Source organism: Pontibacter akesuensis (genome assembly GCF_001611675.1).
In the GTDB taxonomy this organism is placed as follows: Bacteria; Bacteroidota; Bacteroidia; order Cytophagales; family Hymenobacteraceae; genus Pontibacter; species Pontibacter akesuensis.
The window spans coordinates 3,110,307-3,225,649 of sequence record NZ_CP014766.1; the positions used below are offsets into that span (position 1 = coordinate 3,110,307).

Annotated in this window: 91 protein-coding genes, 3 tRNA genes and 3 rRNA genes (2 of these 97 cut by a window edge); 66 read left to right on the plus strand and 31 right to left on the minus strand. The window is 51.6% G+C overall.

The genetic code is table 11. From position 1 onward, the window contains the following. From A0W33_RS13215 to rpsF, 5 genes are all read right to left on the minus strand, one after another. Nucleotides 1-1,378 carry the 5' portion of a thioredoxin domain-containing protein gene (locus A0W33_RS13215; RefSeq protein ID WP_068838641.1) on the minus strand. Its footprint begins 689 nt before the window's first position, so 1,378 of the gene's 2,067 nt are visible here — the first part of the coding sequence; the start codon lies at nucleotides 1,376-1,378; the stop codon falls past the left edge of the window. Between the two features lie 168 nt (nucleotides 1,379-1,546). Continuing rightward, a complete protein-coding gene (locus tag A0W33_RS13220; RefSeq protein WP_229802183.1) occupies nucleotides 1,547-2,587 on the minus strand; it encodes a GSCFA domain-containing protein in 1,041 nt (346 codons plus the stop codon). Between the two features lie 40 nt (nucleotides 2,588-2,627). After that, nucleotides 2,628-3,071 (minus strand): 50S ribosomal protein L9, encoded by a 444-nt coding sequence (gene rplI / locus A0W33_RS13225; protein ID WP_068838642.1) that lies wholly within the window; start codon nucleotides 3,069-3,071, stop codon nucleotides 2,628-2,630. A 12-nt stretch (nucleotides 3,072-3,083) separates the two neighbouring features. Beyond that, nucleotides 3,084-3,335, minus strand: coding sequence for a 30S ribosomal protein S18 (rpsR, locus tag A0W33_RS13230; RefSeq protein WP_068838643.1), 252 nt, complete (start codon nucleotides 3,333-3,335; stop codon nucleotides 3,084-3,086). Continuing rightward, nucleotides 3,335-3,703, minus strand: coding sequence for a 30S ribosomal protein S6 (gene rpsF / locus A0W33_RS13235; RefSeq protein ID WP_068838644.1), 369 nt, complete (start codon nucleotides 3,701-3,703; stop codon nucleotides 3,335-3,337). Before rpsF ends, rpsR begins: the two co-directional genes overlap by 1 nt. Nucleotides 3,704-4,240: 537 nt before the next feature. On the opposite strand from rpsF, the gene A0W33_RS13240 reads away from it, so the two are divergent. The 18 genes from A0W33_RS13240 to A0W33_RS13325 all read left to right on the plus strand — a co-directional run bounded on the left by A0W33_RS13240 (nucleotide 4,241) and on the right by A0W33_RS13325 (nucleotide 28,285). After that, nucleotides 4,241-5,560: a cytochrome c3 family protein gene (locus A0W33_RS13240; RefSeq protein WP_229802184.1), complete on the plus strand. Its 1,320-nt coding sequence runs from the start codon at nucleotides 4,241-4,243 to the stop codon at nucleotides 5,558-5,560. Nucleotides 5,561-5,602: 42 nt separating this feature from the next. Further along, nucleotides 5,603-8,593, plus strand: a complete 2,991-nt coding sequence (locus tag A0W33_RS13245) for a TAT-variant-translocated molybdopterin oxidoreductase (protein WP_068838646.1) — start codon at nucleotides 5,603-5,605, stop codon at nucleotides 8,591-8,593. Nucleotides 8,594-8,613: 20 nt separating this feature from the next. Beyond that, nucleotides 8,614-10,038, plus strand: a complete 1,425-nt coding sequence (nrfD, locus tag A0W33_RS13250) for an NrfD/PsrC family molybdoenzyme membrane anchor subunit (protein WP_068838647.1) — start codon at nucleotides 8,614-8,616, stop codon at nucleotides 10,036-10,038. Then, the gene (locus A0W33_RS13255) at nucleotides 10,031-10,555 is read left to right on the plus strand and encodes a DUF3341 domain-containing protein (protein ID WP_068838648.1); all 525 of its coding nucleotides are present in this window, start codon (nucleotides 10,031-10,033) and stop codon (nucleotides 10,553-10,555) included. Before nrfD ends, A0W33_RS13255 begins: the two co-directional genes overlap by 8 nt. Further along, nucleotides 10,555-11,238 (plus strand): c-type cytochrome, encoded by a 684-nt coding sequence (locus A0W33_RS13260; protein WP_068838649.1) that lies wholly within the window; start codon nucleotides 10,555-10,557, stop codon nucleotides 11,236-11,238. The genes A0W33_RS13255 and A0W33_RS13260 overlap by 1 nt, the downstream gene beginning before the upstream one ends. Nucleotides 11,239-11,263: 25 nt before the next feature. Then, the gene (locus tag A0W33_RS13265; RefSeq protein ID WP_068838650.1) at nucleotides 11,264-12,544 is read left to right on the plus strand and encodes a quinol:cytochrome C oxidoreductase; all 1,281 of its coding nucleotides are present in this window, start codon (nucleotides 11,264-11,266) and stop codon (nucleotides 12,542-12,544) included. 24 nt (nucleotides 12,545-12,568) lie between these two features. Then, on the plus strand, nucleotides 12,569-13,636 hold the full coding sequence (locus A0W33_RS13270; protein ID WP_082815233.1) for a cytochrome c oxidase subunit II: 1,068 nt from the start codon (nucleotides 12,569-12,571) through the stop codon (nucleotides 13,634-13,636). A gap of 20 nt (nucleotides 13,637-13,656) precedes the next feature. After that, a complete protein-coding gene (locus A0W33_RS13275) occupies nucleotides 13,657-15,483 on the plus strand; it encodes a cytochrome c oxidase subunit I (protein ID WP_068838652.1) in 1,827 nt (608 codons plus the stop codon). Between the two features lie 9 nt (nucleotides 15,484-15,492). Next, a complete protein-coding gene (locus A0W33_RS13280) occupies nucleotides 15,493-16,569 on the plus strand; it encodes a COX15/CtaA family protein (RefSeq protein ID WP_068838653.1) in 1,077 nt (358 codons plus the stop codon). 44 nt (nucleotides 16,570-16,613) lie between these two features. Continuing rightward, nucleotides 16,614-17,465: a heme o synthase gene (gene cyoE, locus A0W33_RS13285; RefSeq protein WP_229802201.1), complete on the plus strand. Its 852-nt coding sequence runs from the start codon at nucleotides 16,614-16,616 to the stop codon at nucleotides 17,463-17,465. Between the two features lie 9 nt (nucleotides 17,466-17,474). Next, a complete protein-coding gene (locus A0W33_RS13290; RefSeq protein ID WP_068838655.1) occupies nucleotides 17,475-18,059 on the plus strand; it encodes a cytochrome c oxidase subunit 3 in 585 nt (194 codons plus the stop codon). 23 nt (nucleotides 18,060-18,082) lie between these two features. Beyond that, nucleotides 18,083-18,829, plus strand: coding sequence for a cytochrome c oxidase subunit 3 (locus A0W33_RS13295; RefSeq protein ID WP_068838656.1), 747 nt, complete (start codon nucleotides 18,083-18,085; stop codon nucleotides 18,827-18,829). Nucleotides 18,830-18,910: 81 nt separating this feature from the next. Beyond that, nucleotides 18,911-19,255 (plus strand): cytochrome C oxidase subunit IV family protein, encoded by a 345-nt coding sequence (locus A0W33_RS13300; RefSeq protein WP_068838657.1) that lies wholly within the window; start codon nucleotides 18,911-18,913, stop codon nucleotides 19,253-19,255. 55 nt (nucleotides 19,256-19,310) lie between these two features. Next, a complete protein-coding gene (locus A0W33_RS13305) occupies nucleotides 19,311-19,928 on the plus strand; it encodes an SCO family protein (RefSeq protein WP_172798117.1) in 618 nt (205 codons plus the stop codon). Beyond that, nucleotides 19,906-20,460, plus strand: a complete 555-nt coding sequence (locus A0W33_RS13310; RefSeq protein ID WP_068838659.1) for a DUF420 domain-containing protein — start codon at nucleotides 19,906-19,908, stop codon at nucleotides 20,458-20,460. The genes A0W33_RS13305 and A0W33_RS13310 overlap by 23 nt, the downstream gene beginning before the upstream one ends. A gap of 29 nt (nucleotides 20,461-20,489) precedes the next feature. After that, the gene (locus tag A0W33_RS13315; protein ID WP_139237165.1) at nucleotides 20,490-20,753 is read left to right on the plus strand and encodes a hypothetical protein; all 264 of its coding nucleotides are present in this window, start codon (nucleotides 20,490-20,492) and stop codon (nucleotides 20,751-20,753) included. 379 nt (nucleotides 20,754-21,132) lie between these two features. Beyond that, entirely contained in the window at nucleotides 21,133-24,804 is a 3,672-nt protein-coding gene (locus A0W33_RS13320; protein WP_244888604.1) for a sensor histidine kinase, read from the plus strand. After that, on the plus strand, nucleotides 24,797-28,285 hold the full coding sequence (locus A0W33_RS13325) for a hypothetical protein (RefSeq protein WP_139237164.1): 3,489 nt from the start codon (nucleotides 24,797-24,799) through the stop codon (nucleotides 28,283-28,285). Before A0W33_RS13320 ends, A0W33_RS13325 begins: the two co-directional genes overlap by 8 nt. A gap of 510 nt (nucleotides 28,286-28,795) precedes the next feature. On the opposite strand, the gene rfaD is transcribed toward A0W33_RS13325, so the two are convergent. Then, nucleotides 28,796-29,761 carry an ADP-glyceromanno-heptose 6-epimerase gene (gene rfaD, locus A0W33_RS13330; protein WP_068838661.1) on the minus strand — a complete coding sequence of 322 codons (966 nt, stop codon included), beginning with the start codon at nucleotides 29,759-29,761 and terminating at the stop codon, nucleotides 28,796-28,798. Nucleotides 29,762-29,847: 86 nt separating this feature from the next. On the opposite strand from rfaD, the gene A0W33_RS13335 reads away from it, so the two are divergent. The 4 genes from A0W33_RS13335 to lpxB all read left to right on the plus strand — a co-directional run bounded on the left by A0W33_RS13335 (nucleotide 29,848) and on the right by lpxB (nucleotide 33,388). Next, the gene (locus tag A0W33_RS13335; protein WP_229802186.1) at nucleotides 29,848-30,756 is read left to right on the plus strand and encodes an ABC transporter substrate-binding protein; all 909 of its coding nucleotides are present in this window, start codon (nucleotides 29,848-29,850) and stop codon (nucleotides 30,754-30,756) included. Beyond that, a complete protein-coding gene (locus tag A0W33_RS13340) occupies nucleotides 30,753-31,763 on the plus strand; it encodes a FecCD family ABC transporter permease (RefSeq protein ID WP_229802189.1) in 1,011 nt (336 codons plus the stop codon). The genes A0W33_RS13335 and A0W33_RS13340 overlap by 4 nt, the downstream gene beginning before the upstream one ends. Further along, nucleotides 31,764-32,186 (plus strand): 6-pyruvoyl trahydropterin synthase family protein, encoded by a 423-nt coding sequence (locus A0W33_RS13345; RefSeq protein ID WP_068838662.1) that lies wholly within the window; start codon nucleotides 31,764-31,766, stop codon nucleotides 32,184-32,186. It begins immediately after the preceding gene. An 83-nt stretch (nucleotides 32,187-32,269) separates the two neighbouring features. Further along, a complete protein-coding gene (gene lpxB / locus A0W33_RS13350; protein ID WP_068838663.1) occupies nucleotides 32,270-33,388 on the plus strand; it encodes a lipid-A-disaccharide synthase in 1,119 nt (372 codons plus the stop codon). Between the two features lie 266 nt (nucleotides 33,389-33,654). On the opposite strand, the gene clpX is transcribed toward lpxB, so the two are convergent. The 4 genes from clpX to A0W33_RS13370 all read right to left on the minus strand — a co-directional run bounded on the left by clpX (nucleotide 33,655) and on the right by A0W33_RS13370 (nucleotide 37,532). After that, entirely contained in the window at nucleotides 33,655-34,878 is a 1,224-nt protein-coding gene (clpX, locus tag A0W33_RS13355; RefSeq protein WP_068838664.1) for an ATP-dependent Clp protease ATP-binding subunit ClpX, read from the minus strand. A gap of 356 nt (nucleotides 34,879-35,234) precedes the next feature. Next, entirely contained in the window at nucleotides 35,235-35,960 is a 726-nt protein-coding gene (locus tag A0W33_RS13360; protein ID WP_068838665.1) for a ClpP family protease, read from the minus strand. Between the two features lie 86 nt (nucleotides 35,961-36,046). After that, nucleotides 36,047-37,372, minus strand: a complete 1,326-nt coding sequence (tig, locus tag A0W33_RS13365; RefSeq protein WP_068838666.1) for a trigger factor — start codon at nucleotides 37,370-37,372, stop codon at nucleotides 36,047-36,049. Nucleotides 37,373-37,450: 78 nt separating this feature from the next. Then, nucleotides 37,451-37,532, minus strand: a tRNA-Leu gene (locus A0W33_RS13370). A 226-nt stretch (nucleotides 37,533-37,758) separates the two neighbouring features. Here A0W33_RS13370 and A0W33_RS13375 point away from each other — a divergent pair. From A0W33_RS13375 to A0W33_RS13475, 20 genes are all read left to right on the plus strand, one after another. Then, nucleotides 37,759-39,948, plus strand: a complete 2,190-nt coding sequence (locus A0W33_RS13375) for a RelA/SpoT family protein (protein WP_068838667.1) — start codon at nucleotides 37,759-37,761, stop codon at nucleotides 39,946-39,948. Nucleotides 39,949-39,976: 28 nt separating this feature from the next. Further along, a complete protein-coding gene (locus A0W33_RS13380) occupies nucleotides 39,977-40,477 on the plus strand; it encodes a Fur family transcriptional regulator (protein ID WP_068838668.1) in 501 nt (166 codons plus the stop codon). Beyond that, entirely contained in the window at nucleotides 40,449-40,799 is a 351-nt protein-coding gene (locus tag A0W33_RS13385; protein WP_068838669.1) for an STAS domain-containing protein, read from the plus strand. The genes A0W33_RS13380 and A0W33_RS13385 overlap by 29 nt, the downstream gene beginning before the upstream one ends. A 281-nt stretch (nucleotides 40,800-41,080) precedes the next feature. Next, on the plus strand, nucleotides 41,081-42,364 hold the full coding sequence (locus A0W33_RS13390) for an adenylosuccinate synthase (protein ID WP_068838670.1): 1,284 nt from the start codon (nucleotides 41,081-41,083) through the stop codon (nucleotides 42,362-42,364). 778 nt (nucleotides 42,365-43,142) lie between these two features. Beyond that, nucleotides 43,143-44,665, plus strand: a 16S ribosomal RNA gene (locus tag A0W33_RS13400). A gap of 127 nt (nucleotides 44,666-44,792) precedes the next feature. Beyond that, a tRNA-Ile gene (locus tag A0W33_RS13405) sits at nucleotides 44,793-44,866 on the plus strand. Between the two features lie 17 nt (nucleotides 44,867-44,883). Continuing rightward, nucleotides 44,884-44,957 (plus strand) — tRNA-Ala (locus A0W33_RS13410). Between the two features lie 236 nt (nucleotides 44,958-45,193). Next, nucleotides 45,194-48,089 (plus strand): 23S ribosomal RNA (locus A0W33_RS13415). 85 nt (nucleotides 48,090-48,174) lie between these two features. Then, nucleotides 48,175-48,286 (plus strand): 5S ribosomal RNA (rrf, locus tag A0W33_RS13420). Together the 16S, 23S and 5S rRNA genes with 2 tRNA genes alongside form the textbook arrangement of a ribosomal RNA operon. A 151-nt stretch (nucleotides 48,287-48,437) precedes the next feature. Next, the gene (locus tag A0W33_RS13425; RefSeq protein WP_071890057.1) at nucleotides 48,438-50,447 is read left to right on the plus strand and encodes a BatA domain-containing protein; all 2,010 of its coding nucleotides are present in this window, start codon (nucleotides 48,438-48,440) and stop codon (nucleotides 50,445-50,447) included. Continuing rightward, on the plus strand, nucleotides 50,444-51,709 hold the full coding sequence (locus A0W33_RS13430; RefSeq protein WP_068838672.1) for a dihydroorotase: 1,266 nt from the start codon (nucleotides 50,444-50,446) through the stop codon (nucleotides 51,707-51,709). Before A0W33_RS13425 ends, A0W33_RS13430 begins: the two co-directional genes overlap by 4 nt. 61 nt (nucleotides 51,710-51,770) lie before the next feature. After that, a complete protein-coding gene (locus A0W33_RS13435; RefSeq protein WP_068838673.1) occupies nucleotides 51,771-52,280 on the plus strand; it encodes a DUF4199 domain-containing protein in 510 nt (169 codons plus the stop codon). A gap of 30 nt (nucleotides 52,281-52,310) precedes the next feature. Next, a complete protein-coding gene (locus tag A0W33_RS13440) occupies nucleotides 52,311-52,832 on the plus strand; it encodes a DUF4199 domain-containing protein (RefSeq protein ID WP_068838674.1) in 522 nt (173 codons plus the stop codon). Between the two features lie 3 nt (nucleotides 52,833-52,835). Beyond that, nucleotides 52,836-53,810, plus strand: coding sequence for a glycosyltransferase family 2 protein (locus A0W33_RS13445; protein WP_068838675.1), 975 nt, complete (start codon nucleotides 52,836-52,838; stop codon nucleotides 53,808-53,810). Further along, entirely contained in the window at nucleotides 53,811-54,953 is a 1,143-nt protein-coding gene (locus A0W33_RS13450) for a glycosyltransferase (RefSeq protein WP_068838676.1), read from the plus strand. 210 nt (nucleotides 54,954-55,163) lie between these two features. Beyond that, on the plus strand, nucleotides 55,164-55,931 hold the full coding sequence (locus tag A0W33_RS13455) for a hypothetical protein (RefSeq protein WP_139237239.1): 768 nt from the start codon (nucleotides 55,164-55,166) through the stop codon (nucleotides 55,929-55,931). A 58-nt stretch (nucleotides 55,932-55,989) separates the two neighbouring features. Beyond that, nucleotides 55,990-58,770 carry a TonB-dependent receptor gene (locus tag A0W33_RS13460; RefSeq protein ID WP_068838678.1) on the plus strand — a complete coding sequence of 927 codons (2,781 nt, stop codon included), beginning with the start codon at nucleotides 55,990-55,992 and terminating at the stop codon, nucleotides 58,768-58,770. Between the two features lie 5 nt (nucleotides 58,771-58,775). Then, complete coding sequence (locus A0W33_RS13465; protein ID WP_074937278.1) at nucleotides 58,776-59,939, plus strand: DUF4249 domain-containing protein; 1,164 nt, start codon at nucleotides 58,776-58,778, stop codon at nucleotides 59,937-59,939. A 14-nt stretch (nucleotides 59,940-59,953) separates the two neighbouring features. Then, entirely contained in the window at nucleotides 59,954-62,410 is a 2,457-nt protein-coding gene (locus A0W33_RS13470; protein ID WP_139237238.1) for a hypothetical protein, read from the plus strand. 188 nt (nucleotides 62,411-62,598) lie between these two features. After that, the gene (locus tag A0W33_RS13475; RefSeq protein WP_172798118.1) at nucleotides 62,599-63,387 is read left to right on the plus strand and encodes an NmrA family NAD(P)-binding protein; all 789 of its coding nucleotides are present in this window, start codon (nucleotides 62,599-62,601) and stop codon (nucleotides 63,385-63,387) included. Nucleotides 63,388-63,596: 209 nt separating this feature from the next. Here the strand turns inward: A0W33_RS13475 and A0W33_RS13480 are convergent, their stop codons facing one another. Both A0W33_RS13480 and purB read right to left on the minus strand, forming a co-directional pair. Continuing rightward, nucleotides 63,597-64,796, minus strand: coding sequence for a GAF domain-containing sensor histidine kinase (locus A0W33_RS13480; RefSeq protein WP_068838682.1), 1,200 nt, complete (start codon nucleotides 64,794-64,796; stop codon nucleotides 63,597-63,599). A 332-nt stretch (nucleotides 64,797-65,128) separates the two neighbouring features. Beyond that, complete coding sequence (gene purB / locus A0W33_RS13485) at nucleotides 65,129-66,481, minus strand: adenylosuccinate lyase (protein ID WP_068838683.1); 1,353 nt, start codon at nucleotides 66,479-66,481, stop codon at nucleotides 65,129-65,131. Nucleotides 66,482-66,828: 347 nt separating this feature from the next. On the opposite strand from purB, the gene A0W33_RS13490 reads away from it, so the two are divergent. Then, nucleotides 66,829-68,817: a biosynthetic peptidoglycan transglycosylase gene (locus A0W33_RS13490; protein ID WP_068840125.1), complete on the plus strand. Its 1,989-nt coding sequence runs from the start codon at nucleotides 66,829-66,831 to the stop codon at nucleotides 68,815-68,817. 70 nt (nucleotides 68,818-68,887) lie between these two features. Here the strand turns inward: A0W33_RS13490 and A0W33_RS13495 are convergent, their stop codons facing one another. After that, a complete protein-coding gene (locus tag A0W33_RS13495) occupies nucleotides 68,888-69,709 on the minus strand; it encodes a tetratricopeptide repeat protein (RefSeq protein WP_068838684.1) in 822 nt (273 codons plus the stop codon). 106 nt (nucleotides 69,710-69,815) lie between these two features. Here A0W33_RS13495 and A0W33_RS13500 point away from each other — a divergent pair, with 106 nt between their 5' ends. Beyond that, nucleotides 69,816-70,835 (plus strand): bile acid:sodium symporter family protein, encoded by a 1,020-nt coding sequence (locus A0W33_RS13500; protein WP_172798119.1) that lies wholly within the window; start codon nucleotides 69,816-69,818, stop codon nucleotides 70,833-70,835. 132 nt (nucleotides 70,836-70,967) lie between these two features. Here the strand turns inward: A0W33_RS13500 and A0W33_RS13505 are convergent, their stop codons facing one another. From A0W33_RS13505 to hemG, 8 genes are all read right to left on the minus strand, one after another. Beyond that, a complete protein-coding gene (locus A0W33_RS13505) occupies nucleotides 70,968-71,288 on the minus strand; it encodes a DUF3817 domain-containing protein (RefSeq protein ID WP_068838685.1) in 321 nt (106 codons plus the stop codon). A gap of 145 nt (nucleotides 71,289-71,433) precedes the next feature. Further along, a complete protein-coding gene (locus tag A0W33_RS13510) occupies nucleotides 71,434-72,552 on the minus strand; it encodes a chorismate mutase (RefSeq protein WP_082815235.1) in 1,119 nt (372 codons plus the stop codon). Further along, nucleotides 72,549-73,736: a pyridoxal phosphate-dependent aminotransferase gene (locus tag A0W33_RS13515; RefSeq protein ID WP_068838686.1), complete on the minus strand. Its 1,188-nt coding sequence runs from the start codon at nucleotides 73,734-73,736 to the stop codon at nucleotides 72,549-72,551. Before A0W33_RS13515 ends, A0W33_RS13510 begins: the two co-directional genes overlap by 4 nt. Beyond that, a complete protein-coding gene (locus A0W33_RS13520) occupies nucleotides 73,733-74,605 on the minus strand; it encodes a prephenate dehydratase domain-containing protein (RefSeq protein ID WP_068838687.1) in 873 nt (290 codons plus the stop codon). Before A0W33_RS13520 ends, A0W33_RS13515 begins: the two co-directional genes overlap by 4 nt. A gap of 223 nt (nucleotides 74,606-74,828) precedes the next feature. After that, the gene (locus tag A0W33_RS13525) at nucleotides 74,829-75,935 is read right to left on the minus strand and encodes a chorismate mutase (protein ID WP_082815236.1); all 1,107 of its coding nucleotides are present in this window, start codon (nucleotides 75,933-75,935) and stop codon (nucleotides 74,829-74,831) included. Nucleotides 75,936-76,260: 325 nt separating this feature from the next. Further along, a complete protein-coding gene (locus A0W33_RS13530; RefSeq protein WP_068838688.1) occupies nucleotides 76,261-77,205 on the minus strand; it encodes a TerC family protein in 945 nt (314 codons plus the stop codon). A 278-nt stretch (nucleotides 77,206-77,483) separates the two neighbouring features. After that, on the minus strand, nucleotides 77,484-78,218 hold the full coding sequence (locus A0W33_RS13535) for a polyprenol monophosphomannose synthase (protein WP_068838689.1): 735 nt from the start codon (nucleotides 78,216-78,218) through the stop codon (nucleotides 77,484-77,486). Nucleotides 78,219-78,235: 17 nt separating this feature from the next. Next, nucleotides 78,236-79,582 carry a protoporphyrinogen oxidase gene (hemG, locus tag A0W33_RS13540; RefSeq protein ID WP_068838690.1) on the minus strand — a complete coding sequence of 449 codons (1,347 nt, stop codon included), beginning with the start codon at nucleotides 79,580-79,582 and terminating at the stop codon, nucleotides 78,236-78,238. A gap of 139 nt (nucleotides 79,583-79,721) precedes the next feature. On the opposite strand from hemG, the gene A0W33_RS13545 reads away from it, so the two are divergent. Then, a complete protein-coding gene (locus A0W33_RS13545; RefSeq protein WP_082815237.1) occupies nucleotides 79,722-80,258 on the plus strand; it encodes a D-glycero-alpha-D-manno-heptose-1,7-bisphosphate 7-phosphatase in 537 nt (178 codons plus the stop codon). A gap of 35 nt (nucleotides 80,259-80,293) precedes the next feature. Here the strand turns inward: A0W33_RS13545 and A0W33_RS20945 are convergent, their stop codons facing one another. Together A0W33_RS20945 and A0W33_RS13550 are read right to left on the minus strand one after the other, a co-directional pair. Next, a complete protein-coding gene (locus A0W33_RS20945; protein ID WP_157578044.1) occupies nucleotides 80,294-80,461 on the minus strand; it encodes a hypothetical protein in 168 nt (55 codons plus the stop codon). Between the two features lie 91 nt (nucleotides 80,462-80,552). Beyond that, entirely contained in the window at nucleotides 80,553-81,947 is a 1,395-nt protein-coding gene (locus tag A0W33_RS13550; RefSeq protein ID WP_068838691.1) for a type III PLP-dependent enzyme domain-containing protein, read from the minus strand. Nucleotides 81,948-82,125: 178 nt separating this feature from the next. Between A0W33_RS13550 and rocF the strand changes: the two genes are divergently transcribed. The 4 genes from rocF to A0W33_RS13570 all read left to right on the plus strand — a co-directional run bounded on the left by rocF (nucleotide 82,126) and on the right by A0W33_RS13570 (nucleotide 86,627). Beyond that, nucleotides 82,126-83,097, plus strand: a complete 972-nt coding sequence (gene rocF / locus A0W33_RS13555; RefSeq protein WP_068838692.1) for an arginase — start codon at nucleotides 82,126-82,128, stop codon at nucleotides 83,095-83,097. Next, nucleotides 83,097-84,887: an arginine--tRNA ligase gene (gene argS / locus A0W33_RS13560; protein WP_068838693.1), complete on the plus strand. Its 1,791-nt coding sequence runs from the start codon at nucleotides 83,097-83,099 to the stop codon at nucleotides 84,885-84,887. The genes rocF and argS overlap by 1 nt, the downstream gene beginning before the upstream one ends. 213 nt (nucleotides 84,888-85,100) lie before the next feature. Beyond that, nucleotides 85,101-85,604, plus strand: coding sequence for a glutathione peroxidase (locus A0W33_RS13565; RefSeq protein ID WP_082815384.1), 504 nt, complete (start codon nucleotides 85,101-85,103; stop codon nucleotides 85,602-85,604). An 87-nt stretch (nucleotides 85,605-85,691) separates the two neighbouring features. Beyond that, nucleotides 85,692-86,627: a 1,4-dihydroxy-2-naphthoate polyprenyltransferase gene (locus A0W33_RS13570; protein WP_068838695.1), complete on the plus strand. Its 936-nt coding sequence runs from the start codon at nucleotides 85,692-85,694 to the stop codon at nucleotides 86,625-86,627. Nucleotides 86,628-86,689: 62 nt separating this feature from the next. Here the strand turns inward: A0W33_RS13570 and A0W33_RS13575 are convergent, their stop codons facing one another. From A0W33_RS13575 to A0W33_RS13590, 4 genes are all read right to left on the minus strand, one after another. Further along, nucleotides 86,690-88,099, minus strand: coding sequence for a S41 family peptidase (locus A0W33_RS13575; protein WP_068838696.1), 1,410 nt, complete (start codon nucleotides 88,097-88,099; stop codon nucleotides 86,690-86,692). A 59-nt stretch (nucleotides 88,100-88,158) separates the two neighbouring features. Further along, nucleotides 88,159-90,618, minus strand: coding sequence for an outer membrane beta-barrel protein (locus A0W33_RS13580; RefSeq protein WP_068838697.1), 2,460 nt, complete (start codon nucleotides 90,616-90,618; stop codon nucleotides 88,159-88,161). A gap of 339 nt (nucleotides 90,619-90,957) precedes the next feature. Continuing rightward, entirely contained in the window at nucleotides 90,958-91,569 is a 612-nt protein-coding gene (gene pncA, locus A0W33_RS13585) for a bifunctional nicotinamidase/pyrazinamidase (protein WP_068838698.1), read from the minus strand. A gap of 9 nt (nucleotides 91,570-91,578) precedes the next feature. After that, on the minus strand, nucleotides 91,579-93,030 hold the full coding sequence (locus A0W33_RS13590; protein ID WP_394331607.1) for a DEAD/DEAH box helicase: 1,452 nt from the start codon (nucleotides 93,028-93,030) through the stop codon (nucleotides 91,579-91,581). A 647-nt stretch (nucleotides 93,031-93,677) separates the two neighbouring features. On the opposite strand from A0W33_RS13590, the gene A0W33_RS13595 reads away from it, so the two are divergent. The 3 genes from A0W33_RS13595 to A0W33_RS13605 all read left to right on the plus strand — a co-directional run bounded on the left by A0W33_RS13595 (nucleotide 93,678) and on the right by A0W33_RS13605 (nucleotide 96,456). Further along, on the plus strand, nucleotides 93,678-94,436 hold the full coding sequence (locus A0W33_RS13595; protein ID WP_068838700.1) for a YebC/PmpR family DNA-binding transcriptional regulator: 759 nt from the start codon (nucleotides 93,678-93,680) through the stop codon (nucleotides 94,434-94,436). A 60-nt stretch (nucleotides 94,437-94,496) separates the two neighbouring features. After that, complete coding sequence (locus tag A0W33_RS13600) at nucleotides 94,497-95,612, plus strand: CaiB/BaiF CoA transferase family protein (protein ID WP_068838701.1); 1,116 nt, start codon at nucleotides 94,497-94,499, stop codon at nucleotides 95,610-95,612. A gap of 163 nt (nucleotides 95,613-95,775) precedes the next feature. After that, on the plus strand, nucleotides 95,776-96,456 hold the full coding sequence (locus A0W33_RS13605) for a hypothetical protein (RefSeq protein WP_068838702.1): 681 nt from the start codon (nucleotides 95,776-95,778) through the stop codon (nucleotides 96,454-96,456). Between the two features lie 104 nt (nucleotides 96,457-96,560). Here A0W33_RS13605 and A0W33_RS13610 read toward each other — a convergent pair whose 3' ends face one another. Further along, the gene (locus A0W33_RS13610; protein ID WP_068838703.1) at nucleotides 96,561-97,307 is read right to left on the minus strand and encodes a phenylalanine 4-monooxygenase; all 747 of its coding nucleotides are present in this window, start codon (nucleotides 97,305-97,307) and stop codon (nucleotides 96,561-96,563) included. A gap of 444 nt (nucleotides 97,308-97,751) precedes the next feature. Here A0W33_RS13610 and A0W33_RS13620 point away from each other — a divergent pair, with 444 nt between their 5' ends. Continuing rightward, entirely contained in the window at nucleotides 97,752-98,876 is a 1,125-nt protein-coding gene (locus tag A0W33_RS13620; protein ID WP_229802259.1) for a sulfatase-like hydrolase/transferase, read from the plus strand. Nucleotides 98,877-98,998: 122 nt separating this feature from the next. Next, complete coding sequence (locus A0W33_RS13625) at nucleotides 98,999-100,099, plus strand: hypothetical protein (protein ID WP_229802260.1); 1,101 nt, start codon at nucleotides 98,999-99,001, stop codon at nucleotides 100,097-100,099. A gap of 45 nt (nucleotides 100,100-100,144) precedes the next feature. On the opposite strand, the gene A0W33_RS13630 is transcribed toward A0W33_RS13625, so the two are convergent. The 3 genes from A0W33_RS13630 to A0W33_RS13640 all read right to left on the minus strand — a co-directional run bounded on the left by A0W33_RS13630 (nucleotide 100,145) and on the right by A0W33_RS13640 (nucleotide 103,151). Next, nucleotides 100,145-102,019 (minus strand): ABC-F family ATP-binding cassette domain-containing protein, encoded by a 1,875-nt coding sequence (locus tag A0W33_RS13630; RefSeq protein ID WP_068838705.1) that lies wholly within the window; start codon nucleotides 102,017-102,019, stop codon nucleotides 100,145-100,147. A 145-nt stretch (nucleotides 102,020-102,164) separates the two neighbouring features. Beyond that, a complete protein-coding gene (locus tag A0W33_RS13635; RefSeq protein ID WP_068838706.1) occupies nucleotides 102,165-102,557 on the minus strand; it encodes an SPW repeat protein in 393 nt (130 codons plus the stop codon). A 90-nt stretch (nucleotides 102,558-102,647) separates the two neighbouring features. Further along, nucleotides 102,648-103,151 carry an RDD family protein gene (locus tag A0W33_RS13640; RefSeq protein ID WP_068838707.1) on the minus strand — a complete coding sequence of 168 codons (504 nt, stop codon included), beginning with the start codon at nucleotides 103,149-103,151 and terminating at the stop codon, nucleotides 102,648-102,650. A gap of 355 nt (nucleotides 103,152-103,506) precedes the next feature. Between A0W33_RS13640 and murI the strand changes: the two genes are divergently transcribed. The 12 genes from murI to A0W33_RS13700 all read left to right on the plus strand — a co-directional run. After that, nucleotides 103,507-104,316: a glutamate racemase gene (gene murI / locus A0W33_RS13645; RefSeq protein ID WP_068838708.1), complete on the plus strand. Its 810-nt coding sequence runs from the start codon at nucleotides 103,507-103,509 to the stop codon at nucleotides 104,314-104,316. Between the two features lie 270 nt (nucleotides 104,317-104,586). Continuing rightward, nucleotides 104,587-105,135 (plus strand): hypothetical protein, encoded by a 549-nt coding sequence (locus A0W33_RS13650; protein WP_068838709.1) that lies wholly within the window; start codon nucleotides 104,587-104,589, stop codon nucleotides 105,133-105,135. A 15-nt stretch (nucleotides 105,136-105,150) separates the two neighbouring features. Continuing rightward, nucleotides 105,151-106,329 carry a glutathionylspermidine synthase family protein gene (locus A0W33_RS13655; protein ID WP_068838710.1) on the plus strand — a complete coding sequence of 393 codons (1,179 nt, stop codon included), beginning with the start codon at nucleotides 105,151-105,153 and terminating at the stop codon, nucleotides 106,327-106,329. Between the two features lie 27 nt (nucleotides 106,330-106,356). Then, a complete protein-coding gene (map, locus tag A0W33_RS13660) occupies nucleotides 106,357-107,115 on the plus strand; it encodes a type I methionyl aminopeptidase (RefSeq protein WP_068838711.1) in 759 nt (252 codons plus the stop codon). A 114-nt stretch (nucleotides 107,116-107,229) separates the two neighbouring features. Beyond that, nucleotides 107,230-107,712 (plus strand): c-type cytochrome, encoded by a 483-nt coding sequence (locus A0W33_RS13665; RefSeq protein ID WP_068838712.1) that lies wholly within the window; start codon nucleotides 107,230-107,232, stop codon nucleotides 107,710-107,712. Nucleotides 107,713-107,814: 102 nt separating this feature from the next. After that, nucleotides 107,815-108,918, plus strand: a complete 1,104-nt coding sequence (locus A0W33_RS13670; protein ID WP_068838713.1) for a complex I subunit 1/NuoH family protein — start codon at nucleotides 107,815-107,817, stop codon at nucleotides 108,916-108,918. A 197-nt stretch (nucleotides 108,919-109,115) separates the two neighbouring features. After that, entirely contained in the window at nucleotides 109,116-109,760 is a 645-nt protein-coding gene (locus A0W33_RS13675; protein WP_068838714.1) for an NUDIX hydrolase, read from the plus strand. 53 nt (nucleotides 109,761-109,813) lie between these two features. Continuing rightward, a complete protein-coding gene (locus A0W33_RS13680; RefSeq protein ID WP_068838715.1) occupies nucleotides 109,814-110,416 on the plus strand; it encodes a 4Fe-4S dicluster domain-containing protein in 603 nt (200 codons plus the stop codon). A 154-nt stretch (nucleotides 110,417-110,570) separates the two neighbouring features. Continuing rightward, the gene (locus A0W33_RS13685; RefSeq protein ID WP_068838716.1) at nucleotides 110,571-111,083 is read left to right on the plus strand and encodes an NADH-quinone oxidoreductase subunit J family protein; all 513 of its coding nucleotides are present in this window, start codon (nucleotides 110,571-110,573) and stop codon (nucleotides 111,081-111,083) included. Nucleotides 111,084-111,085: 2 nt separating this feature from the next. Continuing rightward, nucleotides 111,086-111,400 carry an NADH-quinone oxidoreductase subunit NuoK gene (gene nuoK, locus A0W33_RS13690; RefSeq protein WP_068838717.1) on the plus strand — a complete coding sequence of 105 codons (315 nt, stop codon included), beginning with the start codon at nucleotides 111,086-111,088 and terminating at the stop codon, nucleotides 111,398-111,400. Nucleotides 111,401-111,503: 103 nt separating this feature from the next. Then, nucleotides 111,504-113,675 (plus strand): NADH-quinone oxidoreductase subunit L, encoded by a 2,172-nt coding sequence (nuoL, locus tag A0W33_RS13695; RefSeq protein ID WP_068838718.1) that lies wholly within the window; start codon nucleotides 111,504-111,506, stop codon nucleotides 113,673-113,675. Between the two features lie 181 nt (nucleotides 113,676-113,856). Then, nucleotides 113,857-115,343, plus strand: the 5' portion of a protein-coding gene (locus A0W33_RS13700) for a complex I subunit 4 family protein (RefSeq protein WP_068838719.1). It continues 256 nt past the right edge of the window; the window shows 1,487 of its 1,743 coding nt (coding positions 1-1,487); its start codon is at nucleotides 113,857-113,859; its stop codon lies beyond the right edge, outside the window.

Below are 115,343 nucleotides of genomic sequence, written 5' to 3' on the forward strand. Positions count from 1 at the left end.
GTTTTTCGCCTTGCTTCAGGTTTGCAAGTATAAAGTTGGCGTTGCGCAGCGCCAGATCCAGGAAATGCTTGTTTCCGAACACGTAGTAAGCGTCGGAGAGGGCTTTCAGCATGAGCGCATTCCAGGAGGTGAGGATCTTATCGTCCAGGCCCGGTCGCACGCGCTTCGCCCGCACCTCCATAATAGTCTCTTTCCAGCCCTGCACCATCTCCTGCAGCACCTCCAGCTCCAATTGGTTCTCCTGTGCAAACTCTTCGTCGGAAATGCGGCGGTGCAGGATGTTCTGCCCGTGCTCAAAATTGCCTGCGGCGGTAGCGTGGTAGTACTTGGAGAAGAGCGGTTCCTCGTCGCCCATCATTTCCTGCAGTTCATCTTTAGTGAATGTATAAAACTTGCCCTCCACACCTTCGCTGTCTGCATCCAGGGAAGAATAAAAGCCACCTTCAGTGCTCATCAGTTCCCGCTCCACAAAGCCGATAGTCTCGTACACCACGTCGTGGTACAGTGTCTCCCGTGTGGCCTGGTAGGCTTCCGCGTAAAGCGAGATAAGTTGCCCATTGTCGTACAGCATCTTCTCAAAATGCGGCACGAGCCACTCCGCATCGACTGAGTAACGGGCAAAGCCGCCGCCAATTTGGTCGTAAATACCGCCATAGGCCATCTCGCGGAGCGTGAGGTCTACCTGGTTAAGTGCGGTATAGTCGCTGGTGTGGTGCTGGTAACGCAGCAGGAGGAGGTAGTTGCTGGGCATTGGAAACTTTGGCGCTTCGCCCATGCCGCCGCGTTTCTTGTCGAACCGGGTGCTGAGGTTGTAGCCCATCAGCTTAAAGTCGTCTTCGCGGATGTGGAAGTTCTTTTGCTGCAGGCCATACTTGTCCAGTTCGCTCACATTCAGGTGCTTTGCAAACTGCTCCGCCGACTTGTCTAATTCCGAGCGGCTTTTCTCATAGGCCGCTGCAATGTTAGCCAAGAGGCTTACCCACTGCTGCGGCGGAAAGTAAGTGCCGCCGTAAAATGGCTTGGCCTCTGGGTTGAGGAACACGTTGAGCGGCCAGCCGCCCCGCACACCCATGGCCTGCATCGCATCCATGTATACTGCATCCACATCCGGGCGTTCCTCCCGATCCACCTTAATGCACACAAAGTGCTTGTTCATCACTTCAGCAATCTTCTCCTGCTCAAACGACTGATGCTCCATGACATGGCACCAGTGGCAGGCGGCATAGCCAATGCTGACAAGTATGGGCTTATCCTCCTGCTTTGCCTTCTGCAGTGCTTCCTCGCCCCACGGATACCAGTCCACGGGGTTGTAAGCGTGCTGCAGCAGGTAGGGGCTGCTTTCGTTCAGGAGTCGGTTCGGTTTTCTGTCTTCGGCCATAAGTTCGTTTTTAGACACAAGTATCAGGACACAAAACACAAGACTTCGGCCTTGGTTTGTGTGAATGACGATATTTATAAATCGTGCTACTTGATACGTGCGCGACTAAAGTATAGCAGCTTATTTCTACGGCGAAGGCTGGCAAAAGTGTTTGGGTGGCAAGTATGGCTAGGGGAGGAGCTGATGCTGCAGGGCCTGCTCTTCAGCGCTGATGTCGATGTTATACTTCTGCGCCAAAGTATGCAGTTGCCCCAGCGTAGTTCGCACAAAGGCCTGGTGGGCGGCTGATGCTTGGTGAAACGGGCGGTGTGCCACGGCCCGCTGTATTTTCTCCCACGCGCTCATAAATTGTCTGAACTCCGAAGTATAGAACGCAGCCACAAACTTTTCCCAAATATAGTCTTCGGCAAGCTCGGTGGGGTGCAGCATGTCCTGCTTGTAAAAGCGGTAGTCCCGCAAATCATCCATCATAATCTCGTAGGCCGGGAAGTATAGCACGTCCTCGTGGGCATCCTCCAGTTGATGCGCCAGCACGCGCAGAACAGATTTGCTTACACTGTTGGTTTGGATGGTTTCCTTGATATGGCGCACCGGGCTTACCGTTAGCAGCACCTTCAGCTTTGGGTTAATCTGTTTGAGAAAGCCATGCATATCCTCTAACGCGGGCAAGGCTTCACCCGGGCTTAACAGCACCCTGGAGAAATTGCTACCGGGCAGCTTATGGCAGTTGGCCACCACCTTGCCGGTGTCGCGAAGCCTGTACGCCACAGCCGTGCCCAGCGTGATGATGAGCAGCGAGGCTTGTTGCAGATAGTCGCTGGTGCGCTGCAGGCTATGCTGAATTTGCTGCAGCAGCTCCTGTTTGTCTGGGGAGGAGAGGGAAGAGTGCAGGTCGTAGGCGTACCAGATGCCCTTGTGCTCCACCAGGTGATTCTCGAAGTTATAGGGCTGGCCCGAGGCGGCTTTCAGCAGCAGGCACACTGATATGGGGTTGAAAATGGTACCGAAGGGATTCACCAGCACATCTACCTTTTGCTGCTGTAGCTTGTTGCCAATCACCTCTGCAAAGCAAGAGCCGATGGTAACTACTTTGTCCTGTAACGTCAGGTTAAGATTTGCAGAGGGTACGTTTACTTCGGTGCGAAACATAAGTATGGGCGTGGCTTTAGACAAATGTACGGCAAAGGGCAAAAAAAAGCGTCCTGCCATACCTGGCAGGACGCTTTATCTTTTATCGTTCAGAAGAAGCTTATTCAGCCACTACATTGAAACGTACCTGGTGCTTCACTTCCTTGTGCAGGTTAAGTGTTGCGGTGTATTCGCCAGCAGTTTTCACGTCCTGGTCGAAAGAGATACGCTTGCGGTCTACATCAAATCCTTTTGCCTTCAGGGCATCAGAAAGCTGAAGCGTAGTTACAGAACCGAAGATCTTTCCGGTCTCGCCCACTTTTGCAGGAAGCTCAAGCGTGATGTCGCCGATGCTGTTAGCCAGCTCCTGGGCGTCATTCTTGAATTTCTCAGCTTTGTGTGCAGCCTGGCGGATGTTTTCAGCTACTACTTTTCTGCTTGATTTGTCAGCGATAACTGCCAGCCCCTGTGGGATCAGGTAGTTACGGCCATAACCAGGCTTTACTTCAACGATATCGTTTTTGTAGCCAAGGTTCTTTACGTCGTCTTTAAGTATTACTTCCATCGTTGTTCCTCCTTATTTTAAAGAATCCGTAACATAAGGTAAAATCGCAAGGTGTCTTGCTCTGGCAACCGCCTGGGCCACTTTGCGCTGGAACTTCAGGCTAGTGCCTGTTAATCTCCTTGGAAGGATCTTGCCCTGCTCGTTCACGAACTTCAGCAGGAAGTTACCATCTTTGTAGTCGATATACTTAATTCCGCTTTTCTTGAAACGGCAGTATTTCTGACGGTTTTCTTGTTTGTGTACTCTTTCGTTAACTAAGCTCATTATCCTTTAACCTCCTCTTTTTTAGCTTGTGATTTGAACTCGCCGTTTCTTCTACGCTCATTGTAAGCCACAGCGTGCTTATCAAGGGCAGTAGTAAGGAAACGTACTACTTTTTCATCACGGCGATAAGCCAGCTCAAGCTGATCAACAACGGTTGTAGGAGCTTTATACTCTACAAGGTGATAAAAACCAGTTGACTTTTTCTGGATTGGGTAAGCCAGTTTACGAAGACCCCAGTTTTCTTCGTGAATGATTTCGGCGCCATTTTCCTTAAGCACCTCTCTGAACTTCTCGACCGTTTCTTGCATCTGCGCCTCGTTCAACAGAGGAGTCAGGATGAAGACAGTTTCGTAATTTCTCAATTCCATCGGTTCGAATTATTTATAATTTTAGCCTGCAAAGGTAAATGTCTGATTTGGTAATAGCAAGGGTATGCCTGATAAATATGTAAAGTTCAGGCAAATAACGGCAGATAAAAAGGCAGTCGCAGGTTAATCGCCGATACTATATATAATAAGGAGTAAATCTTCTATTTCGAATCTAAATTCTGAGTAGTGAAAAGTCTGCAGAAGGTGGCGCTTTGTTCTCTCTTCTGAATGTATTGTACATTCCTAATTTTCGAACAAATAAGTAGGCTGCGGGATTTATACGGAAACAAAGGGAACTTATAACTTTTTCCAGAGGATAAGTACGTAAAAAATCGGCTTCTTATTTAGAATAAATTTAAATAAAACTGCTTAGAAAGCATGATAAACCGTGTAAGGCCTGACAGTGAGCGGCTGGTGCCTGAAGGGGGCTCTAGAGGCCAAATAATAAAGTTTTTATGTTTGATTAATGGAATTCCAGTAGTAGATTTGTGGCCGTAAAGTAAATTCTTCATACTAAACACACACGTGATCTTGGCTATGAGTAGCTGTATACTTAAATCTAAATCTAAAATTTTCTTCGCCTTCTTGTTTGCGACGATGCTTTCGTTTGGTGCTTATGCCCAAGGGGAAAGCGAGCAGGCGGAAGTGGCGACAAAAGGGGTAGAGCCTGGTTCAACTGAAGGTGCGACAGTAGGTGGTGGCGCTGATCCCGCAGTGATTGATGCAGGTGCTGCATTGTTCAAGAACAACTGTGTGGTTTGTCACTCTGCCGGAACTGACGTGATTGTGGGCCCTGGCCTGCAAGGTATTACTGAAAGACGCAGCACGCCTTGGTTGATCAAGTGGATCAAGAACTCACAGGCGCTGGTTGCGGCTGGTGATCCAGAGGCTGTGGCTGTCTACAATGAGTATAAGAAGCAGGCGATGCCTTCTTTCAACTTCTCAGACGATGAGATAAAGTCTATCCTGGCTTACATCGAGGCAGGTCCTGCATCTGACGTGGCGGCTTCGGTTCCTACTACGGTAGGTGCGGAAGAGGGTGGCCCGGGTAACATTGGTACAGATGCCCTTGGTTCTATAGGAAGCTACCTGGATATTGTGCTGGTCGTGTTGATCATTGTGTTGATTGTACTGGTAGTGACCTTGTTGCTGATTACTTCACTCCTGAAGAACTACCTGAACAAGAACCGCAAGCTGAACGAGTATGACGACGAGGTAGTTAACCAGCGCTTCGACTTTTCTAAAGTATATAAATCAAAAGCTGTTCGCGGGTTGGTGACGCTCATCTTTGTGGTGGTGCTGCTTGATCTGGCCTGGGGTACTGCCATGGGTATAGGCATACAGCAGGGCTATGAGCCAACTCAGCCGATTGCCTTCTCGCACAAACTCCACGCTGGTGAGCATCAGATTAACTGTAACTACTGCCACACCACTGTTTACAAGAGTAAGAGTGCCAGCATTCCTTCTGCCAACATCTGTATGAACTGCCACAGCCAGATTCAAACAGAGTCTCCTGAGATTCAGAAAATATACCGTGCCATTGAGCGCAACAGGCCAATTGAGTGGGTGCGTGTACACAACCTGCCCGACCTGGCATACTTCAACCACTCCCAGCACACGCAGGTGGGTGGCATTGAGTGCCAGACCTGCCACGGTCCGATCCAGGAAATGGATGTGGTGTACCAATACTCTCCTTTAACTATGGGCTGGTGTATTGATTGCCACCGCGAAACGCCTCTTAACACAGAGGGTAACGAGTATTATGACAATCTTGTGGAGCTGCACGAGCAGTCATCACAGGGAGCTTTCACAGTGTCATCAAACGGTGGTACAGAGTGCTCTAAGTGTCACTATTAATTAGAATAAGTAAGAAAAGTATTCGAGTTTTCTAGATATAATATGCAAGACAGAATAAAATACTGGAAAGGAATTGAGGAGCTGGAAAACACTCCTGAGTTCGCGAAGAATGCTCATAACGAGTTTCCAGAATTCCTGCCGGTTAATGAAGCGAATGGAGAGGGTGGCGCGGGGAAAACGCAGCGCCGTGACTTCCTGAAGCTTCTGGGCTTTAGTATGGCTGCCGTGTCGCTGGCTTCTTGTGAGGCTCCGGTGCGCAAGGCTATACCTTACCTGAACAAGCCTGTTGATGTAGAGCCTGGAGTAGCCAACTGGTATGCTTCTACCTACTACCAGAACGGTGACTACAACAGTATTCTTGTAAAAACACGCGAGGGACGTCCGATTAAGATCGAGCCAAACCCTATGTCGTTCCTGACGCCTTACGGCACAAGCCCGAGAGCACAGGCTTCCCTGCTGGGCCTCTACGACGAAAACAGATTGCGCTTCCCGCTTATCAAGGGCGAAGAGGCGAAGTGGGATGATGTAGACAGACAAATTAGAGCCCGCTTAGCCAATGTAAACGGCAAAGTAGCTTTTGTTTCTTCTACCATCATCAGTCCAACTACACAAAAGCTGATCAACGAGTTTGGGGTGCGCTTCGGAAACTTCGAGCACGTGATGTATGATGCCAACTCTGCCTCTGGTTTACTGCAGGCAAACGGTGGTGTCATTCCTGGCTACGACTTCAGCAAAGCAAATGTGATTGTTGGCATCAACGCTGACTTCCTGGGTACCTGGTTAGCGCCAGTGCCGTTTGCGAAACAGTATATCCAAAACAGAAAAGTAGATGCTGATAATCCGACGATGTCGCGTCATTATCAGTTCGAAACCATATTCTCGCTAACAGGTGCCAACGCCGATGTGCGCATGCCGATTAAGCCTTCAGAGGAGGCTGCTTTGGTAACGGCACTGTACAGAGGCATTACCGGACAAGGCAGTGCATCAGGTGCTGTAGCGGAGTCTAAGATATTGGCTGCGGCTGTTAAAGAACTGCAGGCGAACAGGGGCAAAGCCCTTGTGGTGGCAGGCTCTAACGACCCGGCAATCCAGTCAATGGTGGCAGCGATCAACAGCGCCCTGGGTGCTGCGGGTACTACCATCAATACAGAGGCGCCATTCTATGTGAAGCGTGGAAATGACGCGAACATGATCCGCCTGATAAACGAAATGAACGCGGGCACAGTAGGAGCGGTATTCTTCGCAGAGGCTAACCCAGCCTACAACCACCCACTTGCTGCCAAGCTTGTGAGCGGACTGAAGAAGGTAGACCTTCGGGTTTCTTTTGCTGACAAAGTAGATGAGACAGCGGCCCTTGTTGAATTCGTAACGCCAGACAACCACTACCTGGAGTCATGGAACGACTTTGAAGCGAGAAGAGGCTACCTAAGCTTGGCACAGCCGGCTATTAGCCCAATATTTACTACACGCCAAATGCAGGACAGCTTGCTAGCCTGGAGCGGTCAGAACACGAACTATTACGAATACCTGCGTAACAACTGGAGATCAGTAGCCACAGGCGGTGATTTCAACCAGTTCTGGGACAAGACGGTGCATGACGGCGTATTCGAAGGTGGTGTAAGTATGTTGAATATAGCAGCTTCTGCTCCGGCAGCGGCCTCTGCTACGCCAATCAATATTGCTTCCGGTGCTGTAGAGGCAGTTGTTTACGAGTCTGTTAACATCGGTACCGGCGAATTAGTAGGCAATCCATGGTTACAGGAACTTCCTGATCCAATCTCTAAAGCAACATGGGGTAACTATGTCGCCATGCCACGTAAGATGGCTGTGGAGATGCAAGTAGAGCAGGGCGATGTGATTAAGGTGACGTTTGCTAACGGAGAAAGCATTGAACTTCCGGCGCTGATGCAGCCAGGTCAGGCAAATGGAACAGTGGGCATAGCTTTGGGTTATGGTCGTGATCTGAAGAGCAGCCCGGTAGCAAATGGCTTAGGTGCAAATGCTTACCCAATCACAACGGTATCCGGAAACACAGTATTGTATGCCGGTACGGTAAAGCTCGAAAAAACAGACGCACACTCGCCAATTGCGCAAACGCAGACGCATCACACGGTTATGGATCGTTTGGTAGTGCAGGCGAACACACTGGCCAACTATAAGGCAAATCCAAAAGAAGTTACAGAGTATATCCGTATTGCCACGCACGAAGGAGCTGCCAAGCCGGCAACCATCTCTTTGTGGGATGATTATGAGTACAAGAACCACCACTGGGGTATGGTTATCGACCTTAACTCCTGTATTGGTTGCGGTGCTTGTACCATGAGCTGTAACGTGGAGAACAACATACCTGTAGTAGGTAAGGCAGAAGTGCTGAACCGACGCGAAATGCACTGGATGCGTATCGACAGGTACTATAGCTCGGTTGAGCACGAGGAGAAGGATTACGCCACGATGGAGGATCCTGCTGAAAACCCATCGGTTGTATTCCAGCCAATGCTTTGTCAGCACTGTAACCACGCACCATGCGAGACAGTGTGTCCGGTAGCCGCTACCATGCACAGCTCGGAGGGTATCAACCAGATGGTTTACAATCGTTGCGTTGGTACACGCTACTGCGCTAACAACTGTCCATATAAGGTGCGTCGCTTTAACTGGTTTGCTTATGCGAACAACGACAAGTTCGATGTAAACCAGCCAATGAACAACGACTTGGGCAAGATGGTGTTGAACCCAGATGTAACCGTTCGTTCGCGTGGTGTGATGGAGAAATGCTCCTTCTGTGTGCAGCGTGTGCAGCTAGGCAAACTGGAGGCTAAGCGTGAGAATAGAAGACCAAAGGACGGAGAAATCGTAACGGCCTGTGCTCAGTCTTGCCCTACAGAGGCAATTGTATTCGGAGATATGTTAGATCCGGAAAGCCGCGTATCAAAGATTCTGGCCCGTCAGCAGGGAGAGCGTGCTTTCCACGTGCTGGAGGAATTGAACACGCAGCCAAACGTAACATACCTGACAAAAATTAGAAACTTAGCTTAAAATATAACTTCGAGAGCGTTATGCAGCATGTATCTCCGATAAGAGAGCCTCTTGTAACCGGGGGGAAAACATACCACGACATCACGGAAGATGTCTGCAGACAGGTAGAAGCCAAGCCCAACGCACGTTGGGCAGCGGCGCTGGCTGTTGCACTGGTAGGTTTGGCCATATTTATTTACTCTGTTTACCGTACACTTTTCTATGGTATCGGAGAATGGGGACTGAATAAGACTGTAGGTTGGGCATGGGACATCACAAACTTCGTGTGGTGGGTAGGTATCGGCCACGCCGGTACGCTGATCTCTGCCATTCTATTGCTGTTCCGTCAGAAGTGGAGAACTTCCATCAACCGTGCAGCCGAGGCGATGACTATCTTCGCCGTAATTTGCGCGGCGATGTTCCCGGTACTGCACATGGGCCGCCCCTGGCTGGCTTACTGGGTACTACCGCTGCCAAACACATTCGGTTCACTTTGGGTTAACTTCAACTCCCCACTTCTCTGGGACGTATTCGCGATTTCAACTTACTTCTCTGTATCTCTTGTTTTCTGGTACATCGGTCTGATTCCTGACTTTGCCACCATCCGCGACAGAGCAACCGGTCCGATAGCAAGAAGAGCTTATGCCGTACTTTCTATGAACTGGACAGGTTCTGCCAAAGCATGGTCGCGTTACGAGACAGTTTCGCTTATACTTGCAGGTGTGGCTACTCCACTGGTACTTTCAGTACACACTATTGTATCCATGGACTTTGCAACCTCGGTTATACCGGGCTGGCACACCACTATCTTCCCGCCATACTTTGTGGCTGGTGCGATCTTCTCTGGTTTCGCCATGGTATTGACACTGATGATCATCACGCGCAAGACCTTCAAACTGGAAGATTACATCACGCTGGAGCACGTGGAATCGATGAACAAGGTAATTATCCTGACTGGTTCTATCGTGGGTGTTGCTTATACTACAGAATTCTTCATTGCCTGGTACTCTCAGGTAGAGTATGAGCAGTATGCCTTCATTAACCGGGCTACGGGTCCTTACTGGTGGGCTTACTGGTCGATGATGACGTGTAACGTAATTACGCCACAGCTTTTCTGGTTCCGCAAAATCAGAAGAAGTTTAACAGCTACCTTCATCATCTCCATCTTCGTGAACATCGGTATGTGGTTTGAGCGATTTGTGATCATCGTGACTTCCCTGCACCGCGATTACCTTCCGTCTTCCTGGGCCATGTTCTACCCATCATGGGTTGACGTGGGCGTTTATGTGGGAACGATCGGATTGTTCTTTACACTCTTCCTGCTGTTTGCTAAGTTTTTCCCGGTTGTCAACATGGCAGAGGTGAAGGCTATCCTGAAGTCTTCGTCTGGTGTGGTGCACACACCGCACAACACTATGCACGGCACTGATAAGAATTTGAACACTAATACACATCACAATGAATAAGAAGTTTGTTCTAGGAATTTATGATGATGAAGATGTGCTGCTGACAGCCATCGAAAACATGCGCGCTGCCGGCACTAAGATATACGAAGTGTTCTCACCATATCCTGTTCACGGAATCGATGATGTATTAGGCATCAAGCGCTCGAGGCTGCCAATCGTAGCCTTCCTGGGTGGATTGACCGGTATGTCGTTTGCGCTCTGGATGCAGATCTGGATGCTGGGCTTTGACTGGCCAATGATCATTGGTGGTAAACCCCACATCGCGTTACCGTCTTTTATCCCGGTAACATTTGAGCTTACCGTTTTATTCGCTGCATTCAGCATGGTAATCACCTTCTTCATTGTCACCAACATTCGGCCTTCGCTGCGCGTGAACGTGTTCGATAAGCGCTCAACTGATGATAAGTTTGTGATGGCCATTGAAGTGAAAGAAGGAGTAACAGATATGTCAGCCCTTAACAACCTGCTGCGCTCTACCGGGGCCATTGAGGTTAATGAGAAGGAGGTAGTAAAATAATGAAAAGATACAAGACACTAGGTTTAAAAGCCTCTGCTCTATTTTTCTCATCTGCAGTGCTGTTTGCCTGCGGCGACAAAAGTAATCCAGGGTATGAGTATGCCCCAGACATGTACCATTCCGTTCCACTGGATCCTTACTCTCAGATAAAAGAAAACAAGTTCAACCCGGCCGGCATGAACATGCGTGAGCCAGCAAAGGGTACCGTGCCTCGTGGCATGCAAGGTTATAACCTGTACCTTTCTGTGGACACAGCAGAGGTTGCAGGCGTGGAACTGGCAAACCCGCTGAAGAGAACCGAATTGAACCTGGCAGAAGGCCAAGTGCTTTATAGCCGTTTCTGCGCACCTTGCCACGGAGAACAGGGCGATGGACAGGGATTGGTAGGCATTAAATTCAAAGGCGTTCCTTCTTATACAGCCGGACGAGTAGCAGAACTTCCTGCTGGCCATATTTACCACGTGATTACATACGGTAGAGGCCGCATGATGCCACACGGCTCACAGGTGAACCCGACAGAACGTTGGAAGATTGTGATGTACGTGCAGCAATTGCAGAAAGGCGAAGTAGGCGCTGCAGTGGAGGAAGAAGTGGAAGAGGAAGCAGGTGGTGAGACAATCACTGATAACCCGGTAACGGGTACACCAGAAGACACTCCAACAAGAGAAACTCCTAAAAACTAAGTCTAAGGCAAAATTTATAAGGATAATGACAGAAGAAAGACTCATCATTTCCAGAAAAACGAATAACAAGTTTTTCTTAATGATAGCTATAGGTGTAGTTTTACTTATAGTAGGCATCATTTTATCAGCCTTAGGCGGAGGAGCGGAGCACCACGAGGCTGCTGCAGGACATGGCGACGCTGCTGCGGCGGCGGCTCACGAACCTGTTTCCTGGACAAAACGCTTGTTCATGAACCTTTGGCTTAACAACGTATACTTTACAGGCATCGCCTTGATAGGCGTGTTCTTCGTGACGTTCCAGTATGTGGCCTACGCCGGCTGGTCCGTTTTAATTAAGCGCATACCCGAAGCACTGGGTTATTTCCTTCCGGTTGGTGGTATCCTGATGCTGATTACGTTCCTTTTTGGCAACCACGATATTTTCCATTGGACACACGAATACCTGTACGATATAAACGACCCGCGTTATGACCCCATCATAGCTGGTAAATCAGGCTACCTGAACTTCTGGTTCTTCCTGATCAGAATGATCGTATACTTCGCCCTGTGGATTTTCTTCTTTAACTGGCTACGTAAGAACTCCATTGATGAGGATCTTCACGGTGGAACAAGCTATTACCACAAGAGCATCCGTATTTCGGCCATGTTCCTAGTAGTTTTCGGTATTACTTCTTCTACATCAGCATGGGACTGGGTACTGTCGATTGACACGCACTGGTTCTCCACGATGTTTGGCTGGTATGTGTTTGCGAGTTGGTTTATTGCCGGTCTTGCTGCCATCACACTAACCGTAATCATCCTGAAGCAGAACGGCTATCTAAGACTGGTAAACTCAAACCACCTGCACGATTTAGGAAAGTTTGTTTTCGCATTCTCCATCTTCTGGACCTACATCTGGTTCTCGCAGTTTTTGCTTTACTGGTATGCAAACATTCCAGAGGAAGTTATCTACTACATCGAGAGATTAGGGGGTAATAACGGCCATTACACATGGATCTTTTTTACTAACCTGATTATAAACTTTGCCTTCCCTTTCCTTGTTCTAATGACAAGAGATGCAAAGCGCCAGATGATTATGCTGAAGATTGTGACAATTGCCATCCTGATCGGCCATTGGTTAGACTTTTACCTGATGATGATGCCAGGAACGCTTCGTACGGAAGCAGGATTTGGTCTGATAGAACTGGGCACAGCACTGGCTTTCCTGGGACTCTTCCTGTTCATATTCGCAAGAGGTTTATCAAAGGCTTCTCTGGTACCGGTAAACCATCCGTTCCTCGAGGAGAGTGTTCACCATCATGTTTAGAGATTATACTAAAAGCGTTATATAATGATTTCGATCGCCATAGGTTTATCCGTCGTTTTATTATTTGTTATCCTTTTCCTGCTTTTCAGGATTGGTACGCTCGCCTCCATCTTCAGGGGGTCTACAGAGCGGGCTGTGGGTACAACAAAAACTAGTAATCGCGTTAACGGCACGCTAATGATTCTTTTCCTGGTGTTGGGTGGAGCTGGATTTATCTGGTCTTTCATCGCCTACTGGGATGAAATGAACCCGCCACTGGCATCTGTACACGGTGAGTGGACGGACAGCTTGTTCTGGACGACGATGATTATCATCGGTGTTGTGTTTGTGATCACGCAAATCCTGCTGTTCTGGTACTCTTACCAGTACCAGCACAAGGATGATAAAAGAGCTTACTACTACCCGCACAACAACAAACTGGAGATTATCTGGACAATGATTCCTGCGGTTGTGATGGCCTTACTTGTATTTGGTGGCTGGAAAACCTGGACCAACATCACCAGTGCCTCTCCTGAGGAGTCCATTGTGGTGGAAGTAATGGGCAAGCAGTTTAACTGGATGGTGCGCTACCCGGGTGCTGATGGTGAGCTTGGCGTAGCCAAAACACCTCTTATCACAGCTGTGAACGAATTCGGTATCGATTTCTCTGATCCTAATGCCCAGGACGACTTCATGCCACGTGAGATCCACGTGCCCAAAGGAAAGCCGGTGTTGCTGAAGATCAGAGCACGGGATGTAATCCACAGCGTGTACATGCCACATTTCCGTCTGAAGATGGATGCTGTTCCGGGAATGCCTACTAAGTTCTGGTTTGTACCTACCAAGACAACTTACGAGATGCGTAACGAGACAGGCAATCCTGAATTCAACTATGAGCTTGCCTGTGCCGAAGTTTGTGGCCGTGGTCACTTTGCGATGCGCTTTGTGGTGGTGGTAGACGAGCCCGAGGAATATGAGGCGTGGCTAGCCGAGCAAGTATCGTTTGCAGAGCAAAATCCCGATGTAGTGGCTGGCTTCTCTAAGAAAGCCCCTGCACAGTTAGTAGCCGAGTCTGCTGCTGCGGATAAGGCTGAAGTAAAAACTGAGTTGTAGCTTTTAAATTACAATTGTCTATGTCTAGTACAGATATTACCATCAACCATGATGTGCATCCTGCCCACGACGAGCATGAGCATCATCACGAGCAAAATTTTTTAGAGAAGTACATCTTTAGCCAGGACCACAAGACGATTGCAAAGCAATTCCTGATCATGGGTATTGCCTGGGCATTCTTAGGTGGATTCCTTTCCATCCTGTTCCGCCTGCAGTTGGGCTGGCCAGAGGCAACTTTCACTTTCCTGGAGCCAATCCTGGGTGGTTGGGTTGAAAACGGAAAGCTGAACCCGGAGTTTTACCTGGCGCTGGTAACCATGCACGGAACCATCATGGTATTCTTCGTGCTTACGGCTGGTCTGAGCGGTACTTTCAGTAACTTCCTCATTCCACTTCAGTTGGGAGCACGCGACATGGCCTCTGGTTTCATGAACATGCTTTCTTTCTGGATCTTCTTCCTGTCAAGCATCATCCTGTTCTCTTCCTTATTTGTGGAAACAGGGCCTGCAGCAGGTGGCTGGACGGTGTATCCGCCGCTAAGCGCCCTGCCTGAAGCCATACAAGGTTCTCAGGACGGTATGACGCTTTGGCTGATTGCAATGGCCCTGTTTATTGTGTCTCAGTTGTTGGGTGGTGTAAACTATATCACAACTGTAATCAACCTTAGAACAAAAGGTATGTCGATGACGAAGATGCCGCTTACTATCTGGGCGTTCTTCTTCACAGCTATACTTGGTCTGCTTGCTTTCCCTGTGTTGTTCTCTGCCGCTTTGCTTCTGATCTTTGACCGTAGCTTCGGTACTAGCTTCTTCCTGTCTGACATTTACATCGCCGGACAGGCACTTTCTAACACAGGTGGTAGCCCAATTCTGTTCCAGCACTTGTTCTGGTTCCTGGGTCACCCGGAAGTATACATCGTTATCATGCCGGCATTCGGTATTGTATCAGAAGTAATCACAACAAACTCTCGCAAGCCGATCTTCGGTTACAGAGCGATGATTGGCTCCCTGTTCGGTATCTCGGTTCTTTCCTTCGTAGTATGGGCGCACCACATGTTCGTATCGGGTATGAACCCGTTCCTGGGATCAGTGTTCATGTTCCTGACGCTGATCATTGCGGTACCATCTGCGGTAAAAGTATTTAACTGGTTGGCTACTCTGTGGCGCGGTAACATCCGTTTTACATCTGCCATGATGTTTGCGGTTGGTTTTGTGTCACTCTTTATCTCTGGTGGTTTAACAGGTATCATACTTGGTAACTCCGCATTGGATATTCAGTTGCACGATACCTACTTCGTAGTGGCGCACTTCCACCTGGTAATGGGTGCGGCGGCGTTCTTTGGTATGTTTGCCGGAGTTTACCACTGGTTCCCTAAGATGTTTGGCCGCATGATGGATGAGAAGTTAGGCTTCGTTCACTTCTGGCTAACCTTTATCTCGGTATACCTGGTGTTTATGCCAATGCACTACATCGGTATCGCTGGTTTCCCTAGAAGATACTACAACTGGACAGGATTCGAGGTATTCAGTGGCTTTACGGATATGAACACGTTCATCAGTATTTCCGCCATACTTGGTTTCACGGCACAGTTCATCTTCCTGTTCAACTTTGTGTACAGCATTGTTCGCGGTCGCAGAGCAACAGCAAACCCTTGGCATTCTAACACGCTGGAGTGGACAACCCCGGTAAATCCTGGACACGGCAACTGGCCTGGAGCACTTCCGGTAGTTCACCGTTGGCCATACGATTATAGCAAGCCAGGTTCCGTAGAAGATTATATACCTCAAACAGTGCCTTTCTCTGAAACGCAGTCGTCGAACATGCCGCACGAGAGGGACTTTGAATAAGACGCATTGATGTCTACAAAATCTTTTAAGAACAAAAGATTTAGAAATATTGGAGTACTTACAGTCTTGGCTGTATACTTTCTGATATTAGTCGGAGGAATCGTACGAAGCACCGGTTCAGGAATGGGATGCCCAGACTGGCCTAAATGCTTCGGCAGTTGGGTTCCTCCGACTGATGTCAGTCAATTACCAGAAGATTACCTGGAGGTTTACAAGCAGAAGCGAATAGAGAAAAACGAGAAGTTGGCTGCTTACCTGGACAAACTAGGTTTTGAAGAAGTATCCGCTGCCATATTCTCGCATCCGAACCAGTACATTGAAACAGAGTTCAATGTCACAAAGACCTGGATTGAATACATAAACAGGTTGGTTGGTGCGTTAATAGGAATTTTCATCTTTCTGAAGGTTCTCTATTCCATCCCTTACCTAAGAACCGATAAAACAGTATTTTTTCTGTCACTGGCCAGTTTTGTTATGGTTGGTTTTCAAGGTTGGTTAGGCTCTATTGTGGTATCTACCAATTTGTTGCCGGTAGTTGTAACGATACACATGGCCTTGGCCTTAGTTTTAGTAGCCATGTTGCAGTACGTGGTTGCCAGAGCTTATAAAGAGGATATCGCTGAGAACGTTGACTACTCCTCTAAGGTAAATGCACTACTTTGGGTATTGGCCATTATTACTTTTGGGCAGATTCTGGTAGGAACACAGGTGCGGGAAGAAGTGGACCTTGTTTCGTTTATGATGAACGGTGCAGGCCGGGAGACGTGGGTTGATCAGTTGGGAAATTACTTCTACTTCCATCGTTCCTTTTCCATAGTAGTTTTGGCGCTGCATGTATACATCGCCTACCACTTGTACAAAATCATGAGCAGGCAGATAACGCTGCTTACGCACCTGATGCTGGTGCTGCTTGGTGCCGAGATTGTGATCGGTATTATTATGGCCTATTTTGCCATACCACCGGTATTACAGCCTCTGCACCTGACATTCGGGTCGCTTTTGTTCGGCGTGCAGTTTCAGCTAATTATCGTTTACCATTATGCCTCTAAAAGGGCATTTAAACCGCAGGCAGTTGTTCATAACTAATGTATTCACAAAAGTCAGACATACTACTGCAGCCATACGCTATGATGCATAAAGCAGCAGCATATTTCCAGTTACTGAAGTTCAGGCTAAGCTTAACTGTTGCTTTTTCTAGTGCCATTGGTTTTATACTTGGTTATCCCAATAGTAAGTGGTATGATATTGCGCTGGTGATGCTGGGGGGCATGTTGGTAACAGGATCCGCGAACATCATCAACCAGATCATAGAGAAGGACCTGGATAAGCTGATGAAGCGCACTGCCAAACGACCTTTGCCAACCGGGCAGGTAAGCGTACTGGAGGCCGTGGTGTTCTGTGTGCTGCTGGGTGTATCGGGGGCTGCTTTGCTTGCTTTATACTTTAACCCACTTGCGGCAGCGCTTTCTTTGCTTTCCCTTGTCCTGTACGGTTTCATCTATACGCCACTCAAGCAAATTAACCCGATCTGCGTTTTTGTTGGCGCAATCCCAGGGGCAATGCCTCCACTAATCGGGTGGGTGGCCGCTACCGGTTCCATCGATATACAGGCAATCATTTTATTCGGGATACAGTTTTTCTGGCAGTTCCCGCACTTTTGGGCCATTGCCTGGGTGCTGGATGATGACTATAAGAAAGCTGGTTTTAAGATGCTGCCAATGGCTGGTGGTAAAAACCTGAAAACAGCTATTCAGATTATGAGCTATACGCTTGTGCTGATACCGCTAAGCCTGCTGCCGTTGCAGTTTGGTATGACGGGAACAACATCAGCCATGATTGCGGTGATATGTGGTGTGCTGTTTCTGGCGCAGACGTTTTACCTGATGCGCACCTGCTCTAAAAAAGCGGCGATGAGCATCATGTTTGGATCTTTCCTGTATCTGCCCATTGTGCAGATAGCCTTTGTGTTAGATAAAATTTAAATTTCAGCTATGGCTAATGTTCCTATAGATAACCATAACAACTCTGGTGGGGTGCACCCACTAAAGTTTTCGCTGTGGTTGATTATTATAAGTATAATCATGATGTTTGCAGCTTTTACCAGCGCATACATCGTAAGGCGGGAGGAGGGAAACTGGTTAGAGTACGACCTGCCTTCTATTCTGCTGATCAACACCATCATTATCATTTTAAGCTCTGTTACGATGCAGCTGGCACATAACGCGGCAAGAAATGATAACATGAAGATGCTGAAGCTGATGCTGCTGCTGACGATCGGTTTGGGCATCGCTTTTCTGATCGGGCAGCTCAATGGATGGTCAGAACTGGTGGATAACAAAGTGTTCTTTGGCGGATCAGGAGCCAACCCTTCCGGCTCGTTTCTGTATGTACTTACAGGCGTGCACGGGTTTCACCTGGTAACCGGGCTTATCTTTGTGCTGATCGTGTTTTTCAGCAGCCTGAATTATAAAATCCATTCGAAGAACATGCTGCGGATACATTTGTGTACCGTTTACTGGCACTTTTTAGGTGGACTTTGGCTATATTTGTACATCTTCTTAAGAATAAATCACTAAACACGTTTTTCATTTAATAAACTATGTCTACTTCAACTCCGCTGGAAGTGCCTAACGCAGGTACATGGGATGGTGGCAATGAGCCATTGAAAGCGAGCTATGGTAAACTCATGATGTGGTTTTTCCTGCTATCAGATGCGTTTACTTTTGGGGCTCTTCTAACCGTTTATGGATTATCACGCCATAACCATATGCCTTATACCGGTGAGCCGGATGCATTTGTGTTTTCCACGCAGTGGTGGCCGATTCCTGAAAAAGTATACAATGCCTTCCCAGGTTTTCATGGAGTAGACCTGCCATTGGCGTTTGTGGCCTTAATGACCATGATCCTCATTCTTTCCTCCGTAACCATGGTACTTGCCGTCGAGGCCGGCCACCGCATGGACAAGAACGATGTGCAGAAGTGGTTACTTTGGACTATCCTTTTCGGGTCTATCTTCCTGGGTTGCCAGGCATGGGAGTGGGCTCACTTTATAACAGGTACTGAGGAGGGTATGGTATTGGCTGATGGTTCACGCATATTCGGGGCTAACATGACCTATAACCAGTACGGGCCTCCGCTGTTTGCAAACTTGTTCTTCTTTATTACAGGTTTCCACGGCACGCACGTTTTCTCTGGGGTAGTGCTGTTGATACTCATCTTCTTCAATACCGTGTTTGGCGTGTATGAGAAGCGAGGCCATTATGAGATGGTTGAGAAAGTAGGCCTTTACTGGCACTTTGTAGACCTGGTGTGGGTATTCGTATTCACGTTCTTCTACCTGATCTAATTTAGAGGCATAACAAAAGCCATTCCGCCTAAGTATAAAATACTAGCGGCGTGAACGCGAAAAAAAAGACATTCCTATATTATGGCACACCATACTACCGATAGCGACCTTCACCACCAGGGTGAAATACCAAAGGCTCAGACCAAAGCCATCTGGAAAACATTTGGCATACTTGTAGGCTTAACAGCGCTGGAGTTCGTGTTTGCGTTCTTCATGGAAGCTGGCACAGCCCGTAACGCCATCTTTATTATACTTACCCTGTTCAAGGCGTTTTACATTGTGGCGGAGTTCATGCACTTAAAGCATGAGACAAAGGGCCTGATCTGGTCCATCATTATCCCGCTTGCATTGCTGATATGGCTCATGGTAGCACTTCTTTCGGAAGGCAGCTATTACTTTGAATCCATAACGAACTACTTCAACTAAGTACATCTTATAAATGAAACCTTTAAAGGCACTAGTGTTAGGTCTCCTACTGCTAGTGCCTATTCTTATTTTTATCTTTATCAGTGTGTTTGGTGTTCACCATTTTTCACTGAAAACCTACTATCCCAAGCTCGATGAGCGGGGAGAGGTGGTGTACAATGCCGCCGGCGATACCGTTTTTCAGACGGTTCCTTATTTTGATTTCGTGTCGCAGCAGGGAGACAGCCTTAGCCAGACAGACCTGGACAGCACGATCTACGTCATCAGTTTCTTTGAGCCTTCCTGTCCGAATCCGTGCCAGGACCTGCTCTCTAAGCTGAAGCGGGTACACGATGCTTACGAAAACATCCCACAAGTAAAGTTTGTTTCTATCAGTGTAAGCCAACAGCAGGATAGTCTGCAACTGTTGCAACAGCTAAGCAACAGATTTGAGGCGCAGCCGGAGCGATGGTACTTCCTGACGGGTAGCCCGGCTGAAAGAGCGGATTTCCGTGAGGCTGTAACAATAGGCATGAGCGGTGATTCTACAGTTGCAGACAGTGGGGCAAGAATCATACTGGTGGATAAGCAAAAGCAGGTCCGCGGCATTTACGATGGTACAGGGAATAAGGAAATTGATCGCTTAAAATTAGAAATAAACGTTTTGCTGGATGACTACAGTAAGAGAAAATAGCGCAACGAACAGTAACGACAAGAAATTTCTGACGCTTATCGCCATCTTGTCGGTAGCCATACCCGTAGTGGTGGCGGTGCTTTTTTTTATGCCGAAAGCCAATAACCCGGGAGTAGATGTTTCTTATTTGCCAACCCTTCATGCCATACTCAACTCGCTCACTGCGGTGGCACTCGTTATCGGGTACTACAATGTGAAGCGTGGAAACGTGATGGTGCACCGCGGAGCCATGCTGGCGGCATTTAGTTTGTCGGCCATCTTCCTGGTTTCGTATGTTACCTACCATTTCCTGGGGCAGCGAACTATCTACGGCGGGGAAGGTGTTTTAAAGTACATCTATTACTTCGTGCTGCTCACGCATATTGTGTTGGCTGTCGTAATTGTTCCGCTGGTACTGTTGTCCGTATACTATGGTATCAGCAGCCAGTTGGCGCGCCACCGCCGCATCTCCAGATGGACCTTCCCGATCTGGCTGTACGTGGCCGTTACGGGTGTGCTGGTTTACCTGATGATATCGCCTTATTACACTTAATTTTTAAACGCTAGTTTACTTTAGATTTTATGAAAAACGGTTTGCGTAAAATCATAACAGTTTTAAGTATAGCATTCATATTTGTGTTTGCCACAACGGATGCCTACAGCCAGTGTGCCATGTGCCGTGCCACGGTGGAGTCGAACGTGGGCACCGGTAGCAAGGAGCCTGAGAACCAGGTTGGTTCTGGCTTGAACACGGGTATACTTTACCTGATGGCTATTCCGTATGTGTTAATCGGTGCCGTTGGTTTCCTATGGTACATGAATAACAAAAAGGCAAAAGCCAAATAATAATCAACCCTCTAAATTAATGGCCATCTTTCCTGCAGCAGCCTGTGCTGTAGGAAAGATGGCTTTTTTTTGTTCTCCTGTTTACCCAAGATAAGTATAGCCAGATACCTTTGAGATGGACATGTTTCATGGTATAAGAAGTAGCAAAAAGTACAACATTGGGCAGCTAGGTAAGGCAAAGGTTTTCTTCAGCAGCATCCGCTTCCAAAAGCCTGTAACTGGTAACTTTATATACATTCCTGGGCTGCGTTTACGCTTCAGGTGCAGCAAACCTTAGCATGATTCTTGCGCATGTGGCGGTTGTGCCGCGTTTTGCTTAAATTCGTGGATAAACCGCATTGCCTTGGATCGGAAAGCTACTCTTCTGTTTTTTTTAGTGATGATGCTGCTGTGCTTTCTGGCGACAGCAGTTCTGTATTTTGGCATTCCGGCATCGCTGCAGACAAAGGAGGATTACAAGGCAGAGGCACGGGAAATTGAGCAAAGCGTGCAGCATTGCATTGAAGAAGCGCATACTCAGGCGGCGCAGTTGGCCCCTAAACTCGGCAAAAACACTATTCATTTTTCTGCCCTTTTAAAAGCCTCAGAGTACCCGGTGCTCATTTACCGCTCTGGTAAACTGGTATTCTGGTCGAACCACTCCATCGTGCCGCAGGTGAGCCTGCCCTCTCCACTTAAAACCCCGACGGCAATCGAAAATGAGTATGGCCGTTTTGTGGTTGTGCCGCACCAGGTTCGGGAGTATGAGGTGGATGTATATATTCCGCTGCAGGTAGATTACCAACTGGATTACGCATACCTCACACCAAAACTGGATGAGGATGTTTTTAGTGAAATGTGCGTGCAATTGATTCTGGATGCCGATGCTCCATTGCCGCACGTGCGCACCTACGATGGCCAGTTCCTTTTTGCGCTTGACTTTGACAAAAGCCGCAATACGGCCAAGATGGACCGGCTGGAGTTGGCGTTGCTAACCTTTGGATTGCTGTTTTATGTGTTGTTCGCCGTAGCCTTGTGCCGGCGTTACGTGCGGCGGCACGCCTATAGCAAGGGAGTGCTGGTGCTGCTAGCGCTGCTGATATCGATGCGCCTGTTGCTGCTGGTGCTCAACCTTCCGTTTGCTTTCGGCGAGGTGGAGCTGTTTGACCCAAGGTTCTATGCGGCCTCCATCTGGTCGCCTTCGGTAGGCGATCTGCTGCTGAACATGCTGCTATTGCTGGTGGTGGCAGGCAGCTGCCTATACTTATTTATCCGCAACAGGGCCGTTTCCCGCATAGCGCTGTTGCCGCAGGAGAAAACGCAGCCGCTGCTGGTGGCCTGCATGCTGCTCTTCTTTTTTCTGCTGCTGCTGCTTTTCCGCTTTTACTATAACATTTACCACAACACCCCGCTGGTGCTTGACATCACCCGCTCCCTTGATTTTACAAGATACCGGATTCTGATGTACGGCATTATGCTGGTGCATACACTGGCGCTGTGCATGTTCACGTACATGCTGGCTACGGTGGTGTCGGTGCTGGTGCCGAAGGAACCTTCTACCGGGCCGTACAAGCTGTTGCTGCTGATAGCCGGTATTCTGCTGATGCTGACAGGCTGGTTTGTGACGGAGCTGTTTACGGTGGTTTTCGTGGGCTTCGTTTTCTGGGCCATTATCATCTTTGCGGCGCAGCACCAGAATGCGGTAAGTATGGCTTACCGGACGTACCTGTTTTTCTTTTTGGTTGTGATCGTGAGTGCCATCACGGGCGCCATGTCGTTGTTTTCGCATTACCACAACGACCTGAAGACGTACAAGCAGAACCTTGCTTTCAATATCCTGCAGGATAACGACGTGCTGGGCGAGTACCAACTAAACCAGGTGGCGACCCAGATCGCCTCAGACGAGCTGATACAGTCGAAGATGATGGGACCGTATGTGGATGCTTTTTTCATCAAGCGTAAAATTACAAAGCAGTACCTGAACGAGTACTTCGACAAGTATGAGATCAGCGTGCTGCTTTTCGACGGGAACGGCAGGACACTGGAAAGCGCCGACACAACGGCCACTACACTGCAGGAGCTGCGACGCCAGTTCGATCAGCCCGGTACGCAGACAGAACATGAAAACCTATTCCTGCTGAAGGACCCGATGCGCTATAACGCGCGCGTGTACCTCAAGCTGATTCAGGTGCCGCTCGGCAACAGGCAGACCGGGACAATTGCGCTGCGCCTTACGCTGAAGAAGCTCTTGCCGAACAGCGTAGTGCCGGAACTTCTCACCGACCAGAAGTATGACCAGCCGTTCCGCCGCGACATGCTGAGCTACGCCATTTACGATGACACCAAACTGCGCTACAGCGAAGGCGAGTACGATTACGCCACAAACTTCAATCCCTATTTGCTGGAAAAGGAGGAGTTTTACCGCCAGGGTCTGGCGCACGGTAACTACCACCATTTCGGCGTACAGAGCAGCAAAGGACATGTTCTCATTATCACCACCGAGAAGTATGGCAGCCGGGAAGTACTGTCTAATTTCTCGTTTTTGTTCTTGCTGTTCCTGGGAGGGTTGATTCTGAGCGGTATGTTATACTTGCTGGTACGGCGACGGCATTTGCGCCCGTTCAGCCCGAACTTCAGCACCAAGATTCAGATTTTCCTCAATTTCGGAATTCTGCTTCCGATGCTGCTCATCAGCGTCACCACGGCCAGCCTGGTAACTGCCTCCTATAAAAAAGACCTGATGCAGACGTACGAGCAGCGGGGAGAGGCGATACAGGATTATCTGTCGCAGCAACTTAGCCAGCGTTTGCTGCAAAGCCCCGAGCAATTGCAGCAAAGTATAGCCGACATCGCGGCCATCTCTGAAACCGATATTAACCTGTACGACCGGCACGGCAAACTGCTGGTCACCAGTCAACCGCTGATTTTTGAGGCGGGGCTACTTTCTAAGTTGGTGAATCCGGAAGCCTTTGCGGCCATTTCGGAACGGCAGGCGCTCAGGGTGCTGCTGGAGGAGCAAACCGGCAATTTAAGCTTCAATGCTATTTACCTGCCGCTCCGTTACGAGAGCAATCCAGCCGAGCTAGCCGGCTTTATCGGCATTCCGTTTTTTGACTCTGAAAAGGAGTTGGACCTGAAGCTGATTGAGCTGGTGACAACCACCATGAACATTTTCACGGTGATGTTCATCACGTTCATGGTGCTCACCTTCTTTGCCTCCCGCGCCCTGACCGTGCCGCTGCGCATGCTGGCTGATAAGCTAAACCGCACTTCGCTGACAGGGAAAAATGAAATGCTGGCCTACAAAGGAGCCGATGAAATAGGAATGCTGGTGAACGAGTACAACCGCATGCTGCTCACGCTGGAGCAGAACAAGCAGGACTTGGCCATGCAGGAGAAGGAGGCGGCCTGGCGCGAGATGGCCCGTCAGGTGGCGCACGAAATAAAGAACCCGCTTACGCCGATGAAGCTCTCGCTGCAGTACTTGCAGAAGGCGATTGCTGAAAAACGGCCGAACACAGAGCAGCTGATTGATAAGATTTCGCACACGCTGATCACGCAGATCAATATCCTGAACGACATTGCCTCTTCGTTCTCCAGCTTCACGGCTATGCCCGAGCCGAAGGCAGAGCCAATTGATGTGGCGGCCGCCCTGCACAAAGCAGCTGATCTGCACAACGATCCGGCCACTGCCATACTTACCAAAGCCATTCCGGCTCAGCCGGTAATCGTGAAGTCAGACGAGAGTTTGATGGTACGTACCTTCAATAACCTGCTGCTGAACGCTATTCAGTCGGTGCCGGCCAGCCGGAAGCCGGACATCCGCGTGAAACTGGAACTGCAACCTGCCCGCGAGGTGTTAATCTCGATCAGAGATAATGGCAGCGGTATACCACAAGATATTCAGAGTAAGGTGTTTATCCCGAATTTCAGTACGAAGTATACTGGCTCGGGTATTGGGCTTGCTGTGGCCAAACGCGGCATCGAGAATGCCGGCGGGCGCATCTGGTTTGAAACCGAGGAAGGCAAAGGCACGGTCTTCTATATTCTTTTACCGCTGGCAGATGAATAGGAGGGGCTTGCTCCTGTTGCTGTGGCTGTGCGGCTTTAGCCTGCCGCTGCTCGCACAGTCGCCGGTGAGCAACCAGCGTTGCAAATGGATACCCGTTTCCGCTATGCCGCAGCAGTTGGATACGCTGACCTTGCTGCCCAGCACCATCACACTGCACCATCCCAGGCAGGAGCAGTTCACCTACAACTACAATTATACTTACAACACCTTCACGCTGACGGCTTTTCCGCCTCCCGATTCCGTGGCCCTCGACTCGCTTGGCACCATGCAGGCCTTGCCCGATTCGCTATTGGTGTGCTTCCGGGTGATGCCGCTGAACCTGACGCAGCCTGCTTCCAGGCGCGATATTACCAAGCTGGAAATGGAGTCGTTTCAAAAGGGCTTTTACCAGGAGGACATCAACACCAAGGAAGAGATCTTCAGCACGCCCGGACTGAACAAGACAGGCAGCATTTCGCGGGGCGTGTCGTTTGGCAACACGCAGAATGTGTTTGTAAACTCGGCCCTGAACCTGCAGCTGGATGGTAAAATAACAGATGATATAAGTATAACGGCCGCCATCACGGATCAGAATATTCCGTTTCAGCCGGAGGGGAACACACAGCAGCTGCAGGAGTTTGACAGGGTATACATCACACTCAAGCACCGGCTCTGGCAACTGACAGCGGGTGATGTGGTGCTGCGAAGTCCTCCATCCTACTTCATGCAGTTTTACAAGAACGTGCAGGGCGGCGCCTTTAGCTATACCTTGGGCAAGGACCCGGAGCGGCAGGGCGTAACCTCGGTGGCGGCCTCGGTGTCGAAAGGGAAGTTTGCCTCGCAGGTGATTCCGGCACAGGAGGGCGTGCTGGGGCCATACCGTTTGCGGGGGCCAAACAATGAACTGTTCCTGATTGTGCTTGCCAACTCGGAGCGGGTTTTCCTGGACGGCGTGCTGCTGCGGCGCGGCTATGACTTTGACTATGTGATCGATTACAACCAGGCAGAGATCACCTTCACTACGCGCCACGTCATCACCAAGAACTCCAGGATTAAGGTTGATTTTGAGTACTCGGACCAGAACTACAGCCGCGGCATCTACAACCTAAGCCATTACCAGAACATCGGAAAGCTGAAAGTATACGGTAACTATTACAACGAGAGCGACAACCCAAACAGTCTGCTGAACCTGAGCCTCGGTCCTGAGCAGAAGCGGCTGCTGTCGGGTATAGGCGATAGCCTGCAATTGGCTATTTCGTCTGGCGCCGATAGTGTGGGTTATGATCCGGGGCAGGTACTGTATGCCCGGCAGGATTCGGTGTATGACAACGGGCTAAGCACGGCTTCCATCTATGTTTTCTCATCCGATCCGGAGCGGGCGTACTATAACGTGAGTTTTACCAACGTAGGACCGGGCAACGGCGACTATGTTGCGGTAAATGGGGCTGTGAACGGTAGAGCCTACCGGTGGGTGGCACCTATCAACGGGGTGCAGCAGGGGAGTTATGCGCCCGTGCGGGTATTGCCCACGCCACGAAAAAAGCAGCTGGTTACGTTTGGCGGTAATTATGAGCTGCAAAAGGGTGTTAGCTTTTTTGCAGAGGGTGCCGTGTCGGAGCATGACCTGAACCGCTTCTCAGACCTGGATGCCGGAGATGACCAGGGCAAAGGGCTGCGGTTGGGCTATGCGGTGCAGGACCAGGAGCTGCAGTTCCTGGGCAAGTATAAATTGAACAGCACCCTGAATTACGAGTACACAGATGAATACTTTGAGCCGATCGACCGTTACCGCCCCATTGAGTTTGACCGGAACTGGAGCTTGAATCCTACTGAGAAGGCCGAAGACCATATCTTTAACTTTTCGGTGGGAGCCGCACAAAATCCCGCTAACCTGATAAACTACCGCATCAGCCGCCGCGCACGGGAGGAGCAGCTGGATGGGGTACAGCATTATCTGGATGTGATGAAACAGCTGGGAAAGGTGGAGTTGCGCAATCATTTTTTTCTGCTGAACAGCACGCAGGGCGATCGGGAGTCGCAGTGGTACCGGGGCGATGTTAACGTGGAGTATGATTTCGGTAAGCTATCGCCCGGCTATACTTTTAGCTTCGATAAAAACCGCATCACCGCCCTTGGCACGGACTCGGTAGTAGGTTCTGCACAGTATTTTGAGCAGCACCTGGTCTACCTGGAGAACGGCGACACCACCAAGACCAAGTTCCGCCTCGACTACGCCCACCGCACCGATCGGTTTCCATCAGGCTACGGCACTATGGGCTGGCCAGAAGTAGGGCAAACCTTTAATGCCGTCCTGCAAAAGCGCCTGAGCCCTGATCAGGACCTGTTGGTGCAGGGAACGTACCGTAAGCTGGATGTGGTGAACGGCAAGAACGAGGAAACGATTCAGTCGCGGGTAGATTGGAACGGAAACTTCCTTTCAGGGGCGCTGCGCTCGGAACTTAGTTACGCTACTGGCACCGGGCGCGAGTTGAAGCGCATTTACATCTTCCAGGAGACGCTGCCGGGGCAGGGCACACATTACCTGCGCGACGAAGGAGATCCCAACAACCTGAACGATTACCTGGAGGCGCAGACTGTGGACCAGCGCCGTTTCATCAAAATATACCTGCCCACCGATGAGTACGTGAATGCCTACACCAACACTTTTACCTACCGCCTCACCACCACGGCGCCCCGCGGCTGGGCAGCAGAACCGGGCCTGAAGGCAAAACTCTCTAATTTTTCGATGCTCTCCTTTGTGAGCATCAACAAAAAAACAACGGAGAGCGATTTGAGCCAGCGCTTTAACCCGTTTAGCCTGGAGGTGGAGGATGCTTTTCTGCTGTCGCTGGTGAAGCAGTTGCGCCACACGGTATACTTTAACCGAAGCAACCCCAAGTACGGCCTGGAGTATACGGTACAGCAAAACCAGCAGAAGCAACTGCTGACAAACGGCACCGAAACCCGAAATGTGCTCATGCACAATGTGCTGGGCCGACTGAACCTGAATGAGGTGCTAAGTACGCAGTTAAACTTTGGCTACAACGTAAGGGAGAACCAATCAAATTTCCTGACTTCGAAAAACTTTAAGATACAGACAAGGGAGCTGTCGCCGGAGCTGGCGTACCAACCCAGCACCATTCTGCGCTTTACGGGCAAGTACCAATACTCTATCAAGCAGGATGTACTGCCGTCAGCCGAAACTGAGCAGGAGGGCATATTCCATGAGCTGGGGCTGGAAACAAAGCTAAGCCAGGTGGGCAAGCGCACTTTGGCAGGCAACATCAAGTACGTGAACATTGTGTTCGACGGCGACCAGGCTTCTTATGTGGGCTATGAGTTACTCAACGCGCTGCGCCCGGGCAACAACATGACCTGGTCGCTGGTGCTGCAGCAGCGCCTCAGCAACGGCCTCAACATTTCGCTGAACTATGATGGCCGCAAAGCCAACGGCGTCGGAGCCGTGCACACTGGGCGTACGCAGGTGTCGGTGCTGTTTTAGGATGAAAGTTTTTGGACGAACTTATTTTGTTGCTTGAACAAGGATGTAGAGTTCTCGCCTCTGATTACTCTAGGTAGGGGAATATTCAGCAGTAGTAAAACACCCCTGTAGTCCCCTCAAGGGGACACTTGAACTTCTTGCATAGCTACAGTTTTGGCTAACTTAACTATTTCCAGTCCTTGGGTAGAGCGCCTTGTAATTGATGCGGTGCCCGTAAGGGCAGCCTGCAGCGTAGCTGTGGCAGCTTCAATTGCACAGCGCGATGCCCGAGGACGAGGCCTCGCGGCCGTGAGCGCTCCAAAGCTTGAGGTGAAACGTTTGGTGTTTGGGAACTAGAGGATCAGCAGTAACTAGAAAGAATAGCTTGTTTCAAATTACAGACTGCAGCGACTACGAAAGTACAAGCTAACAATCAGTGTAGTGGCAAGCAGATCAACAGAAACTAAAACAGCTCACATACGCGAAGTGAGCTGTTTTAGTACGTCTGAACTATAACCCTCCATAGATAGCTTAGTAGTACTTACCTGGAATCAGGTAGTTCTTCACGTAATCATTTACACCTTCTTCCAAAGTATAAAAAGGCCTTTGGTACCCGATGGAGCGCAGCTTGCTCATGTTGGCTTCCGTAAAGTACTGGTAATTGTCCCGAATGCTTAGGGGCGTATCCATGAAGTCGATGTCAGGGGCTACACCCATGGCATCAAACGTATTGAGGGCAAGGGCCATAAAGGTGCGGGCCTTGCCGGAGCCCAGGTTGTAGATTCCGGAGTTCTTGCGGTGGTGCATCAGGAACATACATACTTCCACAACATCCTTTACATACACAAAGTCACGCATCTGTTCGCCGTCGGCGTAATCAGGGTTGTGCGAGCGGAACAGCGTCATGCTGCCTTTCTCTTTGATCTGGTTATAAGTATGGTAAATGACAGAGGCCATTTTGCCTTTGTGGTACTCGTTTGGGCCATACACATTAAAGAACTTCAGGCCAGCCCAGAAGAAAGGTTTCGCCGTTTGCTCCAGCGCCCAAATATCGAAATCGTTCTTGGAATCGCCGTAGGGGTTGAGTGGCTTTAACAGCGGAATGGTTGCCTCGTTGTCGTCGTAGCCGAGGGTGCCGGAGCCGTAAGTGGCAGCAGAAGAAGCATACACCAGCGGAATCTGGTACTCGCAGCAGGCATTCCACACTTGCTTGGAGTAGTTCAGGTTCAGCAGGTCGAACACGTCTTTGTTGAACTCGGTGGTATCGGTGCGGGCGCCCAGGTGGAAAATGAACTCCACTTCCTCGTAGTGGGCGTCGAGCCAGTCGAAGAAGTTTTCGCGGTCCACGAATTCCTTTATTTTCTTGCCCTTCAGGTTGTTTTCCTTTTTAGCAATGGAGAAATTGTCCACCACCACGATATCGTTGAAATTGTCCTGGTTCAGCCTGCCCACGAGACAGCTGGGAATAAAACCGGCGGCGCCTGTTACTACAATCATGTTTCTTTGTTAAGCCTGTAACTAAAATTGCGCTAAATTTACAAAAATAAACTGAGCCGCTCGTGTTCATACGGGCAACCTATACTTTGGAACGAACAAGACGCCACCTTTCTACCATCTTCCCCATACTTGCCCTTTTCCTTTTGCTGCTATCTTGCCAGCCGGAAGCAAAGGAAGGGCAGGAGCAGCTGGTGCTAAAAGATGATCTGGGCCGCGAGCTTATACTTGAACGGAAGCCACAGCGGGTTTTCTCCTTTGCCTCCTCCATGACTGAAATGCTGTTCGCTGTACTCGACACCAGCAGCATCATCGCCCGCACTCCTCACGATGATTATCCGGCAGCGGCACTGCAAAAACCGTTGGTCAGCAATTATCCTGTTGATTACGAGCAGGTGCTGGCGCTGAAGCCAGATTTAGTGTTTACCGTGGAGGGCATCACACCCCTAGAAGTGGCCGAGCGCTTGCAAGAACTGGGTGTGCCGGTATACTACCAGAAGTATAGAACGGTGGAGGATATCTTTACGGGGCTGGAGGATATTGGCCGCATCATGGGACGTGAGCAGCAGGCAAAGCAGCTAACTGACTCACTACGGCAGGAGGTGGCACAACTTAAAAATCGGCACCAGCAGCAAAAGCAGGACCCGCAGCGGGTGCTGGCCATCACCTGGAGCGACCCGATTTACGTGTATGGGCAGAACACGATCTTCACGGATAAGCTGCGCCTGCTTGGGGCCGAGAATGCCGTTCAGGAAGTTTTTGAACAGCCTTACCCACCGCTCACCCGCGAGTACATTCTCAAACTGAACCCCGACGTGCTGCTGGGTGGCACAAAAGAAGAACTAGAGGAGAAGTTTTTCAACCTGTACCCTGAGCTGCGTAAAATAAAGGCCTATCAAAACAACCGCATCTACAACCCAACCGACAACCTGATGTCGCGGCCGGGGCCACGGGTGGTGGAGTCGTTGCGGGAACTGGAGAGCTTTCTTTATCCATGATGCAGCGCAGCCTATACTTCATACTTGCCCTGCTGCTCATTCTAGTGGTGCTGGTGCTGGGGCTGCATGTTGGCTCCTTCGATACCGACGCCGCTATCATATTTGACACCTTCTTCCATTACAATCCGGCAGACACCACACAGTTTGCCATACTTCACCTGCGCTTCCCGCGGCTTATACTTGCCCTGGTGGTAGGCGCCTCACTCGCTTTCTGTGGTTACCTGATGCAGGCGATGGTGAACAACGGCCTTGCTGATCCATACTTGCTGGGCACCGCCTCCGGAGCCTCACTCGGAGCCGTGATTGTATTTTTTGGCTTTGTGCCGATGTCGGTGTTGGGCGTGTACCTGCCGCCGGTGTTTGCGCTGGCTGGCGCTTTCCTGGTCACGCTGGTGGTGGTGCTTTTAGGTTACCGCAAGCGTCAGATCATTCCGGCGCAGTTGCTTTTAGCGGGCATTGCCCTAAGTGCACTGGTCACGTCAATAGTTGGCCTATTAACCTTCCTGTCGGATTCAGAGGGCAAACTGCGGTCGGTGGTGTTCTGGTCGATGGGCAGCTTTGAAAGGGCCAGCTGGAGTTTGGTGCCTTATCCGGCTGTAGCCCTGCTGCTGGCGCTGCTGTTCTTCGCCTTTTACCAGAAACAGCTAAACATACTATTGCTCGGGGAGGAGCGGGCGCAGGCGCTGGGCGTGCAGGTGGCGCGCACCCGCTGGGTGATCCTAGGCACGGTGTCGGTGGTGACGGGTTTTGCCGTGGCTACCTCGGGGCCCATCGGCTTTGTGGGCCTGATTATTCCGCACGTCACGCGGGGGCTGCTTGGCACAACCGGCCGGGCCAACCTGCTATTCTGCGCATTTGTGGGTGGTTTATTTATGCTGCTGTGCGATTTGCTTTCCAGAATAATATATCCGCCTGCTGGTTTGCCAATTGGGATCATTACTTCGTTTTTTGGTGTTCCTTTCTTCGTATATTTGCTCTTCAAAAAGAATTACAATTTCAGAGGATAGATGATTTACGTTAGCAGGTTAGAGCACTTCAACGCAGCCCACAAGCTGTTTAACCCGAACTGGTCGTTGGCAAAGAACAAGGAGGTTTTCGGGCCATGTGCCAATACCAACTGGCATGGGCACAATTACGAGCTGATCGTGACGGTTAAGGGCAAGCCCGATCCGGACACAGGCTTTGTGATCGACCTTAAGAAATTAAGCACGCTCATCCGCACCCACATCATCGACAAGGTAGACCACAAGAACCTGAACCTCGACGTGGCCTTCATGGAAGACAAGTTGGCCAGCACCGAGAACCTGGTGGTGGAATTCTGGAAAATTCTGGAGCCGCGTGTGCGTGAAATCTCTAACAATATTGCCACCTTGCACAGCCTGAAGCTGTACGAAACCCCGCGCAATTACGTAGAGTACTTCGGAGAATAAAATCAGGTGTGGCTGCAGGCCATACTTCTCCCCGGCTGTCGGCACAATGCCCGACCGGCTGAATTCAAACGCATACCAATCGCATGAAATATTACATTATAGCCGGTGAACGCTCCGGCGACCTGCACGCATCAAACCTTATTAAGCAGCTACGGAAGCAAGATCCGGAGGCGCAGGTGAGAGGGTGGGGTGGTGATATGATGCAGGAGGCAGGGATGGACCTGGTGCGCCATTACCAAGAGATGGCCTTTATGGGCTTTCTGGAGGTAATTAAAAACCTGCCAAAAGTATTAGGCTTCCTAAGCGAGGCAAAGGCCGACATGAAGCGTTACCAGCCGGATGTGGTGGTGCTGGTGGATTATGCCGGTTTTAACATGCGCATTGCCCGCTTTGCCAAAAAGCAGGGTATCAAAGTTTTCTACTACATCTCCCCTAAAATATGGGCATGGAACCAGGGGCGCGTGCACGGCATCAAAAAAGCAGTGGATCGTATGTTCGTGATCATGCCCTTTGAGGAGGACTTCTACGGCCGCTTCAATTACAAAGTAGATTACGTGGGCAACCCGGTCAACGATTCGGTAACCGACCATGTGCCAACCACCGACTTCAGGCTTAAGAACAAGCTCTACAATAATAAACCTATCATTGCCCTGCTTCCCGGAAGCCGCAAGCAGGAGATAGAGAACATGCTCGATGTGATGCTAAGCGTGTTGCCGTCTTTCCGCGATTACCAGTTTGTAGTGGCAGGCGTGAGCAACTTTCCGAAAGAGTATTACGAGCAGTACAACAAGGATACGAACATCAAGATTGTTTACGACCAAACCTACGACCTGCTGGCAAGCGCCAAGGCTGCCCTGGTAACATCAGGTACAGCAACACTGGAAACTGCGCTTTTCGGGGTGCCGCAGGTGGTTTGCTACAAAACCAGTCCTGTTTCCTATGCCATTGCCAAAAGGGTGATCAAGGTGCCTTACATTTCACTGGTGAACCTGATTGCCGATAAGCCCGTGGTTACTGAACTGATCCAGGATGATTTCACTGCCAAGCAAATTGTGGCCGAGCTGAAGAAGGTGCTGTTCGATAATTACTATGCCAAAAAGCAGCAGGAGGGGTATGCGCTCGTCCGCGAGAAGATCGGAAAGTTCCGGACAGCCGAGCGCGCCGCTGAACTGATGGTGCAGTACCTGCAGGAAGAAAAGTAGCTAGGCCTTCACAGTAGTGTTAATCCGCACCTTGTCATCCTGAAAGGATCTTGTTTGCGAAGCGCAAAAGCAGTTGTGGCTCGCCCACAAGTTCCTTTCGGGATGACAATCTAAAATAAAAACAATTCTTTGATGCTTTGCAGTTAAGAGTTTGCTGCGTTGGGGCGAGGTCTTGACCAAGTATAAACAGAAAGCCCCGGCAGTTGCGACTGCCGGGGCTTTCTGTTTATACTTGATGCAGTTAAAAACTGCTTGCTATACTTAGTTTAAGCTACTTTCAGCTGCTTTAATGTTGACTTCTCGAACTTCTCGCGTGCATATTTGCCGGTGATCAGCAGTTCTTTTGTGCCTTCCTCTGATGGCAGTTCAAACATGGCGTCCGTCATGATGCCCTCACAAATGGAGCGCAGGCCGCGGGCCCCTAACTTATACTCTGCTGCCTTCTCCACGATATACTCCAGGGCGCTGTCATCAAAGCTAAGCTTGATATCTTCCATCTCGAACAGGCGGGTGTACTGCTTCACAATAGAGTTTTTCGGCTCCAGCAGGATCAGGCGCAGGGTTTCCTTATCAAGCGGGTTCAGGTGCGTAAGTACTGGCAGACGGCCGATCAACTCTGGAATCAAACCGAAGCTTTTCAGGTCCTGGGCAGAAAGGTAACGCAGGAAGTTCTCGCTCTCGTCCTCCTCATCCGTCTTCGACTTGGAGAAACCGATAGGGCGGGTGTTGAGCCTGCTTTTAATCAAACGATCGATGCCAACAAAGGCGCCTCCGCAAATAAAGAGGATGTTCTCAGTATTCACCGTGATCATCTTCTGCTCAGGGTGCTTACGTCCGCCTTGTGGTGGCACGTTTACGGTTGTTCCTTCCAGCAACTTCAGCAAGGCCTGCTGTACGCCTTCACCGCTCACATCACGGGTAATGGATGGATTATCGCTCTTACGGGCAATTTTATCTACTTCGTCAATATAGACAATGCCACGCTCTGCCGCCTCTACGTTATAATCAGCAGCCTGCAGCAGGCGGGTAAGTATACTTTCCACGTCCTCGCCCACGTAACCAGCCTCAGTCAGCACAGTAGCATCGGCAATACAGAATGGCACTTGTAAGATACCGGCCATCATACGGGCCAGGTAGGTTTTACCCGTACCGGTTTCGCCTACCATGATGATGTTTGATTTCTCGATCACCACATCGTCGTCGTTGTTTGGCTGCATCAGGCGCTTGTAGTGGTTGTACACCGCTACGGCCATTACCTTCTTCGCATCATCCTGCCCTACCACGAACTGGTCGAGGTACGTTTTCATCTCCTTCGGCTTCATCAGGTTGAACTTGGGCGTTCTGCTGCTTGCACGAATCTTGTTCTCCTCGTTCAGTATCTGCTGCGCCTGCCCGATACAACGGTCACAGATGTGCGCGTTGATACCGGAGATCATCACCGATACATCTTTCTTGTTTTTGCCGCAAAATGAGCAAGTAATTTCTGCCATAAGAAATGTTTGATCCTGATTATTTTACGCTCTTTATTCAAAAGCGTAAAGCAAAGGTACAAAATTGAAAAGTTAAACAAACACAATTTTTTTTATCCTACCAAGTCATACACCCTAGAAAGAGGGTATAAATTTAGAGATAAATATTTTCCTATCTTTAAATAAGGTGCTTAAGGTCAATGTATTATGTGGCATGGCTATGCACACCGAGCTGTGGATAAATTTTTGAATCTAACCGGTTTTCGCTGCAGCGAGTGCCAGAAAGGGGGCCATAAGAAGTGCAATATAGAAAGACAAAGCCCGCCCCTTGTTCAAGGGCGGGCTTTGTAACGTTAAAACTAAATGCTAAAGAATTCTTAGGTCGTAGCCTTGCGGGTTAATACCTCATCAATCAGGCCGTACTCTTTTGCTTCCTCGGCACGCATCCAGTAGTCACGATCTGAGTTGTCGTAAATGTCCTGGTATGATTTGCCGGAGTGCTGCGCCAGGATTTCATAAAGCTCTTTCTTCAGCTTCATGATCTCACGGGCCGTAATCTCGATGTCTGATGCCTGGCCTTGTGCACCACCCATTGGCTGGTGAATCATGATACGGGCGTGTGGCAGGGCAGAGCGCTTGTCTTTGGCACCACCGGCCAGTAACACGGCACCCATAGAGGCTGCCAGGCCAGTACAGATTGTGGCCACATCCGGGTTCACATACTGCATGGTGTCATAAATACCCAAGCCAGCATACACTGAGCCACCCGGGCTGTTGATGTACAGCAGAATGTCCTTCTTCGCATCTGCAGACTCCAGGAACAGCAGCTGCGCCGTGATGATGTTGGCAATAAAATCATCTACCTGAGTACCCAGGAAAATGATCCGGTCCATGATCAGGCGGGAGAACACGTCGATCTCACGGAAGTTGGTAGGGCGTTCCTCAATTACAGAGCGCGTCATGTTTTCCACCGGGTTTACGGTTCTGCTCTCTACCATGTTCATGGCGCGGCTTTCCACGTGGTGTATATATTGATCAACGCCCAGGCCACTTAATCTCTGGCCCTTTACAGCAAATTTTCGGAACTCGTCTTTGTTAAACATAGTGTGTTTAGGTTTACGGTTTACTCAAAAATAAAAAAGTCCTTCGAAAGTAGAAGGACTTTTTTATACGTTATATCAGTAGCTCTCTATTGGAGCGACAAATTTCTGAAGTCCTCTGACGATATCGTCTTCTCTACAACAGTCATCTTTTCCTTTAGTTTAGCGAGCACCTTCTCAGCCAGTAGTTGCTCGTACTCGTTAATGTAGTTGCGGCCGTTGTCCTGCTGCAGGTGCTGCTGAGCGTAGTTCTTCATGCTCTCCTTCAGTTCTTCAGGAACTTCCGGCATGTTGAACTGGGCAAGCATCTTGTCCATAGTGCTGTCCATTACTTCCTCGTTCGTCACCTTCAGCTCGTTCTCCTCTACAACCTTGTTCTTGATCATAGACCACTTCAGCTCACGCTCATACTTGTCGAAGTTCTCTTCGATCTGCTCTGGTGTCAGCTTGCCTTCGTTGGTTACCTGAATCCAACGCTTGAAGAACTCAGTCGGGATTTCAGCTTCTACGTTGTCAACCAGTGTGTCGATGATGTTGCGGAAAACAAGGTTCTCAGCCTCACGCTCGTAATTCTCGATGATGGTCTCGCGCAGCTTGGCGTCAAACTCTTCTTCTGTCTTTACTTCGTCTTTGCCGAAAAGTTTATCAAAAAGCTCCTGGTCCAGTTCTGCTGGCTCAGTACGGCTAATTTTGTCAACTACAAATTCAAACTCACCGTTCAGGTCAGCTACTACCTCTTTGCTCAGGCCGGTTACGTGAGCCAGGGCAGCGTTGTCATCGCCGAAAGTTTTGCGGATATCGAAACGGATTGTGTCTTCGGCTTTCAGGCCTACAAATTTATCCTGTCCGTCTACTACGCGGTTTGTCGGGATAAGCGTGGTTGATTCGAACTCGCCATCCACCTGCTTCAATGTGCCGGAGATAAAATCACCTGCCTCAGAAACCTCTGGGTTGGTTGTTTTGCCGAACTGGCGCTTCAGGTTTTCGTACGCCTCGTCCACTGTTTTCTGGTCGAGTTCAACTTTGTAACCGTCTACGCTTTTGTCTAACGGAAGGTTGATTTCCGGCAGCAGGCCTACCTGATACGTGAATTCGAATGTTTTCTGGTTGTCCCAGTCAATGTCATTCTGGTTTGGCTCAGGAAGCGGCTCACCCAGCAGCTTTACATCGTTTTCGCGGATGTACTTAGAGATTTCCTCCTGCAGCGTCTTATTGATCTGGTCTACCAGGATGCTCTTGCCATACATTTTCTTCACCAGGCCTGCAGGTACTTTACCAGGTCTGAAACCCTTCATCTGGGCTGTTTTGCTGTATTCTTTTACCTGCTGGTCTACCTTTGGAGCGTAGTCCGCCTCTTCCAGTACCACCTTCAGTTGTCCGTTGGTGCTGTCGGTTTGGTTTAATGTAATATTCAAGGCTTTAAACTTTTAGATTTTAGAAATACCTACTAAAAACAAACCCCCAACAAGTTCTGTTGAGGGTTCGTTTTGTTGTGCGGATGGAGGGACTCGAACCCCCATGCCTCGCAGCGCTAGATCCTAAGTCTAGTGCGTCTACCAATTTCGCCACATCCGCTTGTTGTGTGCTGTTTTGCTTTAGTGATGCAAAGGTAAGGAACGATTTTGTAAATGCAATATCACCCCAAAAAATTTCTCAAATATTTTCATACTTCTAAATGCAGCCCCCTACTCCTATATTGGTTGCAGCTTATAATCAGTTATATTTGAAACTTATAAGGCAGCAGTCTTATTTATAAGTATAGACAGGGCAACCACAGGGCACAACACAACCGTTGTATAGCATGATTGACGTAGAAGCAGAACGCAAAGAGATCTTACGGGACTACCGGAAATTACTTCGTTACGCGAAGCCTTTTCTGAAAGATAATGATGCCAAAATCATCAAAAAGGCATTTAATACCTCTCTGGAGGCCCATAAAGACATGCGTCGTAAGTCCGGGGAGCCTTACATTCTGCACCCGCTTGCCGTTGCCCAGATTGCGGTGGAGGAGATCGGCTTGGGTACTACCTCTATTGTGGCTGCCCTGCTGCATGATGTGGTGGAGGATACCGAGCTGGAAACTGCCGATATTGAGCGGGAATTTGGTCCAAGCGTAGCCAAGATCATTGAGGGCCTGACGAAGATTTCGGGGGTGTTCGATTACGGCACCTCGCAGCAGGCTGAGAACTTCCGCAAGATGCTGCTAACGCTAAGCGATGACGTGCGCGTTATACTTATAAAGCTGGCCGACCGCCTGCACAACATGCGTACGCTCGACAGCATGCCGCGCCACAAGCAGCTGAAGATTGCCTCGGAAACCATGTACCTGTACGCCCCGCTGGCGCACCGCCTGGGCCTGTACGCCATTAAGTCGGAGCTGGAGGATTTATACTTGAAGTATACCGATACCACCACGTACAAGGATATCTCCAACAAAATTCGCCAGACGCGTCTTGCCCGTACCAAGTTTATCAAAGACTTTACGCACCCGATAGAGGACGAGCTGCGCAAGTATGGCTTTAAGTTTAACATCAAGGGCCGGCCGAAGTCGATCTACTCTATCCTTAAAAAGATAAAGAAGCAGAACATCACCTTTGATGAAATATACGACCTGTTTGCCATCCGGATTATACTTGATGTGCCGCCTGAAAATGAGAAGGCGGCTTGCTGGCAGGTGTACTCTATTATAACAGACTTCTACCAGCCCAACCCCGACCGCCTGCGCGATTGGGTGAACACGCCCAAGGCCAACGGCTACGAATCGCTGCATACTACGGTGATGAGCAAATCGGGGCAGTGGGTGGAGGTACAGATCCGCACCAAGCGCATGGATGAGATTGCCGAGCGTGGCTACGCGGCCCACTGGAAGTATAAAACAGGTCCCGGCACAGGCGAGTCTGGCCTGGAGATGTGGATAAACAAGGTGCGCGACATGCTGGAGACGAACAATTCCGACGCGCTCGAGTTTATGGATGAGTTCCGCAAGAACCTCTTCGTGGAGGAGGTGTTTGTGTTTACCCCGAAAGGCGAGCTCATCATACTTCCTGATAAATCAACCGCCCTGGATTTCGCCTTTGAAATTCACTCGCAGATTGGGTTGCAGTGCCTGGGTGCCAAAGTGAACCAGAAGCTGGTGCCGCTGAGTTATAAACTAAAGAACGGCGACCAGGTGGAGATACTGACCTCGCAGAAGCAGAAGCCTAACGAAGAGTGGCTGCAGTACGCGGTTACCTCCCGGGCTCGCACACGCATAAAGGATGCCTTGCGCGAGGAACGCAAGAACAAGGCCGAGCAGGGCAAGATCATGCTCGAGACGCGCATGGCCGCTATTGGCGTGCCCGACACACAGCAGAACCTGAACAAGCTACAGGCTTTCTTCAACGTGTCCACCCTGCAGGATTTATACTACAGAATCGCCACCGGCCACACGGACATCAAGAATATCAAAGAAATCATCTTCACGGCGTCGGTTGATAAGAACGCGTCAATGCTGGGGCCGAAGTCGTTCGACAAGGAAGTGCAGAAGATACGGGGCGTGAATTCAGACATGCTGGTGATTGGTGAGAGCGCCGAAAACTGGGACTATGGCATGGCAAAGTGCTGCAACCCGATTCCGGGAGATGACGTGTTCGGCTTCCAGACCGAGGAAGACGGCATACAGATTCACCGCACCAACTGCAAGCGCGGCATTGAGTTGATGTCCAACTACGGCAACCGCATCATCAAAGCCAAGTGGACCGAGCAGATGGAGCTAGCTTTCCTGGTGGGCATCCACATCAAGGGAACCGACCGCGTTGGTTTGGTGAACGATTTGACCAAGGTTATCTCCACCAGTTTAAAAGTGAACATGCGTTCCATCACAATAGACTCCAATGATGGAATCTTTGAGGGGAACATTATGGTTTTTGTAAATGACACGAGCCACCTAAACCAACTTATTCAGCGCATGGCTAAAGTGAACGGTATACTTACCGTAGAGCGTTTTGATTAAGAAGGGTGGCTGTTTATACTAATAGAAGATGGCGTTAAATCAGATAAAATTCGAAGAAGTAAAAAAGATCTTCATCGCTTACCTGGAAAGCAAGGGCCTGCGCAAGACGCCGGAGCGCTATGCTATCCTGGAGGAGATTTACTCGCGGGACGGGCATTTTGATGTGGAGTCGCTCTACATCAGCATGAAGAACAAGAATTACCAGGTAAGCCGGGCAACCGTTTACAACACGCTGGACCTGCTGGTGGAAAATGATTTGGTGAGCAAGCACCAGTTTGGCAGAAATCTTGCACAGTATGAAAAATCGTACGGCTATCGACAGCACGATCACGTAATTTGTACTGAGTGCCACAAGGTGGTGGAGTTCTGCGACCCGCGCATTCACAACATACAGACCATGGTAGGGGACTTGCTTAACTTCCGCATTTTGCACCACTCCCTGAACCTGTACGGTATCTGCGGCGATTGCCGAGCCAGAAAAGCGTCAGAGGAAACAACACATGAAGTACCAGACAGAGCAGAAGGATGATATCCTTTATATAAGAATGGAGGGCGACCTGATCGCCAGTTCGGACACACAGCAGATGATAGATGACGTGGATGGTGGTAAGCCTTTGGTTTCGCTGCTCTGTGCTGTCGACCTGTCAAACGTCCGGTATATGGACAGCAGCGGCATGGGCGTGCTGGTGTCGCTGCTTACCAAGTTTCGAAACCGGGGCGGCGAGCTGGTGCTCATCAAACCATCCGACCACATCCGCAAACTCCTCATCGTCACGAAACTCAACGCAATCTTCACGATTGCCGAAAACGACGACTTCGCCGCGCAATTCCTAAAGGAATCGATATATTAGAAAATAAAAGGCTACTGAATCAGTAGCCTTTTTTGTTTTCAATTAGGTTAATTTTCAAGTATGGCCGCTGTTCATTTCCAAGGCTGTCCTAAATGCTACCTTACATAATTGCCCGTGCCTTTAGAGCAAGTAAGATAAAATTGCTACATTTGAAAGTAAAAAGTGGCTGGCTACTGATTACGGTTGTGCTGTAAAAGCCTGACGACATCCTGATTTATACTTGGGGTGATAACGGTTTTGGAGCACACTTCTTTAGAGGAATCAATTTATTACATACATAAATGGCAGTTGATATATTAATAGGTCTGCAGTGGGGCGACGAAGGCAAAGGTAAAATCGTCGACGTACTTGCACCTACCTATGACATTGTAGCCCGTTTCCAGGGAGGCCCGAACGCAGGCCACACATTAGAGTTTGAAGGCACCAAGCACGTGCTGCACCAGATACCATCCGGCATTTTTCATCCGCATATAAAGAACATCATCGGCAACGGCGTTGTGCTCGACCCGATTGTGTTTCGCCTGGAAATGCAGAAGCTGCAGGACCGCGGAGTGGATGCGGCGCAGAACCTGTACATCTCGAAAAAGGCATCGCTTATACTTCCTTCGCACAAAGCCTTAGACCGTGTTTCGGAAGAGGCGCTCGGAAGTGGAAAGATTGGCTCTACCTTAAAAGGCATTGGCCCAACGTACCAGGATAAGATCGGACGTGTTGGCTTGCGGGTAGGAGATATACTGGCAAATGATTTCCAGGAGAACTACGACAAGCTGGTAGCGCGCCACCGGAAGACAATTGAGTTCTACGGCCGGGAATTGGAGCTGGGCAAGCAGGAGGACGAGTTCTTCGAGGCGATTGCTTACCTGCGTACCCTGAAGCTGGTTGATTCCGAGTACATGATCAACGATGCAATACAGAACGGGCAGCGCATCCTGGCCGAGGGCGCACAGGGCTCGCTCCTTGATGTGGATTTCGGAACCTATCCGTTTGTCACCTCATCCAGTACGGTGGTGGCAGGCGCCTGCACCGGACTGGGTGTGGCACCAAAGCACATCGGCGAAGTATACGGTATCTTTAAAGCTTACTGCACACGCGTAGGCAGTGGTCCTTTCCCAACAGAGCTCCTTGATGAGGTAGGAGAAAGTATCCGCCAGGCAGGCCGCGAGTTCGGCTCTACCACGGGTCGCCCACGCCGCTGTGGCTGGATCGATCTGCCGAGCCTTAAGTATAGCATCATGTTGAACGGAGTAACTCAGCTTAACATGATGAAGGCAGATATTCTGACCGAGTTTGATACAATACAAGTATGCACGCACTACAAGCTAGTTTCGGGAGAGGTAACGGATCGTGTACCGCATTCTCTGGAGGATGGAGAAGTGGAGCCAATTTATGAGACATTGCCGGGCTGGAAGGTTGATCTAAATAAAATTGAAACAACCGAAGAGCTTCCGGAAGCTTTCATTAACTACCTGCAGTTCCTGGAGAAGCACCTGCACGTGCCAATAACGATCGTATCAGTAGGCCCTGACAGGAAGAGCACCATGAAGCGAGAGGCTGTTAATGCCTAACAACATAGTATGACTTGAAAATAAGGCCCCGGCTATGTAGCCGGGGCCTTATTTTTTCTTCACTTACCGGGAACAAACAACCCTTGTGCCGCTGTTATTCCCAAGCGCCCGGGCATGGCCTTGGGGGCCGCCGGAAAATAATCAGGCAGAGGATCAGCGCCTTGCGGAAAAGAGCAGGTTATTTGGCGGCGGGCGTTTGGAGTTACGACAACATTCCCTACTTTTGCATCCCGGTTCGGCAGGGACGGGGGCGGCTAACACAGGATCAACTATCCTGTGGCGCTGAAAAAAATAGCTGAAGGAGTTGCGTTGGATACGGGAAAGTTTCCTACCTTTGCAGCCCGCTTCAACCGGAGGCGCTCGGGTTCAGGCGCTGATTCAACAGCATCCGGAGCCGAAAAAAAGAAGTGAGAAACTTCTTGCTAAGTGGGAAAAGGTTCTTACCTTTGCATCCGCTTCGAGAGGGAGCGAAACAGGGAAGAGGGCAGCTCTTCCGGGAAACAAAAAGGGAGAAAAAAATAGTGCATCGGGTATTGCTAAAAGAAAAAAAGCTTTTACCTTTGCACCCCGCAAAAGAGCGAACGGCTCGGGCGGAAGATGAGTGACACGCACCGGTAGGGTGCGCTAGGGAAGACAACAGGTCCTCCGGAAGTTCTTTGAGAGATTGCTTGAGACAGAATAAAAAGAGAAAAAGGAAACGTTCCTCGTCCTTTAGGGGATGAGGTCGGGCCGGGGTCTGACAGACACATTTCTACTTTTAGGAGTAGATGAAAACTTTACAATGGAGAGTTTGATCCTGGCTCAGGATGAACGCTAGCGGCAGGCCTAATACATGCAAGTCGAACGGATCAGGTTCTTTCGGGAACCTGGTTAGTGGCGCACGGGTGCGTAACGCGTATGCAACCTACCTTCCACAGGGGGATAGCCCCGGGAAACCGGGATTAATACCGCATGACACCATGAATCGGCATCGGTTTATGGTCAAAGTTTCGGCGGTGGAAGATGGGCATGCGTGCCATTAGCTAGTTGGCGGGGTAGAGGCCCACCAAGGCTACGATGGCTAGGGGTTCTGAGAGGATGGTCCCCCACACTGGTACTGAGACACGGACCAGACTCCTACGGGAGGCAGCAGTAGGGAATATTGGGCAATGGCCGAGAGGCTGACCCAGCCATGCCGCGTGCAGGAAGAAGGCCTTCTGGGTTGTAAACTGCTTTTATCAGGGAAGAAAACGCCCCTGCGGGGGTAACTGACGGTACCTGATGAATAAGCACCGGCTAACTCCGTGCCAGCAGCCGCGGTAATACGGAGGGTGCAAGCGTTGTCCGGATTTATTGGGTTTAAAGGGTGCGTAGGCGGCCCGTTAAGTCAGCGGTGAAATCCCAGGGCTCAACCCTGGAACTGCCGTTGATACTGGCGGGCTTGAGTTCGGTGAAGGCGGGCGGAACTGGCGGTGTAGCGGTGAAATGCTTAGATACCGCCAAGAACCCCGATTGCGTAGGCAGCTCGCTGTGCCGAAACTGACGCTGAGGCACGAAAGCGTGGGGAGCGAACAGGATTAGATACCCTGGTAGTCCACGCCGTAAACGATGATTACTCGATGTTGGCGATACACTGTCAGCGTCCAAGCGAAAGCGTTAAGTAATCCACCTGGGGAGTACGCCCGCAAGGGTGAAACTCAAAGGAATTGACGGGGGCCCGCACAAGCGGTGGAGCATGTGGTTTAATTCGATGATACGCGAGGAACCTTACCTAGGCTAGAATGCGCGTGACGGTACCAGAGATGGTACTTCCCTTCGGGGCACAAAGCAAGGTGCTGCATGGCCGTCGTCAGCTCGTGCCGTGAGGTGTTGGGTTAAGTCCCGCAACGAGCGCAACCCCTATCTTCAGTTGCCAGCACGTGATGGTGGGGACTCTGGAGAGACTGCCTCCGCAAGGAGCGAGGAAGGCGGGGACGACGTCAGGTCATCATGGCCCTTACGCCTAGGGCTACACACGTGCTACAATGGCGCATACAGAGGGTAGCCAGCCAGCGATGGTGAGCCAATCCCAGAAAGTGCGTCTCAGTTCGGATCGGAGTCTGCAACTCGACTCCGTGAAGCCGGAATCGCTAGTAATCGCGTATCAGCAACGACGCGGTGAATACGTTCCCGGGCCTTGTACACACCGCCCGTCAAGCCATGGAAGTCAGGGAGACCTGAAGCCGGTGACCGTCAAAGGAGCCGTCTAGGGTAAAACTGGTAACTGGGGCTAAGTCGTAACAAGGTAGCCGTACCGGAAGGTGCGGCTGGATCACCTCCTTTCTAGGGAAGACCGCCGGCCCGGAAGTTTCCTTCTCCTTTTTTTGCTCTGTCTCTCGCATTCGATCAAAACCCATTTTATAGTGAGCGGGCACAGCGGCCCAAAAGCGGGCATGGAGCCCAACAAAGCGGGCTTGTAGCTCAGGTGGTTAGAGCGCTACACTGATAATGTAGAGGTCCGTGGTTCGAGTCCACGCAGGCCCACTCTATGACGATTACCTGGGGGATTAGCTCAGCTGGCTAGAGCGCCTGCTTTGCACGCAGGAGGTCAACGGTTCGACTCCGTTATTCTCCACACTTAAGTCTGGCCCTAGCGGCACGGCGACAGCACACAAGTAAAGACGGCAGGTTTTTACTTCCAATTTCAGGCAACAAGGTCTTATCATGATAAATGATAAATGGCAACTGTTAACTGGAAAGAAGTTCTTTGACATGATGGGAAAGAGAGAGAAGTAATAAAATATTGACTAGGCCCTAGTGATAGGGTCCTGGTGCGAAAGAGGCGGGCCGGTTGCCTTCGGGGGACCGGCCGATGACGCAGAGAAGGGCGCACGGGGGATGCCTAGGCTCTCAGAGGCGATGAAGGACGCGACAAGCTGCGATAAGCTGCGGGGATTGGCACATACAAGTTGATCCGCAGATTTCCGAATGGGGCAACCCACTGTGTTGAAGACACAGTACACCTTAGGGTGAGCGAACCCGGGGAACTGAAACATCTAAGTACCCGGAGGAAGAGAAAACAAGAGTGATTCCGCAAGTAGTGGCGAGCGAACGCGGAACAGCCCAAACCAGGCTTGTCACGGCAAGTCTGGGGTTGTAGGGCCGCGATGTGGGACCAAAGATTGAAGCATAACGTTCTGGGAAGAACGACCATAGGGGGTGATAGTCCCGTGTGCGTAAGCTCTTTGGCCCTAGCGGTACCCTGAGTAGGGCGGGACCGGAGAAATCCCGCCTGAATCCACCGGCACCATCCGGTAAGGCTAAATACTCCTGAGAGACCGATAGTGAACCAGTACCGTGAGGGAAAGGTGAAAAGCACCGTGAATAACGGGGTGAAACAGATCCTGAAACCGTGCGCTTACAAGCGGTCGGAGCCCATTAGTTGGGTGACGGCGTGCCTTTTGCATAATGAGCCTACGAGTTGCTCCTCCCTGGCAAGGTTAAGTGTCTTCGAGGCACGGAGCCGCAGCGAAAGCGAGTCTGAACAGGGCGCGCAGTCAGGGGGGGCAGACGCGAAACTTTGTGATCTACCCATGGGCAGGATGAAGGCTGGGTAAAACCAGTTGGAGGTCCGAACCAGTTTACGTTGAAAAGTATTTGGATGACCTGTGGGTAGGGGTGAAAGGCCAATCAAACTGAGAAATAGCTCGTACTCCCCGAAATGCCTTTAGGGGCAGCGTCGCGGTGGAGTCATGTGGAGGTAGAGCTACCGATAGGACTAGGGGGAGTCACATCCTACCGAATCCTGACGAACTCCGAATGCCACTTGACATACGCGGCAGTGAGGCCTGGGGTGCTAAGGTCCCGGGCCGAGAGGGAAAGAACCCAGACCGCCAGCTAAGGTCCCTAAATTCAGACTAAGTTGAACAAAGGAGGTCCACTTGCTTAGACAGCCAGGAGGTTGGCTTGGAAGCAGCCATTCCTTTAAAGAGTGCGTAACAGCTCACTGGTCGAGCGAGAGGGCATCGATAATAATCGGGCATCAAGTCTGATACCGAAGCTGCGGATTGCACTATGTGCACTGGTAGGGGAGCATTCCCTTCTGCGGTGAAGGCGTCCCGGCAAGGGGCGCTGGAGCGTAGGGAAAAGCAAATGTAGGCATAAGTAACGATAATGCGGGCGAGAAACCCGCACACCGAAAGACCAAGGTTTCCTGATCAACGCTAATCGGATCAGGGTTAGTCGGGTCCTAAGGGCGAGGCGAAAGCGCAGTTCGATGGACAACTGGTTAATATTCCAGTACCGGCACGCCATAGCGATGCGGTGACGGAGAAGTGAAAGGACGGCGCGCTGACGGAATAGCGCGTTTAAAGCCGTAGGTATTGGACCGGTCGTGAAGTACGCCGGACTAGCTGAAAGCTGAAAGTACTCCAACCCCTCGGGGGCGGAGATCGTCCCTAATCAGGCTCCCTAGAAAACCCGCTAAGCGTTTAAATGGCTTGCCGCCCGTACCGCAAACCGACACAGGTGGTCGAGGAGAGAATCCTAAGGTGCTCGAGTGAATCACGGCCAAGGAACTCGGCAAAATGGCCCTGTAACTTCGGGAGAAGGGGCGCTTCCTTGCAGCAATGCAAGAAGCCGCAGTGAAAAGGCCCAGGCGACTGTTTAACAAAAACACATGGCTTTGCGAAATCGAGAGATGAAGTATAAGGCCTGACACCTGCCCGGTGCCGGAAGGTTAAGAGGGGATGTCAGCCGCAAGGCGAAGCATTGAATCGAAGCCCCGGTAAACGGCGGCCGTAACTATAACGGTCCTAAGGTAGCGAAATTCCTTGTCGGGTAAGTTCCGACCTGCACGAATGGTGTAACGATCTGGGCGCTGTCTCAGCCGTGAGCTCGGTGAAATTGTAGTCTCGGTGAAGATGCCGAGTACCCGCAACGGGACGGAAAGACCCCATGAACCTTTACTATAGCTTAGCATTGACGCTGGGTAACTCATGTGTAGGATAGGTGGGAGGAGATGAAGCGGCGTCGCCAGGCGTCGTGGATCCGTCCTTGAAATACCACCCTTGAGTTGCTTGGCGCCTAACCTCACAGAGTGGGGGACCGTGCTTGGTGGGTAGTTTGACTGGGGTGGTCGCCTCCAAAACAGTAACGGAGGCTTTCAAAGGTTCCCTCAGCACGCTTGGTAACCGTGCGCAGAGCGCAATAGCAGAAGGGAGCTTGACTGTGAGGCCCACAAGCCGAGCAGGGCCGAAAGGCGGATATAGTGATCCGGTGGTTCCGCATGGAAGGGCCATCGCTCAAAGGATAAAAGGTACTCTGGGGATAACAGGCTGATCTCCCCCAAGAGCTCATATCGACGGGGAGGTTTGGCACCTCGATGTCGGCTCGTCACGTCCTGGGGCTGGAGAAGGTCCCAAGGGTTCGGCTGTTCGCCGATTAAAGTGGCACGCGAGCTGGGTTCAGAACGTCGTGAGACAGTTCGGTCCCTATCTGTTGTGGGCGTCGGAGATTTGAGGGGTTCTGGCCTTAGTACGAGAGGACCGGGCTGGACGAGCCTCTGGTGGACCTGTTGTGGCGCCAGCCGCAGCGCAGGGTAGCTACGCTCGGACGGGATAAGCGCTGAAAGCATCTAAGTGCGAAACCCGCCCCAAGATGAGATCTCCCTTAAGGGCCGTCAAAGACGATGACGTCGATAGGTGGCAGGTGTAAAGGTGGAAACACCAAAGCCGAGCCATACTAATTGCCCGAGCGCGTCCGGCCACGAAAAGGCCCGCCGCTTTTCGCCTCCCCTCTCTTTCCCAAATCATGTTAACAAGCATTAGCACGCATAACAGCCGTGCGACGATAATGGTGGCTATGGCCCCGGTGAGCACCTCTTCCCATCCCGAACAGAGAAGTTAAGCCCGGGCGCGCCGATGGTACTGGGGTCACACCCGGGAGAGTAGGTGGCCGCCAACCCCATACATCAGACGCCCCCCTTGCGCAAGCGAGGGGGGCGTTCTGCGTTTAGAGGAGTTAGGAGGGAGGTGCTCCTTAACTTTAAACTTCTTCTTCCTGTATAGCTCAGGGCAAAATATTGTTTTTTGCTTTTACCTCCTTAACTTGAGCTATGGCATTTCTGTACCCTTCTTTCCTGTTTGCTCTAGGCGCTGTTGCTGTTCCCATACTTTTGCATTTAGTGCAGCTTCGGCGGGCGAAGCGGGTTATGTTCAGTAATGTAAAGTTTATACAGGTTTCCAAAGACCTCACGGCCAGTCAGCGTAATCTGAAAGAACTGCTGATCCTGCTTTGTCGAATCCTGTTTATCGTTTTCCTGGTGTTGGCGTTTGCGCAACCTTTTCTGCCTGCTTCCGACACAGTGGCTGGTGCTACAAACGCTAAGGTGAGTATTGCTGTCGACAACTCTTATAGCATGGAGCGCATGCACGCGGAGGAAGACCTTACTTTGCTTAATGTAGCCACAGATCAGGCTAAAACCGTTGTAAACCTTTTTCCTGCTTCCACAGCTTTTCAGATTTCAGGTACGGAACGTATCAAACATGGGGCAGTTGTGCAGGGGAGTGAGGCAGCCACCTTGCTGGATCAGCTAGCTTATTCTGCCAACACGTTTGCTATGCCTACCGCGTCAGGACAAGAGCCGGCGCATCTCTTTGTATTATCAGATTTCCAGAAGCAGACTTTTTCCCTTGAGAATTTAACAAGTATAGATGCTGCGACGCAGGTGCACCTCGTTCCGCTTGCCGCGGCCTCTACTGCAAATGTCACCATCGATTCGGTTTACCTCGAAGATGAGTTCATCAGAACGGGTGCCGATAATACCCTGCACGTGTTGCTCCATAACACTGGTGCCGAAGCCGCTGCGGATGTACCTGTAAAGCTGTTCATACAGGACCAGCAGGTGGCGGCGCTAAGCCTGGATCTGCCACCTAACCAGGTAACAGAAGCTATTATGACTTTCCGAACCACCGGAACCGGACTGACACGTGCTTATGTGCAGGTGGAGGATTATCCAGTGGAGTTTGACAATACCTACTATTTTATACTTGCCCCTTCCGCGGCCATTACCGTGACAGAGGTAACGGATGACGCTGCCTCCCTGCGGCGCTTATACGGCAGCGAGGCATTCTTCAACTTCAGTAGCTACAACAGCGGAAATATCGATTATGCAAAGCTGGCAATATCAGATCTGGTCATACTGAATGGTGTAGAGTCTCTTTCAAGTGCTCTGGCTGCTAATTTAAGCAACTATGTTAAGGAAGGCGGTTCATTGGTGGTTGTGCCGCCTGTAGGGCAAAGTACTGGTGCGTATGCTTCCCTGTTCCAGAACCTCAACATAGCCGCCAGCTTTACAGGTGCCAGCGCTGCATCAGCCAAAACAAACCTTGCCGCCCCGGACCCCAACAACCCGTTCTTCCGCAGTATCTTCTCAGAGTTTGATGCGAAAATGCAGATGCCCGTTGCCGCGCGAAGTATAGCCTGGTCGCGCGCTTCGGAAGATATTTTAAAATACAGGGGCGGTGCCTCATTCCTGTCGCGGTTTGACAGGGGCAATGGAGCCGTTTATCTCTTGGCTGCTCCGCTGGATGATGCTTACAGCACGTTGCCCAACCATGCGCTCTTTGTGCCGATCATGTACCGGCTGGCCATAGAAAGTTACCGGCAGCAACAGCAGTTGGCCTATACCTTGGGGAGCGGTACTATTCAATTACCGGCAGCACCGCAGCAGAGTCGGGAAGGCGTTTACCAGTTGCAGCAAGACACGGTGGCTTTTATTCCGGAGCAGCAGGTGCGCGGCGGAAAGTTATACTTCAACGTGCCCGCTGGCATGGATAATGCGGGCTTTTATACGTTACAACTGCAGGACTCCACGCTTACCACGTTGGCTTTTAACTATGGGAAAGAGGAGTCTTACCTGGCGCAATATACCCCGGATGAGCTGCGCGCGTTGGTAGGGGAGGATAAGCCAAATGTGCATGTGTATGACTACGGAGATGCTTTTTCTATTAAAGGAGAATTCGAAAAAAGGTATTTCGGCGTAAAGCTTTGGAAATATTGCCTAATATTGTGTTTGTTTTTCCTGATGGCCGAAATAGCACTTATAAGATTCTTCCGAACATGAAAGTACTTCTCCGAGCAGCAACCATTCACAACCCACACACAGCACACCACCTGCAGCAGCACAACATCTTAATCGAAAATGGCAGCATCACCTACATCGGGCAGGAAGAGCAGGAGGCAGATCAAATAGTTGATTCAGAAGGACTATGTGTTTCAGTTGGGTGGGTAGATATGCATGCCTATACGGGTGAGCCGGGGCTGGAGTATAAGGAGGATTTGGAAAGCCTGGCAGCGGCTGCAGCGGCTGGAGGCTTTACCGAAGTGGTATGCCTTCCCAACACCAATCCGGTGGTACAGACAAAAGGGGCCATCAACTACATCAAAAGCAAATCGCAGCACCTGCCGGTTACGCTACTGCCTGCCGGCGCTGTAACGGTGGATGCCCAAGGCAAAGAACTTACCGAGATGATCGACCTGCACCAGGCGGGCGCAGTGGCTTTCTCTGATGGCACGCACCCGCTTCAGGGAGCCGATGTAACGCTGAAGGCGCTGCAGTACATGCAAATGTTTAATGGCTTGCTGATGAACAAGCCTGAGCACACGCGCCTGACCGAGAACGGGCAGATGCACGAGGGGGAAGCAAGCACCCGCCTGGGGATGCGCGGCATTCCATCCCTGGCCGAAGAGGTGATGGTGACCCGCGACCTGCAGCTGCTTTCCTATACGGGCGGGAAGCTGCACTTCTCGCTCATTTCCACGGCAGCGGCTATAGAAGCCATCCGCCAGGCCAAGGCAGCAGGACTGCAGGTAACCTGCGATGTGGCCAGCTACCAGGCGGCCTTTACTGATGAATCGATCTCAGCTTTTGATACAGCTTATAAAGTGGCCCCACCTTTTAGAACCACGGCCGATGCAGAAGCTATAAAAGAAGGCCTGCGCGACGGCACCATCGATGTGCTGGTGTCGGCCCACAACCCGCAGGACACCGAGGCGAAGAAGCTGGAGTTCGACCTGGCCGAGTTCGGCATCATCAACCTGGAGACAGCCTTTGCCGTGGCCCAGTCGACACTGGAGTTGCCACTGGAGCAACTGCTGGAGAAATTCACCACCAACCCGCGCCGCATACTAGGCTTAGCCGAGCCGAAAATCGCCGTGGGCGAAGCGGCCAACCTGACGCTGTTCAACCCTGAAACCCGCTGGGCACCACGTATGGACACTACAAAATCAAAGTCGCAGAACAGCCCGTTTTACGACCAGGAGCTGCGCGGAAAAGTGATAGGCATAATTCATAAGGGACAATTAGTCCTCCAACAATCTTTTTAATATATTTAAACGAATATTTGGTCAGGGGTAGCTCGTGCTGACTCTGCCTTTAGAAGATACTATGTTCAATCAGGCAATAGTAAGGGTTGGAATACGCTACGGCGTGCTTTGTGGCTTGGTGAGCATTGTGCTGGTGGCCGCCATCTACTTTATGGGGTACAATCCCTTCGGAGATATTGGCCGCCTGACGTATGTGCCGATCCCCATTTTTATTGTGCTGGCGATCCGGTACTACAAGCGCTATAACGAGGCGGAGCTAAGTTTTGGCAAGGGCGCCCGTGTGGGACTTTCGGTGGCATTTTACAATGCCTTGACGGCTGCCATGCTTGTGTTCCTGTTTATACACCTGGTGGGGCCGGAGATTCTGCAGAACCACATCGCCGAAATGAAGGCGTTGCTGGACGAGACGCGGGAAGAACAAATTCAGATAATCGGGGAAGAGTCGTTCGACAATGTATATAATGCGCTGGGAAGTTTAACACCATCCATGCAAGCAGCTGATTTTTTTCTTTGGAGGTTGATAGTAGGGAGTCTGTTTTCGGTAGTGGCAGCTGTATTTTACAGAAAATAAGCATACTTTGAACTTAAAAGCATAACAACCATGACTGAAAAAGAGCCTTCCATTTGGCCGATTTCCCTGAAGTACGGCGCTCTGACCGGAGTACTTTATATCCTGTACAGCCTCTTTACCTACATATCGGGCAATTTCGGTAACTTCTTTGTTAATCTCTTAATTTCCCTGGCTATTGGCGTAATAGGCATTGTGCTGGCCATGCGGGAGTTTAAGCAGCACAACTTCGGCTACATGTCGTATGGCAAGGGCCTGGGCATAGGCATTGTGGTGATGGTAATTGCCAGCATTATTTCGGGCATATTCTCTTACATTTACATCGCTTTCATTGATCCTTCCGTTGTCGACAAGATGATTGAGGCTTCTGTCGCACAGATGGCCGGTTTTGGCCTGGATGAGGAGATGCTGGACCAGCAGCGCGACCAGATGGCAGAAGGTTTTACACCACTGAAGCAGTTGACGAATGCAGTTATCGGTGGGCTCTTCATGGGCCTCCTCCTATCACTTATCATTTCGGCTATCATGAAGAAAAACCGGCCGGAGTTTGAATAGAACATGCAATACAATTATGATATTTCGGTAGTAGTTCCTCTTTTCAACGAGGAGGAATCACTTCCAGAACTCGTTCGCTGGATCAAACGTGTGATGCATGCGAACGAGTTTTCTTATGAGGTTATACTTGTGGACGACGGCAGCACCGATCGTTCCTGGGACGTGATAAATACCTTAAGCGCGGAAGACAAAGCGGTTAAGGGCATCAGCTTTAACCGCAACTACGGTAAATCTGCTGCCCTTAACGAGGGCTTTCGCCGCTGCTCAGGCGAGGTGGTAATTACCATGGACGCCGACCTGCAGGACAGCCCGGAGGAGATTCCGGGGCTTTACGACATGATCAAGAACCAGCGGTTCGACCTGGTAAGCGGCTGGAAAAAGAAACGCTTTGATCCCCTAAGCAAAACCATTCCCACCAAACTCTTTAATGGGGCCACCCGCAAACTGTCCGGCATACAGCTACATGACTTTAACTGCGGCCTGAAAGCTTACCGCCAGTTGCTGGTGAAGAGCATTGAGGTGCACGGCGAGATGCACCGTTACATTCCGGTTATCGCCAAGTGGAACGGCTTCACCAAAATCGGGGAGAAAGTGGTGCAGCACCAGGAACGCAAGTATGGCACCACCAAATTTGGCCTGGAGCGCTTTGTTTACGGCTTCCTCGACCTGCTTTCTATCACCTTTGTCAGCCGCTTTAAAAAGCGCCCGATGCACTTCTTCGGTTCTATGGGCACGCTGATGTTTGTGGTGGGCCTGGGTATTACCATCTGGCTGATTGCGCAGAAGATGCTCGGGATTTACCAGGGCGTGCGCGTGCGGGACATCGTGGACCAGCCGCTGTTCTTCCTGGCGCTCGTGGCCGTTATACTTGGCGTGCAGCTGTTTTTGGCCGGTTTTCTGGCCGAGATGATCTCCATGGCTTCCAACAAGCGCAACGAGTACCTGATCCGCGACAGGGTGGGCGCCCTGAACAGGTAAATGGCAAGGCGGGTAATTATTGTGGGCCCGGCGCACCCGCTACGGGGCGGCGGCATGGCCACGTTTAACGAGCGGCTGGCGCATGCTTTCCAGGAAGCCGGCGATGAAGTGGAGATTGTCTCGTTCAGTCTGCAGTACCCCAGCTTTCTTTTTCCGGGCAAAAGCCAGTTCACCACAGAACCCGCACCGGAAGGCCTGCGCATCCAATCGCTTATTAACTCCGTGAACCCAATCAGCTGGTGGCGCGCCGGGCAGTATATCCGAAAGCAAAAGCCTGATCTGGTTATTTTCAGGTACTGGCTGCCGTTCATGGGGCCAGCGTTGGGCACGATGGCGCGCATCATCCGGCGAAACAAGTATAGCCGCATCCTTGCCATCACCGACAATGTGGTGCCGCATGAGAAGCGCCCCGGCGATGTCCCCTTCACCAAATATTTTCTGGCTGGCTGCCACGGGTTCATCACTATGTCGCGTGCAGTGCAGCAGGACCTGGAGCGGTTCGAGCCCAAGAAGCCAAGCATTTACCTGCCGCATCCGCTGTACGATAATTTCGGTGAGCCCGAAACAAAAGAGGCTGCCTGTGCTGCTCTGGGGCTTGATTCCAAGTATAACTACCTGCTCTTTTTCGGCTTTATACGTGCCTACAAAGGGCTTGACCTGCTGCTGCAGGCGATGGCCCGGCCAGAGGTGCAGGAGCTGCAAAACCTAAAGCTGCTGGTGGCCGGGGAGTTTTACGAGGATGCAGCACCCTACCTGCAACAGATCGAACAGCTGCAACTGCAGGACAAACTCATACTTCACACCGAGTTTATTCCGAATGCGGCCGTGCGCCACTACTTCTGCGCCGCCGACCTGGTGGTGCAGCCCTATAAACATGCCACACAAAGCGGCGTTACTCAGGTGGCCTATCACTTCGATAAGCCCATGGTGGTGACGCGCGTTGGTGGCCTGCCGGAGTTGGTGCCGGATGGGGAAGTGGGCTATGTGGTGGAGCCGGAGCCCAAAGCCATTGCCGCAGCCATCAGCCGGTTCTATGTTTCTGGGGCTGGCCCGGTGCTTGCAGCCAATAGCAGCAAGTATAAAAAGCGCTTTAGCTGGAGCCGTTTTGTGCAGGCGATAGAGGCGCTGGTAGACAAGTTATAGCAGGACAGCCGTTCTTGCCGCTTCTTTCAAAACCAAAGCACAGGCTATACTTCCTGCTCAGGCCTCCTTCATAAGCGTTGCCGCTACGTAAGCCGGGAAGGCATCCATGCTTTTCTCCACGGAATAATTGTTATAACATTTGTGAATATTCGGTATTAAACTTAACTTACTCAAGAATAAATTTAATATAGAATATACTAGATGTGTGGGTTGAAATCAGCGTGTAAGGCCCTGTGGGGCATAACGCTATTGCTTTACGTTATTGCTGCTGGCTCAGCCTTTGCACAAGGCGCCGCTGCAGACACTGCTTTTCTGCAAAGCAGCAAAGCACAGGCGGTGGCAGCGTACAAAAAGGCCCTTGGTGCCCAAACCCAGCTTTACAACGGAACGGAATACGTCGACTACAAACTTCCTTATTTTGAGGGGCACCAGTTCTTTGCTTCCAACGCCGCTGAGAACGGACACGTTTTTTACGACGGTACCTGGTACACGGACGTGCCCATACTGTATGATCTGGTGCGGGATGAGGTAATAATCCCCTACAGTACCACCGGCCTGAAAATGAAGCTGATTGGTTCGAAGATAGATACATTCCAGGTGCACGACCACCTGTACGTGCGGCTCCAGCCGGACAGTGCCGGGGCAACTGCGCTGCAGCCTGGTTTTTATGATCTGCTTTACAGTGGCGACACACAGTTCCTGATGAAGCGGATTAAACAGATGGAGGATCGGGCGACACAGGATGGCATGGAGGGCGAATTCAGAAATGTTGACAAATACTTTATCAAGAAAGACGGCGTGTATCACCAGGTAGGCAGCAAGCGGGCTGTGTACAGGGTGCTTGAAGACAGAAAAAAGGAATTAAAGAAATTTGCCTCTTCGCAGCAGCTGAAGTTCAGGAAAGAAAAAGAAGCCGCCATACTTGCCATCGTCACCTACTACGACAGCCTGGCCGCAGCGCAACCGCAGGACAAGTAATCTCTATTCTCCTGCCCAACCTAACCCGGCCGGAGTGCCCATTGTAATACAAACCTCTATGATTTTCCTGTACCGCACCCTATTAGCTTTCCTGGTTCTATTCTGTTGTTCGTTACAGAGCCAGGCGCAGCAAAACAACCCTTCGCTGATCAGTGGCAACTTTCAGTCCGCAACCTTTGAGGAGTTTGCCCGGCAGGTGGAAGCCCAGACTGGCTATCATTTTTACTTTGACGCCGCCGCTGTGGATAGCCTTTCCATTACCCTAAAGGTACAGGAGCAGGCACTGCCTGCTGTGCTGCGGCAGGCTTTTGCGGGAACAGATTTTCAGTTCGCCATTGATGCCAGGCAGCAGGTGTTCGTTTCAAAGGGCAGGCAGTTGAGTGTAGCGCTGCCGAAAGGATTTTTTGAGCGTGAGGAGGCGACAGCCGAGGGTGAATCCCAACTGGCCGGTGTGCAACTGCGGGCGGAGGAAAAAGTTACGAAGAAAGCAGCAGGCTCGGAGCTGAAGTTATATGAAATAGGCATAAAAAGAGAAGGCGCCACAGGTAAGGCAAACATAGCGGGCCACCTGCGCGATGCTAAAACAGGAGAGGCAATTATCGGAGCAGCGGTGTTTGTGGAGTCACCTACCATCGGGACGATCTCCGATGAGTTTGGCTACTACTCCCTCACGTTGCCACTTGGTCGCCATGAGTTAAAGGTAAAAGCGATAGGCCTGCAGAACACCCGCCGCCAGATCATGCTCCACTCCAACGGCAAGCTCGATATCGAGATAGCCGAGGATGTGCGAACCTTGAAGGAAGTACTGGTGGAGGCCGAGAAGGACAAAAACGTTTCGGGGCTGCAGATGGGCGTGGAGAAGCTAGACATCCGCACCATCAAACAAGTGCCCACAGCCTTCGGTGAGGTAGATATCCTGCGCGTCGTGCTCACGTTGCCGGGCGTGAAATCGGTAGGCGAGGGCAGTACCGGCATGAACGTGCGCGGCGGTAGCACCGATCAGAACCTGGTGCTTTTCAACGATGCCACCATCTATAACCCATCGCACCTGTTCGGTTTCTTCTCTGCCTTCAACCCGGATATCCTGAAGACGGTGGAGCTGTACAAAAGCGGCATCCCGGCCAAGTATGGCGGGCGCCTGTCGTCGGTGCTGGAGGTGACAAGCCGTGAGGGTAACAAGAAGAAAATCTCAGGCGCGGGCGGTATCGGTTTACTGACTAGCAGGCTGACGCTGGAAGGCCCGATCAAAACAGACAAAACCTCTTTCCTCATCGGTGGCCGCAGCACCTATTCAGACTGGCTGCTGAAGAAGATACCAAATAAGACCTACAGCCAAAGCACCGCCTCTTTCTATGACCTCAACGCCCACATCAGCCACGAGGTAAATGACAAAAACACGCTTTACTTAAACGGTTACCTAAGCAAGGACAGGTTTCAGTTAGGCTCCGACACGCTGTACCGCTTCACAAACCAGGCGGCAAGCCTTAAGTGGAAGCATATTTTCCAGAACAAGCTGTACGGTGTGTTCACGGGGGTGTACAGCCACTACGACTATGACATGGCTAGTGACAAGAACCCTGTTACAGCCTCCAAACTCACCTTTGGCATAGACCAATCGAACCTGCAGGCGGACTTCAGCTACTTCCCAACCTCCAAGCATACAGTCGACTTTGGCGCAAGCTCTATACTGTACAATGTGAACTCGGGCACCCTGACGCCAAACAGCGCAGAATCACTTGTGATGCCCGATAAGCTGCAGACAGAGCGTGCTGTGGAAAGTGCCCTTTACGTATCGGACAGATATGATATCACGCCGCGCTTATCGGTGCTGGTGGGGCTGCGTTACTCGTTCTTCAATGCCATGGGGCCGCGAACGGTGAACCAGTATGCGCCGGGAGTGCCTAAAACAGAAGGCACTATTCAGGATACAGCTGTTTACGGGGCAGGCGACTCGTTTGCCACGTACCATGGCCCTGAGTACAGGCTTTCGGCACGGTATAGTTTAAATGACAACTCCTCGGTAAAACTAAGCTTTAACCGGCTGCGCCAATACATCCACATGCTTTCCAACACCACCTCCATGTCGCCAACGGATGTGTGGAAGCTCAGCGACTCGAACATCAAGCCCCAGGTGGGCGACCAGGTGGCGTTGGGTTACTACCGTAACTTCAGGGCCAACACCGTGGAACTCTCGGTGGAGGGATACTACAAGTGGATGCAGGACTTCCTCGACTACAAGAGCGGGGCCTCTCTGATCATGAACCACCACATCGAAACAGACGTGGCCAGTGCGGAGGGAAAGGCGTATGGCGTGGAGGTGATGCTGAAAAAGGCAACCGGCAAACTGAATGGCTGGGTGAGCTATACTTACTCCCGCACGCTGGTGCGCGTGGACGATGCCCAGACCGGCGAGAAGATCAACGGAGGAAACTTCTACCCAAGCAACTTCGATAAGCCGCATGATTTCACCATGATCAGCAACTACCGTTTCAGCCAGCGTTTCAGTACATCCCTAAACTTTACCTACAGCACCGGCCGGCCTATTACGCTGCCCATTGCCAAGTACACCATGGGCAACAGCCAACGCATTTACTACTCCGACAGAAACGCTTACCGCGTGCCGGACTACCTCCGCATGGACCTGGCGCTGAACATAGAGGGCAACCACAAAATCAAAAAGCTTGCGCACAGCTCCTGGACCCTGGCTGTCTACAACCTGACCGGGCGTAAGAACCCTTACTCCATTTACTTTAAGTCGGAGGAAGGCAGAATCAGGGGGTATAAGATGTCCATCTTCGGGCAGCCTATCCCAACCATCACTTATAACTTTAAATTTTAATGCAGATGCGTATCAGAAGTCTGACAAGTATACTTTGCCTTTGCCTGCTGCTGTTTGGCTGTGTGGAGCCCTATGCCCCGGACGTGTTGCAGGCGCCCAACCAGTACCTGGTGGTGGATGGTTTCATCAACGGTACTGGCGTTACCACCATCAAGCTGTCGCGCACGCAGAACATAGCCGATACAAAAGCACCGCTGCTGGAGTCAGGGGCTACCTTGTTGCTGGAAGAGGAGCAGGGGGAGCAGTACGTGATGTCGGAGGTTGATTTAGGCACCTACGCCAGCGATAGCCTTCGGCTGAACCTGGACAAAAAATACCGGATCTACATCCGTACGGAGAATGGGCGTGAATATGCCTCAGAGTTTGTTGCCATAAAGCGAACACCGCCCATTGATGGCGTGGGTTGGGATGTGGTGAATGAAGGGCTGCAGATTTATGTCAACACACACGACCCACAGAACGACACGCGCTATTACCGCTGGGAGTATGAGGCAACCTGGGCCTTTACTGCGGCCTACGAGGCCTTGTATAAGTATGATCCGGCTACAGGAACTGTTGTACTACGCGGTCCCGAAGACGAGCAGACATACCGCTGCTGGCGAACTGACTACTCCACAGCCATAGAAATAGGCACCTCCACCAGGTTAAGCGAGGATGTGATTTTTGAAGAGCCCATACTGCTGCTGCCTTCCAACTCCGAGAAGCTTCGCATTAAGTACAGCATACTTGTAAAGCAGTATGCGCTTACCCGCGAGGCATACCAGTACTGGGAATCCCTGAAGAAGAACACCGAAAGCATTGGAACACTGTTTGATCCGCTGCCTTCACAGCTAACAGGTAACGTGCGCAACCTATCCGATGCGGAGGAGCCTGTGATTGGCTATGTGAGTGCCTCCACGATGCAGGATAAACGTATTTTTATCAGCCGGGAGGAATTGCCGCGGGAGTGGCGGCCACTGCAACCATACTGCCAGTTAGACTCCGTGTTGCCAGCACCTCCGGATGAAACCTTTGGGGATTTGGCAAGATACTTTGAGAGCGGCTTTTATGTGCCGGTAAATGAAATATATGGAAGCTCTCCTTTCCCTATTGGCTATTTTGGGGCTGCTCTTAGCTGCGTAGACTGCCGTTTCCGCGGCACCACCAGAAGACCCCTTTTCTGGCAGTAAAGCAATACCGACACATGAGAAGATACCTGATGAATACACGCATACCGGCCACTACGGCTGCTTTAAATAGCTGCCGTTTTATGCTGTTGCTTGCGCTGCTTATACTTGCCGCGGGCGGACAGGCAGTGGCGCAGACCGGACTGGGGGAAACCATCCTGCCGCTGTTCGATGCTTACCGCAGTAAGGCGCTGCAGGAAAAAGTGTACCTGCACCTCGACAGACCGTTTTACGCGTGCGGGGAAACGATGTGGTTTAAAGTATACACCACCGACGGTACCCTGCACAAGCCGCTGGACATGAGTAAGGTGGCTTATGTAGAAGTGCTGGATGAGGCGCTGCAGCCGGTGTTGCAGGGTAAGATTGCGTTGAAGAACGGCACGGGGAACGGTTCGCTCATGCTGCCCCTCACACTGAAATCAGGCAACTACAGGGTGCGGGCCTATACAAACTGGATGAAGAACTTTGATCCGGAATTTTACTTCGATGCGCCCATCACGATTGTCAACTCCTTTAACAAACTCGGGCCGGTACCGGCACAGGCAGTGGCGGCGCACAGTGTTCAGTTTTTTCCGGAGGGAGGAAATCTTGTGCAGAACATTCCTGCTAAAGTCGCTTTTCAGGCTGTGGATAACAGAACGGGCAAAGGCATCAGCTTTACGGGGAAAGTAGTGGATGAAGCGGGAAACGAGGTAGCGCAGTTGCGTACACACAAATTCGGCATGGGCAGCTTCACCTTTACACCGGCTGCGGCCACCACGTACACGGCCATCATCGAGCTGCCTGGCAGGCAGGTGATGCGGCAGAAGCTACCCCAGGTACAAGACCAGGGCTATAGCTTACACCTGGAGGAACTTAGCCCGAAGCAGTTAAAAATCACTGTTTCTGCTGTTGGCCTTGGCCCACAGCCGGAGCAGGTATACTTGCTGGGGCACGCCCGGCAAATGATTAGCGTGGCTGAAGGTATGTGGCTGATGCAAGGGAACGCCACCTTTGTGGTTGACAAAGAAAAACTAGGAGAAGGCATTACGCACCTTACAGTCTTTAACGGCAAAAAGAAGCCGGTTGCCGAGCGCCTGTACTTTAAGCGCCCGGCGCAGCAGTTGGCCATCGAGGTGCAAAACGATAAGCGCCTGTATGGCACACGCGAAAAGGTATCCACGAGCCTCCAGACACAGGCGCAGGCAGGGCAGCCGGTAGCGGCAGACCTTTCGGTTGCCGTGTACAAGCTCGACTCGCTGCAGGCCGCCACGCAAACCGGAATTCATACTTTTCTGTGGCTGACTTCTGACCTGAAAGGAACAATAGAGCAGCCGGAGTATTACCTGACAACCACCGGACCCGAGGCAGAAGAAGCAACAGAGAACCTGATGCTCACGCACGGCTGGAGCCGGTTTAATTGGGAGAATGTGCTGCAGGAGCAAAATGCCACCTATAAGTACCTGCCTGAGTATGGTGGCCACGTTATACGGGGCAAGGTTACGGATGCGGCAACAGGCGCCAATGCCCGGGGCATTACCACATACCTCGCTTCTCCCAGTAAGCACATTCGGCTGTACCCGGCTATAAGCGACGTGAACGGATGGGTGCAGTTTGAGACGAAGGACCTGTATGGAACCAAGGAACTCATCATGCAGTCCAATTTACAGAGAGACAGCACCTATCACTTTGAAATATTCAGCCCTTTTGCAGAAAAGCATGCTTCTACCTCAAAGCTGGGAGCACTTAACCTAACCGAGCGACTGCGGCAGGAACTGACACAGCGGCATGTGGGGCTGCAGGTTCCTTATACTTACTACCCGGATAAACTCAATGCGTTTTACGCCCCGGGCATTGATAGCACTGCCTTCTACGGGAAAGCTAACCAAACCTACCTGCTGGACGATTACATCCGCTTTAAGGTAATGGAGGAAGTGATGCGCGAATACGTGCCGGGTGTGCAGGTACGGCTACGCCAGGGCAAATTTCATTTTATGGTATTCGATACACCGCACTCCAGCATTTTCAATAGTAACCCGCTCGTGCTGCTGGATGGTGTTCCCATTTTTGATATAGATAAAATTATGGCTTTCGATCCGTTGAAAGTGCGGAAGCTGGAGGTATTTACAAGCCAGTATTTCCTGGGGCCTCATTCCTATCCGGGCCTCGTGAGCTATACTACCTACCAGGGCGATCTGGGCGGGTTCAAGCTGAACCCGCGGGCGCTGCTGGTAGAGTACGAGGGCCTGCAACTGCAGCGTCAGTTTTACGCGCCCACCTATGATAATGAACAGCAGAAGCTCAGCCGCCTGCCTGATTTCAGAAACCTGCTGCACTGGCAGCCAACAGTCGTGACCGGTGCTGACGGCAAGGCAGCGCTTAGCTTCTATACTTCTGACCAGGCCGGAAAATACGTAATGGTGGTGCAGGGACTAGCTACCTCTGGTTTGGCAGGCAGCCAGGTCGTTACTTTTGAGGTGGGGCAATCGTTGTAAAATAAGTTTTCGGCGCTTTTTTCTATAAGGTTCCTGATCTAAACTGAAGGTTAAAGAGGCGTAGACCAAAGCTCGTAGTCATCTTAAAAGCACTCCTGAAACGCGGCAAACACGGCATTTCAGGAGTGCTTTTATTTTGAAGTATGATTTTATACTTTGCGCGCATCAACAAGGCGCGAAACAATACTATGAAAAAGAAGCACTACACATTAATACTGGGCGCAGGCGGCAACGTGGGCGGAAAAATAGCGGAAGAATTGCTGGAACGCGGTGCGCACGTGGCGGTAGTTGGCCGCAGCCGTAGCCGTTTGCAGCAGTTTGAAGGCCGCGCAACTTTGTTTGAAGGCGACTTTGATGACGATGCGTTTTTGAAGCAGGCCCTGGCATACGCCTCCAGCCTCTTTCTAACGGTTCCGGATAATGCCCTCCTAACTCCTGCAGCCACCGCAGCGCGGCTAAAGAACTTGCTGGCGGGCACAGCGGTAAAGTTTATACTTAACATCAGCAACTGCATCACCAGAAAAGGAGGCGTAGCCACGCGCTTAGTAGCGTTTGAGGAAGCGCTGAATGCCAGCTTGCCGCAGCACCTGCTGCACCTGCGCTGCGCCAACTTTTTCGAAAACCTGAACTGGGGGCTGCACACGCCCTATCACCCGGACCTGAAACTGCCTTACATCTCGGCATACGAAATAGCCCACGTGGCGGCATCGCACCTGCAGAAGCAGGATACAAAAGGGAAGCAGGTACAGGTGCTGTTGGGAGAGCGCGACTACAGTATGGCCGAACTTGCCGCCGCTGCCGGCGTCAGGTACCAGCAGTTGCCTTACACACCGGAGAACGAAGCCTTCTACAGGCCCTTTAACGAAGGCAATTTTGAGGTGGAGACGCGCACGAGTCACAACACATCTGCTCCGTCACACGAGAAATTCACGCTGGAATACTTTCTGGAGCACGAGCTTTCTGCGGCTGTTGTTTGATGTGTCGCTGAAGGTGGAAATACTAGGGAGATGAAAATTGCTTGTTGTTCAGTTGCTCTTCCTGGTTAAGTAAAATTGCGTTTTGACTATTGGTGGGGGAAGTGTTCTCTACCCACAAGACCATTTGCAGAATGCCAAAGCATAAAATGAAACTGCCCCGAGGGGTACACGCGGAGGAATAGCGGCAGTACCAGCAACCGTTCCTTACACTATTTGGCCCAGGTAAAGTAGAACGTGGTGCCTTTGCCCAAGTCAGAGTCTATCCAGATTTGGCCACCTTTGTCCTGCACAATTTTTTTTACGGTGGCCAGGCCGATGCCGGATCCTTTTACTTTGCTGCTGTCGCGGATCAAGCGCTCATACATGCCGAAGATGCGTTCGTGGTGCTGTGGTGCAATGCCTGGTCCATCATCCTGCACATAGAAGGTATACTTCTCGTCATTCTCCTCCTGCACTCCTACACGGATGTGGCCTTTGCCGGTATGATGGAATTTGAAGGCATTGGACAATATGTTGGTAAATACCTGCTGTAGCAGAATGCGCTCTGTTTCAAAAGAGGGCAAATCAGGGGAAAGCGTTACCTTAAAGTTGTTGGTGCTGTTTAGGCTGGTCGTGATCTGCTCCACCATTTTCCGCACGTCTACCTGCTCCCGAGGCATATCCTGCACGTGCACCAGTGAGTACTCCAGCAGGCCATACACCAGGTTTTCCATGGTGGCCGCGCGTTCCTTGAGCAGGTGCAGGTTACTTGCCAGGTTGGCGTAGTCTTTCACCTGCATGTCTTCCTGCAGCCATTCTATCAGGGCCTGCATGTTCATGATCGGCTCCTTCAGGTCGTGCGACACCATGCTTACAAACTGGTCCAGTTTCTCGTTTGCCTCCTGCAACTGCTGTTTCTCCAGCAGCAGCCGCCGCCGCTCACGCCGAAGCTCCATATTGGCGATCACCTGTTTTGAGAGTATCTCCAGCGCATATTTTTGCTCCGGGGTTAGCCGCCGCGGAATGGTATCGATAACGCAAAGCGTGCCGAGTTTATGGCCCGATGAGCTTATAAGCGGGGAGCCGGCGTAAAAGCGCACCTTTGGTTCGCCTGTAACAAATGGGTTGGTGTTAAAACGCTTGTCTTCCAGCGTATTCTGTACCTCAAATACAGTGTCGTATTGAATGGCGTGATGGCAAAAGGAAAATCTGCGCGGCGTTTCCGGCACTGTCAGGCCCACAGATGATTTAAACCACTGCCGGTCTTCGTCTATCAGGCTGATGAGGGAAATTGGCGTGCCGCATATCTGCGAAGCCAGGCTCGTCAGTTCATCAAAGTCAACTTCAGCAGGGGTGTCCAGCACCTCGTAGTTTCGGAGTGCTTCCAGGCGTTCCTGTTCTTGTCTTATTTCAAACTTGTCGGCTATCATGGGCCACAGTAAATCGGGTACTAAGTATAAAATGCGTTGCGTCAAGTATATTACTAAGAACATACTCGCAGGCAGGTCAGAAGTCGTGTTTTCGGCGGGAGGTTAAGCGTAAATGTAAAAGGCCAGGCTTGTTCACGGCATACATCCCGCCCACTGGCCTATCCTCGTAACGTATCAAAAAGACTTTTCTTATTTATACTACTTCCCAAGTGGAAAATATGCTGTTATCACATATTTACGATTCCACCGGGTTTAAGTATAAGTATAGAAGCAGAAACACCCGTGAACCATAATCCACGGGTGTTTCTATGCAATCAGTTTGGATGCTATGCTTATACCAGGTCTACCCCTGTGTAGTTGAAAGGGGATATCTGCTTTAACTCCTGTTTGATGGCGTCCGTTACCTGAAGGGTATCGATGAAGTCATGGATACGTGCCTCGGTCATTTTCTCATTCTTGCGCGTTAGCTCCTTCAGCGCCTCATAGGGCTGCGGATAGCCCTCGCGGCGCAGTACCGTCTGGATGCCCTCGGCCACAACGGCCCAGTTATCCTCCAGGTGCGCATGCAGGGCCGCTTCGTTTAGCTCCAGCTTACCAATGCCTTTCTCCAGTGATTTCAACGCAATCAGAGCATGCGCCAGTGGCACGCCAATATTACGCAGTACGGTAGAGTCCGTCAGGTCGCGCTGCAGGCGGGAGATGGGCAGTTTGGCCGCTAGGTGCTCGAGCAGTGCGTTGGCGATGCCCAGATTGCCTTCCGCGTTCTCGAAGTCGATAGGGTTTACCTTGTGCGGCATGGCCGATGATCCTACTTCGCCTGCCTTTATCTTCTGCTTAAAGTAACCCATAGATACATACTGCCACACGTCGCGCGAGAAGTCGAGTAGGATCGTGTTCAGGCGTTTCAGGCCATCAAAATAGGCAGCCAGGTTGTCGTAGTGTTCTATCTGGGTGGTGTACTGGCTGCGGCGCAGGCCCAGCACCTGCTGCACAAAATTATTGCCGAAATCAGGCCAGTTTATACTTGGGTAGGCCACATGGTGTGCGTTAAAGTTGCCGGTGGCCCCACCAAACTTGGCCGAGAAGGGCACCTGGCGCAAAAGCTCCAACTGCAGCTCCAGGCGCTCGGCAAATACCATGATTTCTTTTCCCAAGCGGGTAGGAGAAGCCGGTTGTCCGTGCGTGTGGGCCAGCATAGGAATGTCTTTCCACTGCTGTGCCAGCGCCACTAGCGTTTGGTGCAGTTGCTCGTAAACAGGCAGCAGCACGCGCTCGTGCGCCTCCCGGAGCGAAAGCGGAATGGCGGTGTTGTTCACGTCTTGCGACGTTAACCCAAAGTGAATGAACTCTTTGTGGTCTTCCAGGCCCAGTTGGTCAAACCGGTCTTTCAGGAAGTACTCCACTGCCTTCACGTCGTGGTTGGTCGTTTTCTCCGTTTCCTTTATCTCCAGGGCATCCGCCTCCGAAAAGTTCTCATACACGGCACGCAGCCTGGTAAAAACACCTGCCTCCACGCCTTGCAGCTGTGGGAGCGGCAGTTCGCACAAGGCAATAAAGTATTCTACCTCCACCAGCACCCGGTACCGGATCAGGCCAAATTCAGAAAAGTAAGCGGAAAGGTCGCCGGTGTGGCGGCGGTAGCGGCCGTCTACCGGCGATATAGCAGTAAGTTGTGTTAAGTTCATGAGCTGGTATGGTTCTCCCGTTCAAAGATACACAGCTTTGGCGCACTAAGCCAAAAGCGGGTGAGGGGTTTTATACTTTGTGCCAGCTTGAGGCGTGTGGTGGATTAATGGCAAAATATGTAACCGGTTGATAAGCATATATATAGATGAATATTAAAGTGTTTAAGTGGCAAGGTTTGGCACTATGCTTGCAAGGAAGGCAACCGAAACTATATCCTAACGGGGTTACAACCGTACTAAGTGGGGTATAGCACCTTAGTATGGCGCAGCACTAGTTAAAGGGCGCGCCGCTTTTTTGATACAAATCTTATCACTTACTTCGCACCTGTAATATTTTGGACCAGCGTTTGAAAAAAAGAATCCTGATAGGAGTTGGCGGCGTGCTGGCTTTCTTTTTACTTCTCATAGTACTGCTTTTTGTGTTTAGAAGCAGAGTACTGAGCTATACGATAGACCGCGTCATCGCTAAAGTAGAAAACAAGTACCCGGCCGACCTGAACATCGGTAACGCAGAGTTTGCAGACTGGAATTCCGTGGTGCTGTCTGATATCTCGTTTGTCCCCCACGGCCTCGACACCCTTTTCACCACCGACAGCGTGCACGCCAGCGTGAGCGTGCGGTCTATCTTCAAGGGCCGCATTGTGTTTAAGCGCCTGGACGTGACCAACGGTTACCTGACGGCGGTAAAAAATGGCGACGTGACCAATTTCGGCTTTTTGCTGAAAGACGACACCAAGACGGAAGAACAGCCAAAGGATACTGCCACCACCGGCCGAAACTACGGCCAACTGCTGAACCGCCTGATTGAAACCGCTTTTGACAACGTGCCGGACAAGGTGGACTTCAAGAACCTGAACGCTTCCTATACTTCCCCTAACCGCACGATTGTGGTGCGAATGCCCTACATGCGGATGGATGATGGAGACATCGCCTCAGAAGTATACGTGCGCGCCGATTCGCTGGAGAACAGGCTGCGCCTGCACGGCACCATCGACCCGGGCGATTATCGCATTGCCACCAGCCTCTACGCCGCCGACACCATGGGCATTCGGCTGCCTTACGTTAAGAAAAAGTTTGATGCTCAGGTCGCTTTTGACACCCTGCACTTAAGCCTGGACAACAAGAAGTTCCGTGATGGCATGCTGACTGTAAGCGGCAACGCCATGGTCGATAACCTGGTGCTGAACCACCCGAAGCTTGCTGACGAAGACATACAGGTTGGCGAGAGTGCGGTGGACTATGTGGTTACGCTGGGGCCAAACCTCTACGTGATCGATAGCCTGACGGAAGTGCGCGTGAACAAGGCCCGCGCCAACCTTTTCGCATCGTATCAAACCATCGACACCACCAAGATCATCGACCTGAAGGTTACCACAAAGCAGGTGCCGGCCAACGATTTCTTTAGCTCATTGCCCACTGGCCTGTTCGAGAACCTGGAGGGCATACAGGCAAACGGCTGGCTGCAGTACGACCTCGACTTCCATGTGAACATGGATAGCCTGAGCCAGGTGGTATTTAACTCAGACCTGGATGCCTCCGAGGATTTCAAGATCACACAGTGGGGAAATACAAACCTGCAGAAGATAAACGGCTCTTTTACCCATACAGTGTACGAGTACGGGAAGCCGGTGCGCACTTTCACGGTAGGGCCTGCCAACGGCTTTTACAGCCCGATTAACCAGATTTCGCCTTACCTGCGCAACGCCATACTTACCGCTGAGGATGCCCTTTTTTACAGCCACAACGGTTTTCATGAGGAGGCATTCCGTCAGGCCATCATCAAAAACCTGGAAGAGGGTGAATTTGCCCGGGGCGGCAGTACCATTTCCATGCAGTTGGTGAAGAACGTGTTCCTGTCGCGTAAGAAAACAGTAGCCCGCAAAGTGGAGGAGGCGATAATCGTATGGCTGATGGAGAACCTGGACCTGGTATCCAAAAACCGCATGTTTGAAGTATACCTGAACATTATTGAGTGGGGCCCGGATGTATACGGTGCCAAGGATGCCTCGCGCTTTTACTTTGGCAAGCAGCCGTCTGAGCTAAACCTGGCCGAGGCTATCTTCCTGACCAGCATTATTCCAAGCCCGAAACGCTACCGCTCGTCCTTCGACAGCTACGGCAACCTGCGCAACTATAAAGCCGGTTACTACCGCATGATCGGGGGCATGATGCGCCGCCGCGGCCTCATCTCTCAGGAGGAGTACGAAAACCTGTACCCGAACGTGCAGCTCTACGGCCGCGCCCGCGACCTGGTCGTGACCGCGCAGGATACCTCAGCGGTGGAGGAAGATACCACGCGCTATGAACTGGAAACAATAGACCTGCTCGATTTTTAAGTGAAACAAGTATGAAAAGAGCCCCTGCAATGTGTGTTGCAGGGGCTCTTTTCATACTTGCTTACGGCTGTTAGCGGCACTGTTGCAGCAGGCTCGCAATCTGTGCTTCCTTTACCCCGTGCTGCAGCGCTGTCTCCAGGTCACGTTTGGCGCTGGCTTTATCGCCCTGGCCCAGCTGCAGTTCCGCCCGTGTTATGTAGGCAATGCCGTAGGCAGGGTCGATTTTAAGGGCAGTCTCAATGTCTGCGAAGCCTTTATCGTAGGCTTTCATCATCAGGAAAAGATCAGCTCTGTTGTTGTAAAGCAGCGGGTCTTCCGGCCGAGCGGCGATCAACTCATTCAGGTCCTGCAGGGCCTCCTCATACTGGCCCTTTAGCTTTTTGATATTTACCAGGTTTGATTTTGCCTGATAGTTGGCCGGATTAACGCGAAGCAGTTCCAGTAAATCACTTTCAGCCCCAGCCTGGTCGCCCAAAATTTTTCTGGAGTAAGCTCTGTTTAGCAAGGCCTCCTCATTTGCTGGTTCCAGCGTAAGGGAGGTGGTGTAGTCGGCGACAGAGCCCTTATAATCCTCCAGGTTGCGTTTCAGCGAGGCCCTGTTGTTGTACACGGCCGCCGATTTGTTGTTGAGTTTGATGGCTTTGTCATAACAGGCCATAGCTTCCTTGTTTTTATCGAGCCTGCGGTACATGGTGCCCAGGTTGGACAGGTGGAGGTGGCTCTTAGGGTTCTTCGGCTCCTTTTTGATTGCTTTCTCCAAGTTTTGGATGGCACAATCCATCTCTTTCTGATCGAGGCAAGTATAAGCCTTATTCACCAATTCGTCGTAAGTTTGGGCTGTTACGCCCAGGCTGCAGGCAAGAAGTAAAAGGATAAGTAAAGAATGCTTCATGTTTGTTTTCAGTTAAAGGTGTAATGTCGCATAAGTATAGTTAATTATTAATATAAATCAAAAAGGAAAGGCAGGGAAGGGTTTTCTGGCCTTGCCAAACAGCTGCATGAACAACAAGCAAGAACCCGTTGGGCTTATTCCCCGGGCAGGAGCCCTGGCTGCCCGTGTGGGGCTGGATTGGTTTTTACTCGCGCTGATCGGGATGATCGTGCTGGCTTACGCGTGGCCACAACTGGGCGTAGACCGGGAACCCGTTTCCTTGGGAGATGTGGCCAATTACGGTGTGTCGCTCATTTTCTTTTTCTACGGCCTGCGCCTTAGCCCCGAGAAGTTGAAGACCGGCCTGAGCCACTGGCGGCTGCATGCCGTGGTGCAGTTGAGCACGTTTGTGCTGTTCCCACTGCTCATCCTGCCGCTGCACGGATTTTTTGCCGGTACCCCGCAGGAAATGCTGTGGCTGGGCGTATTTTACCTGGCAGCGCTGCCCTCTACCGTTTCCTCGTCAGTCGTGATGGTCTCCATTGCGGGAGGCAACATCCCGGGGGCTATTTTCAACGCCAGTATCTCCAGTCTGATGGGCATCTTCATCACGCCGCTCTGGATGGGCCTGTTCCTGACAACGAGCGGGGAAGGGTTTGATATCTGGAGCGTGATGGGCAAACTAGTGCTGCAGGTGCTGCTGCCGGTGGTGCTGGGTATTGTACTGCACCGCTTCTGGGGCGGCTTTGCCGAGCGCAATAAGGGCAGACTGCGCGTATTCGACCAACTCATCATTCTACTCATTGTCTATACTTCTTTCTGCGAATCGTTTGCGCGCAACATGTTCAGCGGTTTCCGGGTTACGGACCTGCTTCTACTCGGCGGGGCGATGATCGGGCTGTTCTTTCTGGTGTACGGCATCATCTACGGCGTTACCAAACTGCTGGGCTTTAACCGCGAAAATCAAATCACGGCCATTTTCTGCGGCTCTAAAAAATCGCTGGTGCACGGCACGGTAATGTCGAAGGTGCTTTTTCCGGGCGCTACGGTGGTGGGAATTATTTTGCTGCCGATTATGCTGTACCACGCGCTGCAATTGTTGGCTGCCAGCATCATCGCACAGCGGGAGGCGCGTAAGGCAGGTTAAGTGACGGGTTGATTGGTGGGAGTAGAGACGCAAAATTTTGCATCTTACATTCTGGATTTTATTATGATTAATGACAACGGCCCACCTGCTGCTGTAGCAAATGGGCCGTTGTGAAGTATAAGATAAGGCGAATCAGGCCATCTGCTTTTGAGCCTTTGCGGCGGCTTCCTCCTTATCCAGTAGCTTCTTGTCAAGTATAAATGGGCCGAAGGGCAGGAGTGAGGCTATTATCCCGGCTGCCACCTTTAGCAGCGACCAGCGGTGCACCAGCGTTACCTGCAGCAGGGCCACCATGTACAGCACAAACAGCACGCCGTGCGCCCAGCCCACATATTTTACAAACAGCGGCATGTCGAACATGTACTTCAGCGGCATGGCAATGCCGAGCAGCAGCAGGTAAGATATTCCTTCGTAGATGCCCACTGTGCGCAGGCGTGAAATTGGAGTTTTCATGAAAGCTATGGTTCTTGGTAAACGTTGCTGCCTTGCAACATTGCAAAGGTATAAAACGTGCCCTGCAAAAGGTTCATATTTCGACAAATAGCACCTCCCTATTGCTGTACAACATAAGTGCCCGCCACCAGTTAAAAGCAGTGTGCTACTTCTGAACTACAGCTTTGTTGGTAGCCTCAGCTGCAAATAATTCGTTTTGAATACCAAGCGAAAAACTGTGGATGGAATCAAAAATGGCTCTCACAAAATCCTCGTCCAGGCCGGTTTCACTTGCTGTCTTAAGCCTGTCCGTCAGCAGTTGCTGCCAGCGGTTGGCCTGGTAAATGTCCAGCCCGTTGGCGCGCTTGTACTCCCCGATGCGCTTCGAAACATCGGAGCGCAGGAACAGCACGTTCAGCAGTTCGCTGTCGAGGCGGTCAATCAGCGTGCGCAGGTCCTGCAGCTGCTCCGGCTGTGCCACCCGCTCCGTTTCCAGGTCCAGGGCCGTCAGCAGCTTGTCAAGGCCAGCCGGGGTTACCTGCTGCGACGCATCGCTGAGCGCCACATCTGGGTTAATATGCGTTTCAATCATCAGCCCGTCCACACCCAGGTGCAGCGCCTGCTGGCTTACCGTTTCCAGTAAATCGCGCCGGCCGGCAATGTGGCTTGGGTCACAAAGAAGCGGAATGCCGGGAGCCAGGTTTCGGATCTCCTGAATGGTCTGCCACTTGGGGTGGTTGCGGTACGGCTTGTTATTTGGTGTGGAGAAGCCGCGGTGAATCAGCCCAAGATCCGTAATACCTGCACGGTTCAGGCGCTCGAGCGCACCCAGCCACAGCTGAATGTCCGGGTTCACCGGGTTTTTAACCAGCACCGGTATGTCCACGCCCTGCAGGGCATCGGCTATCTCCTGCACCGAGAAAGGGTTTACCGTAGTGCGTGCCCCTACCCAAAGAATATCCACTCCGTGCTGCAGGGCCTCTTCCACGTGCTGTGTGTTAGCCACTTCCACAGCGGTGAGCATGCCTGTTTCCTGCTTCACCGTTGTCAGCCACTCCAGACCGACTTTGCCCACGCCCTCGAACAAACCCGGGCGGGTGCGGGGTTTCCAGATGCCAGCCCGGAAAATGGACACGCGGTGATCTTTTTTCAGTTCCAGCGCCGTTTGCAGCATTTGCGCCTCCGTCTCTGCACTGCAGGGCCCGGCAATTACGGTAGGCAGCGGGCCGCCATTCAGGATGTTCGTTTTAGCAACTATTTTCAAGGTTGAGGATGATGCGTTCATAAGTATACTTGTGTTAAAGTTTCTTTGGATGATTTGATTCTGTTGATGGCTTCGCTGATTTGCGCGGCAGGCGCACACAACGATACGCGGATATAGCGCTCGCCCTGGCTGCCGAAGATGTTGCCAGGTGTCAGGAAGAGGCCCTGTTTATGAAGCAGCGTGTCCAGGTATGCTTCTACATCGGCAATACTTTCCGGCACCCGTGCCCAGAGGAACATGCCCACCTGGTTTGGCTGATAGACACATTCCAGCTCATCTAGCAGCAGTTGTGCCAGCTGCTTTCGCTCCGCGTAGACTGCATTGCGATCCGCATGCCACGCAGTATTGTTCTGCAGCGCAGCAATGGCGGCCTCCTGCACCGGCAGCAGTTGGCCGGAGTCGAGGTTGCTTTTCACGGCAAGTATGGCGGCTAAATATACCTGCTGGCCCAGCACCATGCCTACACGCCAGCCCGCCATGTTGTGCGATTTGCTAAGCGAGTTCAGCTCCAGGCAATTAGATTTGGCTCCGGCCATACTTAGCAGGCTAATCGGCTCCTGTTGCTGCAACACCAGGCTATAAGGGTTATCGTTGAGGAGCAGCAGGCCGTGTTTTTGCGTGAATGCCACAAGCTCCTGTAAAGTATGGCTTGCGGCTGCTTTGCCCGTAGGCATGTGCGGGTAGTTGATCCACATCATTTTATACCCGCCCTGCGTCACCAGTTGCTCCAGTTCCGCCTCCTGGGGCAGCCAATCGTTAGCCGCCTCCAATGTATAATTCACCGCTTCCGCGCCAGCCAGACGTGCCGCGGCCGCATACGCCGGATAACCCGGATTTGGCACCAGCACTTTATCGCCCGGATTCAGAAAGGCCATGGAAATGTGAAAGATGCCTTCCTTCGATCCGGCCAAAGGCAGCACTTCCTGCTCCGTTAGCGCAACACCGTACTGTTGCTGGTACCACTGCTGCATGGCTTGGCGCAAGCGGGCAGTGCCGTTGTAAGGCTGGTAACCGTGTGTGGTGGTTTGTTGCGCCGATTGAGTCAAAGCTTCCACGGTCGCCGCGGAAGGCGCCATATCCGGACTGCCGATGCCAAGATTGATGATGCTTTTTCCCTGTGCCTGCAGTGCCCTTACTTCGGCTAATTTGCGCGAGAAGAAATATTCCTGCACGTGCTCCAGCCTGTTTGCTTTAGGTATGATCATGCTGTTGGAAGTATAGCTTTGTGCTGTCTTGTATTGGCTGTTGTAGGCAGCGCCGCTTTCTGCAGCGGCCCCAGCACCTGCATCTTCTCCACTAGCGGCTTTACCTGCGCGATGGCCTCCTGCAACTGCAGCAAATCAGCGGCTTCCAGTTCCATTACCAGAAAGCCACGAGCATCCGTGGAGGGCAGTGTCTGCAGTAGCTTTACTTCCACCTGGTGCTTCTGCAACAGGCTGAGCAGTAAAGTAAGAGTGGAAGTATGGAGCGGCTTCCGGAACAGCAGGATGGCTTTGTCGGCCGTGGCCGGAATCTCAGTTTTTTCGCGCTGAAGCAGCAGGAAACGAGTGAAGTTGTTGGTTGAGTCGGCGACGTTTGCCTCCAGCACCTCCAGGTTGTAAAGCGCAGCCGCCGCCGCGCCCGCAATGGCTGCCACGCCCTTTAGCTGCTGCTCCTGTATGGCCTTGGCGCTGTCGGCGGTATCGTGGGCTTCCTGTGCCTGCAGGTGGGGGTGCTGCAGAAAAAAGTTGCTGCACTGGGCCAGCGCCACTGGATGCGATAGCACCGTGCGGATATCCTCCAGCTTTTGCCCCGGCAGCGCCATCAGGTTCTGGTCTATCGGCAGCCATGCTTCCGCTGTAACGTGCAGGTGGTGCTCCTGCAGCAAGCTGTAGTTCGGGAGCAGGCTTCCGGCCAGTGTGTTCTCAATGGCCATTACAGCGGCATCTACCGCTCCCCCGGCCAAGGCGGTGCTCAGGCTGCGGAAAGTGGTGCAGGGCACGGTTTCTATCAAGTGATCGTGGTGCAGCTGCCTCGCAGCGGCATCGTGGAAAGAGGCGGGGCCTCCCTGTATGGCAATTCTGATGCTGTTCATGGTTGATATAGGCTTAAAAAGAAAAAGCCCCGCTTGTGGCGGGGCTTCTCTGGTTTATACTTGTGGTGTTCGCAAACACAATAGCATTACCTGTGGAGCCCCGGCGGAGAACCAAAAAAGTAATAGCTATAATAAAAGGTGCTGTGCGACATCGTTCTATGCGTTCTGTTTTTCTAATGTAAGCTGTATTAAATGAAAATCAAATAATTATCGGTTATACTTTCTAAGCAACCGCCGAGGAGGCTATACTTCCCAGCGGGCCTTTGCGGTGCTGCTGCAACGCCTCCATCAGCGATTTCACAAAGCTGCTGTCTGTCTGGGTGTAGTCATCGCGCTTGAGCCAGGCATCCAGTTCCTGTTGCCAACGGTTTACCTGCAGGCTCTCCTGCACATCGCCCATCTGGTGCAGGCTTATTTTCTGCGATACCTCGCGGCGGCGCAGCAGCAGGTCTACAAGAGCCTTGTCTACATTATCCATTTGCTGGCTCAGGTCGTCGAGCTGCTCTACCAGGTGGTTGGTACCGTCCAGTTTCACCTTTGTCTCGATGGCGTTGATGAGCAAATCCAGTTCCTGTGGCATCAGTTGCTGCTGTGGGCTGCTCAGGGCTGCCGCAGGGTTGGTGTGCGACTCAAACAGCAAACCCTCCACTCCCAAATCCACCGCTTTCTGGCTCACCGGGTACAAGAGGCTGCGGCGTCCGGCTATGTGTGCGGCATCGCAGAACACCGGCAGTTCCGGGTGCATCTCGCGCAGTTGCAGCATGTGGTCCCAGCGCGGGTGGCTGCGGTACGGGTACTGCTCATCGGCCGCGAAGCCCCGGTTTATCAATCCCAGATCCGTGATGCCGGCCTCATTCAGGCGCTCCAGGGCGCCCAGCCATAGGCCAAGGTCCGGGTAAACCGGGTTGTTTACGAGCACCGGCTTATCAGTTCCTTTCAGAGCAGCCGCAATCTCCTCCATGGCAAAAGGATTTACTGTGGCGCGTCCGCTGATGGTCAGGATGTCCACGCCATACTTCACGGCCTCTTCAGCGTGCTGCGCATTGGCTACCTCGCAGGAAGTTTGCAAGCCAGTTTCTTTCTTTACCGTTTCGAGCCAAGTTAACCCCACCGTACCGACACCCTTGAACGAATTAGGGCGTGTGCGCGACTTCCAGATACCCGCCCTGAACACCGTAATGCCCTTGATGGCTTTCAATTGTTGGGCTGTCTTCAGCATTTGTTCTTCGCTTTCGGCACTGCATGGTCCCGCAATCAGCACCAGTTTACCGCCAGTGTGTCGGAAACTGCTTTTCTGTGCTACATCGATGGGTGTTCTACTTGCTCTCATGGTTACGGCATGTTTAATTAGCTGCTTTTGGTTTAGTTTGACAATGGCCTTAAAAAAAAGAGCCCCGCTTGTGGCGGGGCTCCCTTGGTGGTTTATGTTTACAACTTTATTCGCTGCACAATATACTACCTCAGAAGCCCCGGATGGAGCACCTTAAAGGAATTCGTATAAATGCAGGCTAGCAGTTGTGGCATGTCTTTGTGTTTATCTCTGGCAATTTTGAGTATAAATATGCAGAAATGCAAATTATATCAAATAAATATTTTTTGCTGATTAAAAATATGCAGCTTATAACCCTAAGATATTCAATAGGTTGTAAACGGTGCTATTCCTTGATCGGAGGCTCTGGCAACTCACTTTCTTTTTTAGGGAAGAGGAGCGAGGCGATGATGGAGATCGCCAGCACACCCCCAACTCCCAGCAGGGCGTAGCGCATGTCGATGTGGATAATATCGCTAAGCATCAGCTTTGCCCCAATAAACACCAGGATCACCGACAGCCCGTAGTGCAGGTAATGGAACAGCTGCATGATGCCGGCCAGGGCAAAGTACAAAGCCCGCAGGCCCAGCAGCGCAAACACGTTGGACGTGTACACGATAAACGGATCTTTGGAAATGGCCAGGATAGCCGGAATGGAGTCGGCGGCGAAAACCACGTCGGTACTCTCCACCATGATCAGCACCAGGAACAGCGGCGTAGCAAACCACTTGCCGTCTATCTTGGTAAAGAACTTGCCCCCAACCGGTGTTTTAGTGATGCGCATGTGCCTGCTCACCCACTTGATCAGCGGATTGTTCTCGGGGTGCACCTCCTCATCGCCATGCGAAAAGGCCATTTTGATACCCGTGAATATCAGGAACGCGCCCAGTATATAGATGATGAAGTGGAACTTGGCAATCAGGGCCACGCCCACCAATATAAAGATGGCCCGCAGCACGAGCGCCCCAATAATTCCCCAGAAAAGGATCTTGTGCTGGTACTTAAGCGGCACCTTAAAGAAGTTGAAGATCATGATGAAGACAAACAGGTTGTCGACGCTCAAAGATTTCTCGATCAGGTAGCCAGTCAGGAATTCGAGGGCAGGAGCGGGGCCGCGCCAGAAGTAAATCAAGGCGTTGAAGCCAAGCGACAGCACGATCCAGAACAAGCTCCAAAGCAAGGCCTCCTTAATCTTTACCTCATGCTCTTTGCGGTGAAATACAAACAGGTCGAGGCCCAGGAGCAGGAGCACAAACGCGTTAAATATGATCCAGAAATAAATATTATCCATACAGGTTAGGGTGAATGGTCTTACTCAGCGGTATGCAAGTACATTATGCGATACCTTAGCCTGTAAAATTAGTCGGTAATACCATTGCTTGTATACCCGGTGCAAAAGGAATAGCAGGGATATTGCAAAATGAAGCCAGAGCTGCCGGGAGAGGCAATTAGGTTCTCAACCTGTGCACGTGGGATGAGCACAGGTTGCTCTGGATAGAAGGTCCCGCTGCACCTTTTGCGATAGTCGACTTAAAATGAGGGAAATGATGAACCGGTAAGTATAGCTGTCTAGTAGCGGTCGAAGTGGCGGAAGTAGCTGCCGATCTTCATCTTGAAAACACCCAGGATAGCCTCCTTAAAGATACCAGACGACATTTTGGACGTGCCTTTGGTACGGTCGGTGAAAATGATGGGCACCTCTTTTATCTTGAAGCCATACTTGTAGCTCAGGAATTTCATCTCGATCTGGAAGGCATAGCCCACAAAGCGGATCTTGTTGAGCTGAATGGTTTCGAGCACTTTGCGGCGGTAGCACTTGAAGCCCGCGGTGGTGTCATGAATGGGCATGCCGGTAATCAGGCGTACGTAGGAGCTGGCGAAGTAAGACATCAGCACGCGGCTCATGGGCCAGTTTACCACGTTTACGCCCTGCACGTATCGGCTGCCAATGGCCATGTCGTAGCCGTCGGCGGCGCAGGCCAGGTACAGGCGGATGAGGTCGTCGGGGTTGTGCGAGAAATCGGCGTCCATCTCGAATATAAACTCATACCCGTTGCGGAGCGCATACTTAAAGCCGTGGATATAGGCGGTGCCAAGCCCGAGTTTACCCTGGCGGGTCTCCAGGTGCAGCCTGCCAGCAAACTCCAGTTGCATTTGCCGCACAATGTCGGCGGTGCCATCCGGAGAACCATCATCAATGATCAGCAGCTCAAACGGGTGGTCCAGCGACATCACTTTGCGAACCATCGCCTCAATATTCTCCCGTTCGTTGTAGGTTGGGATGATGACCAACGAGTCTTTCATGCCCCAAATATAGCTAATCAGCTATTGTGGGCATGCCGCAACTTTAAATTAATTTTATGGGCCAGCTCCTTGGCGTGCCTAATGCAGCTGGGCACCGACACCCCCGACAGCCAGTTAGCTCCGATATACAGCCCCTCGGCCTCCAGTTCCCTGGCCATCAGGTGGGCATCCTCAATGTGCATGTCGTACTGCGGAATGGACTGCTTCCACAAATGTGCGTGCTGGAAGTTGGGTTTGTCAGCGTCAATGCCATGGTGCTTTTTGAGTTCCTGATGCACCTGCTGCAAAAGCTCCTCCGGCTCGGCAAGCGCATGCTGCTCGGACTGCACACCGCCAACGAAGGTGGTAAACAGCACCTCGTGCGGCCTGCAGCGGCCCTCAAACAGCGAACTGCTCCAGATAGTACCCGCCGCAAAGGCAGCCTCGGCTTTGGGGTGCAGCACACCGAAGCCGTTGAGTTTATTCGCCACATCGCGGCGGTTGTAGGCGGTGTGCACCACAGCCATGGGCGGGTATTGCACATTCTGCATCGCTGCGGCCATGCCCGGAAAGGTGTACTGCAGCAAGTCCACAGCTTTTGGGGCAGGCAATGCCAGTACCAACGTGCTGTATTCTTCGGTATCGTGGTCGCCGGGGGAGGAGCAGCTTAAGATATACTTGCCCTGGCTGCGGGTTACCATCTCCACGGGGTGCTCCAGGTGCAGCGAAATAAGCTTCCCGGCAATCGCATCGGGAAGCGTCTGCATTCCCTTTACAAAAGAGAATACCTCCTTGCGGCGGGCGTTCCTGGCCTCCAGTACCATCCCCTTCAGCACAGAGCCATGCGCCTGCTCCAGCTCTTTCAGGAGTGGGAACGTTTTGTGTACCAGTAGTTTGTCTGGGTCGCCGGCGTAGATTCCCCGCACAAATGGGTTGACGGCATAATCTACTACATCGCGGCCAAAGCGACGCTCGAAGAACTGGGAAATGGTTTCGTAGGCATGGCCTGATGGTGGTACCTTCTTTTCCTGCAGGATGCGGTACTTCGCCTTCCAGGAGAAAAAGTTATTGGAGAGCAGCGTGAGCGGGGAAGAGGGGAGCCGCTGATAAGTGCCTTTACGCAGCACATAGCGGTTCTCACTCACAGGAGAGGCGGGCAGCACCTCCTGCTCCAGCTTCAGGTCGCGGATCAGTTCCTCCAGTTCAGGCGAGTGGTGTAGCGAGTTAGGTCCCATTTCCAGCAGGTAGTCGCCCGCCTGCACCGTGCGGATGTTACCGCCTACGTGAGGGCCCGCTTCAAACAGGTCGTACGGTACCCCTAGCTTCTGCAAGTGATAAGCCAATGCCAAACCCGATATGCCCGCTCCTACTATCGCTACTCTCATCGCTACTGTTCGTGTGGTGCTCCGTTGTACGGCCTCCGTGCCCAAAATGTGGTTTAACTGTGATTATGGTACTCTGCTACTGCAGCAGCCGCTGGTTTAACGTTTAAATTTGTATTTTAGCGCCTCAACTAGTTGAACTATGCATAAGCCAGTGCAAAAATGCGTTTTCCTCGACCGCGACGGCGTACTGAACCGCGAACGGGGAAATTATACCTATACGTTAGAAGATTTTGAAGTGCTGCCGCGCGTGCCCAAAGCCCTGAAGCTGTTGAAGAGGAACGGCTATTTGCTGGTTGTTGTTACAAACCAGGCAGGTATCGCCAAGGGGCTTTACAAAGGTAGTGATGTGGCGGCCTGCCACCAGAAACTGCAGGACAGTTGCGAAGGCCTGATCGACGCCATTTACTACGCCCCGAACCACCCTGATTTTTCGGCCTCGCTCTCCCGCAAACCAGATAGCCTGATGCTGGAAAAGGCCATCGCGAAGTACAATTTAGACCCGGCGGCCTCGTGGATGGTAGGCGACTCGCTGCGCGACCTGGAGGCAGCTACGAAAGTGGGTGTGAGAGGAATACTCGTTGGGGACAAATACCCACCCGATACGCATGCCTGGCAAGTGCAGGACCTGTGGGAGGCAAGCCAGTTTATACTTGCTGAAACAAAAAAACCGGCCTGAAGCCGGTTTTATATGTCATTCTGTGAAGCAACGCTTTAGCTGCTCGCGCGGTCAGTAGCCTTCTCAGCAGCGGTAGCTACAACCGTTGTTTGCTCTACCTTTTGGGTCTCTGTTTTCTCATAACCGTAAGCCGGGCAGTACGTTTTGCAGGAGGCCATGCCCAATGCCAGGCATACAGCGCCTACTAAAATTCCTTTTTTCATGATCGTCATAAGTTTAGGGGGATCTGCATCAAAAATAGCTGATTTTCACCAACTTCAAAATGAATTCACCAAATCCTTCGTTTGAATCAAATTATACTTCGTAACCTAATATTTTCAGCATGGCATCACTGGTTTGTTCCGGTGCGAACTGCCATGTTTTCAGCTCCCCGTTCTCATCACGGTCTACCAGTATGTGCTGTGGCGAGGGGATCAGGCAGTGCTTGATGCCGCCGTAGCCACTCAGCTGCTCCTGGTAGGCACCCGTGTGGAAGAAACCAATATAAAGGGGCTCCCCTTTTGGGATCTTTGGCAGGAAAACCTGGAACGAGTGCATTTCAGAATTGTAGTAATCCTGGCTGTCGCACGTCATGCCGCCTAATTGTATTTTACGGTAATCCTTGTCCCAATGGTTTACGGAAAGTAGCGGCCAACGTTGGTTCAAAGCCCAGGCATCCGGTAAATTTGTTATAAACGAGCCATCAATCATGTACCACAGCTCTTTATCGTTCTGCAGTTTCTCATCCAGAATGGAGTAAATGTTGGCTGCGCTCTCGCCCACCGTAAAGATTCCGAACTCGGTGAAGATGTTCGGCTCCGGCACGCCCTCCTCGTTGCAGATGCGCTTGATGGTGCGCAGCACTTCCTCCACCATGTACTTGTAATCGTAATCGGCCTGTATAGAGGTTTTGATCGGGAAGCCGCCGCCAATGTCAATCGTGTCCAATTCAGGGCACACCTTCTTCACCTCGGCATACTTGCGCACAAAGCGCGTAAGCTCCGACCAGTAGTAAGACGTGTCTTTAATGCCGGTGTTGATGAAGTAATGCAGCATTTTCAGCTCAAAGTTCGGGTTCGGCTTAATCTGCTGCTCGTACAGGTCAATCACATCGTTGTAGCGCACGCCCAGGCGCGAAGTATAAAACTCGAACTTCGGCTCCTCGTCCGAGGCCAGGCGGATGCCCACTTTTGTCTTCGTTTTGATGTGCTCCTTGTAGTACTCTATCTCACCGAGGTGGTCAAGTATGGGCATGCAGTTCACAAACCCGTCGTTCACCAGCTCGGATATCCACTGGCGGTACCGCTCGCGCTTAAAGCCGTTGCAGATAATGTAGGTGCCTTTGCTTATCTTGCCCTTTTTGTACAACGCCTTGATAATCTGCATATCATAACCCGAAGAGGTTTCGATATGGATATCGTTCTTCAGCGCCTCCTCCAGCACAAACGAGAAGTGCGAGGCCTTGGTGCAGTAGCAGTACGTGTAGGTGCCCTTGTAATCCAGCTTTTCCATGCTCTCCTTAAAGAACAATTTGGCACGCTGTATCTGCGAGCTGATCTTGGGTAAGTATGTTAATTTAAGCGGGGTGCCATATTGTTTGATGAGGTCCATCAACGGAATGCCGTTGAATAGCAACTCATTATTTTCTACCTGAAATTCTTCTGTCGGAAAGTCGAATGTTTGATGTATGAGGTCGGTGTATTTGTCCATCTAGGATACTTGAGAATTAAGAAAACATGCAATATTGATGGTTATTTACCATCTTTGCAAAAACTTTGTTCAATTTTAGGTCAACGTAAACTGATTTCTTTTAATTCAGAATCAGTAGCGTGGGGTATAAATTCCTGTGTTGCGTTGCCTGTGGTACAAGAGAGGAAGCTGCTGCCATATGAAAAAAATAAAACTAATCGAAGTAAGGTCCGAACTAGGCGCCGGTACACGCGGAGCCAGTATGGGCATCGAGGCGCTGAGGGTTGCTTGCTGGGACAAAGGATCCGATTATTTCAAGCGTTTCAATTCTGTTAGCGTACCCGATCTAAACTATACTTTATTTGATCCGGACGTTTTCCCGAACGCCCACCGCATCGACAGTATTCTGACTGTTCAGAAAAACATTGCCAGGGCCGTAGAGCAAACCATCGCCCAGGACATGTTTCCTCTGGTGTTGGCCGGTGACCATTCTAACGCACACGGAACCATTGCTGGTATAAAAGCGGCCTATCCGGATAAAACTTTAGGTGTAATCTGGATAGATGCGCACGCGGATATCCACTCGCCCTATACATCGCCGTCGGGCAACGTGCACGGCATGCCGCTGGCCATGGCCCTAAACGTAGACAACCTCGACCGGCAGATAAACGACCCTGCGCCGGAGACGGTGTTCTTCTGGAACTCACTCAAGAAACTGGGCTACGACGGCCCAAAACTGAAGCCCGAGCACCTGGTGTACATCGTGGTGCGCGATACTGAGGAGCCCGAAGATCACTTTATCAGTAAGAACGGCATCAAGAACTTTACCTATGCCGAGTTCACGCTGAAAGGAGCCGAGCAAGTGGCGCGCGAAGCGCTGGAGCGCCTGAAGGACTGCGACATACTCTACATCTCGTTTGATGTGGACAGCCTGGACTCCAAGTTCTCCAAAGGAACAGGTACGCCGGTAGAGGTGGGCCTGACGGTGCAGGAGGCAAAAGACCTGAACTACTTCCTGCTGCAGGACCCGCGCGTGGTGTGCTACGAGATGACGGAGATTAACCCCACGCTCGACACAGAGAACACGATGGCCGAAAACGCGTTCGATATACTCGAAACAGCCACGGAGGCCATCTTACAAAAAGAATCTAAAAGTACAGCTATACATTAATGCAACTTCAAAACGCCATTAGCCAGCGCATCAGCCAGGCCCTGCAGGCCGTGTTCCAGATTTCTGTGGATGCCGCACAAATCGCCCTGCAGCCTACCCGCAAAGAGTTTGCCGGCTCGTTTACCTTCGTCACGTTCCCATACACCAAGCAGGTGGGCAAAGGCCCTGAGCAAATTGGCCAGGCGCTGGGCGAGTACCTGAAGGAGAACGCCAGCGAGATCCGGGATTTTAATGTAGTGAAAGGTTTCCTGAACCTGGAGGTAGAGGAGGCCGAGTGGCTGCAGCTGTTCCGTGGCATTATGGGCAATACAAATTACGGGCAGGCCGAGGCAAGCGGCCGCAAGGTGATGGTGGAGTATTCCTCGCCGAACACCAATAAGCCGCTGCACCTGGGCCACCTGCGCAACAACTTCCTGGGCTACTCTGTTTCCGAAATTCTGAAGGCGAATGGCCACGAGGTGATGAAGGTGAACCTGGTGAACGACCGGGGCATTCACATCTGCAAGTCGATGCTGGCCTACGAGAAAATGGGCAGCGGCGAGACACCGGAAAGCAGCGGGCTGAAAGGCGACCACCTGGTGGGCAAGTACTACGTGCTGTTCGACAAGGCCTACAAAGAGCAGGTAGAGGAGCTGGTGGCCAACGGCATGGAAAAAGAGGAAGCCAAGAAGAAGGCGCCCCTCATGCTCGAGGCGCAGGATATGCTGCTGAAGTGGGAGCAGGGCGACGAGCAGGTGGTGAACCTCTGGAAAAAGATGAACACCTGGGTATACGCCGGCTTCGATCAGACCTACCGCACCATCGGCGTTGACTTCGATAAATATTACTACGAGTCGCAGACTTATACATTAGGGAAAGAGCGCGTGGAGGAAGGCCTGCAGAAAGGCGTTTTCTTTAACAAAGACAACGGCTCTGTCTGGGTTGACCTGACGGAGGAGGGGCTGGATGAGAAGCTGCTTTTAAGAGCCGACGGCACCTCAGTGTACATCACGCAGGACCTGGGCACGGCTGAACTGAAGTATAACGACTTCCCGTACGACCAGTCGGTGTACGTAGTGGCCGATGAGCAGAACTACCATTTCCAGGTGCTGAAGGCCGCACTGAAGAAACTGGGCAAGCCATACGCCGAAGGCATCTACCACCTGTCCTACGGCATGGTGGATCTGCCTTCCGGTAAAATGAAATCCCGTGAAGGCACGGTGGTAGATGCAGACGAACTGGTGCAGGAGATGATCGACACGGCACGCCAGCAGACAGAGGAACTGGGCAAGATAGAAGGCTTCACTGAGGCACAGGCGCAGGAGCTGTACCATACCCTGGCAATGGGCGCACTGAAGTACTTTCTGCTGAAAGTGGACCCGAAAAAGCGCATGCTGTTCAACCCGCAGGAGTCAATCGACTTCCGGGGTAACACCGGTCCATTCATCCAGTACACGCACGCACGCATCTCGGCCATACTTCGCAAAGCAGGCGAGATGGGTATCAGTGTAGATGCCGCCTCGTTCGGGAATTTTGAGAAGCTGCACGAAACGGAGCAGGAGGTGATCATACAGTTAGTGAACTTCCCGGCAGTGGTGAAGGAGGCTGGTAACCTGTTTGCCCCATCGGTTATCGCCAGTTATGCTTATGAGCTGGCAAAGGCGTACAACCGCTTTTACCAGGAGGTTTCCATCTTTAATGAGACGGACGAACAGGCGCGCAGTTTCCGCATTGCCCTCTCGGCGATGGTGGCGCGTTTCGTGCGCGAAAGTATGAAGCTGCTGGGTATTGAGGTGCCTGAGCGTATGTAAGGCATCACACGAATATAAATTTGTGAGGCCGGCGAACAAAGTATAGTGTTTTCGGTTGTACCTGCACTTGCTATATTTCATAACAAGACGTTACCAAAAATACGTATGCTTAAAAAGTTTACATACCCTGTTCAACTCATTTTTCTGCTAGGGCTGCTAAGTATAGCCGTGTCTTGCAAGCAGGGGAATGACGCGAACCTTAACCAAGAAGCAATGGCAACAGCAACTACCTCAAATCCCAATGCCCAGTCGAGCGATTTTTATGGCTTTAACATGAAAACGCTGGATGGCAAAAGTGTTGATTTCTCGCAGTACAAAGGCAAAAAAGTGCTGCTCGTGAACACCGCCTCAGAGTGCGGCTACACGCATCAATACGAAGACCTGCAGAAGCTGCACGAAGCCCACGGCGAGGACGTGGTGGTGCTGGGTTTTCCGGCGAATAACTTTGGGGGGCAGGAGCCCGGCTCAAATGAGCAGATCGCTTCTTTCTGCCAGAAGAACTATGGCGTGAGTTTCCCGATGTTCGAGAAGATTTCGGTGAAGGGCGAGGATCGGCACCCGCTTTACGTGTGGCTCTCGAAAAACGCACCAAACAACCAGGAGCCGGACTGGAACTTCTGCAAGTACCTGGTAAACGAGCAGGGGCAGGTTGAGGCGTTCTACCCATCGAAAGTGAAGCCGATGGACGAGCAGCTGCTGACGGCTATCGCCGACTAAAGTATAGCGGAAAGTATAACCGCCGAGTTAACACCGCACCTGGCCCAGGCAGATGCTTGTGCCAGTAGTTAAGTATAACATCCTGTTTTGAATACAACACATCACACAGATACACCGAATCCAGGCCTTGTGAAGGCCTGGATTTCGGCTTTTAGGCCCCGCACACTGCCGCTGGCGCTCTCCTGCATTGGCATGGGCGCGTTTATGGCGGCGGCAAACGGCTACTTCAGCGCAACGGTGGTGGGCCTTTGTGTGCTCACCACACTCTTTCTGCAGATACTCTCGAACCTGGCCAACGACTACGGCGACTCCAAGCATGGAGCCGACAGTGTGCACCGGGAGGGACCGATGCGGGCCGTGCAGGCGGGGCACATACAAGCAAGGCACATGAAGAAGGGCATGCTGGTATTCAGTTTGCTGTCGCTGGTGTCGGGGTTGCTGTTGCTGTGGGTGGCGTTTGGTACCGAGGGGCTCATGCTGTTCCTGGTGTTCCTGGCGCTGGGGCTGGCCTCCATTTGGGCTGCCATTAACTACACCGCCGGCGACAAACCCTATGGTTATGCTGGCCTTGGTGATGTGTTCGTGTTTGTCTTTTTCGGGTTAGTGGGCGTGCTGGGTACTTATTTTCTGCAGGCGCAGGAGTTGCAGCCGCTGGTTATACTTCCGGCGCTGGTATGCGGCTTTTTCTCCACGGCTGTGCTCAACGTCAACAACATCCGCGACATCAATTCTGATAAACTGGCAGGCAAGCATTCCATACCCGTAAGGCTGGGGCCGAAGAAAGCACGCATTTACCACCTGCTGCTTTTGCTGGGTGGCGTGCTGTGTGCCTTCGCCTATGTGCTGCTTACTTATGAGAGCCCTTGGCAGTTCCTGTTTATACTTGCTCTGCCGCTGGTAGCGGTAAACGGACTGAACGTATGGCGCAAGCAAACTTCAAAAGAACTCGACCCCTACCTGAAGCAAATGGCCATCACCACGCTGCTGTTCGTGCTGCTGTTCGGGATCGGGCAGGTGGTGTAGCTTAATCTAAGTATAAAAAGGGCCGCTGGTGCTTTACACGCTGGCGGCCCTTTTTATACCGGTTACTGTTGTAGCTTCTTCAAGGTATAGGAGAGGATTTCGTCTTCCTCATCGAGCAGGTGGTCTCTTACCTTGTGATCCGGTATCACACCGGTCAGCTTTTCATCTCCATTAGGTCGAACGATGTAGCTTTTGGGCACTTTTACCGCGATACCTGTTTGGGGTAAGGCAAAAGAAAACACAGAACCATAGAGCGTCGGCACATCCCCGGTTTCCTCGCCTATGATTTCCCCAAACCCGTAGTCCTGGATTAACGCAGCGCTTACGGCGGCCATGGAGTAGGTGTGCCGGTTCACTAAAACATATACTTTTCCTGTAAACCGTTTGTCCTCGGGCATCGGGTGCTGAATGGGTAAATCATAGGCAAAGGCTTCTCCGTCCGGGTGATCAAGTATGGCCTTGGAATACGCATCTAAAGGTGAGTTTGAAGGCTGCTTCCTTGTTTGTTCTTTTAAGGCGGCGCTGGTTTTTATACTGAATTTAGAATACCACCGGAAAGGCTCGTCTGCAAAGTATGCAATCAGGTAGTCGCTAAAGGCGTTGTGCCCGCCAGCGTTGTTTCTTAAGTCAATAACCAACTGCTTTGCATGTTTTGATTTTATGTCTGTAAAAGCGGAATCTACAAAAGCCTTAAATGTTGCTTCGCCATCTGCCGCTGCTGAGCTGAAGGAACCGGGATGCAGGTAGGCCACATCACCATAAAATTTATAGAAGCGGTCATTCTTTACGATCTCCCCATTCCGTTGGGATTCAGAGTCCATTACCGGAATGGCGTCTATAGTATGCGTGGCTACTTTTCCGTCAGCGCCTTTCACGCTTACCGAAAAAGCTTTTTTCTCCCCGAACACAGCCCAGCAATACCTCGGGAAGGACCAGAACTCCAGCTTCACATTCTTATAGTATGGCCTTTCTGCTGAGATGTAAGGGTGTATTTGGCCGATAATCTTACCGATAGGCACTTTGTTTATACTTAGCACCTGATCCCCCGCTTTGATGGCTGGGTGACTGGCATAGCTTTTCCGGACATAAGCCAACTCATCTTCAAAGGCTACCTCTAAGGGAAAAACGGTGCCGCCGTTTCTGGCGAATGTAATGTAAGATGGAGCCGGGAAATCGATCTCGCTATGCCCCGTGTTTCCGACGGCAGCAAGTTTTTGGAACAGCATACTTGTCTCCAGCAAACTCAGCGAGTCTTTGCGAATAGAGGTGCGGATCTTCGTGTAGGCGCCATTATACTGCTTCTTGCTTACATACGCGTACAGGTTATAATGCGCGGCCTGCAATGTCCGGTACAAATAATCCAGATCAGCCTTTACAGCAGCCCCGGAGAACATCGGGTCCGTATGCTGGGCAGATGAGCTTAGCACTGTAAGGAGGAACAGCCAGATAGAAACGTAAAGTCTTCTCTTCATTTAATTTGTTCAGTATAAAAGAAGCCCCAAAGCAGCGCAACTGCTTTGGGGCTTCTCTGCTAATTTCCGCTGCTGCCTTTGCTTTCGCCGCCTTTCAGGTCGTCATTTTTGATGCCACGCCTGGTGCGTTTGATGTCCTCTTTCAGCTTGCCGAATTTGTAGCTGAAGCCGATGCTCACGCGGCGGCGCTGGTTGCGGTACTCGCTGCGCTGGTAAAAATCCTCACCGCTCACCTCGTTATAGGTAGTGATGTACTTGGACAGCGGGTTCTGCATCGAAAGGCTAATGCTGGCCTTCTCATCCTTCAGGAAACTCTTGCTCACTGAAAAACCGCTCCAGAACTGCCCCGACGACTCGCCCTGCAGCAACACGCGTGGCGCATAATAGCCCAGGTTAACGCTGGCACGCCAGTTCTTTTCAAACTTGTAGCTGCCGTAGCTATACATGTACCCGCTCACGCCGCTGTTTTCCCGGTTCTCGCCGTTAATGTTGCCGCTAAGCTGGCTATACGAAAGGGAGCCGTTTACGCTAAGGCTAAGCTTCTTAAAAAGCGTGCTGTTGCCGTTCAGCGACAGCGTGGTGGTGGCGTTTTTGCCGATGTTGCCGTAGGTGGTGCTGCTTACTGAGTCGGCAGGGTTGTAGGTGGTGTAGCTCTGGATGGCGTTGCTGGTGAAGGCGTGAGTAAGCGTGCTGTTCAAAGAGTTGCTGCCCTTGAAAAAGCTGTGTGCCAGGCTGAACACATGGCTGGTGGCCGCCTCCAGTTTGGGGTTGCCAAAGGAGATGTTCTTCTCGTTCTGGCGGTCCACATACGGGTTCAGGTAGTATAAACTGGGGCGTTCGATGCGCTGCGTGTACGATGCCTTCAGGCTGGCCATGTTCTTCAGCGTGCGTGATAGCGTCACACTCGGAATCAGGTTAAAATAGTCCTGCTCTGCCACTGGGTAGGAGGTCCTGAAGTCGGCATCCACCACCGTCTGCTCCAGGCGTGTACCCATGCGCAGTCCCCATTTGTCAAAGCGAAGACTGGCCGAAGTATAGGCGGCGTAAATATTCTGGCTGTAGTCGAACTCGTTGGTTAGCTCAGGCACCTCCACATAGGTGTCGGTTTCGGAGTTGTAGTTGCGGTAAAAATAGTCGCTGCCGTTTTCACGCAGGATGGATTTGGCGCCAATCTCCAGGGTGTGCTTTTTAATGGGATGGACGTAGTCCGCCTGAAAGGTTTGCTCGACAGAATTTCCGTCGTTCTGGGTGCGGGTTTCAGCCACGCCGTTGTAGTTCAGTATATTCTCAAAAAGGAGGTCCGACTCACTTGCGTTTTCCTCGTTTCCGATCTTGTAAGAAAGCGTCAGCAACTGCTCTTTGTTGCGCTTAAAAGTATGCTGGTAGTCCATCCCCAACTCATAGTTGTACCAGTGGCCTGTATTGGGGCTGATGCGCCTGAATGCCTGTGTCAGTGCCCCGAGTCCATTGAACTGCTCTACTATTTGGGCGCTCCTGGATTCATAATTGCTCCCGTTCAGGCTGAACTTGGCCGAGATCAGGTTCATGGTGTCGAGTTCGTAACTCATCTCACCGTCCACATAGGTAAAGTCATTCTCGCTGTCGCCGCTACCGGACTGCAGCATCCTGGAGCCAGTGGCCGTGTTCGTGCGATCGAAGGTGGAAATATAGCCAGGGCTGGTAAACTTGTTGATGCCGCCGTAGGCCGAGAGCCCAAACTTGCCCATTTTGGCAGTTACGCTGGCAGAGACATACCGGCTGTCGGGGGTGCTCTGCGACAGGTAGATGCTGCCGTTGTAGCCATTGGCCGGGGCGTTGTGGGTGATCACGTTGATGATGCCTCCGATTCCCTCTGCATCATACTTGGCAGGCGGGTCCGTAATCACTTCAATGCGCTTGATGGTGTTGGCGGGCATGCTGCGGAACACATCCTTGGGGTTGCGGGCAAAGAGGGTGGAGGCCTTACCGTTTACGAGCACCCGGTAGCTGCTGCTGCCGTTCAATTTGATGTTCTCCTCCGAGTCAAGGCTTAGCATGGGCACTTTGCGCAGCATGTCGAGGGCGGTGAGCGTTTTGCTTTCCGGGTCAAACTCCACGTTGTAGCTGATCTTGTCGATGTCCTGGGTGATAAGCATCTTCTCGGCTGTCACCTCCACTTCCTGCAGTTGCTTCGCTGAGGAGGCCAGGCTGATCTTGCCGACGTTCGCCACGGGTTTACCGGCTTCCAAAGTAGAAACCTGCTGAGAGAAAGACTTGTAGCCCACAATTGTTAGGATAAGCTTGTACGGTGCGAGCGGCAGGCCACTGATTTCAAAGCTGCCATCGTCTTTGGAAAAAGTTGTTTTAACTGGCTCGTCCTTATCAGGCAAACTAACCACCACCGTGACGTAGGAAAGCGGCTGCTGGTTGGTAGAGTCTACAACGACTCCTTTGATGGTGCCGGGGGCGGAAGGAGGAACCTGCGCCCAGGAAAATGCGGATGCCAGCAGGCAGAGAGCCAGCAAAAAAGTTTGTTTCATGTATAAAGGGTTAAGGTGTAAGCGCGTAATACTCCCGCTGCAGCCTAAGCTGAACAGTTTTGCTCCAGGGCTCCCCCTATTCCTCTACACAACCGGCTACCATACCGACCTCAGTCCCAAAAGGCACATTGGAGATGCACCCCCACAACATATTTGGGTTAGCACGGCTAAATAACAATTTTTATATCTAACTATAACTATAGTTACACAAACTTATTTTACCAATTCATCAAAATAAAGTCATAGATGCCGCTATTGCAGCGTATAGTGCATCATGGTATAAATAAAGAAGCCGCTCCATGGTTGGGGCGGCTTCTTATACTTTGATGCTATACTTGCTTAAGCGTGCAGGTTGTGGCTTTGGATGATGTGGCCACCCTTGGCCAGCAGGTCAGCCTTGGCTTTCTCAAAGCCATCACCGTTGATGGCGCGCACGGCGTCTTCCAGGTAGTATACTTCAAAAAGCTCCTGTAGTGCATCTAGGGCAGAGAAGTACACGCAGTAATCCGCTGCCAGCCCAACCAGGTACACCTCCGTCACGCCTTTGCCACGCAGATAGTCTGCCAGGCCCGTTGATTTCAGGTGTCCGTTGTCGTAAAAGCCGCTGTAGCTGTCTATCTCGGGGTTGGTGCCTTTCCGGAAGATCGCCTCTATCCGGTTTTGCGCCAGTTCCGCCGAAAGTTCGGCGCCTGCTGTGCCCTGTATGCAATGGTCTGGCCACAGCACCTGGGGCATCCCATTTAGATCGATCACCTCAAACACATTTTTACCCGCGTGGCTGGAGGCAAAGCTCTTGTGCTGCGGCGGGTGCCAGTCCTGTGTCGCCACTACCAGGTCGAACTGCTCCTGCAGTTTGTTTACCACAGGCAGAATGGCATTTCCCTCGGGTACAGCGAGCGCACCGCCAGGCAAAAAGTCATTTTGGATGTCAATCAGTAGCAAAGCGCGCATGGCTATCCTTTATTCTTGCGGTGAGGCAGCAGGAGCGCTTGCACCACCTGCGTTTTTGTCTCTGTTGCGGTTGTTATTACGGTTACGGTTGCGGTTGTTGTTATTTTTGCGCGGGCGCTGTGCTCCCGGCTCTCCCGCCTGTGCCTGTGGTGCTGCCGTGGCAGTCGTGCCCTCGGCGTTGGCTGCAGGCCTTGGGCCACTTCGCCCACGGTTACGGTCGCCACCGCTGCGGCTCCTGTTGCGGTCTCCGCCGCCCGATCCGGTTCTGGCGCCCCCTCTGGAGCGGTTGCCGCCGCTGTGGCCGTCGATGCGGGTAGGGTTGTAAGCAGGTCCGTCGCCCAGATCTTCCGGCAACGGTAGCTTCGGAAGCTCGCGCTCAATCAGGCGCTCCACTTTCTGCACCCGGTACATGTCCTTTTCGTTTACAAATGTGATGGCCATACCTGTAGAGGCGGCACGGGCCGTACGGCCAACGCGGTGCACATAATCCTCTGCGTCCTGCGGCATGTCAAAATTCACCACGTGGCTCAGGCTGTCGATATCGATACCCCTGGAAAGGATGTCGGTGGCCACCACGATCTGGTACTGCTTGTTTTTAAAGCCTTGCAGCGCCTTTTCGCGTTCGTCCTGCGTCATGTCAGAGGAGATGCCCTGTGCCGTGAACTTCATTTTCTGCAGCGAGCGCACAATCTGGTTCACGTTAGACTTGCGGGAAGTAAAGATGATCATGTTCTGTACGTCCAGGCTGCGCAGGAGGTGCTCCAGCAGAGGCAGCTTCTGGTTGTCGTAGGTCAGGTACAGGCGCTGGTCAATGCCCTCGGCAGGCTTGGAAATAGCCAGGTTTACCTCTGCCGGGTCCTGCAGGATCTGCTGTGCCAGGTCACGGATCTTGCGTGGCATGGTGGCCGAGAATAGAAGCGTCTGCCGTTTCTTAGGCAGCTGCTGAATGATTTTCAGCAGGTCGTCCATAAAGCCCATGTCCAGCATCTTGTCAGCCTCATCCAGCACCAGGTGGTTCAGCTGGTCGAGCTTTACGTAGCCCATGGCCATGTGCGAGATCAGGCGACCCGGTGTGGCGATGATAATATCGGCGCCGGTGGTGAGGGCGCGTTTCTGCTGTTCCCAGTCGTCGCCTTTGTTGCCGCCATAGATGGCAATGGAGGAGGCGGAGGCAAAGTAGCCGAAGCCCTCCACCTGTTCGTCTATCTGTTTGGCCAACTCGCGGGTCGGTACCAGGATCAGGGTGCTGGTGTGGTCAAAGTTTCCGTGCGAAATGCGGTCGATGAGGGGCAGCAGGTAGGCTGCGGTTTTGCCAGTGCCGGTCTGGGCGCAGGCTATCATGTCGCGTTGCTCCAATATAAGTGGGATGGCTTGCTCCTGCACAGGAGTGGGCTGGTTGTAGCCCATCGAGTCGATTCCGGTTAGAACGTCTTCGTGTAGGTTAAAAGAATGGAAGTCCAATGTTTCTAAAAATTACGGTTCAATTACATGGCGGCCATCTTTTCCATCAGCCGCTTTTTACATCCTAAAGATACGATAAATATAGCTATGGTTAATAATGTGAAATTAATTGACAATTTGTTGTAGAATATTTGGAATATAAAATATTATGCATTAATCTTGTATCGGATTGTATGAATAAGGTGTGCGGGTGATATCAAAATATAAGAATCATCCACTAAAAGCAGCCGGTTCTAAAAGGAAAAGAAGAGCAAGTTGGATATCGAATAGAACGACATATTTATATATTCTAATATTTACCTGGAAAGTGAAAATTATTCGCAACTAAAAGAAAACCCCAGCGTAAATGTTTTCAAGAAAAGTGATACAAAAAATAAGAAACAATATATAAAAACACATATATACACTCATGAAAAAAGCAATCAAAAAGTCGCCTAACTTCTACCTTCTTTTAGGCCTTAACATTGTTAATGCGATCTTTATCCTGTTGTAGTTTTAACAGACTAGATTAAAGATTCCATTGAAAGGAGCGGTTCTGCCAAAAGCGGAGCCGCTCTTTTTTATGCAGCGTACTCAAAAAATAAGTTATTTTGTTCTGTTACCGTTCCTGGGTAATTCCGTTTGTAAAGTTAAAAACAGCATTTCGTATGTCCGGACACAGTAAGTGGTCAACCATAAAGCGTAAAAAGGGAGCCTTGGATGCCAAGCGCTCCAAAATCTTCACCAAGCTTATCAAAGAAATTACGGTGGCTGTAAAAGAGGGTGGGGGAGCCGATCCAGACGGTAACCCGCGCCTGCGGCTGGCTATTCAGGCGAGCAAGGCGGCCAACATGCCCAAAGACAACATTGAGCGCGCCATCAAAAAAGGGGAGGGCAGCGATGCCGGCGACTATACCGAGGTAACTTACGAGGGCTACGGCCCTAACGGTGTGGCGGTGTTCGTGGAGTGCCTGACCGACAACATAAACAGAACGGTGCAGAACCTGCGCACCATCTTTAACAAGAGCGGCGGCAGCCTGGGCGTAAACGGCTCCGTGGAATTCCTGTTTGACAGAAAAGGGGTTTTTGTGGCCAGGCGAAATCCGGAGCAGCTGATAGCTGAAGACGATCTGCTGCTGGAACTGGCAGACGGCGGAGCCGAGGAAGTGGAAGTTGAGGAGGAGTTCATCACCATTTACAGCGCCATGGAGGATTTCGGGGCCTTGCAGAAGAAAGTGGAGGAGCTGCACCTGGACCTGGAAAGCGCCGAACTGCAGCGCCTGTCCACCACCACCGTAAAAGTGGAGGACCCGGACGATGTGCGCAGAATCCTTAAACTGATAGATGCCCTGGAAGACGACGATGATGTGCAGCAGGTGTACCATAACCTGGAGCTGAGCGAGGAAGTAATGGCCGAGCTGGGGTAAGCGGAGCAAGTATAAGCGAGACACAAGTATAAATTTACATAACCATGCCGGGGGCAAACGATGCAGGAGCCGATTTTCAAAGACATGCTGGTGCTGGAACTGGCGAGCGTGCTGGCAGGGCCAAGTGTGGGGCAGTTCTTCGCTGAGCTGGGCGCCAGGGTGCTGAAAGTAGAAAACACCGCCACACACGGCGACGTGACGCGCAGCTGGAAGCTTTCCACCGAACCGGCCGATACCGACACGCCTGCCTATTTCTCGGCTGCCAACTGGGGCAAAAGCTCACTGGCGCTCAACCTCACGGAGCTTGGGCAACTGCAGCAACTTCATGAACTGGTAAAGCAGGCAGATGTGGTGGTGGCCAGCTACAAACCCGGCGATGCCGAAAAGCTGAAGGTCGATTACCGTACGCTGGCAAGTATAAACCCGCGCCTGGTATACGGCCACATTACAGGCTACGGCGCGGCTGATAACCGGGCAGGCTACGATGCGGTGGTGCAGGCGGAAAGCGGCTTTATGCACCTGAACGGCGAGGCAAACGGTGGGCCCGTAAAAATGCCGATCGCGCTGATGGACATTCTGACGGCGCACCAGCTGAAGGAGGGCCTGCTGGTGGCCCTGCTGCAGCGGGAGCGGACAGGACAGGGGCAACTGGTGGAAGTGTCGCTGCTGCAGGCCGCCGTGTCGGCACTTGCCAACCAGGCTACTAACTACCTGGTGGCGGGCCACGAGCCGCAGCGCATGGGCTCCGAGCACCCGAACATTGTTCCCTATGGTGCAGCTTATACTTGTAACTGCGGCAAGCAACTGGTGCTGGCCATTGGCGATGACAGGCAGTTCCGGAAACTATGCGCTATACTTGGCGCTGCACGTATGGCCGACGACCCGAAGTATAAAACCAATTACGCGCGGGTGCAGCACCGGCAGGAAATAAATCAAAAGTTGCGGGAACTGCTCTTGCATCAGGATCGCGAAGTATGGCTGCAGGCGCTACAGGAACAGCATGTGCCGGCGGGTGCCATTCATTCTATTCCGGAGGTATTTGCGCAGCCACAGGCTCAGGACATGCTCTTGCAGCAACCACACGTGAAGCCGGGGCTGCGCCAGGTGGCGTTTAAACTGCAAAACCAGGAGCCGCTGCAGCTAAGCCCGCCGCCAAAGTATAACAATCATACTTGATGACCGGACTTTGGGTATTTGCCTGATGTACAGTATTCTTGCTGCTCTATAAGAGAGCGGGTACAGCGGTAGAAACAGCATTGGCAGGGCCATTCGGTAACAAACAGGGGCTATACCGGGTAAAACACTAGTTGTGACAGCACTACAAAAGGCATTGACAACCATGGAAGATAGATTAGACGATATCATCAACGGGCTTCACCACAAGTCCAAGACAAAGCAGCTCATTTACCGCAACACCAAGGCAACGTTCGAGCGCATGAAGGAAATTGCTCAGGAACTGGTGGACGAACTAACGGACCGGGTAACGCAACAGGATGCAAACGTGTTGCTGGAGTTCCGAAATGTGGGGGAGCATGAGTTCCAGATTAAGTTTTCGGGCGATCTGCTCGTGTTTGTGATGCACACCAACATCATCACTTTCCCGGATGATTATGAAATCATGCGGAGCGCCTATGTGGAGGAGGATTTCAGGAGAAGGTTCTTCGGCAACGTGCTGGCTTACAACTTTATGGCTGATACCATAAAGTATAACAGGCTCGATGACCCCGGTTACCTGATCGGGCGCATGCTCGTGAACATCGAAAACCATTTTTGCATTGAGGGAGTGAAGCAACTGGACCTGCCGCTGGACAAAGTGACTAATTTCGAGAAGAACAAGCTAAACGACAAGGTGCTCAGGATCATTATAGAAAGCGCGATGGTGGCCTCCGTAAACAACGACCTGATGGGCCAGGATGTGAGCGACATCGAGCGCATCACCTATAAGCAGAAGCTCGAGAACATGCACCTGGTGCGCCCCAGCAAGCTGGGTTTCCAGATCAGCCATGCCCTTACCAACTAAAAGTATCTACAGAAGCTAAAAAGTACCTGAAGAAAAAACGGCCTGCGCATAGCACAGGCCGTTTTTGGTATATAACTCACTTAAAAATCTATCTTAAGCCGGGGCTAGAGCGTCTCCTCCACCGGCTCTTCTCTTAGCTTCTCAATGGCCTCGCTGATAGCCGGCAGGCTGTGCAGCAACTGCTCAAAGCTCTCGATGCAGAAGTACTGGCTCTGGAAAGTCTCTTTGATGTAAGATGTGTCCAGGATGTGCTGCACGTCAAAATCATACTTCACGCTCTCATCCGACACCGAAAGCTTACTCTCGCCTACCGATGAAAGTATGCCAGCACCGTAAATCTTCGCTTTCCCTCCCGGCTTGCGGAACAGGCCAAACTCAATGGTGTACCAGTAAATGCGTGTCAGGCGGTCAATGATATCGGGCCTGTCGATGTGCTGCAGGGCCATGGCAGAAAGCTGCGCCAGGAAATCGCAGTACACGGGAATGGTCAGCAGGGGCACGTGGCCGAACACGTCATGAAACATGTCGGGCTCCTCCAGGTAATCCAGCTGGTCCATGCGGCGCACCCAAACCGTGGCCGGAAACTGCTTGTTGGCAATCAGCTGGAAAAACAGGGCATCATCCACAATTCCGGGTGCGGCCACCACCTCGAACCCTGTCAGGGGGCGCAGCTTTTGGTTTACTTCGTTGAAGTTTGGAATGCGCTCGCGGCTAAAGCCAACCTTTTTCAGGCCTTCCATAAATTCCGGAATGGCCTTATCCGGTAGGTTCTCCACCTGGCGGTCAAAAAGGATAGACCATACATTATGATTTTCTTCTGTGTAGCTGCTGTAGTTCTGAATTAAGCTCATGGGTATGAAAGTTTATTTTTATCTGAATAGTTCGAATGGGTATAAAATAAAAAAAGCAGGGCTTTCGCTCTGCTTTGCTGTATCACTGAAGATTGGCCTTATGATGGACCTTTCTGTTTTTACGATAGAATATCGGTGTGACTGCCAAAGAGAGCGCGGTACGTACGGTAATAATAATAGCCGTAATAATAGCTGCAATAGCTATAAACGCTCAGGCAATAAGAAGAAATGGCAGGCAGCAGCGCTACACCAAAAGGGGTAGAGGAGGAATGATTTGTCGCTATGGCTGCTGTTTGTTGCATGTTATGGTTACAATAATACGAACTTCTGCTTTAAACGCAAGTTTTATTTTGTTGTTTTTGATTTGGTTAAATACCTCCCGTTCTAGCAGTGTCGGATACTTACATGGTTTAAAAGCATACAAATCACCTTAAAAATAAGGTTATGCGTATAATAAGTAGAGGTATTCGTGGATTAAGCGGTGCCGCCAGTATGATACAGTTCCTGCTTTTCATTGCCCGTGCTTTCACTTACAGGACAAGCCAACTGTGGGGCATCAGTTTGCTAGCTTCTGCTTGTGGCGTACATACCCCGGATAGCGGAGATGTGGAGCCGCTGCGCACCGAGCATGTGATTCTGGTGGTTATAGACGGCCCTCGCTATTCTGAGTTGTGGGCCGACAGTGCCGAGCTTGCCCCCAACCTTAGCGGCAAGCTGATGCAGGAGGGTGTTTTCGCTTCTGATTTCTATAACGATGGCTATACTTACACAAACGCGGGCCATGCGGCCCTTACCACCGGCGTAAACCAGGCCATCGACAACTATGGGAATGAACTGCCTGCTAACCCATCTATCTTTCAGTATTACCTGAAAGCCTCGGGAAAGCCTGCCACAGCCGCCTGGGTGGTGGCCAGCAAAGACAAACTGGACATTCTCGGCGATACCCGGCACCCGGAGTGGCAGGGAACTTACCAGCCATCGCTGAACTGCGGTGTGAACGGCCCAAACACAGGCTACCGGATGGACTCGCTTACCTTAATGGAGGCAAAAAGGATTTTAGCTACGCACCGGCCCAGTTTGATGCTGCTAAATTTTATGGAACCGGACGGCTACGCGCATGCAGGCAACTGGGCAAACTACGTCCGGGGCATTGCCCGAAACGACAGGTATATCAAACAGCTTTGGGACTTCCTGAAAAAGGATCCTTTTTATAAAGATAAAACCACGCTGCTGGTTACCAGCGACCATGGGCGCCACCTTGACGGCGTAGCCGAAGGCTGGCCGGAGCACGGCGACCACTGTGCCGGCTGTGAGCACATTGGCCTGCTGGCCATTGGACCAGACTTTAAGAAAGGCAGAAAGCTTAAAAGCCGCTACACGTTGGTTGATATTGCACCCACGGTGGCGTACCTGCTCCAGTTCAGAATGGATTCAGTCGTGTTCGAACCAGTTCCCGTGGCGGCTGTGGCAGGCATTGCCGCAGATACTGTAGCCGTCGGCGTGCAGCAAAAAACGCTGCTAAAAGGCGCCACCCGAAAAGGCAATGTGATAAGTGAGCTGTTCAGGTAAGCTAAAAGCGCCTGTGCAACAGCTGCCATACTTCCGCTCCAGACCCGTAGCGTCTGGTTATCATTTCGTTACCTCCCCTGCGGGAACCCACGGCGGTTCTTCAAAATTTCCTGGCACAACGTATGAAAAAGTGTCTTCTTTCTTTTCTTGCAACGCTGGTGTTGCTTCAGTTGCCCTGTATCGCTCAGGCGCAACCTGTGCAGAAACTGCCTGCTGCTTCTGCCGTTGAAGTACGGCAGGTAAAGGAAAACCCGCTTTTCCTGGAGGAGGAGGTGCTGCACCTGAAGCTCTCCATGGACATGAAAACCGTGCTGAAAGACCGCGGCGACGATAGGGTGTACCACCCGGCAACCATCTGGTACAAAGACAGCACCGGCACCCGGGTAGCGCAGGCGTTAAAAGTTAAAGTGCGGGGAAATCGCCGCCGCGACCCCTCCGTATGTGGTTTTCCGCCCCTCATGCTGAACTTCTCCCGCAGTACGGTGGAAAACACAGTTTTCGGAAAGGTAAACAAGCTGAAACTGGTGACCCACTGCACCGGTGAGGAGTATGTGCTGAGGGAATACCTGGCATATAAAATGTACAACATTTTAACGGATAGTAGCTTTAGGGTAAGGCTATGCCAGGTGACTTATGAAGATGTGCAGGGAAAGAAGAAGTCGGAGACGAAGTATGCTTTCCTGGTTGAAGACGAAGATGCCTTGGCTGAGCGGCTTAACGCCACTGTTTTGCCGGATGAACTTGTGGTTGGGATGCGCGGTACACACCTTCCTTCCACGGCTGTGCTGACGTTTTTTCAGTACATGATCGGCAACACCGACTGGTCTGTTCCTTACCGCCACAACATCAAGGTGCTCAATATAAATGCCTTTGCCATCCCCGTGCCCTATGACTTTGATTATGCGGGCTGCGTGAGTGCGCCATATGCCGCGCCGCCGCCCGAGTTAGAGATCAGTTCGGTGAAGGAGCGGTTATTTCGCGGATATAGTTACCCGGACACGGTGTATGCACAGGTCCGAAATTTGTTTAACCTGCGCAAAGCGGCGCTTTATGGGTTGTATCAAAATGCTGATTTACTGGAGGAAAAGAGCAGCAAGAGCACCCTGAAGTACCTGGATGAATTTTACACGACGCTAAACAACGCCAAAAAATTTGAGCGTTCTTTTGTGGAGGCAGGGCAGCGGAATGAGAGAGGAGGAGTTGCGGTAAAAGGGCTGGATTAAAGCAAAAGCCCCTCCTAAAGTGGAGGGGCCTTTGCTTTAAGTTATTTACATCAGTTCCGCCAGCTCCAGCCAACGGAATTCTTTTTCCTCTAACTGCTCGTTTATACTTTCCAGCTCGCGGGCCAGCTTAGTGAGTTCCTCATGGTCGGTGAGCGTGTTGCTGCTCATAGTTTCCACAATTTCGCTTTTGCGCCCCTCCAGCTTGCGGATTTCCTGCTCCAGCACTTCGTATTCCCTTTTCTCATTGTAGGACAGCTTGCGCTTGGCATTAGGCTGCTCCTCTTTTCTGGCTGCTGGTGCCGGCGCAGCGGCTTTTACTTCCTGCTGCACTTTTTCCTGCTCCTTCTGCCACTCCCGGTAGTCGCTGTAGTTGCCGGCAAAGTTGCGGATATGGCCTTCGCCCTCAAACACAAACAGGTGCTCCACTAGCCGGTCCATAAAGTAACGGTCGTGCGATACGATGAGCAGGCAGCCACCGAAGTTCAGCAGGAAGTCCTCCAGAATATTCAGCGTGATGATGTCCAGGTCGTTTGTAGGCTCATCGAGAATGAGGAAGTTCGGGTTCTTGATCAGCACGCGCAGCAGTTGCAGACGGCGCTTCTCGCCTCCGCTTAGCTTGCTGACAAACGTATATTGCTGTGCCGGCGGAAACTGAAAGTGCTGCAGAAACTGACTGGCGGTAATCACCTCGCCATTGGCCATCTCCACCACCTCGGCAATCTCCTTCACAATGTCAATCACGCGCTGGTCGTCCTTAAACTCCAGTTCATCCTGTGTGTAGTAGCCAAACACCGTTGTCTGTCCCGGGTCTATGTAGCCGGAGTCTGGCTTCAGTTTGCCCGTGAGCATGTTCAGGAACGTAGACTTTCCGGCTCCGTTAGGGCCTACTACGCCAATGCGGTCCTTTTTCTTGAACACATAGCTGAAGTCGTCTACGATTTTTTTCTGGCCAAAAGATTTAGAGATGTGCTCCACCTCGATAATTTTGCCGCCCTGGCGCGTCGTCTTAACTGACAGTTCCAGTTGCGGCGCGGCGGTTTTCTTGGATGCCTTTTCTTTCAACTCTTCAAAGGCATCCACTCTATACTTGGCTTTGGTGCCCCGGGCCTTGGGCATGCGGCGTATCCACTCCAGCTCCTTGCGCATCAGGTTGCGCGCTTTCTCTGTTTCGGCGGCGGCATTCAGCTCGCGCTCGGCCTTCTTTTCCAGGAAATAGCTGTAGTTGCCTTTGTATGTATAAAGCTCGCCATTGTCAAGTTCGGCCATTTCGTTCGCCACTTTATCAAGGAAGTAGCGGTCGTGGGTTACCATCAGCAGGGTGGTGTTCTGAGTGCTCAGCAGGCCCTCCAGCCACTCAATCGTTTCCAGGTCCAAATGGTTGGTAGGCTCATCCAGTATCAGCATATCCGGCTCCTCAATCAGCACGCGGGCCATGGCCACACGTTTGCGCTGGCCTCCCGAAAGCTGGTTCACCGGTACATCCAGGTTGTTGATGCCTAGTTTCGACAATACCTGCTTTACCTTCACTTCAAAATCCCAGGCTTGCAACTCGTCCATGCGCTCCATCAGGTGCTGCATTTTCTCGCCGCTGGTATTGGGGTTCTCCATGGCAGCCTCGTAATCCTGTATCAGGTCCAGCGTTTCGTTCTGCATAGCGAAAATGTTGTCTTTCACCGTCAGTTCTTCCTGGAACTCGGGGTTCTGGCCAAGGTAGCCAATGCTGATCTCCTTGCGCAGGCTTACGCTGCCGCTGTCCGGCGGTAACTTGCCCGCCAGCACATTGAGTAAAGTAGTTTTGCCGGAGCCGTTTACGCCCACCAGGGCCACACGCTGCCCCTGGCTGATGCCAAAATTAAGGTTTTTAAAAAGCCAGCGATCGCTGAAGCTTTTGGAAATATTTTCTGCCGAGAGGTAATTCATGAGACAAATTTAGCGATGCTCCGACACAAAAGATAATGCCGGCTGCATAAAAGGCAAACAAACCAAGTGCACCGGAAAGTTTACGACACAAAAAAAGGCTGGCCAATTGGCCAGCCTTCTGCTTTCTACTATCGTACGCCCGTGCTTACACATCGGTGTGGCGGTGCGTAGCGTGTGATGTCGTGTAAGACCTGCTAGGGGTTCTGTGCGTGGTAAGTGACGCTATTATGGCAAAGATACCAGCTATCAGGTGCGGCATGTACACACGGTCATCGAAGTTGAACATCCAGGGCGACAGGGCCAGGATCACACCCAGGCCAAAATCCATCATCAGGTGCGTCTTCATCGGGATTTTGTGCACAAGGCCAACCTCAAAGTCAGTAAGTATAGTTTGTATCAGGATAATGACACCGGCTATCACCATAGTCCAGGTGGCCCAGCTCACATCCGAAAAATCAAAGATCCATGGTGAAATGATCAGCAACGGACCTACAATATAATCTAGTATCCCGTGGAATCGGGTTGGAATAAATCTCATAATAATCCTCCTTTCTAATTGTTGATATGGTGTTTTATACGGAAGTGAGGATGTTGTGTTGAAAAGTAGTGCAATTTTTATGGTGAACGGCTAATCAGCCACGACCAAGGCCCGTGCAATGTAGTCGTGCAGCATTTGGTGACGGCGAGAAGAAAGAATGAGCAGGAAGCCCAAGCCAAGCAGCAAGACAGACAGGAATTTGGCGAAATAGCGCAGGTTAGCCTGCAGAAAACCAATGCGTCGCCCGCGTAAATCGGTCACTTTCAGGCCCAGCGTAAACTTGCCAATTGTTGCCTGCTTTAGCGACGACTCCAGAAAAGTATAGTAGGCCCAGTGCAAAACAGCAAAGATGGGGTTAATGAAAATAGATTTGCACACGAGCCAGAGTTCCACCATGTCAATGCCGCCTTTCAGAAGGTCGTCCCAGGTGTAGAGCTGCTCCTGAGAGCCACTGATGCCGTACAGTACGAAGGTGTACGAAAACACGATCAGGGTAGTATCTACCAGAAAGGATACAAGACGGGCTGTCAGGCTTCCATAAAGCGCAGACCGCTTAATGGTTGGGGGAGCATGTACTGTAAAGGCTGCCTGCATAGCGTAAAAGTTAAGGGTTTGCTGCTCTAAGCAGCTCTCAGGCTAAGTATAGCGCGCAGAGGCGCTTATGCCTTAGGGATATTCCGTCGTCATGGGGGCCACCTTTGGTAAGGTTAGCTTTCAGGTAGAAAGCCATGTGAAGCTTTGATAATATAAAAATAGCGAATTGTTTAAAAGCAACAAATATTTTAATATTATTTATCTGTGAAATCTAAATATGGAATATACCTATGTCTGTATATACTTTTAGAAGAAAGGAGAAGCTGTTGAAGTGGTTTTCATTCAAAGGGACAAGTATAAATGGGCGATAGACAAGCCAATTGTCCGGATTTAGTTAATTTCGCTTATGATGAATATGGAAAAGAAGGACGGGCCCATTGGTATATTCGACAGTGGCATCGGTGGGCTAACTGTGGCACAGGCGATTATAAATGTGCTGCCTCATGAGCGGCTGATATACTTCGGCGACACAGCGCATTTGCCTTATGGCGATAAATCTACGGCTGCCATTCAGGCCTATGCCGTGAAGATATGCGACCTGCTGATCCGGCAGCAGTGCAAGGTGATTCTGATTGCGTGTAACTCTGCCTCCGCGGCGGCTTACGAACTGGTGAAGGAGTACGTGGGCAGCAAGGCAAAGGTGCTGAACGTGATTGATCCGATTGTGCGGTATATTGGAGAATCGTACCCAGACAAGCACGTAGGCCTTATCGGAACAAAGCAGACGGTGAACTCAAACGTGTACCGCAAGAAGGTGGACGAACTGGACCGGAACATCAAACTGCAGTCGCTGGCGACGCCGCTGCTGGCCGCCATGATAGAGGAGGGCTTTTTCAATGACTCCATCTCCGAAAGCGTTATACATGCCTACCTCTCGGACCCGCACCTGCACGACATCGAGGCACTTATACTTGGCTGTACGCACTACCCGCTCATCAAAAAGCAGATTGAACAGTACTACGAGGGCCAGGTGGATGTGCTGGATGCAAGCCAGATTGTGGCCCAGCACGTGAAAGCCTACCTCGAGCAAAACAACCTGGCCGCCGATAAGCTCTCCGGCGACCACACATTCTATGTGTCGGACTTCACCCGCTCCTTCGAGGAGAGCACCCGCATCTTCTTCAAGCGCCAGGTACACCTGGAGCACTACCCGCTCTGGGAGTAAGGCGCGTTGCGCCAGTTAGAAATTGCGCCAGTTAGAAATTAAGAATTAGGAATTAGAAATGGGAGCAGCCTTGTAGCGCAGGAGGCTTGGTGGGTCTTCTCTAACTTATGAGACAAAATCCCCCTCCTTAGACAAGGAGGGGCTAGGGGTGGTTTGACACACTGGCGCAAAACAATCCCTTCAAAATCTATCCTTACGAATCAAAACCGGCCATTCAGTTATATTTCCCCGTAAAAAGGGTTATCTTTATACTATACCTACCTTATCAAGATGAAGAAAAAATACCTGACCATAGGCGACCTGAAGCGCAATGCCTTTATCGTGGCGGCTGCCGCATGCATGGGCCTTACCGGTTGCGGGTCTAATAACCAAAGTGAGGAGTGGAATGCGGAGGAGGAGGTGGCTGTACCGGATGGCGTGATCACAGAAATGACAGAAGAGGCCCCGGATCAGTGGAAAATAACGGATGAGCAAACTACGGCTCCCGGCCAAAGTATGGCCATCCTGAAGTATAGCGACGGTCGCGTGGATACGCTGAAAGGGCTGGAGCTCGAGAACCAACTGAAGAACATTGCCAACAACCAACAGCAGTACCAGCAGGGCGGCTTTGGGATGGGCAACGTGCTGTGGTGGAGCGCTCTGGGATATATGGCAGGCCGCAACATGGCTCCGCGCGCTGGCTATTACGCCAATCCCGGCCTTATTAACAACACGAATGCCTGGCGCCAGAATGTGCAAACCTACCGCCAGCGTGCCACAGCCCCCAGTTCAGGCCGGAGCGGTTTCTTCAGGGGCCGCAGTGGAGGAGCAGGAGCCTAGCAACTAAATAAATACATGCAAGATAAAAGTAAGATCCGCCTGCAGTCGCACACGGGTGATGTGGAAAAAGCTGTGCGCGGCCTTGGCTGGGAGTGGTGCGTGGAGGATGGCTGTGCCAATTATGTGCCGGGTGAGGCCGTGGTGCTGCCCGAGCAACAGGCCGACGCGCTGCTGGAGGCAGCAGACACGCTGTACGAAATGATGGTAAACGCTATCCCCGACAGCCTGCCCGATGAATTTCTGAACGTGCTGGGCATACCCGAGAACCTTTGGAAACTGGTGCGCCACTCCTGGAATGATGAGCGCCACTGGCACCTCTATGGCCGCTTTGACCTGGTGCAGACGCCGGAAGGACCGAAGCTGCTGGAGTTTAACGCCGACACGGCCACCTCTGTACCCGAAACAGCCGTGGTGCAGTGGGCCAGTCTGGCAGCGGCCGGAAAAAAGGAGGCAAAGCAGTACTCAGGTCTGTATGAGCAGCTGGTGGAGCAGTTCAGGACCTGGCGCATGCTGAACGACGAGCTGGCGCCGGCGCTGTTGCTGACTTATATTGGCGCAAGCGCCGAAGACGAGGCCAACTGCGCCGTACTGGCCCAGGCCGCCGCCGAAGCCGGCTTCGACCCGCACCTGTGCCCGGTAGAGGCTATGAGCGTGTCTACGGAAGGAGCGGAGCGAGGCGTGTGGGCGCAGCTGGACAATGAGCAGTGGCAGCAATTTCCGTTTCTGTTTAAGCTGCTGCCCTGGGAGCAGATTGCCTGGGAGGAGCCCGAACTTTGCCGCAGCCTCGCCGAGTTGTCTGCCGCCCGAAACGTAGTAATCGCCAATCCCGCGTATTCCCTGCTGTTCCAAAGCAAGGGTATGCTGGCCTGGCTCTGGAAAGCGTACCCGTACCACCCGCTGCTGCTTGAAACGGACCTGGTGCCCATCAGCGGCAAGTATATCCGCAAGCCACACTTCGGCCGCGAGGGGCAAAGCGTGGAAGTGATAGACCGCGTGCGGGTAACAAAGGTAGAAGGCGAGTACGATGCGCAACAGCAAGTATACCAGCGCTGGGTTGAGCTGCCCGAAGATGACAAGGGCTACCAGTACCAGGCCGGCGTGTTCTGGGCAGGCGAGGGCTGCGCCATCGGGTACCGCCGCGAGAAAGGCATCATCACTAACCTGTCGCAGTTCGTGCCGCATTTGGTGGAGTAGCTCACCTAAGGAAATCAATAAGTCAACATGATAGTAGCTTCAGAAGAAGACCTGGAAGGAATAAAAAAAGTGAGCGAAGCCGTAGCCGTTACGCTCCGGAAAATGAGGGAATACACCAAAGCAGGTATCACCACCAAAGAGCTTGATGCGTACGGGAATAAAATATTGGAAGAGTTTGGAGCGCGCTCTGCACCAAAAACCACGTATGACTTCCCCGGCTATACTTGCATTAGCGTGAATAATGAAGCTGCCCATGGCATCCCCTCGGAGAGTACTGTTCTAAAAGAAGGGGATCTGGTAAACATTGATGTGTCGGCGGAACTGAACGGCTTTTATGCTGACAATGGCGGCTCGTTTATACTTGGCGAAGACATACATGGGCTGAACAAACTTGTTGATGCCTCTGTAACGGCCCTGCATAAAGCGCTGAAGGAAATAAAAGGCGGAAAGAAAATAGCGGAGGTTGGCCGCACCATCGAGCAGGAAGCCAAAAAACATGGGTTCAAGGTAATCAGGAATCTGGTGGGACACGGTGTTGGTCGCAGTTTACACGAGGACCCGGATGAGATTCCGAATTACTACGACAAAGATAACACGCAGCGCTTCCGGAAAAACAGCGTGGTAGCCGTAGAAACGTTTATCTCCACCAAAGGAAATTATACCCGCGAGAAAGGCGATGGCTGGACACTGCTGGCCGATGAGGGTGCCTATGTGGCGCAGCACGAGCACACCATACTTGTAACAGACGGCGAGCCAATCATCCTGACGAAGGAAAATGGGATTTGATCAAATAGCTGCTGCCTCAAATAGCGTTTAGGTATGTTAGTTTTCGCGCAGCTAAGGCTAACTTAGTGAACCTTTAAAGGTATAAAAGTCCGTTTCAGCTCATAAGCAACAAGTATGAGAAAAGCAGTAAGTACAGTTTACTTTTTGCTGATAGCCTGTTGTACAGCTACAGTGGCTGCGCTCGTACTGGGGTTTTACCTTAAACTTGAACCCGCTAATGCTGCTTTGGAAGAGGAAGAACTATTGTACTGCGGCACAACAGGCTATATGGAAAGCTACCTGGCAGCAGACATCGATCCTGTGCTGTTGCTGGAGGTTGAAGGAGGTAAAAGATTGTTCGATACTAACTGTAGCCCTTGCCACGACATGACGTCTGTGGTTGTAGGGCCGCCGCTGGCAGGTATAATTGAAAGGAGAGATAGTGCGTGGGTGTACAGCTTTATCAAGAATTCGCAGAAGATGGTAGAGGCAGGTGATTCTACGGCGGTACAGCTTTACAATGAATTCAGTAAGATGCAAATGCCTGCATTTGATTTTACTGATGAGCAGATAGACTCCATTGTTTCCTATATCAGCCTTTACCCCAATAGACCGTAGCAATTGCCTGAAGCTAAGACAGCCCCCCTAATGCATAATTCATCATTCTGAATTAATAATTCTCAATTAAGCCCTACCTTTGTCTCAACAAATCAAACACGTATGCTTGCTTTTCTGCTGACATTAGGGGCTTTGCTGGGGGTGGTGATTGTGCTGGCGTATGCCGAGCGCAAGGTAGCCGCCTTTATGCAGGATCGCATGGGGCCGACTGAGGCAGGTCCGCAGGGCTCGCTGCAGGCGGTGGCCGATGTGCTCAAGCTATTGCAGAAAGAAGATATTGTGCCCGCCGCTGCGGATAAACCCCTCTTCAAGCTGGCGCCCATCATCATTTTTGCCGCTGTGTTCGCAGGCTTTGCCGTTATTCCGTTTGCGCCCGCCGTGGTGCCGGCGGGCATCGGCATCGGCGTGTTTTACCTGCTGGCCATTATATCGCTGGATGTGGTGGGGCTGCTGATGGCGGGTTGGGGCTCGAATAACAAGTATGCCATGCTGGGAGCGATGCGCTCCGTGGCCCAGATCGTGTCCTATGAGATTCCGGCCGGGCTGGCCATACTTTCGGCGGTGATGATCTGCCAGTCGCTGGATTTTCAGGAGATAAGCTATCAGCAGGGCGTGCTCATGAACCTGCTTCCAGGCTTGGAATACGACAGAAACTGGTTGTTCGGCATCCGTGGGCTGGGCATCGACACCACCACTATAGGCGGCATCACCACTTGGAACATTTTTCGCGCCCCCATACTTCTGGTGAGCTTTGTGATTTACTTTATCGCCTCGCTGGCCGAGAGCAATCGCGCCCCGTTCGACATTCCGGAAGCGGAATCTGAACTGGTGGCGGGCTTCCATGTGGAGTACTCCGGCTTCCGTTTTGCGGCGCTCTTCCTGGCTGAGTATAGCATGATGGTGCTGGTTTGCCTGGTAGCGGTGGTCCTGTTTTTGGGCTCCTGGAACACGCCATTGCCAAACATTGGGCCGGTTTACATGGCAAACTGGACCACCGGAACACCCGGAGAAGTTTTAGGTGTACTTTGGGGAATTTTCTGGCTGCTAAGCAAAACCTTTGTGCTGCTGTTTCTGCAGTTACAAATACGTTGGACCTATCCGCGCCTGCGCGTAGACCAGCTGATGCACCTGTGCTGGAAAGTGCTGACGCCGATAGCGCTTGGGATTGTGCTGCTGGCAGGCATCTGGCGGTTGTTGATGGTATAAATTAGACACAAGTATAAGGACATAAGACAGAATTACTTTATACTATACTGTCATCCTGAAAGGATCTTGTGGGCGGACGAGAACAGCTTTAATTGGCGCTTTACCGCTCTCGGGGGTAGGGGCCCTCTTTAACTAAGATACTCTCAGGATGACAACAAAAAAATAGGTTAAAACTAATTTAGTCTCCATACTTAGCAATGCTCAAATTCATAGAAGCCCTTAGGAAAAGACTGCAGGAGCCCTTACCTGGCGAAGCAGCGCATAACCTGATGGCAAGTGTGACCAGAAGTAATATTAAATTCAAAACGAAACCTGATAGCCAAACAAAGGAGAGTGCAGTATTGCTGTTGTTCTATCAGGATGAGGACAAAATAAAGCTGCCCCTTATTTTGAGACCTGTTTATGTGGGGGTGCACAGTGGCCAGATAGGATTGCCTGGCGGCAGAATGGAAGAAGGAGATAAAGATTTCTTTGAAACAGCCTTAAGAGAAGCGAATGAAGAAATAGGCATCAACCCGGCAGACGTTACAGTTATTGGCCACCTAAGCGATCTCTTTGTGTTTGCCAGCAACTATATGGTGCATCCGGTGGTTGGCTATATGAAGCACAGGCCTACGTTTCTGACTGACCCAAGGGAAGTAGACCAACTGATAGAAGTACCGCTCTCAACGCTGCTTGATAAAAGCAGCAGGGGCATCACCAACATCGTCGTATCAGGTAATATGGAGGTTTCTGCGCCTTATTTTGATGTAGATGGTCACACGGTCTGGGGAGCCACCGCTATGATGTTGAGTGAGCTACTAAGCGTAATTGATGACCTGGAGTTTCCATTTGAAAAATAAATCCATGCTTGTTTAACTGCGCTATGAGCATTTAAATATTTTAACTTTAAAGGATGAAAGAAGCCATTCGAACTAATGCCGGATTTTGGGGCGTGGTAAAGTCGCTGCTGAGTGGCCTTAGCCTGACCTGGCGGCACTTTTTGAGTGCCAGGAATCGCCGCACGCCCGAATACGTGTCGGATGCAAACTATTTTAAGCAGGCCGATGGGCAGGCTACGCTGAAATACCCACACGAAGCCCTGCCTATACCCGACAACGGCCGTTACCGCCTGCACAACGAGATCGACGATTGCATTGTCTGCGACCTTTGCGCCAAGATCTGCCCGGTTAACTGCATCACCATCGAGTCGGTGAAGGCCACGGAAGAGATTGGCATGACATCAGACGGCACCAAAAAGCGCCTTTACGCGCCAACCTTCGATATCGACCTGGCACAGTGTTGCTACTGCGGCCTCTGCACCACCGTTTGCCCTACCGACTGCCTCACCATGACGCCCGTGTATGATTTCTCCGAAGTCAACATCAAGAACATGGTGTACCACTTCACTGACCTTACGCCGGAGCAGGCAGAGGAAAAGAAGCAGCTGTACGCGAAGCAGCAGGAGGAAATGGCAGCGGCCAAAGCGGCGGCGCTGGCGGCAAGAAAACAAGCATAAACGCGCAAAGACCTCGCGGCGTGCGCAGCTCCTGCAAGTGTCTTGCCTGCTACGAAGCGAATAGCTCCAGACGCTCGCAGGACCTTCGGACACTGCGAGGTCTTCCAAGGAAATCATATTGATAATTGATCAATGTTAACTGATAACTGAAAAAATGCTTTTCTACATCTTCGCTGTACTGGCCATACTTTCCGCAGGGTACATGGTGCTGACGCGCAACCTGCTGTATGCGGGTTTTTCGCTGCTGATCACGCTGCTGAGTGTGGCCGGTATTTATGTGCTGCTGTTCGCTGATTTTGTAGCGGTGGTGCAGCTGATGGTGTATGTGGGCGGTGTGCTGGTGCTGATTCTCTTTGGCATCATGTTGAGCAGCCGCGTGCGCGACAAATCGGTACTGTCGGAGAGCGGAAACAAAGTATGGGGCACGCTGGTAGGTGGGCTTATACTTATGGGACTGTGCTACACCATTCTTCATGCCAACATCAGCGCGTTACCCTGGCTGCAAACCACGGAGCTAAACGTGCTGGGCCTGCAGAAAAGCACGGTACAAAGTATAGGCATTAAGCTGATGACGGATGTGGTGGTACCTTTTGAACTGGCGTCGCTGCTGCTGCTGATTGCGCTGATGGGCGCTGCCTACATTGCCACTGATAAACCCAAAGCCTAAATATGGAAGCCATTCCGTTAGAACATATCCTGCTGTTGGGCGCCGTGCTGTTCAGCATTGGTATACTTGCTGTCATCACCAAACGCCATGCGGTGGTGGTGCTGATGGGTATAGAGCTGATATTCAACGCGGCCAACCTCAACCTGATCGCCTTTAGCCGCTACGACCCGTCGCTGCTGCAAGGGCAGCTGTTTTCGCTGTTTGTGATTGTAGTGGCCGCCGCCGAGGCAGCCGTGGCGCTGGCCATTGTTTTGCGGGTGTACCAGCATTTCCATACCGCCAATCTTCCCGACATCGTGAGCAAGGAAAACAGTTGAATTCAAGCCTTGTCTTTACCAGCAGGCAGGGTAAGTATAAATTAAAATTCTATTTAACTTTGGCGGCAGAAAAGCCACACAACCCGAAACCAGAACCGCTACTTTGGAGCTATCCGACCTCTTAAAGCCATTAGCCGCCACAACCGAGACCACAGCCGCACTGGTTGTGCTGTTGCTGCCGCTGCTGGGCTTCCTGGTCTTGTTTTTCCTGGGAAAACGCCTGCCACGCCGCGGTGATTGGTTGAGCATCGGGCTCACGCTAGGGAGTTTTATACTTTCCGGATGGCTGTTTTTGCAAACCTGGAACACCGCCACTTTCCATTGCCGCACCACCTGGTTCAATCTGCCAGCCAGTTCCTTAACAGATTTCACAGCCGGCATTCTGCTCGATAACCTCACGGTGCTGATGCTGGTGATTGTCACCTTTATATCACTGCTGGTGCAGCTGTTCTCAGTTGGTTATATGCACGGCGACAAAGGTTACAGCCGCTATTTTGCCTACCTAGGCCTGTTTACCTTCAGCATGATCGGTATTGTGGTGGTAGATAATTTGCTGCTGCTGTTCATGTTCTGGGAACTCGTGGGGCTATCGTCTTACCTGCTCATCGGTTTCTGGATACAAAAGCCGGCTGCGGTGGCCGCGAATAAAAAAGCATTTCTATTCAACCGTGTGGGCGATATAGGCCTGCTGCTCGGGCTGTTCGCCTTTTATACTTATTTCCGCACTTTTGACCTGGAGGCGCTGCGCACGTTGGTTGGCAGTGGCAACTGGGAAAGCGGCAGTTTTGTTTCCTCCTATACTTTAAATGCCCAGGGCTGGATCGTAGAACTGGGGCCAATTTTTCTGACACTGGCGGGCCTTGGACTGTTTATGGGCTGCGTGGGCAAGTCGGCGCAATTCCCTTTGCAGGTGTGGCTCCCTGATGCCATGCAAGGCCCAACACCCGTTTCGGCACTCATTCACGCGGCTACGATGGTGGCTGCCGGTGTATACTTAGTCGCCCGCTGCTATGCTTTTTTCACGCCGCCCGCGCTGGTGGTGATTGCCTTTGTAGGGGCTCTTACTGCACTGATCGGGGCACTGGCCGCGCTCAACCAGAACGATATCAAAGCGGTACTTGCTTTCTCAACCATTTCACAGTTGGGTTATATGGTAATGGGAATGGGCACGGGCGCGCATGATGCCGCGCTTTTTCACCTGGCCACGCACGCATTTTTCAAGGCGACCCTGTTCCTGAATGCGGGCATCATCATCCATGCCATGCACCGTGGGCTGCACCGCCACCACCTGCACCTCGATGCGCAGGATATCCGCCACATGGGCGGCCTGCGGAAGGCACTGCCGCTCACGTTTTATATCTATATTACCGCCACTGCCGCACTGGTTGGGCTGCCGCTGTTTTCGGGTTTCCTTTCTAAGGATGCTATACTTTCCGGTAGCTGGGCCTGGGCGCAAACCATGAGCGCCAACGGCAGCAGTTTATACTTTGTAGTGCCGATCATCGGCTTTTCGGTGGTGCTGCTCACTGCTTTTTACATGGCGCGGCACATGTGGTTCATCTTCTTTGGGGAGTTCAGAGCCTCTTTCCGCGTGCAGGATTTGCGGCTGAAGGCAGGGCTGGAGGTGGAGCGCGTGATGGCGCTGCCGGTCATTTTGCTGGCCATACTTTCACTCGGGATCTTTTTCTCGCTCAACCCGCTAAACTTCAGCAGCAGCTGGCTTTTGCAGGGCATCAGCTTGAGCAGGCTAAGTAACTCGGCCATACTTTCGGAAGGCTTGCTGCAGGCGGTGCGGGCGCAGGATGAGGCAAACCATACCTTGCATATCATCTTCGGCGTGTTGTCGACGCTGCTGGCGTTGGTGGGTATTAGCTGGGCTGTTCTCAAGTATAAAAACAGTACATCACAGCAGTTGCTGCAGGTCAGGCCAAAGTATAAACTGGCACAGCTGTCGCATAACCAGTTTCAGCTGAACGAATTTTATCAAAGAGCCTTTGTGCAGCCGTCGCTGCTGCTGGCCAAAGGCCTTTACCGCACCGACAAGCGCGTGATCGATTACACCTTGAACAACGGCAGCAAAGCGCTGGTGATCTTTGCTAAAATCGTCGCCTGGTTCGACCGTTGGGTGGTAGACGGGTTGGTGTGGCTGGTAGGGGCGCTGTCTAAAGTGCTGGGACGTGTGGGGCGTGGCCTGCAGAATGGTAAAGTGCAGAGTTACTACGCCTACTCCTTATTTGGTTTTATTTTACTAATGCTATATATCATCCTGTTTTGATGTTAATTTCGCGAGCAGGAATTTAAGGATGTGAGGATGGGCAAGATTTGGAAATTTGAAGATGTGAGAATTTTCAAATTCGAGACGTTTTCATCGGGGCGAATTCAAAACCATAAAGAAGTAGTCATCAAAAGAAAAAGTCTTGTGTCTTGCTACCTGATACTTGTGTCTAAATAAAGAAATGAATTTTATACTTAGCAGCCTTATTTTTACACCCTTGTTGGCGGCACTTTTCGTGCTGCTGCTGCCTGCGCGTCTCCACAAGCTAATAAAAGCGGTGGCGTTGCTGGGGGCGCTGGTGCAAATGGGGCTGGCCATACTTGTATACTTCTGGTTTGATGGCGCCGCCGCCGCCAACGGGCAGCAGGGCTACCAGTTTGTGGAGAAGGTGAACTGGATTGGCTTCACGTTGGGCAGCCTGGGCCGTTTCCAGATCGACTATTTCGTAGGGGTAGACGGCATCAGCATCAGCATGGTGCTGCTCACCGGCATTATCGGCGTAATCGGCCTCATCTCCTCCTGGACCATCACCCAAAACATAAAGGGCTATTTCCTGCTCCTGCTCCTGTTGCTCACGAGCGTAATGGGCTGTTTCCTGGCCCTTGACTTCTTCCTGTTCTACCTGTTCTTCGAGTTCATGCTGCTGCCGATGTACTTTTTGATCGGTATCTGGGGCGGCCCGAAACGTGAATACGCGGCCATCAAGTTCTTTATCTACACGCTGGTTGGCTCGCTGTTCATTTTGCTGGTGATGATTGGGCTTTATACTTCTGTGATCGATCCTGCCGCCACGGCCGTGCAGATGGGACTCCTGGAGCGAGGCACCGTGCCCGGCACAGAGGTGCTGGCGCAGGTACAGCAGATGCTGCAACGCAACCAGGTGAGCAATTATAACCTGGTGCGCACCTTCAGTATTCCGGCCATGATGGAGCCGGCCAACTTCATTCCAGATAGCCTGCTCCATGTGTTGTCTGATTCAAGGCTTTGGGATTTGCCGCTGCGCTTTATCGCGTTTCTGCTGCTGTTTGCCGGTTTTGCCATCAAGGTGCCGTCGGTGCCGGTGCATACGTGGCTGCCCGATGCGCACGTAGAGGCGCCTACGCCTATTTCGGTGCTGCTGGCGGCCATACTGCTGAAAGTAGGAGGGTACGGTCTGATCCGCATCGTGTACCCGATCTTCCCGGATGCCGGTGCCTACTTTGCCATACTTGTCGGAGGGCTGGGCGTGCTCTCTATCATTTATGGGGCAATGAACGCGCTGGCCATGAACGACTTGAAAAAGCTGATCGCCTACTCCTCGGTATCGCATATGGGCTTTGTGCTGCTGGGGCTGGCTTCGCTTACGATTGAGGGCGTGAATGGCGCCATTTACATGATGTTCAGCCACGGCATTATCTCTGCCATGCTGTTCCTGGTGGTCGGTATTATCTACGACCGCGCCCACGACCGCATGATCCAAAACTTCAGGGGACTTGCCAACGTGATGCCTGCTTATACCGCCTTTGTGGTGATTGCTTTCTTTGCCTCGCTGGGCTTGCCTGGCTTCTCCGGCTTTATTGCGGAGCTGCTGGTGCTGGTAGGTGGCTTTGGTGCGCCGGAGGCAACGGGTTTGCTGCCGCGCTGGCTTACCGTGGTGGCTGTGTTTGGTTTGCTGCTCTCGGCTGCTTA

Coding starts and splice junctions, on each gene's coding strand:
- A0W33_RS13240 (WP_229802184.1), top strand. CDS start 4,241: ATGAGTAGCTGTATACTTAAATCTAAATCTAAAATTTTCTTCGCCTTC.
- A0W33_RS13515 (WP_068838686.1), bottom strand. CDS start 73,736: ATGATCATACCTAAAGCAAACAGGCTGGAGCACGTGCAGGAATATTTC.
- A0W33_RS13470 (WP_139237238.1), top strand. CDS start 59,954: ATGAGAAGATACCTGATGAATACACGCATACCGGCCACTACGGCTGCT.
- A0W33_RS13635 (WP_068838706.1), bottom strand. CDS start 102,557: ATGAGATTTATTCCAACCCGATTCCACGGGATACTAGATTATATTGTA.
- A0W33_RS13245 (WP_068838646.1), top strand. CDS start 5,603: ATGCAAGACAGAATAAAATACTGGAAAGGAATTGAGGAGCTGGAAAAC.
- A0W33_RS13295 (WP_068838656.1), top strand. CDS start 18,083: ATGTCTACTTCAACTCCGCTGGAAGTGCCTAACGCAGGTACATGGGAT.
- A0W33_RS13345 (WP_068838662.1), top strand. CDS start 31,764: ATGATTTACGTTAGCAGGTTAGAGCACTTCAACGCAGCCCACAAGCTG.
- rfaD (WP_068838661.1), bottom strand. CDS start 29,761: ATGATTGTAGTAACAGGCGCCGCCGGTTTTATTCCCAGCTGTCTCGTG.
- A0W33_RS13325 (WP_139237164.1), top strand. CDS start 24,797: ATGAATAGGAGGGGCTTGCTCCTGTTGCTGTGGCTGTGCGGCTTTAGC.
- A0W33_RS13610 (WP_068838703.1), bottom strand. CDS start 97,307: ATGAGCTTAATTCAGAACTACAGCAGCTACACAGAAGAAAATCATAAT.
- rplI (WP_068838642.1), bottom strand. CDS start 3,071: ATGGAAGTAATACTTAAAGACGACGTAAAGAACCTTGGCTACAAAAAC.
- A0W33_RS13640 (WP_068838707.1), bottom strand. CDS start 103,151: ATGCAGGCAGCCTTTACAGTACATGCTCCCCCAACCATTAAGCGGTCT.
- rpsR (WP_068838643.1), bottom strand. CDS start 3,335: ATGAGCTTAGTTAACGAAAGAGTACACAAACAAGAAAACCGTCAGAAA.
- nuoK (WP_068838717.1), top strand. CDS start 111,086: ATGGAAGCCATTCCGTTAGAACATATCCTGCTGTTGGGCGCCGTGCTG.
- A0W33_RS13665 (WP_068838712.1), top strand. CDS start 107,230: ATGAGAAAAGCAGTAAGTACAGTTTACTTTTTGCTGATAGCCTGTTGT.
- A0W33_RS13465 (WP_074937278.1), top strand. CDS start 58,776: ATGCGTATCAGAAGTCTGACAAGTATACTTTGCCTTTGCCTGCTGCTG.
- A0W33_RS13510 (WP_082815235.1), bottom strand. CDS start 72,552: ATGAACGCATCATCCTCAACCTTGAAAATAGTTGCTAAAACGAACATC.
- A0W33_RS13360 (WP_068838665.1), bottom strand. CDS start 35,960: ATGTTTAACAAAGACGAGTTCCGAAAATTTGCTGTAAAGGGCCAGAGA.
- A0W33_RS13565 (WP_082815384.1), top strand. CDS start 85,101: ATGGCAACAGCAACTACCTCAAATCCCAATGCCCAGTCGAGCGATTTT.
- A0W33_RS13650 (WP_068838709.1), top strand. CDS start 104,587: ATGAAGAAAAAATACCTGACCATAGGCGACCTGAAGCGCAATGCCTTT.
- A0W33_RS13265 (WP_068838650.1), top strand. CDS start 11,264: ATGACAGAAGAAAGACTCATCATTTCCAGAAAAACGAATAACAAGTTT.
- A0W33_RS13280 (WP_068838653.1), top strand. CDS start 15,493: ATGTCTACAAAATCTTTTAAGAACAAAAGATTTAGAAATATTGGAGTA.
- A0W33_RS13580 (WP_068838697.1), bottom strand. CDS start 90,618: ATGAAACAAACTTTTTTGCTGGCTCTCTGCCTGCTGGCATCCGCATTT.
- A0W33_RS13675 (WP_068838714.1), top strand. CDS start 109,116: ATGCTCAAATTCATAGAAGCCCTTAGGAAAAGACTGCAGGAGCCCTTA.
- clpX (WP_068838664.1), bottom strand. CDS start 34,878: ATGGCAGAAATTACTTGCTCATTTTGCGGCAAAAACAAGAAAGATGTA.
- A0W33_RS13600 (WP_068838701.1), top strand. CDS start 94,497: ATGCAGGAGCCGATTTTCAAAGACATGCTGGTGCTGGAACTGGCGAGC.
- A0W33_RS13620 (WP_229802259.1), top strand. CDS start 97,752: ATGCGTATAATAAGTAGAGGTATTCGTGGATTAAGCGGTGCCGCCAGT.
- A0W33_RS13430 (WP_068838672.1), top strand. CDS start 50,444: ATGAAAGTACTTCTCCGAGCAGCAACCATTCACAACCCACACACAGCA.
- A0W33_RS13310 (WP_068838659.1), top strand. CDS start 19,906: ATGACTACAGTAAGAGAAAATAGCGCAACGAACAGTAACGACAAGAAA.
- A0W33_RS13530 (WP_068838688.1), bottom strand. CDS start 77,205: ATGGATAATATTTATTTCTGGATCATATTTAACGCGTTTGTGCTCCTG.
- A0W33_RS13340 (WP_229802189.1), top strand. CDS start 30,753: ATGATGCAGCGCAGCCTATACTTCATACTTGCCCTGCTGCTCATTCTA.
- A0W33_RS13390 (WP_068838670.1), top strand. CDS start 41,081: ATGGCAGTTGATATATTAATAGGTCTGCAGTGGGGCGACGAAGGCAAA.
- argS (WP_068838693.1), top strand. CDS start 83,097: ATGCAACTTCAAAACGCCATTAGCCAGCGCATCAGCCAGGCCCTGCAG.
- A0W33_RS13380 (WP_068838668.1), top strand. CDS start 39,977: ATGGCGTTAAATCAGATAAAATTCGAAGAAGTAAAAAAGATCTTCATC.
- A0W33_RS13545 (WP_082815237.1), top strand. CDS start 79,722: ATGCATAAGCCAGTGCAAAAATGCGTTTTCCTCGACCGCGACGGCGTA.
- hemG (WP_068838690.1), bottom strand. CDS start 79,582: ATGAGAGTAGCGATAGTAGGAGCGGGCATATCGGGTTTGGCATTGGCT.
- A0W33_RS13500 (WP_172798119.1), top strand. CDS start 69,816: ATGAACAACAAGCAAGAACCCGTTGGGCTTATTCCCCGGGCAGGAGCC.
- A0W33_RS13535 (WP_068838689.1), bottom strand. CDS start 78,218: ATGAAAGACTCGTTGGTCATCATCCCAACCTACAACGAACGGGAGAAT.
- A0W33_RS13300 (WP_068838657.1), top strand. CDS start 18,911: ATGGCACACCATACTACCGATAGCGACCTTCACCACCAGGGTGAAATA.
- A0W33_RS13480 (WP_068838682.1), bottom strand. CDS start 64,796: ATGATAGCCGACAAGTTTGAAATAAGACAAGAACAGGAACGCCTGGAA.
- murI (WP_068838708.1), top strand. CDS start 103,507: ATGGAAAAGAAGGACGGGCCCATTGGTATATTCGACAGTGGCATCGGT.
- A0W33_RS13450 (WP_068838676.1), top strand. CDS start 53,811: ATGGCAAGGCGGGTAATTATTGTGGGCCCGGCGCACCCGCTACGGGGC.
- A0W33_RS13525 (WP_082815236.1), bottom strand. CDS start 75,935: ATGAGAGCAAGTAGAACACCCATCGATGTAGCACAGAAAAGCAGTTTC.
- map (WP_068838711.1), top strand. CDS start 106,357: ATGATAGTAGCTTCAGAAGAAGACCTGGAAGGAATAAAAAAAGTGAGC.
- rocF (WP_068838692.1), top strand. CDS start 82,126: ATGAAAAAAATAAAACTAATCGAAGTAAGGTCCGAACTAGGCGCCGGT.
- A0W33_RS13445 (WP_068838675.1), top strand. CDS start 52,836: ATGCAATACAATTATGATATTTCGGTAGTAGTTCCTCTTTTCAACGAG.
- A0W33_RS13315 (WP_139237165.1), top strand. CDS start 20,490: ATGAAAAACGGTTTGCGTAAAATCATAACAGTTTTAAGTATAGCATTC.
- A0W33_RS13630 (WP_068838705.1), bottom strand. CDS start 102,019: ATGAATTACCTCTCGGCAGAAAATATTTCCAAAAGCTTCAGCGATCGC.
- rpsF (WP_068838644.1), bottom strand. CDS start 3,703: ATGGAATTGAGAAATTACGAAACTGTCTTCATCCTGACTCCTCTGTTG.
- A0W33_RS13475 (WP_172798118.1), top strand. CDS start 62,599: ATGAAAAAGAAGCACTACACATTAATACTGGGCGCAGGCGGCAACGTG.
- A0W33_RS13440 (WP_068838674.1), top strand. CDS start 52,311: ATGACTGAAAAAGAGCCTTCCATTTGGCCGATTTCCCTGAAGTACGGC.
- A0W33_RS13260 (WP_068838649.1), top strand. CDS start 10,555: ATGAAAAGATACAAGACACTAGGTTTAAAAGCCTCTGCTCTATTTTTC.
- cyoE (WP_229802201.1), top strand. CDS start 16,614: ATGCATAAAGCAGCAGCATATTTCCAGTTACTGAAGTTCAGGCTAAGC.
- A0W33_RS13680 (WP_068838715.1), top strand. CDS start 109,814: ATGAAAGAAGCCATTCGAACTAATGCCGGATTTTGGGGCGTGGTAAAG.
- A0W33_RS13605 (WP_068838702.1), top strand. CDS start 95,776: ATGGAAGATAGATTAGACGATATCATCAACGGGCTTCACCACAAGTCC.
- A0W33_RS13595 (WP_068838700.1), top strand. CDS start 93,678: ATGTCCGGACACAGTAAGTGGTCAACCATAAAGCGTAAAAAGGGAGCC.
- A0W33_RS13575 (WP_068838696.1), bottom strand. CDS start 88,099: ATGAAGAGAAGACTTTACGTTTCTATCTGGCTGTTCCTCCTTACAGTG.
- nrfD (WP_068838647.1), top strand. CDS start 8,614: ATGCAGCATGTATCTCCGATAAGAGAGCCTCTTGTAACCGGGGGGAAA.
- A0W33_RS13550 (WP_068838691.1), bottom strand. CDS start 81,947: ATGGACAAATACACCGACCTCATACATCAAACATTCGACTTTCCGACA.
- A0W33_RS13275 (WP_068838652.1), top strand. CDS start 13,657: ATGTCTAGTACAGATATTACCATCAACCATGATGTGCATCCTGCCCAC.
- A0W33_RS13505 (WP_068838685.1), bottom strand. CDS start 71,288: ATGAAAACTCCAATTTCACGCCTGCGCACAGTGGGCATCTACGAAGGA.
- A0W33_RS13290 (WP_068838655.1), top strand. CDS start 17,475: ATGGCTAATGTTCCTATAGATAACCATAACAACTCTGGTGGGGTGCAC.
- A0W33_RS13670 (WP_068838713.1), top strand. CDS start 107,815: ATGCTTGCTTTTCTGCTGACATTAGGGGCTTTGCTGGGGGTGGTGATT.
- A0W33_RS13220 (WP_229802183.1), bottom strand. CDS start 2,587: ATGGCAGGACGCTTTTTTTTGCCCTTTGCCGTACATTTGTCTAAAGCC.
- A0W33_RS13495 (WP_068838684.1), bottom strand. CDS start 69,709: ATGAAGCATTCTTTACTTATCCTTTTACTTCTTGCCTGCAGCCTGGGC.
- A0W33_RS13375 (WP_068838667.1), top strand. CDS start 37,759: ATGATTGACGTAGAAGCAGAACGCAAAGAGATCTTACGGGACTACCGG.
- A0W33_RS13655 (WP_068838710.1), top strand. CDS start 105,151: ATGCAAGATAAAAGTAAGATCCGCCTGCAGTCGCACACGGGTGATGTG.
- A0W33_RS13460 (WP_068838678.1), top strand. CDS start 55,990: ATGATTTTCCTGTACCGCACCCTATTAGCTTTCCTGGTTCTATTCTGT.
- purB (WP_068838683.1), bottom strand. CDS start 66,481: ATGAACTTAACACAACTTACTGCTATATCGCCGGTAGACGGCCGCTAC.
- A0W33_RS13520 (WP_068838687.1), bottom strand. CDS start 74,605: ATGAACAGCATCAGAATTGCCATACAGGGAGGCCCCGCCTCTTTCCAC.
- A0W33_RS13320 (WP_244888604.1), top strand. CDS start 21,133: ATGATGCTGCTGTGCTTTCTGGCGACAGCAGTTCTGTATTTTGGCATT.
- A0W33_RS13270 (WP_082815233.1), top strand. CDS start 12,569: ATGATTTCGATCGCCATAGGTTTATCCGTCGTTTTATTATTTGTTATC.
- pncA (WP_068838698.1), bottom strand. CDS start 91,569: ATGCGCGCTTTGCTACTGATTGACATCCAAAATGACTTTTTGCCTGGC.
- A0W33_RS13425 (WP_071890057.1), top strand. CDS start 48,438: ATGGCATTTCTGTACCCTTCTTTCCTGTTTGCTCTAGGCGCTGTTGCT.
- A0W33_RS20945 (WP_157578044.1), bottom strand. CDS start 80,461: ATGAAAAAAGGAATTTTAGTAGGCGCTGTATGCCTGGCATTGGGCATG.
- A0W33_RS13435 (WP_068838673.1), top strand. CDS start 51,771: ATGTTCAATCAGGCAATAGTAAGGGTTGGAATACGCTACGGCGTGCTT.
- A0W33_RS13255 (WP_068838648.1), top strand. CDS start 10,031: ATGAATAAGAAGTTTGTTCTAGGAATTTATGATGATGAAGATGTGCTG.
- lpxB (WP_068838663.1), top strand. CDS start 32,270: ATGAAATATTACATTATAGCCGGTGAACGCTCCGGCGACCTGCACGCA.
- A0W33_RS13685 (WP_068838716.1), top strand. CDS start 110,571: ATGCTTTTCTACATCTTCGCTGTACTGGCCATACTTTCCGCAGGGTAC.
- A0W33_RS13625 (WP_229802260.1), top strand. CDS start 98,999: ATGAAAAAGTGTCTTCTTTCTTTTCTTGCAACGCTGGTGTTGCTTCAG.
- A0W33_RS13385 (WP_068838669.1), top strand. CDS start 40,449: ATGAAGTACCAGACAGAGCAGAAGGATGATATCCTTTATATAAGAATG.